This window comes from Pseudomonas sp. FP2338, from assembly GCF_030687515.1.
Classification (GTDB): Bacteria; Pseudomonadota; Gammaproteobacteria; order Pseudomonadales; family Pseudomonadaceae; genus Aquipseudomonas; species Aquipseudomonas salomonii.
Genome location: NZ_CP117436.1, coordinates 4769898 through 4881773, shown reverse-complemented (window position 1 = coordinate 4881773; position 111876 = coordinate 4769898). Strand labels below are relative to the sequence as shown.

Genomic DNA, 111876 nt, shown 5'->3' with positions numbered 1-111876 from the left:
CTGCTGAGCGCCTCGGCTGCCGCCATTGGCTGCGCCAATGACAACCAGTCTTCGCTCAAGGTGGTGTCGGACCACATCCGTTCCTGCGGCTTCCTGATCGCCGACGGTGTGCTGCCGTCCAACGAAGGCCGTGGCTATGTGCTGCGCCGTATTATCCGTCGCGCCTGCCGTCACGGTAACAAGCTGGGCGCCACCGGCAGCTTCTTCTACAAGATCGTGGCCGCGCTGGTCGCCGAGATGGGCGATGCCTTCCCGGAACTCAAGCAGCAGCAAGCCAACATCGAGCGCGTGCTCAAGGCTGAAGAAGAGCAGTTCTCCAAGACCCTGGAGCACGGCCTGAAGATCCTCGAGCAAGACCTGGCTGAGCTTAAAGGCACCGTGGTGCCGGGCGATGTGGTGTTCAAGCTGTATGACACCTACGGTTTCCCGATGGACCTGACCGCCGACATCGCCCGTGAGCGCGAGCTGACCGTCGATGAGGCGGGTTTTGAGCGTGAGATGGAAGCCCAGCGCGTGCGTGCCCGTTCCGCCAGCTCCTTTGGCCTGGACTACAACACCCTGGTCAAGGTTGACGTACCCACCGAGTTCACCGGCTACGCGGCGACCGTGGGCGCGGCCAAGATCGTGGCCATCTACAAAGACGGCAAGTCGGTCGACGTATTGAGCGAAGGCGAAGAAGCGGTAGTGGTACTGGACCAGACGCCGTTCTACGCCGAGTCCGGCGGCCAGGTGGGTGACTGCGGTTTCCTCAGTTCGACCTCCGGGCGTTTTGAAGTGCGTGATACCACCAAGACCGGCGGCGCGTTCCTGCACCACGGTGTGCTGGTGTTGGGCAACCTGACGGTCGGTGCGCCGGTTGACACTCAAGTCGATGCCGACGTGCGGCATGCAACTGCTTTGAACCATTCCGCCACTCACTTGCTGCACGCTGCGTTGCGCCAGGTATTGGGTGAGCATGTGCAGCAGAAGGGTTCGTTGGTGGACAGCCAGCGCCTGCGTTTCGACTTCAGCCACTTTGAAGCGATCAAGCCTGAGCAGATCAAGGCACTGGAAGACATCGTCAACGCCGAGATTCGCAAGAACACCCCGGTTGAAACCGAAGAAACCGATATCGAGACCGCCAGGAAGAAAGGCGCCATGGCGCTGTTTGGCGAGAAGTACGGCGACGAAGTGCGCGTACTGAGCATGGGCGGCAGCTTCTCGGTGGAGCTGTGTGGCGGTATCCACGCCAACCGTACCGGCGATATCGGCCTGCTGAAAATCATCAGCGAAGGCGGTGTGGCCTCCGGTGTGCGTCGTATTGAAGCGGTCACCGGTGCTGCGGCCCTGGCCTACCTCAATGCGGCGGAAGAACAACTCAAGGAAGCGGCCGGCCTGGTCAAGGGCAGCCGTGACAACCTGATCGACAAGCTGTCGGCCGTGCTGGAGCGCAACCGTGCATTGGAAAAACAGCTGGAGCAGTTGCAAGCCAAGGCGGCGAGCGCAGCGGGCGACGATCTGTCGGCCTCCGCGCTGGACGTCAAGGGCGTGAAAGTGCTGGCTGTGCGCCTGGACGGCCAGGACGGCAAGGCGCTGTTGGCCTTGGTCGATCAGTTGAAGAACAAGCTCGGCCGCGCAGTGATCCTGCTCGGCGGTGTCCATGAGGAAAAGGTCGTTCTGGTTGCCGGTGTAACCAAAGACCTGACCGGCCAACTCAAGGCCGGTGATTTAATGAAGCAAGCCGCTGCGGCAGTGGGCGGGAAGGGCGGTGGTCGTCCGGACATGGCGCAAGGCGGTGGTGTAGACGCAGGCTCCCTGGACGCGGCCCTGGCCCTGACCGTGCCGTTTGTCGAGGCCGGCATTTAAGGCACTGTTAGCGGGCCCATGGTCTAGTCATGGGCTCGTTTGGGTGCTGGAAGATTTGTTTATTGGGCGCCCCTTTACGGGCTGAGGCGGCTTAGAAATGGCTTTGATCGTACAGAAATTTGGAGGCACTTCGGTCGGTTCCGTCGAAAGAATCGAGCAGGTCGCCGACAAGGTTAAGAAATTCCGCGACGCCGGCGATGATCTGGTGGTGGTGCTGTCGGCCATGAGCGGCGAGACCAATCGCCTGATCGATCTGGCCAAGGCAATCAGTGGTGATCAACAGCCGCTGCCGCGTGAGCTGGATGTGATCGTGTCCACCGGCGAGCAGGTGACCATCGCCTTGCTGGCCATGGCGCTGAACAAGCGTGGCGTGCCGGCGGTGTCCTACACGGGCAGCCAGGTGCGCATCCTCACCGACAGCGCGCATACCAAGGCTCGCATCCTGCAGATCGATGATCAGAAAATCCGCACAGATCTGAAAGCCGGCCGCGTGGTAGTTGTAGCAGGCTTCCAGGGTGTGGACGAGCAGGGCAACATCACGACCCTCGGGCGTGGCGGTTCGGATACCACCGGTGTGGCACTGGCAGCGGCGCTCAAGGCCGATGAATGCCAGATCTATACTGATGTGGACGGCGTGTACACCACCGACCCGCGTGTGGTGTCCGTGGCCCAGCGCCTGGACAAGATCACCTTTGAAGAGATGCTGGAGATGGCCAGCCTCGGTTCCAAGGTGTTGCAGATCCGTGCGGTGGAGTTCGCCGGCAAGTACAACGTTCCGCTGCGCGTATTGCACAGCTTCAAAGAGGGTCCGGGCACCCTCATTACTATTGATGAAGAGGAATCCATGGAACAGCCGATCATTTCCGGCATCGCTTTCAACCGCGATGAAGCCAAGCTGACGATCCGTGGCGTGCCAGACACCCCGGGCGTGGCCTTCAAGATCCTCGGCCCTATCAGCGGCGCGAACATTGAAGTCGACATGATCGTGCAGAACGTTTCGCACGATAACACCACCGATTTCACCTTCACCGTGCACCGCAACGAGTACGATGCAGCCGAGCGTATCCTGCAGAACACTGCGAGCGAGATTGGCGCCCGTGAAGTGGTCGGCGACACCAAGATTGCCAAGGTGTCGATCGTGGGCGTGGGCATGCGTTCCCATGCCGGCGTTGCCAGCCGCATGTTCGAGGCGCTGGCCAAGGAAAGCATCAACATCCAGATGATCTCCACCTCGGAAATCAAAGTCTCGGTGGTGATTGAGGAGAAGTACCTGGAGCTGGCTGTACGCGCGCTGCACACCGCTTTTGAGCTGGACGCGCCGGCGCGACAAGGCGAGTAAGGCAATGCCAGGAAGGCGCGGTTTACCGCGCCTTTCATTTTTTTGTGGGGCGCATGGTCTTTTGCGTGCGCTCGACAATACTTAGGCCGTTAGGGCTATGGCCGTCAGGTCATGGGTCGAACGCCTTTTTTTTGCAGACTGTTGTTCCTGAACTGAAATGCGTGAGGTGAAAGGTATGCTGATTCTGACTCGTCGTTGCGCAGAAAGCCTGATTATCGGTGATGGCGAAATCACCGTGACTGTGCTCGGCGTCAAAGGCAATCAAGTGCGTATCGGGGTTAACGCTCCGAAAGAGGTAGCGGTCCACCGCGAGGAAATCTACCTGCGGATCAAGAAAGAGAAGGACGAAGAACCAAGCCTTTAATTTTTATCGTTTTTTATGTTTGCAAACGGGGATGAACGTGGTTAATATACGCCCCGTGTTGCGGAGAGCTGGCCGAGTGGCCGAAGGCGCTCCCCTGCTAAGGGAGTACACCTCAAAAGGGTGTCGGGGGTTCGAATCCCCCGTTCTCCGCCATTATTTGCTTAGTACGTTGCAATCTGGTTTTTTCGCTAAGTTGTTGAAATTAAACGAAAAAATAGCTTTACATAGAGATTGAACGGCCTATAATGCGCGGCAACAAATGCACTCGTAGCTCAGCTGGATAGAGTACTCGGCTACGAACCGAGCGGTCACAGGTTCGAATCCTGTCGAGTGCACCATTTAAGAGTCAGTTGCAGCGATGCAGGTGACTTGGCTTCAACCAGTTGTGATCTGGTCTAAAAACACAATCTGCACTCGTAGCTCAGCTGGATAGAGTACTCGGCTACGAACCGAGCGGTCACAGGTTCGAATCCTGTCGAGTGCACCATACAAACAAAAAGCCCGCCTAGTGCGGGCTTTTTGCCGTCTGGGGTTTGTGTAGGATTTCAGCTCTTTCTTCCTTCCTCATGTGTTTTCCTTCCGGGCTGCGTCGTCGCAGTTCATAGATGCAGCCGATGCTCAGCTTTGGCTCGCAAGCGCTTGTTCTTTCCAGTTTTTTAACGTTAAAAGCGTGCGCAGCGTGTATCATTGCGCCCGTCAGCCCCGCCGGGGCTTGTGGAATACCTCCATGGACTTACCCAGTAGTTGCTCAGTACCCCGCTTTACCAATCATGAATTGACTGATTGATCCTTCCGGCGTGCCCCGCTGCTGGGAGTGGAGTTCGCCTATGACCGAAGTAGAAGTAAAGAAAACACAAGACAGCCTGCAGGATCGCCTGGCTCAAGTCATCGAGCTGCTGCAGCGTCAGCGCGTGGTCGAAGACCTCACGCATCGCCAGGAAGGTCCGCACCACGACCGCGTCGAAAACCTGGTTCACCGGCAAAACCTCGTTGAGCTGCAGCGCAAGCTCGATGACCTGCACTCTGCCGACGTCGCTTATATTCTTGAAGCCTTGCCGCTGGATGATCGACTGACCCTGTGGCAGCTGGTCAAGGCTGACCGCGACGGCGACATCCTCCTCGAAGTATCCGACTCGGTCCGTGAAACCCTGATCGCCGACATGGATGATCACGAGCTCCTGGCCGCCGCCAAGGAGATGGACGCCGACGAACTGGCTGACCTGGCGCCTGAGCTGCCGCGTGATGTTGTCCATGAATTGATGGAGGCCCTCGACAGCCAACAGCGCGAGCGTGTGCGCTCCGCGTTGTCTTATGACGAGGATCAGGTTGGCGCACTGATGGACTTCGAGATGGTCACCATCCGCGAAGACGTCAGCCTGGAAGTGGTCTTGCGTTACCTGCGTCGCCTCAAAGAACTGCCGGGCCATACTGACAAATTGTTCGTGGTCGACTACGAAGGCATTCTCAAGGGCGTGTTGCCGATCAAGCGTCTGCTGGTCAATGATCCGGAAAAGAAAGTAGCGGATCTGATGGCCAGCGATACGGTGAGTTTTCACCCGGATGAAGACGCCTACGAGGCCGCCCAGGCATTTGAGCGTTATGACTTGATCTCCGCGCCGGTGGTCGACAAGAACGGCAAGCTGATTGGCCGTTTGACCATCGATGAAATGGTCGACCTGATTCGTGAAGAGAGTGAAACCGAAGTCCTCAACATGGCGGGTCTGCGTGAAGAGGAAGATATTTTTGCGTCAGTCTGGCGCTCCCTGCATAACCGTTGGGCGTGGCTTGCGATCAACCTGATCACGGCGTTCATTGCTTCGCGCGTGATCGGGCTGTTCGAAGGCTCCATCGAGAAGCTTGTCGCCCTCGCGGCGTTGATGCCGATCGTGGCGGGTATTGGGGGCAACTCCGGTAACCAGACCATCACCATGATTGTGCGTGCCATGGCACTGGACCAGGTCAGTACGGCCAATTCCTCGCGCCTGTTGCGCAAAGAGTTGGCCGTGGGCCTGATCAACGGTTTGGTGTGGGGCGGCGTGATCGGTGTGGTGGCTTACTTGCTGTACGGCAGTTGGTCACTGGGCGTGGTGATGACGGCAGCCATGACCCTCAACCTGCTGTTGGCGGCGCTGATGGGCGTGTTGATCCCCATGACGCTGGCGCGTCTGGGGCGTGACCCGGCCATGGGTGCCAGTGTGATGATCACGGCCATGACCGACAGCGGTGGCTTCTTCATCTTCCTGGGCTTGGCGACGATCTTTCTGCTCTGATCCCATGTGGGAGCGGGCGTGCTCGCGAATGCGGTGTAGCAGTCGAAATGTCTGCTAACTGATCCACCGCATTCGCGAGCACGCCCGCTCCCACACTGCCCTCTGCCGTGTCCCTCAAATTTCACGCAAAAAAAAGCCAGCATAGCGCTGGCTTCGGCTTTCAGTTGCAGATCAATTGGCTTCTGCGGCCGCCTCAACGTCGTGCGCGATAAGCGAGACGAGAGCATTTTGCTGGCGATGGGAGAGCTGACGAAAACGCTGCAGCAGTTCGCGTTCGTGCAGTGACAGCTCAGGGCTGTCCAGGCGCATGCTCAACTCTTCGCCCAACGCACCTTCCTGAATAAGGCTTTGCTCCAGGCGCGCGATGATTTCGGAGTTCATGCTGCGGTGATGATTGCGAGCCACCTCGGCAATGCGTTCCCGCATTCCGTCTGGCAGACGTACGACGAACTTGTCAGCCGTACGGCTGGAATAAATTGCCTGTTTCAATGGGCGCATATATTTAACCGGTTAGTTCAGGGGAGCGGTTTTTGGAATTGGCCGCAAGATGAGTGTTAAGACAAGGCTCACGACCAAAGTTCAACCCGAATTGCAAAGAGGCCGCATCATGCCTCAGATTTGACAGTTCCTTGGCGTCAATTCTGTGACAAATATTGAACTGACTAAAGGCTTAATGCCAGCACTCATTTGTATTTTTGCGGACTGGTTGGAAAACTTTCAAACGGGTCATTCCGCAATGGAACTTCCCGTAAGTCCAGGCCAGCACAGGGGATGAGGCCGCACATCCTAAAGCAAAGTGGCCTTTTGCCCTTATCTTTAAGACTAGTGGCAATTTGCCGATTTGCGAGGGCGGGGCGACATAAGGTCGAAGGGGGAAGGTGCGGCGCAGGGTCAGCGCAAAACTGGATCGAACTTGATTTTGCGGCCCATGAAAAGCGTCAACAGGAGCAGGCTTGTGAACACGCCTACAGCAACAGTTGCAGCGGTTTGCCCATCTTCAGAGGTGGCGCCCAGGCCCAGAACGCCAGTGGCGATAGTCAGGCACAAAAACAGCCAGGCGGATTTGCTCATGAATGGCTTCCTTAGAAAACCCAATGTTCGGATGCCGGTGCAGTCTGGGTGCCTTGGGTCAGGCGTACCGGCGATTGCGCGTTGGGCGTCATCACCGCCAATTGCGGGCGTTGTTGCAGGTGGTGCGGCACGGCCTGGCTGATCTGTGCAGGATCATTACTGCCGGTCGATTGAAAATGAAACATCACCAGTGCAGCCAGGGCTATGGTGTTGAGGGCTAACAGAAGGGCACTGTTCATGGTCATGTTCTCCGCTAAACGCCGTGGCTGAATGGGTTTGTAGGAGAAGTATTGCAGGTCCCGTGCCAATCTATTATTTCAATAAAATCAATGCCTTGAGTCTACTCGAAAGCATCGCCAGGATGCAATTTGCAATGATGGCACTTTGGGGTAGTGCATTTTGCACGACAGGGTTCGGGCCCCGTGGCTGCCGGGCAAAGCGCGCATCGGCAGAACAAGGATCGGCCTACACTCAAAAAGCCCACGGACGACATGACAAAACCCACCTCGGCCGTTAACATGCACGCCGTCCGTCGCAGTGCCCCGTGCCCGATGGCTGTCATTTGTCCCAGTAGCTCAATTGGATAGAGCATCCCCCTCCTAAGGGGAAGGTTGGCCGTTCGAACCGGCCCTGGGACACCATCTTCAAAAGCCCTGCACAGGTTGTCCTGGCAGGGCTTTTTTGTGCGCGCCGGCAACACCGGTCGAACCTTGCCGCCTGTCAGGGTTCACAGCAGGGGCGCCGTGTGTTTCGCGTACTTTTGTACGTTGCATATGTACCTTGCATGCAACCAGGCAGCGTCTGAACGATTAAGCAAAAATATTCCCCGGAAAACGGCCCGCTGCTTCTGTCCGCTCCCGGCAACCCCGGACTATCATGCTGATAGCCCTGTCCCTCACTTCAAGGAGCCGCTCGGAACGCCGATGCGCCAGATCTGGAAATCTTTTCGAGCCCTTTATTTCGCCTCCTTGATGATGTTGATCGGGTCCGGCCTGCTCAGCACTTACCTTGCCTTGCGTCTGGCAGCCGACCACGTCGACAGCCTGTGGGTGGGTGCCTTGATGGCGGCCAACTACTTCGGCCTGGTGCTGGGCGGCAAGATCGGCCATCGGCTTATCGCTCGCGTCGGCCATATTCGCGCGTATGCCACCTGTGCCGGGATTGTCGGCGCGGCGGTGTTAGGCCATGGCCTCATCAACTGGCTGCCGGCCTGGATTGTGCTGCGGATGATCGTGGGCCTGGGGATGATGTGCCAGTACATGGTCATCGAAAGCTGGCTCAATGAGCAGGCGGACGCCAAGCAGCGTGGCGTGGTGTTCAGCGGTTACATGATCGCGTCTTATCTCGGGCTGGTGCTGGGTCAGTTGATCCTGGTCATGCACCCTGAGCTTGGCCTTGAGTTGCTCATGCTGGTGGCGTTGTGCTTTGCCTTGTGCCTGGTGCCGGTGGCCATGACCCGACGTATTCACCCGGCGCCGCTGCACCCGGCGCCCATGGAGCCGCGCTTCTTTATCAAGCGTGTGCCGCAGTCGCTGAGCACGGTGCTGGGCGCGGGGCTGATCGTCGGCTCGTTCTACGGCCTGGCGCCGCTGTATGCCTCGCAGCAAGGCTTGAGCACCGAGCAAGTCGGTCTGTTTATGGGTAGCTGCATTTTTGCCGGTCTGTTGGTGCAGTGGCCATTGGGCTGGTTGTCGGACCGCTATGACCGCGCTTTGCTGATTCGCTGCTTTGCCTTGTGCCTGGCGGTGGCGGCGTTGCCGTTGGCCGTAATGACCCAGGTGCCGCTGGAAGTACTGTTCGTGGCCGGCTTCCTGTGTTCCCTGGTGCAGTTCTGCCTGTATCCCTTGGCGGTGGCGTTCTCCAATGACCATGTGGAAGGTGATCGCCGCGTGTCGCTGACGGCCATGTTGCTGGTGACCTACGGCATCGGCGCGAGTGTCGGGCCGCTGTTGGCGGGTGTGGTGATGAAGCTGTTCGGCAGCCACATGCTGTATGCGTTTTTCAGCCTGTGTGCATTGATCCTGGTATGGCGGATCCGGCCGAAGGCGGTGACCAACCTGCATCAGGTGGACGATGCGCCGCTGCATCACGTGGCGATGCCTGACAGTATGTCCAGCTCGCCGCTGGTGGCGTGCCTCGACCCGCGGGTGGATGAGGCGGTGGTGCAGGAGCAAATGCAGAGCATCGTGCCTGAGCCGGAACCTGAAACCGAAACTGACCCGCAACAACCTGCGGATGAACCCGCTTTTGAAGGGCCGCCGGAGCCTCTGGGGCCGGACGAGCATCCTCATGACTTGAGCAGGGCGCGCCCCTGAAAGCAAAAACGGGCAGATCCCATCAGGATCTGCCCGTTTTTATTGACGCGGCCTTTAAGGTTTAAAAGTCGTCGTCCTTGTCAAAGCGCCGCGCTTCGCGCTGCAGCTGGTACACAAAACGTTCAACCTGGCGCTGTACCAAGCCGCTCATATTGTGAAAGCGCACGCCGGCGAAGGTGGTGTTGATCTTGTCTTCGAAGTGCAGGTAACGCAGTTCCACCGAGGTGGTCATGCTGCCGAAGGGCAGGGCGGCGATAAAGCGGTCATAGACCTGGCCCAGTTGCAGGCGATCGGCGATGTCGCCTTCAAAACGCAGCTTGCAGCCGGTGGCGGAGATGTCCAGCAGCTTGCCGCTGATCGGTGCCTTGAGCTTTTCGCCACCCAGCTCGATGCTGACCAGTTGGGCCAGCTTCAATGCGGCGCGAAAGGCATTGCGACGCTGATGGTAGACCACCTCGTCGGGCATGCTGCCGGTGTAGATGCGGTGGCCGCCTTTTTCACTGATGGTCAGCGTGCCGTTGCTTTCCCAGGCGATTCGCACGCCATCATGGAAACCTTCAATGCGGAACGGTTCGCCATTCTCAAGGTAGCGTTCACCGTCGCGGGGGATCATTTCGTCGAGGGCGAGCGTTTTGCTGTCCCGATCAATATCCACCAGATAGCTTTGGAACCGCTGGCTGCGTTCATGAAAAGTGATGATCAGCGGGTCATGGCTTTCTTGCAGCATCCGCAACGTGCTGGCGATTTCCAGAGGCGTGGTGAGCACCTTGGGTGGCTGCGGAGCATCTTCCGCATTAAGGGCGTTGAACACGGTTCTTCCATCTCCAGGCAAAATACGACTACACGCAAGAACCGGCATTTTGCCAGTATGTAACGCGCCTTGGATAGGGCGCGCTGTAAACCGGTGTCAGGCTTGGCTGCGGGTGCTTGGCTTGACCAGGCGCGAGGTGGAACCCTGGGCGTTGTACAGAGCTGGAGGCTCTCCGCCGTGGAGTATGCGCAACTGGTTGGCGGTCGTAGCCTGCTGCAGCTGGATCGACTGGCCGTTGAGCAGGTTGGCTTCCTGGCACTGGGCCAGCAATTGATTGAGTGCGGTGCTCTGCGCCAGCAACTGATCGCCTACCGAGGAGTGGCTGGCCAGTTGTGCCAGGCCGTCATGATCAGCCGGCAGGCCGAGGCTGATGAGAATTTCGCTGCGCTTCTTGCCATGCTGCTCCAGCAGCACGATCAGCGACTGTTTGCGCGCCAGGATTTCTTCCAGCAAGCGCATATCCCGGCCATAGAGGGCCAGGGATTCTTCTTTGAGCAGCTCGAGCAAAAGTTGCGTCGGCGCCAGATCATCAATGATCAGTTCAAGCAAATGTTCGTCGTGGTGCATGGCTGGCCTTGGGTTTTAAGCGTCCACAAGCCCTGCGCAGGCCTTTGCCTAGCGCTCGGCTTCGAAGTTAAGCAGCTTGCTGGCTACACGGTTGCTGTCGACTTTATAGCTGCCATCAGCGATTGCCTGCTTCAATTCGGCCACGCGGGCTTTATTGACAACGGGTTGATCGCGCAACGAGTCAGTGACCTTCTGCAACTGTTGAGCCTCATTGCTCAGGTGTACCGATTCCCCGCTCTGGCTGGCGCTGGCCTGTTCTGCCTTGGCGGCAGGTGCTGGCTGGGACTTGGCTTCTACGCCGTCCTTTGCCCCGCTGGTGCGCGTATTGCCCGGCAAAGCCTGGGTGTTATTTAAACGACTGAAATCAATGACCATGTTAAAAAAACCTCTGGGTATTTGGACGCTTGCCATGTTTTCGGCCATACCCGGACAAACTTTAGGCCCGATTGACAATAAACCTGTACAGGTCGACATCCCACGCACAGTGTAGGAAAACCTGGCGTTTCACACCAGTGATCTATAGTGCCACCTCGACCTGGCCCGGCGCCGTCACCTGCGCCTTGATCACACGGTTGGAATTGAGGTTCTTGACCCGGATCTGCTCGCTCATCCCGCCATTGGACAGCGCCTCGCCCGGCATTTTTACCGTCAGCCCGCCGCTGCTGGCGGAAATCACCACCTGGTCGCCTTTGCGAATCACCTCAGCCTGTTCCAGATGCACCAGCGTAATGACCTGGTCGGTGACCATTGGTCGGGTCAGTTTCTGCCCGATGGCTTGGTCCACAGCGGTGAGGTAGCCCTGGTTGATCAGGCTGATGTCGCGTTCACGCAGGGCCACGTCTTCAAAACCAATGATGCCGGTGCGTTTGAGCGGGCGCGTGACGACCACTACGTCGCGGAACAGTTTGACCTGCGCCGGCACAAATACGGTCCAGGGTGAGGCGCCCTCGCAGCGCACTTTTACCGTCACGCGGCCGATGGGCTGGGCCGGGCTTTCGAGGCTGGCCGTCAATTCCTTGTCGCACATGGGCATGCGCAGGCGCGGGTCCAGTTGGTTGACCTGGATTTCGTAACGCCCCGGTGTTTGGGTGGTCGCCAGATAATCTTCTACAGTGAACTCAAGAAAGCCTTGGGTGACGCCGATAAGGAGATCAGGCAAGGTGACATTATCTGCGCGAGCCGTGGTGCCCGAGCCCAAGGCAAGCAAAGCCATCGTTGCGCAGAGCAATCTGCGATACCGTGGGATGCGTCGGAAAACTGTCGTTTTAAGGTTCATAGACCAATAAATAGCAAAGCCCGTGCCGTTTAGTGTTGGGTGAGCGTCGTTGCCCTTGTAGGTATAGCCAAAGGTTTTAGCGTAGGAGTCAAGGCATGGCAGGAGTAATGGACTCAGTAAACCAGCGCACACAGCTGGTAGGGCAGAATCGCCTGGAACTGTTGCTTTTTCGCCTGGACGGCAAGCAGCTGTACGGCATCAATGTGTTTAAAGTGCGGGAGGTGCTGCAGTGCCCCAAGCTGACCATATTGCCTAAATCCAGCCCGGTGGTCTGCGGCGTAGCGAATATCCGAGGCGCGACCATTCCGATTCTCGACCTGGCCATGGCCACCGGTTCCTCGGGGTTGCAGGACCGCGAAAGCCCCTTTGTGATCATCACCGAATACAACACCAAGACCCAGGGTTTCCTGGTGCGCTCGGTGGAACGCATCGTTAACATGAACTGGGAGGAGATCCATCCGCCGCCCAAGGGCACCGGACGCGATCACTACCTCACGGCGGTGACGCGGGTCGACAACCAATTGGTCGAAATCATCGACGTGGAAAAGATCCTCGCCGAAGTCGCCCCCACCTCGGAAACCATTTCGGTTGGCGTAGTAGACGCCGAAACTGCGCACAAGGCAGTGTCACTGCGTGTGCTGACGGTGGATGACTCCTCGGTGGCGCGCAAGCAGGTCAGCCGTTGCCTGCAAACCGTCGGTGTGGAAGTGGTGGCCTTGAACGATGGTCGCCAGGCCTTGGATTACCTGCGCAAGCTGGTGGACGAAGGCAAGAAGCCGGAAGAAGAGTTCCTGATGATGATCTCCGACATTGAAATGCCGGAAATGGACGGCTACACCCTCACGGCCGAGATACGTAACGACCCACGCATGCAAAAATTGCATATCATCCTGCATACTTCCTTGTCGGGCGTATTCAATCAGGCGATGGTCAAGAAAGTCGGTGCTGATGACTTCCTGGCCAAATTCCGCCCTGATGACCTGGCATCCCGGGTAGTCGACCGGATCAAGGCAGCAGATCACGGCTAGGGGGATTTCCTCCTGGCGGTCACACGATTTAAGAGGCGGTATCAGTGTCTACGGGTAATTTGGATTTCGAACAGTTCCGGGTCTTCCTGGAAAAAGCCTGTGGCATATTGCTCGGTGAAAACAAGCAGTACCTGGTATCCAGCCGTCTCAACAAACTGATGGAGCAGCAGGGCATCAAGTCCCTGGGCGAGTTGGTGCAGCGCATCCAGGGCCAGCCGCGCAGTGGGCTTAAGGAAATGGTGGTAGATGCCATGACCACCAACGAAACCTTGTGGTTTCGGGATACCTACCCCTTTGAAGTGCTCAAGAACAAAGTGCTGCCGGAGGCCATCAAGGCCAGCCCCGGCCAGCGCCTGCGCATCTGGTCGGCCGCCTGTTCTTCGGGGCAGGAACCGTACTCGATCTCGATGTCGATCGATGAGTTCGAGCGCACGAACATGGGCCAATTGAAGGCCGGCGCGCAAATTGTCGCCACCGATTTGTCCGGCACCATGCTCACCAATTGCAAAACCGGCGAGTACGACAGCCTGGCCCTGGGCCGTGGTTTGTCCCAGGAGCGCCTGCAACGCTTCTTCGACCCCAAAGGGGCCGGGCGTTGGGCGGTCAAGGCACCGATCAAGAGCCGCGTGGAGTTTCGCTCGTTCAACCTGCTCGACAGCTATGCCAGCCTCGGCAAGTTCGACATGGTGTTCTGCCGCAATGTGCTGATCTACTTCTCGGCAGAGGTGAAGAAGGACATCCTGCTGCGCATTCACGGTACGCTCAAGCGCGGGGGCTACCTGTTTCTTGGCGCGTCCGAAGCGCTCAACGGGCTACCGGACCATTACCAGATGGTGCAATGCAGCCCTGGCATCATTTATCAGGCCAAGTGAAGGTGACTTGAGCATAAAAAAACGGGAAGCCCCGCGAAGGCTTCCCTTTTTTATGTGCGCCAAGCGCCAGTTTTTTACGGGCGGTGGTTAGGGCCTGGGTGTCATTCGGATATTGCCCAGGAAGAGAAGATTGTCCTTGCCGGGGATGCTCCCGTTGAAAATACCCAAATACACAGTTTCGGTTGCAACTGCGGGAAATGTCCCGGTTCCGGTTTGTGTTAATGCGTTGGTTATGTTTTGTACGTTGGCACCGATTCGCCTGCCGTTAATCGTCAGGTACAGCGTCGAGCCATCTCCAGCGGGTGTGCCACCCAAGACATCAAAGCTGAAATCGTAGGTGCGCCCTGCGATGACCGATATGGGTCGAGTGATGATGTGAGCGGCGGTTACCTGGCTGCTGGGCAGGTCAACGACCACGCTGCTGCTGACGACGTGCAGCGCCCCGCCTGCATAAACTGACTGAGCTAACCAGCGTTGGAACGTGCCATCGGCGAAATCCCACACTGTGCCAGGAAGAGGCACAACAATCACGCCTGCATCGATGGACACGGTTGACGTCGGCGCAAAGTACACGTCGCGGATGCCACGCCGAATGCGTAGCAATAAAAACACATTGGTGCCTGACTTACGGGTAATGATTGATTTGGGTACCGGAAAGGTGAGCTCGGCCTCGTCTTCCTCTGCCTCATAGCTCAGGTTGTACGTTTTGCCGTTATCGCCGATCAGGTTTGCGACGATCAAATCACCCGTCTTGATGGCAGCGGCGCAAGTCATTTCAACTGTTTTACCGATCAGCAATCTGGTCTGCAGGTTTGGAATGGGTAGCGCGTTGTCCTGCAGGACGAATCGGAGGGGAGGAATAGTCAGCATGTTGTGCCTCTGCTTTACGCGTGTAGGGGTTGCCAGATAAGGCGCGTAGAAGGGCAGGCGCGACAACTGTCAGAAATGACAGTGCAGACAAACGGTCAAAGCCTCCGGCGCGCTGGGCCAGCCTGTTTAGCGTTTGCCACCGGCTGTAAAAGCGGCAACCGCCATTGCCGCTTTACTGGCGCCACGCGGAAGCCCATTGCCGCTTTTCTGGCATTGCCGCCGGCAAACCCCGCGCAACCCCTTGATTTACGGGCATTCAGCGAATTGGCATGGGCCTTGCTATAACCCAGATACGAAAAGCAGGTCAGCCTAAAGGTTTCCGCCATGAGCATCAGCTTCGATAAAGCGCTCGGTATCCACGAACAAGCCCTGGGCTTTCGCGCTCAGCGTGCCGAAGTCCTGGCCAACAACATTGCCAACGCCGACACCCCGAACTACAAGGCTCGGGACTTGGACTTTTCCGCCGTGCTCGCCGCGCAGCAGGACAAGACTAAAAACGGCACCTTCGCCTTGAACATGACCAACAGCCGTCATATCGAAGCGCAAGGCCTGGGCAATGGTGATGAGTCGCTGCTGTATCGCACGCCGATGCAGCCATCAATCGACCAGAACACCGTCGACGCCCAGCTGGAGCAATCGGCCTACGCCGAGAACTCGGTGAACTTTCAGGCCAGCTTCACCCTGCTTAACAGCAAATTCAAAGGGCTGATGTCAGCCCTGCGCGGAGAGTAAGCCATGTCCCTCGCCAGTGTTTTCAATATTGCCGGCAGTGGCATGAGCGCGCAGACCACGCGTTTGAACACCGTCGCCAGTAACATCGCCAACGCCGAGACCGTGTCTTCGAGCATTGACCAGACCTACCGCGCCCGCCACCCGGTGTTCGCCACCATGTTTCAGGGTGGCCAGGCCGGCCAGAGCGGCAGCGGTGATTCGCTGTTCCAGAATCAGGATGCGGCCGGCCAAGGCGTGCAGGTACTCGGCGTGGTCGAGGACCAGAGCAACCTGGAAGCCCGCTACGAGCCGAACCATCCCGCCGCGAACGAAAAGGGCTATGTGTACTACCCCAACGTCAACGTGGTCGAGGAAATGGCCGACATGATTTCCGCCAGCCGCTCGTTCCAGACCAACGCGGAAATGATGAACACCGCCAAAACCATGATGCAGAAGGTCCTGACCCTGGGTCAGTGATAAGGGGCGCCAAATAATGGCCATTGTTGATACCACTTCTACACCCAACTCGGCGGTTCAGGACCTGTTCAACTCTAAGGTCAAGACTGCTACAGATAACAGCGGCCTTGATGGTGCCGCCAAGGCGGCTACGGGCAACCAGGCGCTGGGCAAGGACGCGTTCCTGCAATTGCTGGTGACCCAGCTGAAAAACCAGAACCCGCTGTCGCCTCAAGACAACGGCGCCTTCGTGGCGCAGTTGGCGCAATTCAGCAGCCTGGAAGGCATCAACACCCTGAACGACTCGGTGAATGCGATCTCCAGCAACTTCAGCTCTTCCCAAGCGCTGCAGGCGTCGTCGCTGGTCGGGCGTTCGATCATCACCCAGACCGACAAGGCCATGGTGGATACCAGCAAAAGCATGACCGGCTCGGTGGCAGTGACGGCAGCGACGGGCAACGTCTCGGTGAAAATCACCGACAAAGACGGCAACGTGGTGCGCACCATCGACATGGGCGCCCAAAGCGCCGGCGATTCAAGCTTTATCTGGGATGGCAAGAACGACAAGGGCGAAGTCGCCCCCGCCGGCACTTACACCTTCGCGGCCAGCACCAAGAATGACAAAGGCGACTCGGTTGCCCTGTTGACGTCGCTGCCGGCAACGGTCACTAGCGTGACGTTGAGCAAGACCGGCGGCGAAATGCTGCTCAACCTTGCAGGCGGCATGGGCAGCGTCAAGCTGTCGCAAATTCAGACTATCGGTACATAGAGCCGGCTAAATACGGCAGAAGGAGAGAAACATGTCTTTTAACATCGGCCTTAGCGGCCTCTATGCGGCCAACAAACAACTGGACGTGACCGGCAACAACATTGCCAACGTTGCGACCACCGGTTTCAAAGCGTCCCGCGCGGAATTTTCCGACATCTATGCAGCGTCCAAGCTGGGCACCGGCCAGAACAGTGTCGGCAGCGGCGTGAACCTGGCGGCAGTGTCCCAGCAGTTCACCCAGGGTGACGTCAACAACACCGGCGGCTTGTTGGATATGGCGATCCAGGGCGGCGGTTTCTTCGTGCAGAAGGGCAGTGACGGTTCGCTGGAATACACCCGCAGCGGCACCTTCCGTGCGGACAAAGACGGCTATATCACCAACAACACCGGCACCTCGCGCCTGCAAGGCTACGCAGCGGATGCTGATGGCAACATCGTCAAAGGCGCGCTGACCGACCTGCAATTGAACCTGTCGAACCTGCCGCCCAAGGCCTCCACTAAAGTGGATTCCACCAGTAACCTGAACTCTTCCTCGCCGGTGATCGACCAGGCGGCCCACCCGTTCGATCCAACCGAGTCCAGCTCGTTCAGCACCCAGTACAACACTACGCTGTACGACACCCAGGGCAACGCACACCCAATGGTGCAGTACCTGGTCAAAACGGATTCCAACACCTGGAAGTCCTACACCCTCATCGATGGCCGTAACCCTGACGGTTCGGCGCCTACCGGCACGGGCTCCACACCTCCAGTGGCGTCGACATTGAGCTTTGACGGTGCCGGCAAGCTCACCGGGATTGTCACCGGTACCACCTCCAGCACCACCTTGCAGCTGACCGGCTGGGTGCCGGGTACCGTGACCAATGGTGTGTGGACCCAAAACGGCGCGAATGCCAACCCTGGCGGGATTGCCATCAACATGGGCAACATCACCCAGTACAACTCGGCCACCTACCGTAATCCTCCGGTCACCGATGGCTACGCCACCGGCCAGATCACCGGCCTGAACATCGACGGTAACGGCGTGCTGTTCGCCACTTTCAGCAACCAGCAGAGCAAGTCCATTGGCCAGCTCTCCCTGGCCAGCTTCAATAACGAACAGGGCCTGCAGCCGTCGGGTGGCACCACCTGGAAAGAGACCTTCGCCTCGGGCCAGCCGGGTTACGACGCCCCGCAATCCGGCACCTTGGGGTCGATCGTGTCCAAGTCCCTGGAAAACTCCAACGTCAACCTGACCAACGAGCTGGTGGACCTGATCAAGGCCCAGAGCAACTACCAGGCGAACGCCAAGACCATCTCCACCCAAAGCACCATCATGCAGACCATTATTCAGATGACCTGATGCTGCTGCGAACAAAAGCCCCTCCTGCGAGGGGCTTTTTTTTGCGTGTTTTTTGACCGGAAACAATTCCCACTTTGCGCGCGATTGCCAGCCGACAGGCCTTTGTTGGAACCGACCACGCCGTTTTTTCCACTTATCGGGCTTAAAGGTGTGGGTTCTTACGGGGGTTGGGTATGTGGGATCTGTCGGTGTCTGGCCATGGGGCTGGAAGTGTGCGTTATGGCGTGGGCGGTGTGGGGCAAAACCTGGGGGGCGTAAGCCGTACAGAGGAAAAAAAGGATGACGCAGAGGCCGATAAAAAAACCGTCGCCCAGATGCTCAAACAGTTGGAGGAAGCCGAAAAGGGCAATAAAAACCAAACCGCCCGGGACTTGCGGGACAAGCTCAATGAAAAACGCAAGGAGCTGGGGGAGGAGAAGTTCAAGGAGATCCTTGAAGCGTTGAAGAAGGACGCCTCCAGCGATTTGCTCGCGTTGTTGAAGAGGTTGTTTCCGGATTTGTTCCCGGATGAGCCGTCACCGGCGCCTTCTCCTTCTCCTTCTCCATCACCCGGTGGTGGTGGTGGTGGTGGTGGTGGTGGTGGTGGTGGTCCAGTGAGCCCCAAGAATTTTGGCTCCGTAGAGTCCATGAGCAACAAACCGTTTACTCAAGGGGCTCAGTTCACTAACTACACTCCCGACAAAAGTAACCCAGGGAAAAAACCTGGCATGGGCAAAGAACCCGGCAACATCTGGAGTGGTTTCAAGCAAGGGCCGGACGGAAACTGCACCACGGTTGCCGCCATTAAGGGCGCAATGATGAAGTTTGGCCAGAAACCTACTGATATCTTCAAAGACGTGAAAGCCTCTGGCGATGGCTGGGATGTGCAAATGCGGGACGGGTTCCAGCTGCACTTGAGCAAGAGTGAGTTAAAGCAGGCAGCAGAACAGGCTCGGTTCGAGGGCAATGATCCGGCGATGATGACCGATGCCAATTTCTTGTACGCCGCTAGTGCGAAACGGGCTCAGATGGAGGGGCATCGCCAGAGGGAGGCTGGTGATAATGATGGTAATGCCCAAAGAAGCTATTTGGATGCCTTGGTAAGCTTGAATGATGGTGAGCACAACCATGAAGCGCTGGATCGCTTAGGACTCAAAGGCCTGTACAGGCAGTCTTCGAGCAACGAGCTTGCCACTGGTGTGTTGGGTGTTGTGAATTACGATGGCCATGCGATGGCGGTGATGGGAGGGCAGGTAGAGTTGTGGGGAGGACGAGGTGGCCGGCCTCAGAAGGAGGATATAAGAATGGGTGGGGCCTACGCATTTGTATAACGCTGTGGGCATGTTGGAGTACACGCCGCAGTAAAACGAAAAAGCCCGTCAACCTTTCGGTTAACGGGCTTTTCAGTCACCGCTCAGCTTATTGGCAAGCTTCGCAATCCGGCTCATCAATCGCGCAAGCCTTTGGCACTGGCGCCGGGCCGGCTGGAGCAGCCAGCACCGAATCATCACCGTGGTTGCCGCTGGAAACAGCGTTGAGCTTACCGGTGTTGATGGTCGACTTCTCGGTGCTGGTCGCGGCCAGGGCACGGAGGTAGTAAGTGGTTTTCAGGCCACGGTACCAGGCCATGCGGTAGGTCACGTCGAGCTTCTTGCCCGATGCGCCGGCGATGTACAGGTTCAGCGACTGCGCCTGGTCGATCCACTTCTGACGGCGGCTGGCGGCGTCAACGATCCACTTGGTGTCCACTTCGAAGGCCGTCGCGTAGAGCTCTTTGAGTTCTTGCGGGATGCGCTCGATCTGCTGCACCGAACCGTCGTAGTACTTCAGGTCGTTGATCATGACCGAGTCCCACAGGCCGCGAGCCTTGAGGTCGCGAACCAGGTACGGGTTGATCACGGTGAACTCGCCCGACAGGTTCGATTTCACATACAGGTTCTGATAAGTCGGTTCGATCGACTGCGATACGCCAGTGATGTTGGCGATGGTCGCGGTCGGTGCGATGGCCATGATGTTGGAGTTACGAATACCTTTCTGCACACGGGCACGTACCGGCGCCCAGTCCAGGGTTTCGTTCAGGTCAACGTCGATGTACTTCTGGCCACGCTGCTCGATCAGGATCTGTTGCGAGTCCAGCGGCAGAATGCCTTTGGACCACAGCGAACCCTGGAACGTCTCGTAGGCGCCGCGCTCGTCGGCCAGGTCGCAGGAAGCCTGGATCGCGTAGTAGCTGACCGCTTCCATGGACTTGTCGGCGAACTCGACCGCAGCGTCCGAACCGTACGGAATGTGCTGCAGGTACAAGGCGTCCTGGAAGCCCATGATGCCGAGGCCGACCGGGCGGTGCTTGAAGTTGGAGTTCTGCGCCTGTGGCACCGAGTAGTAGTTGATGTCGATCACGTTATCGAGCATGCGAACGGCGGTGTTGACGGTGCGTTCCAACTTGGCGGTGTCCAGCTTGCCGTTGACGATGTGGTTCGGCAGGTTGATCGAACCCAGGTTGCAAACGGCGATCTCGTCCTTGTTGGTGTTCAAGGTGATCTCGGTGCACAGGTTCGAACTGTGGACCACGCCCACGTGCTGCTGCGGGCTGCGCAGGTTGCACGGGTCTTTGAAGGTCAGCCATGGGTGGCCGGTTTCAAACAGCATGGACAGCATTTTGCGCCACAGGTCTTTGGCCTGGATGGTCTTGAACAGCTTGATCTTGCCTGGGTACTGGGACAGGGCTTCGTAGTACTCGTAACGCTCTTCGAAGGCCTTGCCGGTCAGGTCGTGCAGGTCCGGCACTTCGGATGGCGAGAACAGGGTCCACGGGCCGTCATCGAAGACACGCTTCATGAACAGGTCAGGGATCCAGTTGGCGGTGTTCATGTCGTGGGTACGACGACGATCATCACCGGTGTTCTTGCGCAGCTCGATGAACTCTTCAATGTCCATGTGCCAGGTTTCCAGGTACGCACACACAGCGCCTTTGCGCTTGCCGCCCTGGTTGACCGCAACGGCGGTGTCGTTGACCACTTTCAGGAACGGTACAACGCCCTGGGATTTGCCGTTGGTGCCCTTGATGTACGAACCCAAGGCACGCACCGGGGTCCAGTCGTTGCCCAGGCCGCCAGCGAATTTGGACAGCATGGCGTTGTCGTGGATCGCGTGGTAGATGCCCGACAGGTCATCCGGCACGGTGGTCAGGTAGCAGCTCGACAGCTGTGGACGCAGGGTGCCGGCGTTGAACAGGGTCGGGGTCGACGACATGTAGTCGAAGGACGACAACAGGTTGTAGAACTCGATGGCACGGTCTTCTTTGTTCTTCTCTTCAATCGCCAGGCCCATGGCCACGCGCATGAAGAACACTTGCGGCAGTTCGAAGCGCACACCGTCCTTGTGGATGAAGTAACGGTCGTACAGGGTTTGCAGGCCCAGGTAGGTGAACTGCTGGTCGCGCTCGTGGTTGATCGCCTTGCCGAGTTTTTCCAGGTCGAAGGTGGCCAGGATCGGGTTCAGCAATTCGAATTCGATACCCTTGGCGATGTAGGCCGGCAGGGCCTTGGCGTACAGGTCAGCCATCTCGTGGTGGGTGGCGCTGTCGGCCACGCCCAGGAAGCCCAGGCCTTCGGCACGCAGGGTGTCCATCAGCAGGCGCGCGGTCACGAACGAGTAGTTCGGCTCACGTTCAACCAGGGTGCGGGCGGTCATCACCAGGGCGGTGTTGACGTCGGTCAGGGCTACGCCGTCGTACAGGTTCTTCAGGGTTTCGCGCTGGATCAGGTCACCGTCGACTTCTTCCAGGCCTTCGCAGGCCTCGGTGATGATGGTGTTCAGGCGGCCCAGGTCCAGCGGAGCAAAGCTGCCGTCGGCCAGGGTAATGCGGATCGACGGGTGAGCTTGCACGGCCGCCTCTTCAGCCGGGGAGCGCACGGCACGTTCTTTGGAACGGGCGTCACGGTAGATCACGTAGTCGCGCGCCACTTTCTGCTCGCCGGCACGCATCAGGGCCAGTTCAACCTGGTCCTGGATTTCTTCGATGTGGATGGTGCCGCCCGACGGCATGCGACGCTTGAAGGTCGCGGTAACCTGTTCGGTCAGGCGGGCAACGGTGTCGTGGATGCGCGACGAGGCAGCAGCGGTGCCGCCTTCAACTGCAAGAAACGCTTTGGTGATGGCGACGGTGATTTTGTCATCAGTGTAAGGAACGACAGTGCCGTTACGCTTGATCACGCGCAGTTGGCCAGGTGCGGTGGCGGACAGATCCAGGTTCGAATCAGCGGCCTGCGGCACGGAGCCCTGCGGGTTCTCGCGAGTTGTGTCGGTTTGCATGGGGGGTTGTCTCCACATTCTATATTTATTTGGGCACCATCAAGGTGCCCACCGTTCCGTCCTGAAGCACTTACAACAGGCCTGGGCCTGGCATAACAACTTCGGGACAGGAGGAAGGGAGCTCATCGCGCCGCTTCCATGCCGAAGTCTTCGGTTCGGGGCTTGAAAGAGCCCTTGGCCGTATTCCTGCCGGGTGACAGTGGCTCGCTCCAAGCACTGCAACACCCGTACCGTTTTCTGCCAATTGGGCGGGGAAAACGGTTGCCATCCGCGTGCGCGGTTTGGGCTTTTAAAAAATGCTTTGGTTCAACCAAACAGGAGCAAGAAAGCGCTTGAGTTTCTTGTCTGATTTGTGTTTGGTTTTTCGCTTAAAACCCTACATGTAGGGTTTTTTTAGCGCCGAGGTACAAGATAATGCGTTTTGGGGGGCTTAGCAACGCACTACCTGTGGATAACGCTGTGGGTAAAATGTGTATGAAACGTGGAACGCCCGTGTAGGCCGCAGTGTTGCTGGATTACGCCGTTTGTCACCGAATATTCCAAGGCAAAAACCGTCGGTTGGATTTTTGAGGGCGCGAACCCTATCACAAAAAAACGCGATCACCGAATGGATTTCCAGGCGTGTACTGGAGGGCTGGCCCATGGCTACAATCGGCCCATACAGAGAGGCCATATTGTGCTTCCCGCACATGACAATAATGAGAAGCGAGGTAGCGCATGGAGCAAGAAGCCTGGCAGATATTGATCGTCGAAGACGACGAGCGATTGGCCGAGTTGACCCGTGATTACCTGGAGAGCAACGGCTTGCAGGTGTCCGTGGAGAGCGACGGTGCCCAGGCGGCGGCGCGCATCATCGCCGAACAACCGGACCTGGTGATCCTCGACCTGATGCTGCCCGGCGAGGACGGCCTGAGCATCTGCCGCAAAGTCCGCGAGCGCTACGACGGCGTGATCCTGATGCTGACCGCGCGCACCGACGATATGGACCAGGTGCAAGGCCTGGACATGGGCGCCGACGACTACGTGTGCAAACCCGTGCGCCCGCGCTTGTTGCTCGCGCGTATCCAGGCGTTGTTGCGGCGCAGCGAGCCGGCAATACCTGCCGCCGTGGAAAACCAGCGGCGCCTGCAGTTCGGCCCGTTGGTGGTGGACAACGCCCTGCGCGAAGCCTGGCTGCACGAGGGCAGCATCGAGCTGACCAGCGCCGAGTTCGACCTGTTGTGGCTGCTGGTGGCGAATGCCGGGCGCATCCTGTCCCGCGAAGAAATCTTTATTGCCTTGCGCGGGATTGGCTACGACGGCCAGGACCGCTCCATTGATGTGCGCATCTCGCGTATTCGGCCCAAGATCGGCGACGACCCGATTCACCCACGGCTGATCAAGACCATTCGCAGCAAAGGCTACTTGTTCGTCCCCGAAGCTGCCGCCGACCTGCCGCTGTGAACTCGATCTTCCTGCGTATCTACGGCGGCATGTGCGCGGCGCTGGTCCTGGTGGCGTTGCTCGGCGTGCTGGCCCTGCACCTGCTTAATGAGGTGCGCAGTGGCCAGTACCGTGAGCGCCTGGCCCACGGCACCTTCGCGCTGATGGGCGACAACCTGCAACCGATGAGCGCAATCGAGCGCCAGCGCGCCCTGGCGGTGTGGGAGCGCTTGCTCGGCATTCCCCTGGAACTGCGTCCCTTGGCGGCCGCGCAGTTGGACCTGACCCAGCGCAATCGCCTGCAACGTGGCCAGGTGCTGGTGGAGCAGACCGGCCCGCATGCCGCGCGCGTGCTGCGCCTGGTCAGCGAACAGTCGCAGCTTGTGCTCACCGGTGAAGTGCAGCAAATCAGCGAGCAACTGGCGCGTGCGACGATTTACCTGCTGGCTGACGAACTGGTGCGCTTCCCGGTGGCCGAGCAGCCGCAACGCCTGGCGGCTATAAAAGAGGCCAAGGGCTTTGGTTTTGAGATGCACCTGATGACGCTGGATCAGGCGGACATGGATGACGACCAGCGCCGCCGCGTCGCGGAAGGCGATACGGTGATGGCCCTGGGCAAGGGCGGCGACTCCATCCGCGTATTCGCCGGCATGGTCGGCACACCGTGGGTGTTGGAAATCGGCCCGCTGTATCAAATGAACCCGTACCCGCCGCAGTGGCTGATCCTGATCGCGTTGATCAGCCTCACGCTGATCGGGTTGATCGTGTACCTCTTGGTGCGTCAGCTCGAACGGCGCCTCAAAGGCCTGGAAGCAGCGGCCACGCGCATCGCCAAAGGCAACCTGGAAGTGCGTGTACCGGCGCGTGGCGCCGATTCGGTAGGGCGTTTGGCCGCCGCCTTTAATGGCATGGCCGAGCACTTGCAGCAATTGCTGGCGATCCAGCGCGAGCTGGTGCGCGCGGTTTCCCACGAATTGCGCACCCCGGTGGCGCGCCTGCGCTTTGGCCTGGAGATGATCGGCGACGCCGCCACCCCAGAGGCGCGGCGTAAATATATGGAAGGCATGGACAGCGATATCCAGGACCTCGACGGCCTGGTCGACGAGATGCTCACCTACGCCCGTCTGGAGCAAGGCGCGCCGGAGTTGAACTTCCAGCGGGTCGACCTCGATGCGTTGCTCGATAAGGTGATCGGCGAATTATCGCCACTGCGCCCGCAGGTCAGTGTTGCCCGGGGTATCTGCCTGTCCTCGGCACATTGGGATGACGCCTGGGTCGACGCCGAACCGCGCTACCTGCACCGCGCCCTGCAAAATTTGGTGGGCAATGCCATGCGCCATGCCCAAAGCCAGGTGTTGATCAGTTATCAAGTGGGTCAGGTGCGCTGCCGCATTGATGTGGAGGATGACGGGCCGGGTGTGCCGGAAAGCGCCTGGGAGCGGATCTTCACGCCATTTTTGCGTCTGGACGACAGTCGCACGCGAGCTTCAGGCGGGCATGGTCTGGGTTTGTCGATCGTGCGGCGGATTATCTATTGGCACGGCGGGCGGGCGTTGATCAGCAAGAGCAACAACCTGGGTGGGGCATGCTTCAGCTTGAGTTGGCCCAGGGATCAGGACAAGACTTGAGACCGCTATCGCAGGCAAGCCAGCTCCCACATTTTGAATGTATTCGCACATCGAAGGTGGGAGCCGGGCTTGCCCGCGATAGCGGCCTATCAGGCACCGATAGCCACCAGACTCAACAACTGCTCCCCGTCCACCGCAAACTGCCCCTCCAACTCCTTGCCATAACACCACTCAGCAGACAGGTCCGTCAGCAACCGCAACCGCACGCGCCCGGCGTGCGACCACTCAAGCACCTCGGCATGCTCAAAGTAGAAACGCTGTTGCACAATCGGATACAGCGCTTTGAACAGGCTCTCCTTGACCGAAAACGTCAGCGTCACCAGCAAGGCAACCTGCTCGCGTGGCCCCAATGCTATGCGCTGCAGTTCGTCGGGCGTCAGAATCTCCCCAGCCAAACGCTCCGCCCGCTCCGATGACAGCAGGTTCTCCAGGTCCATCCCCAGCCCGCGCCAGTGCGCCTTGTGCCCGACAATGGCGGCTGCATGCCCGGTGCTGTGGGTGATGGAGCCGCTGATATGCCCAGGCCACACCGGCGCACGGTCATCACCGATGGCCGGCACGCAATCCAGTTGGTCAAGCTGTTGCAGCGCTGCACGGGCGCACAGGCGACCGGCGAGGAACTCCGCCTGGCGTTTGGCCACCGAGCGCTGGATGCTGGCCGGCGGCGGCACGGCGCTGCGCTGGAAGTCATCGGCGAGCAACAAGGCCGGGTCGAATCGCGTGCTCAAGAACACCGTGCCCGGCAGCGGGATGGGCAGTGGCCAATGGGCATCGAGTGGGGTGCAGCAAGCGGGTAGAGGTGTCATGCGCGGTATTTTGCGTCAGTTGGCGCGCCAGTGCATAGCCCGCAGCGGTTCAGGCCAGGTTCAGAGCCCGTTCAGGGGGAGTTCAGGGGCGCCTGCGTAGTCTGGCCTTAACAGCCAAAACGTGTAGAGGTAAGCCCCATGACTGCGATCAAAAAGCTGATTCTGGCCTTAAGCATGCTCGGTGCCACTGCTGGGGTTCAGGCTTCGGACGGTGCTTTTGCCGGTTTCGGCAGCGAGAAAACCAGGAAATCCAGCAACCTGATCCAGCGTGTGAGCTTCGAAGAGGTGGGCGACCAGGCCGCGCCGTGGGGCCAGTCTTTGGGCATGACCACGCCGCAACCTGCCTACCGTACCGGCTACGAACACCTGACGGGCCAATACAATGGCATTAAACTGCGCCCGCAAGACTTGCAGGGCCGCTATGATATCCCCCTGTCGGACAGTTGAATTGCCTTGGAGAGCTCTATGAAATTGCTGGTCGTGGAAGATGAGGCGCTGCTGCGCCATCACCTGTTCACCCGCCTGACCGACAGCGGCCATGTGGTCGAAGCTGTGGCCAATGCCGAGGAAGCCCTGTACCAGACCGGCCAATTCAACCATGACCTGGCGATTATCGACCTGGGCCTGCCCGGCATGGGCGGCCTGGACCTGATCCGCCAACTGCGCAGCCAGGCCAAGACCTTTCCGATCCTGATCCTCACCGCGCGCGGCAACTGGCAGGACAAGGTCGAAGGCCTGGCCGCCGGTGCCGACGATTACGTGGTCAAGCCGTTCCAGTTCGAAGAACTGGAGGCGCGGATGAACGCCTTGCTGCGCCGCTCCAGCGGGTTTACCCAGTCGACCATCGTCGCCGGGCCGTTGCTGCTGGACCTCAATCGCAAGCAAGCCTCGCTGGATGAGCAGCCGCTGGCGCTGACGGCCTACGAGTACCGGATTCTCGAATACCTGATGCGTCACCATCAGCAAGTAGTCGCCAAGGACCGCTTGATGGAACAGCTCTACCCCGATGACGACGAGCGTGATCCGAACGTGATCGAAGTGCTGGTGGGTCGCCTGCGCCGCAAGCTGGAAGGCCCGGCCGGGTTCAAGCCGATCGACACCGTGCGTGGCCTGGGCTACCTGTTCAATGAGCGCTGCCGTTGATTCGCTCGCTACGTGTGCGCTTGATGCTCGCGGCCACCACCCTGGCCGTGCTGTTTATGCTGGGCTTGTTGCCCGCCATGCAAGGCGCGTTCAGCCTGGCGCTGCAGGATTCCATCGAGCAGCGCCTGGCCTCGGATGTGACTACGCTGATTTCCGCCGCGCGGGTCGAAAACAACCGTCTGTTGATGCCGGCGCAGTTGCCGGACGAACGCTTCAACCTCACTGACAGCCGCCTGCTCGGTTACATCTACGACCGTGAAGGCCATCTGGTCTGGCGCTCGCGGGCGACCCAGGAAGAAAACATCAACTACAAGCCGCGCTACGACGGGCGCGGTAATGAATTTGCGCGGATTCGCGAAGCCAATGGCCAGGAGTTCTTCGTGTATGACGTCGAGGTCAAGCTGCTGGGCGGCAAGAGCGCGGCGTTCAGTATCGTCGCGCTGCAACCGGTGCGTGAGTACCAACTGACCCTCGAAGGCCTGCAGGAAAACCTCTACCTGGGTTTCGGCGCGGCCTTGCTGGTATTGCTGACACTGTTGTGGCTGGGGCTGACCTGGGGCCTGCAAGCCTTGCGCCGCCTGAGCCAGGAACTTGACCAGATCGAAGGCGGCACCCGCGAAAGCCTCACCGAAGAACACCCGCGCGAACTGCTACGCCTGACCGGCTCGCTCAACCGTTTGCTGCACAGCGAGCGCGAGCAACGGGCGCGTTACCGCGATTCCCTCGACGACCTGGCCCACAGCCTGAAAACCCCGCTGGCAGTGTTGCAGGGCGTGAGCGAAGACATGGCCCAGCGCCCGGAAGAGCGCGGCCAGGCCTGGGTGCTGCAATCGCAGATCGAACGCATGAGCCAGCAGATCGGCTACCAATTGCAGCGCGCCAGCCTGCGTAAAAGTGGCCTGGTGCGTCACCAGGTGCGCCTGGAACCGGTGTTGCAAAGCCTGTGTGACACGCTGGACAAGGTTTACCGCGACAAGCGCGTGACCGTGACCTTTGAGCTGCCGCCCGAGTGTGATGTGCCGATCGAGAAGGGCGCATTGCTTGAAATGCTCGGCAACCTGCTGGAAAACGCTTATCGCCTGTGCCTGAGTGAAGTGCGCATCAGCCTGACGGAGAACTTTGAAGGCACTGAGCTGTGCATCGAAGATGACGGCCCTGGCGTGCCGCCCGATCAGCGTGCGCGGATTCTGCAAAGGGGCGAGCGGCTGGACCGTCAGCATCCGGGGCAGGGTATCGGCTTGGCTGTGGTCAAGGACATCATTGAAAGCTACAGCGCGCGGCTGACCCTTGGAGATTCGCCGTTGGGTGGCGCGGCGTTCAAGATTCACTTTCCGGCGGCTTGATCTTTATAGGCCATGCCGGCCTCTTCGCGAGCAAGCCCGCTCCCACAATTTGAATGTATTCACAAATCAAATGTGGGAGCGGGCTTGCTCGCGAAAGCGCCAGTCCAAACACTACAAATCTAACTTTCTTGCGCGCGGTAAGCCCCCGGCGTCAGCCCCGTCCACTTCTTGAACGCCCGATGAAACGCCGACGGTTCCGAAAACCCCAATTGCTCGGCAATCTCCTGCAACGACAAATCCGCACGCCCCAAGTGATAAATGGCGATGTCCCGCCGCAACTCATCCTTGAGCGCCTGAAAGCTGGTGCCTTCCTCGCGCAAATGCCGGCGCAGGGTTTGCGGGCTGATGTGCAGGTGCTGGGCGACGGCCTCCAGGTCGGGCCAGGGCGTGCGGTCGCGGCTGAGCAGGCGGCGCAGCTGGCTGCTTAAACTGTCGCCTTCATCAGGCCGCGACAACAGGTCAGCGGGCGAGCGCTCGAGAAAGTGCTTGAGGGTGCGCTCGTCCTGTAACAACGGCAGGCTCAGGTATCGGGCGGGAAATACCAGGCTGCTGTTCGGTGCGCCAAATACCTGAGGGCAGGGGAACAGCAGGTCGTATTCGCCCGCATGGGCCGGCATCGGGTAGCTGAACGTGGCCTGCTGCAGCCGGATACGCTGGCCGATCAACCAACTGCCCAGGCGATGCCAGATCACCAGCAGGCACTCGCTGAGAAAGTGGTCCGGGTCCCACAGCTGCGAATCGTCCAGGCTCAAACGGGCCAAGTCGCCTTCTCTGGTCAGCTGCCAGCGCGGACCCTGCGGGAATAGGCTATAAAATAATAAGCCGCGTTCCAGAGCCTTCTCCAGGGTGCGGCAGTGAATCAGCGCGTGGCACATCATGGCGAAGGTGCCGCGCTTGCTCGGGCCTTCGGCAAACCCCAGGTATTCGTCGTCCAGCCCCAGCCACAGCATTTGCAACAACCGGGTAAATTGCTCGGGGGCGATGCGGGCGCGGGGTTCGCTCAGCAGTTGCGGGGTGATGCCCACTTGCAGCAGCAGGCCCGAATAGTCGTAACCCGCGCGGCGCGCACCGCCCAGAGCGGCGCGGGCGTAGTGACTGGCGATGGTACGTTCACGCATGTGAGGGCCTCATCCATGGAGTGGCGGATGTTAGCCATCACCGGGTGGGGCGACAAGGCGGATATCCGCCAAATTGTAGGACGAGATGGGGTGAGTGGGCGGAATTCCGCCACCTCATCCACAGTGGCGAGGGCGTGGTGTTGGTCCTGGGCCCTGATGTCTAAAGGCCTTCAGGCGATTTGAGCAAAGTGGCACGGCGTTTGCGATAGGGATTACAGCGCAGGAATGTTCCTACAGGCCTCGCAAACAACAAATCCCTCCAGTGCAGGAGGGTTCGCAATTCAAGTGTCGTGGGCAATGGCGGATCTTTGCCACACGGTGCGATTGAGGAACTTTGCAATGACGACTCGTCAGCCAATCTACAAATCCCTGTATTTCCAGGTGATCGTCGCAATCGTTATCGGTATTTTGCTCGGTCACTTCTACCCGCAGACCGGCGTGGCCCTCAAGCCACTGGGTGACGGCTTTATCAAGCTGATCAAAATGGTCATTGCCCCGATCATCTTCTGCACCGTTGTCAGCGGCATCGCCGGCATGCAAAGCATGAAATCGGTGGGCAAAACCGGCGGCTACGCGCTGCTGTACTTCGAAGTTGTTTCCACCATCGCCCTGCTGATCGGCCTGATCGTTGTCAACGTTGTGCAACCGGGCGCCGGCATGCACATCGACGTTGCGACCCTGGACGCCTCTAAAGTCGCGGCCTACGTGACCGCCGGTGCAGACCAGAGCGTGGTTGGCTTTATCCTCAATGTGATTCCGAACACCATCGTCGGCGCTTTCGCCAACGGCGACATCCTGCAAGTGCTGATGTTCTCGGTGATCTTCGGTTTTGCCCTGCATCGCCTGGGTGCCTACGGCAAGCCGGTGCTGGACTTCATCGATCGCTTCGCCCACGTGATGTTCAACATCATCAACATGATCATGAAGCTCGCGCCAATCGGTGCCCTGGGCGCCATGGCGTTCACCATCGGCGCCTACGGTGTAGGTTCCCTGGTGCAGCTGGGCCAGCTGATGATCTGCTTCTACATCACTTGCATCCTGTTTGTGGTGGTGGTGCTGGGCGCCATCTGCCGCGCCCACGGTTTCAGCGTGTTGAAGCTGGTTCGCTACATCCGTGAAGAGCTGTTGATCGTATTAGGTACTTCCTCCTCCGAATCCGCACTGCCACGCATGCTGATCAAGATGGAGCGTCTGGGCGCGAAGAAATCCGTAGTAGGCCTGGTGATCCCGACCGGCTACTCCTTCAACCTCGACGGTACTTCGATCTACTTGACCATGGCTGCCGTGTTCATCGCCCAGGCGACTGACACCCACATGGATATCACCCACCAGATCACCCTGCTGCTGGTGCTGCTGCTGTCCTCCAAAGGCGCTGCAGGCGTGACCGGTTCGGGCTTCATCGTGCTGGCTGCCACCCTGTCGGCCGTAGGCCACCTGCCGGTTGCCGGTCTGGCGCTGATCCTGGGTATCGACCGCTTCATGTCCGAAGCCCGCGCACTGACCAACCTGGTGGGTAACGCGGTTGCCACCATCGTTGTGGCCAAGTGGGTTAAAGAGTTGGACACCGACAAGCTGCACAGCGAGTTGGCATCCGGCGGCACCGGTATCTCCGATACCCGTCCGGAAGATGACCTGGGCGTGGCCGAAGGCCCTGCGCCTGCTATCAAGTAAATTGCCCAGGGTGTGAACAACACCCAAAGCCTGCAAACGCCCCGACTGGTTCGGGGCGTTTGCGTTTCTGACGTGGCGCTTGGGGTTTTGCTTGCTTTACAGTAAGTGAATACTTTATCCGCTGTAGGAGACCTGATGGACAGTGTGGATCTGAATGTCCTGCGCAGTGTGCTCGAATGGCGCCGTGCCGGGCACCGAGTGGTGTTGTACAGCGTGGTTCAGACCTGGGGCAGCGCGCCACGCCCGCCGGGGGCAATGCTGGCCTTGCGTGGCGATGGCGTGGTGATCGGCTCGGTGTCGGGCGGTTGCATCGAGGACGACTTGATCGCGCGCTTGCAGGATGGCCGCTTGCCGGAGGACGGCCCGCCGGTGCAGTTGGTGACCTACGGCGTCACCCGCGATGAGGCGGCGCGTTTCGGCTTGCCGTGCGGCGGCACGTTGCGCCTGACTGAGGAACGCGTGGATGAATTCGGCTGGGTCTCGCAATTGCTGGCGCGCTGTGAAGACCATCAGATTGTCGCGCGTGAGCTGGACCTGAGCAGTGGCAAGGTCACCTTGAGTGGCGCGGCCAAGACCGATGTCGTGACCTTTGATGGCGAGCGCCTGCGGGCCATCTACGGCCCGCGTTGGCGTTTGCTGCTGATCGGCGCCGGGCAACTGTCGCGCTACGTGGCTGAAATGGCGCGCCTGCTGGATTTCGAAGTGCTGATCTGCGACCCGCGCGAAGAATTCGTCTACGGCTGGGAAGAGCAGCATGGCCGCTTCGTGCCCGGCATGCCGGATGAGGCGGTGCTGAATATCCAGACGGATGAGCGCACGGCCATCGTCTGCCTGACGCACGACCCTCGATTGGACGATATGGCGCTGCTGACGGCGCTGAACTCATCGGCGTTCTACATTGGCGCCCTCGGTTCGCGGGTCAATACGCAGAAGCGCCGGGAAACCCTGGCGGCGCTGGGGTTGTCGGCGGAGGCGATCGCGCGTCTGCATGGGCCGATCGGTCTGCATATCGGTAGTCATACGCCGGCGGAAATTGCTCTGTCGCTGATGGCGGAAATTGTCGCGATCAAGAACGGTGTGGCACCGATGCAGAAGAAACCGTTACCGGTGGAGGCTGAGTAATGGTGGCGGCGATTGTGCTGGCGGCGGGGCAGGGCAGTCGCTTTCGCGCTGCGGCCGGTGCTGATCAAGACAAGTTGCTGGCTGATTGCATCGGGCTTGACGGCGTAACGCGGCCAGTGATTGAGCAGGTGCTGATGAATTTGCCGGAGCGTGTGGTAAGGCGTCGGCTGGTCACTTCGCCGGACCGACTGGCCGTTATTCGCTTGGCCAAGGCGTATGGCTGTGAAGTCTTGCTGCTCGACTCGGCCGGTATGGGCGACAGCATCGCGGCGGCCGTCGCAGCCAGTGGTTCGGCGGATGGCTGGTTGGTGGTGTTGGGGGATATGCCGTTTATTCAGTCGTCGACCCTTGAGCGGGTGATTGATGCGGTCCAGGACGATGGCATCAGTGTGCCGGTGCAGGCGGGTAAATACGGGCATCCAGTGGCTTTTGGCCGGGCGCTTGGGCCGCGACTGATGGCATTGAGCGGTGATCGTGGCGCAAAGCCGTTATTTTCCCAGGCGGTGGTGCGGGAAGTGCACGTGGAGGATCCCGGTGTGCTGTGGGATGTGGACCTGCCGCAGATGCTAAGTTTCAGCACAGAGTAACTGTGGGAGCCGGGCTTGCCCGCGATGCAGGCACCTCGGTGTATCAGTCACGCTGCGATGATGCTATCGCCGGCAAGCCAGCTCCCACCTTTGATCTCCACAAGGCTTAAGTTGAACGCCCATAAAAAAAGCCCCGCCTGATCACTCAGGCGGGGCTTTTTAGTGGCGTATGGAATCAGACGAGGGGTTTAGGCTCGTGCTCTGCTTCCAGGGCCTTGTGCTCAACCGCGACTTCAGCAACCGGGGCTGGCGCCTCGACCGCTTCGGCAGCCGGTGCAGCAGCGGCTGCAGCAGCGGCGGCTTCAGCTTCCTTGCGACGACGACGCACTTCACGTGGGTCGTTCGGCGCACGGCCGTTTTCGGTCAGGGCACTGGCAGGCGCGGCTTCAACCACGGGCGCTGCGACTTCGGCAACCACTGGTGCTTCAACAACTACGGGCGCTTCAACCACGGGTGCAGGCTCAACCACTGGGGCTGGCTCGGCAACCACTTCGGCAGCCGGTGCAGGCGCTTCTTCTACCACAGGGGCAGGTGCTGGCGCTTCAACCGGTGCAGTTGGTTCGGCAGTCCACTGGAAGGCGGTCTGTTCTTCGCGAACTTCACGCACTGCCGGGGCAGCTTCTTCGACAACCGGCGCTTCAACCACGGCTTCAACCACTGGCTGAGGCTCGGCAACCGGTGCAGGCTCGACAGCAGCCACTTCGACTTCTGGCTGAACGTCGCGCACTTCACGCACTTCGCGTACTGGCGAGGCGACTTCCACTTCCGGAACCACTGGGGCTTCGATCGAGGTAGTGGCTTCAACGACTGGCGCTTCAACAACCGGCGCTTCAACCACTGGGGTCTCGGCAACCGGCGCTTCTACAGTCGCTGTTTCTTCAACAGCAGCAGTAGCGCGTTCAGCTTGCTCATGCGCCTGGGCTTCAGCCGGTGCACTGATCACGCTGCTGGCAACGGCGGCGGTCACCGCCAGGCCGGCAGCCAGTTCGGCGCCCGTTGGTTCTGCGGTGGCCGCTTCGCCGTTCTCGCCGGTCTCTTCCGAGCCTTCGATCACATTGCCGTTGGCATCACGCTGACGCTCACGACGGTTGCTGCGACGACGCTGGCCACGGGAGCGGCGGCGTGGACGATCGCCTTCGGCGTTATCCTGACCGTCTTCCTGCAGTTGCTCTTCACCGGTCAGCACTTCTTCTTCGCTGGCAGCAGCGGTTTGCTCGGCACGTGGTTGACGCTCTTCACGCGGTGGGCGCGGCTGGCGCTCTTCACGTGGGGCGCGTTCTTCACGCGGCTGGCGGGCCGGGCGTTCTTCGCTGGCGGCTTCGGCAGCGACGGCAGCTACTGCCGGTGCGGCGTCCAGCGGTTCGCGCAGTTCACGCACACGTTCTTCACGCTCGCCACGTGGCTTGCGGTCTTCACGCGGGGCACGTGGAGTACGGGGTGCGCGCTCTTCGCGCGGTGCACGTTCTTCACGGGCTACGGTTGGGGTCTCTTCACGGGCTTCGCGAGGTGCACGTTCCTCACGAGGTGCACGCTCTTCACGTGGCGCGCGTTCTTCACGCGGTGCACGTTCTTCGCGCGGCTTGCGCTCCTCGTCACGGCGACCGTTGCGGTTACGGCTCTGTTGACGGCCGTTGCGACGTTCTTCGTTACGGGCCGGGCGTTCGGTAGCAGGCTTTTCAACCACAACCGGCGCAGCAGGCTCTTCTTTGCTGGCGAACAGGCTGACCAGCGACTTCACCAGGCCTTTGAACAGGCTTGGCTCAGGCATGGCGGCCGGTGCGGCAACCGGTGCAGCGACTTCAGCCGGGACCGGTGCGTTGGCACGCGCCGGTGCGGTCTTCACGGCGGCTTCCTGGCGAACCAGAGTACGGGTCGCAGCGGCTGGCTGGACTTCTTCCACTTCGGCAGCGGCAGCGGCGATTTCGTAGCTGGACTGGCCGCTGTGGGCTTCCGGGCTGTCATCGCGCAGGCGTTGCACTTCGAAGTGCGGCGTCTCGAGGTGATCGTTCGGCAGGATGACGATGCGGGCACGGGTGCGCAGTTCGATCTTGGTGATCGAGTTGCGTTTTTCGTTAAGCAGGAACGCGGCTACCGGGATCGGCACTTGCGCGCGGACTTCGGCGGTGCGGTCTTTCAGGGCTTCTTCTTCGATCAGGCGCAGGATCGCCAGGGACAGCGATTCAACGTCACGGATGATACCGGTGCCGTTGCAACGCGGGCAGACGATGCCGCTGCTCTCGCCCAGGGAAGGACGCAGGCGCTGACGGGACATTTCCAGCAGGCCGAAGCGCGAGATACGGCCAACTTGGACGCGGGCACGGTCAGCTTCCAGGCATTCGCGGACTTTTTCTTCCACGGCGCGCTGGTTCTTGGCCGGGGTCATGTCGATGAAGTCGATCACGATCAGGCCGCCGATGTCACGCAGGCGCAACTGGCGGGCGATTTCTTCGGCTGCTTCCAGGTTGGTCTGCAGTGCGGTTTCTTCGATGTCGCTGCCTTTGGTGGCGCGCGCCGAGTTGATGTCGATGGACACCAGGGCTTCGGTCGGGTCGATCACGATGGAGCCGCCGGAAGGCAGTTCGACCACGCGCTGGAAGGCGGTCTCGATCTGGCTTTCGATCTGGAAACGGTTGAACAACGGAACGCTGTCTTCGTACAGCTTGATCTTGCTGGCGTACTGCGGCATCACCTGGCGAATGAAGGTCAGGGCTTCGTCCTGGGCTTCAACGCTGTCGATCAGCACTTCGCCGATGTCCTGGCGCAGGTAATCGCGGATGGCGCGGATGATCACGTTGCTTTCCTGGTAGATCAGGAACGGCGCGGAACGATCCAGGGAGGCTTCTTTGATGGCGGTCCACAGTTGCAGCAGGTAGTCGAGGTCCCACTGCATTTCTTCGCTGCTGCGGCCTAAGCCTGCAGTGCGCACGATCAGGCCCATGTCGGCAGGGGCGATCAGGCCGTTCAGCGCTTCACGCAGTTCGTTGCGTTCTTCGCCTTCGATGCGACGGGAAATGCCGCCGGCACGCGGGTTGTTCGGCATCAGCACCAGGTAACGGCCGGCCAGGGAGATGAAGGTGGTCAGGGCTGCGCCCTTGTTGCCACGTTCTTCTTTTTCGACCTGAACGATGACTTCCTGGCCTTCGCTCAGGACGTCCTTGATGTTCACGCGGCCTTCGGGGGCTTTCTTGAAGTATTCGCGGGAGATTTCTTTGAGGGGCAGGAAGCCGTGGCGCTCGGAGCCGAAATCGACAAAGGCAGCCTCAAGGCTTGGTTCGATGCGAGTAATACGGCCTTTATAGATGTTGGCCTTCTTTTGCTCGCGCGCACCGGATTCGATATCCAGGTCATAGAGGCGTTGGCCATCTACCAGTGCAACACGCAACTCTTCGGGTTGAGTTGCGTTAATCAGCATTCTTTTCATGTTGTACCGTCGGTTTCCGGGCTGCCGGAAACGGCGTTCGGCACACACGACTTCTCACGGTCGGTGTCAGGTGCGTCAAGAGTGGTTGGCCACTCCAGTGTCCAGCAATAACGAGCCAATGGGGCCGGTATCGCGACGGACGCGTCCTGCTTGTTAGCGGTGGTGACAAAGGCACCACTTCAACAAAAGCTAAGGTCAGGAGGAGGAATCAACCGGCGACTGTGGACGAGATGAAGCGTCTTATAAGCCTAATGCTACACGGTCCGACGGTTGTGCATCTCCACCCTACACGTATCCCTGATAATTCGGGTGCTGCCGCGCGCAGAATCCGCAGCGGGTTGGCATTTACCGTGTACTCCAATGGGGAGTCCACGCTCATGGCTAAACAAGACTAGGTGTGGGCGACTGCGCTCTCACTCAGCTCTTAACAGGCGTTGTTTCCGAAGCATTCGCCGTGGTCTGGCTCAAGACTGACTGCACTTTGTGAACTGGCCGTAAATATCGGCGCAGAACGCGAGTATTCACTCTGCTTTCTGCACTCGCTTCAGGCCTCATGTCACCTGCGCTTGTTACAATCCTGAGCCTTCCAAGGTGGCGAAAGCCCCGTAGGACGGCCTCGCGTCCTGATGAATTGCGATGGTCAGGGCCGGCAGTTTGCCGCAAGTCCTCTGTCCAGGCCGCTTTTGGCGGCGTTCGCGACTATAGCAGCAATGATTAAGTGCTTCAATTCCATAAAAAATTGTTATCATCGCCGCCATGACGACTACCGCCCCCCAGACCCCCAGCGTCCAGCTGCTCGAGGTCTCGCCGGAATATGCCGGCCAACGCATCGACAATTTTCTCCTGGCCAGGCTCAAAGGCGTGCCCAAGACCTTGATTTACCGCATCTTGCGTAAAGGTGAAGTGCGCGTGAACAAAGGCCGGATCAAGCCCGAGTACAAGCTGCAGGCGGGCGATATCGTCCGCGTGCCGCCGGTGCGCGTGCCTGAGCGTGACGAGCCGGTGCCATTGGCCCAGGGCCTGTTGCAGCGCCTCGAAGCGTCGATTGTCTTCGAAGACAACAAGCTGATCGTGATCAACAAGCCTTGCGGCATTGCGGTTCACGGCGGCAGTGGCCTGACGTTCGGGGTGATCGAAGCCTTTCGTCAGTTGCGACCCGATGCCAAGGAGCTGGAACTGGTCCACCGCTTGGACCGCGACACCTCCGGCCTGCTGATGATCGCCAAAAAACGCAGCATGTTGCGTCACTTGCACACCGCCTTGCGTGGCGATGGCGTGGACAAGCGCTACATGGCACTGGTGCGTGGCAACTGGGCCAGCTCCATCAAGAGCGTGCGTGCGCCGTTGCAGAAGAGCAACCTGCGCTCCGGTGAGCGCATGGTCGAAGTGGACGAGGAGGGCAAAGAAGCCCTGACCCTGTTCAAGGTGCTGCGCCGCTTCGGTGACTTCGCCACTATGGTCGAGGCCAAGCCGGTGACCGGGCGTACCCACCAGATTCGTGTGCACACCCTGCACGCGGGCCACTGCATCGCCGGCGACACCAAGTACGGCGATGAGGATTTCTCCAGGGAAATTCGCGACCTGGGCGGCAAACGCCTGTTCCTGCACGCCTACATGCTCACCGTGCCGCTGCCCGATGGCGGCGAGCTGAAGTTGCAGGCGCCGGTCGATGAGATGTGGGCCAAGACCGTGGAGCGTTTGAGTGTCGCACCCTGACTACAAGCTGTTGATTTTTGATTGGGACGGCACGCTGTGCAATTCCATTGGGCGCATCGTCGACTCAATGCACGCGGCGTCGACCCGTTCGGGCTTTGAGTTGTGCACGGATCTGGCGGTAAAAGGCATTATCGGCTTGGGCCTGCCCGAGGCGATCCGTACCTTGTACCCCCGGATCAGCGACGCAGAGCTGGTGGCTTTTCGTGACCATTACGCCGATCACTACATAGGGCTGGAGGCCACGCCTTCGCCGCTGTTTGACGGCGTAAGGCAATCTCTGGAAGCCTTTCGCGCCGAGGGTTATCACTTGGCCGTGGCCACCGGCAAGGCCCGTCGCGGGCTGGATCGGGTGCTCAAGGCCCACGGGTTTGAAGATTATTTTGATATCACCCGTGCAGCGGATGAAACCGCCAGCAAACCTCACCCTCTGATGCTGGAGCAGATCCTGGCGCATTGCGGCGTAGCGCCGCGTCAGGCGTTGATGGTGGGTGACGCTTCCTTCGACCTGATGATGGCGCGCAATGCCGGCATGGACAGCGTGGCGGTCAGCTACGGTGCCCAGGCTGCCGAAGCCTTGCAGGCATACGAGCCCAGGCTGACGATTGATCATTTTTCTGAACTGCAAGCCTGGCTCAGCCGGGCCTGATAAGTCTTTGCTGGGGTTAATGGCATGAGTGACGAGTGGAAAGCGCCCGAAAAGGCCGAAAGCGGTGATGATAAAAGCTGGAAGCTGTTGGAGAAGACCCTGCTGGCCAGTGTCCAGGAGCAACGCCGTGCGCGTCGCTGGGGGATTTTCTTCAAGTTGCTGACGTTTATCTGGCTTATCGCCATGCTGGCGTTGTTCAGCCCGCTGATGGACATGGAAAAAAGCGCGACCCGTGGCAACAACTACACCGCCTTGATCGACGTGCGCGGGGTGATTGCCGACAAGGAGTCCGCCAGCGCCGATAATATCGTCGGTGGCCTGCGAGCAGCCTTCGAAGACCCCAAGGTCAAGGGCGTGATCCTGCGCATCAACAGCCCGGGCGGCAGCCCTGTGCAGTCTGGCTATGTGTATGACGAGATTCGCCGCCTGCGCGGGCTTCACCCGGACATCAAGCTGTACGCGGTGATTTCCGACCTGGGCGCCTCGGGTGCCTATTACATCGCCAGCGCCGCTGACCAGATCTATGCCGACAAGGCCAGCCTCGTGGGTTCCATTGGTGTGACAGCGGCCGGTTATGGCTTTGTCGGCACCATGGAGAAGTTGGGGGTGGAGCGTCGCACCTACACCTCGGGTGAGCACAAGTCGTTCCTCGATCCGTTCCAGCCACAAAAGGCCGATGAAACCCAGTTCTGGCAGGGCGTGCTCGACACCACCCATCGTCAGTTCATTGCCAGCGTTAAACAGGGGCGTGGCGATCGCCTGAAGGACAAGGACCATCCTGAGCTGTTCTCCGGCCTGGTGTGGTCCGGTGAGCAGGCACTGCCGTTGGGTTTGATCGATGGCCTGGGCAGTGCCAGTTCAGTGGCGCGCGATGTGATTGGCGAGAAGGAACTGGTGGACTTCACTGTTCAGGAATCGCCGTTTGATCGCTTCTCCAAGAAGCTGGGTGCCAGTGTGGCGGAGAAGCTGGCCTACTACATGGGCTTTCAGGGCCCGACACTGCGCTGATATTTCGGCCCTGATGTAGATCGAAATGTGGGAGCGGGCTTGCTCGCGAATACGGTGGGTCAGTGACAGATATGTTGGCTGACACTCCGCTTTAGCGAGCAAGCCCGCTCCCACAGTGGTTTTAGTGGTGGGTCTAGGGGATTTGCACGCCTTCAGCCAGCAGCATGTCCACCAGTCGAATCAGCGGCAGGCCGACCAGGCTGGTCGCATCCGGCCCTTCGGTGCTCTGAAACAGGCTCACACCCAGCCCTTCGGCCTTGAAGCTGCCTGCGCAGTCATAGGGCTGTTCGATGCGCAGATAACGCTCAATGCGTTCCATGTCCAATGCGCGCATCTGCACGGTAAACGGCACACAATCTACCTGGCAATGCCCCGTCTCACTGTTGAGCAGTGCCAGGCCAGTCAAAAAACTCACCCGTTTGCCGCTGGCGGCCAGTAATTGCTCGCGGGCGTTTTCAAAGGTGTGGGGTTTGCCGATAATGCGGCCATCGAGTGCGGCCACCTGATCGGAGCCGATAATCAAATGCCCTGGATGACTGACGGCGAGGGCGCGGGCTTTCTCTTGCGCCAGGCGCTTGACCAGCTCAATGGCCGATTCATTTGCGCGATGGCTTTCGTCGATATCCGGCGAGCTGCAGATGAACGGTAGGTGCAGGCGGGCCAGCAATTCCCGGCGATAAACCGAGCTGGAAGCGAGTAATAAAGGCAGCATGGGAGTCTCCTCGAGGCAGCCGCCGATTCTAGCGGGGCGACCAGCTGACGCACAGGGCTGAATTTCCTTTGACATGGCTGGGTGCATCCCTATAATGCTGCGCCTATGTTGAATGACCCGATTCCACCTCACGTTGACCCGCGCAAATTGGCTGATCGTGGCACCACCCTCCAAGGTGAAGTGCTGCTGGCCGATTTGGAGAGACTCTGCGACCCGCTTTCCGACAGTGTCGGTACGGTGCAGGCTAAATTCGTTTTTGAACGAGATGAACGTAAGTCTGTGGTAATCCACAGCTTTATCGACACCGAAGTCAAAATGGTTTGCCAGCGTTGTCTTGAGCTGGTCACCCTGCCGATCCACAGCGAATGCAGTTATGCTGTGGTGAAAGAGGGTGCGAATACCCAGTCGTTGCCGAAAGGTTATGACGTGCTGGAACTGGGCGAAGATCCATTGGATCTGCATGCACTGATCGAGGAGGAGCTTTTGCTCGCCTTGCCCATTGTGCCTGCTCATCATCCGGAAGAATGCCAGCAGCCGGAGGGCCTTGATGACGAGGCCGAGCCGAGCGAGGACGAGGTAACGCGGTCCAACCCGTTCAGTGTATTGGCGCAGTTAAAGCGTGACCCAAACGTTTAGGAGTTAATCAATTATGGCTGTTCAGCAGAACAAAAAATCCCGCTCTGCCCGTGACATGCGTCGTTCGCACGATGCCCTGACGGCAAGCACTCTGTCCGTAGAAAAAACCACCGGTGAAATTCACCTGCGTCACCACGTATCGCCAGAAGGCGTATACCGTGGCCGTAAAGTGATCGACAAGGGCGCTGACGAGTAATCACTTGTCTGCTCAAGTCATCGCGATTGACGCAATGGGCGGGGACTTCGGTCCCCGCAGCATTGTTCAGGCTTGCATTGCCAGCCTGTCTGCTACGCCCTCGCTGCACCTGACCCTCGTCGGTCAACATTCCCTACTTGAAGAACTGATTGCCAGCCATCCGGCGGTGGATCGCGCGCGCCTGACCGTTACTGCGGCCAGCGAAACCATCGGCATGGATGAAAAGCCCGCGGCAGCCTTGCGTGGCAAGCCCGACTCTTCAATGCGGGTGGCCCTTGAGTTGTTGCGTGAGGGCAAGGTGCAAGCCTGTGTCAGTGCCGGCAATACCGGGGCGTTGATGGCGTTGTCGCGCCATGTGCTCAAGACGTTGCCGGGTATTGATCGTCCGGCCATGGTTGCGGCGATTCCGACGCAAAAAGGCTATTGCCAACTGCTGGACCTGGGTGCAAACGTCGATTGCAGTGCCGAGCACCTGCTCCAGTTCGCCGTGATGGGCTCGGTGGCCGCTGAGGCGTTGGGTGTGGCCCGGCCACGCGTCGCGTTGCTCAATATCGGCACCGAGGACATCAAGGGCAACCAGCAGGTCAAGCTGGCTGCCACCTTGTTGCAAGGTGCGCGGGGCTTGAACTATATCGGTTTTGTCGAAGGTGACGGCTTGTACCGGGGCGAGGCGGATGTGGTGGTGTGCGACGGGTTTGTCGGCAATATCCTGCTCAAGTCCAGCGAAGGCCTGGCGACCATGATCGCCACGCGTATCGAAGCCTTGTTCAAGCAGAACCTGGCCTCACGCATGGTCGGCGCGCTGGCGTTACCGTTGATGCGCCGCCTGCAGGCTGACCTTGCGCCAGCACGGCATAATGGCGCGAGTTTTCTGGGGCTGCAGGGCATTGTGGTAAAAAGCCACGGCTCGGCTGGTGTGCAGGGCTTTCAAAGTGCGATTGCGCGAGCGTTGATCGAGATCCAGGAAAACCTGCCGCAACGTTTGCACGGGCGTCTTGAGGATCTGTTGCCTTAGGCGAATCGGCCCGGGAGTGCTTAAATGTGACCGGCCAGTTCAATTGACCATCCAATCTGTCAGTTTCGTTCGCGCCCACCGTCGGTGCGAGCATTTTTGACGACCAGATCATTAGGGGCTTGTTACATGTCTACATCCCTCGCATTCGTCTTTCCAGGGCAGGGTTCGCAGTCCCTCGGCATGTTGGCCGAGCTGGGCGCGCAACATCCGCTGATCCTGGAAACCTTCAAGGAAGCTTCCGATGCCCTGGGTTACGACCTGTGGGCACTGACCCAGCAAGGGCCGGAAGCGCAACTCAATCAAACCGATAAAACCCAGCCGGCGATCCTGACCGCCTCGATCGCCCTGTGGCGCTTGTGGCTGGCCGAAGGCGGCGCGCGCCCGGCTTATGTAGCCGGTCACAGCCTGGGCGAGTACAGCGCCTTGGTGGCCGCCGGTAGCCTGACCCTCGCTGAAGCGGTCAAGCTGGTCGAGCGCCGTGGTCAGCTGATGCAAGAAGCTGTTCCAGCCGGGCAGGGCGGCATGGCCGCTATCCTCGGCCTGGACGACGCTGTGGTGATCCAAGCCTGCGCCGAAGCGGCTCAAGGCGAAGTGGTCAGCGCGGTGAACTTCAATTCCCCTGGCCAGGTGGTCATCGCCGGCGCCAAGGCCGCTGTCGAGCGCGCCATTGAGGGCTGCAAGGCCCTTGGTGCCAAGCGCGCCTTGCCGTTGCCGGTGAGCGTGCCGTCGCACTGCGAGCTGATGCGCCCGGCTGCCGAGCGCTTTGCCGAGTCCATCGCCGCCATCAATTGGCAGGCGCCGCAGATCCCGCTGGTGCAGAACGTCAGCGCGGCCGTTGCCGCCGACCTCGACACCCTCAAGCGCGACCTGCTGGAGCAGCTTTACAAGCCGGTACGCTGGGTTGAGTCGGTACAGACCCTGGCTGCCAATGGTGCCACTGAGTTGGTCGAGTGCGGCCCCGGCAAAGTCCTGGCCGGCCTGAACAAGCGCTGCGCCGACGGCGTGTCGACTGCCAACCTCAATACCCCGGATGCCTTCGCTGCCGCGCGCGCGGCACTGGCCTGAAACCCTTTAGGAGAAGCCTGCATGAGTCTGCAAGGTAAAGTTGCACTGGTTACTGGCGCAAGCCGTGGCATTGGCCAGGCGATCGCCCTGGAACTGGGCCGTCAAGGCGCCGTTGTGATCGGCACCGCCACTTCCGCTTCGGGCGCTGAGCGTATTGCTGCGACCTTGAAGGAAAACGGCGTGCAAGGCACCGGTCTTGAGCTGAATGTGACCAGCGACGAGTCTGTTGCTGCTGTGCTGGCTGAGATCACTGCACAGTTCGGTGCACCGGCTATTCTGGTGAACAACGCCGGTATCACCCGTGACAACCTGATGATGCGCATGAAAGACGACGAGTGGTACGACGTGGTCGATACCAACTTGAACAGTCTGTTTCGCCTGTCCAAGGGGGTTTTGCGCGGCATGACCAAGGCGCGTTGGGGCCGAATTATCAATATTGGCTCCGTAGTGGGTGCCATGGGCAACGCAGGCCAAGTAAACTATGCAGCGGCCAAGGCCGGTCTGGAGGGTTTCAGCCGTGCATTGGCCCGTGAAGTCGGTTCGCGTTCGATTACGGTCAACTCGGTGGCCCCAGGGTTCATCGACACCGATATGACCCGCGAACTGCCGGAAGCACAGCGTGAAGCGTTGCTGACCCAGATTCCGCTGGGCCGTTTGGGCCAGGCTCAAGAGATCGCAAATGTGGTCACTTTCCTGGCATCCGACGGTGCGGCATACGTGACTGGGGCTACAATCCCGGTGAACGGCGGGATGTACATGAGTTAAATTGTGACGGATCGCTTCAAAAAAATGTCATACGAGCTGTCTAAAATCCGTTATAAAGCTGCAACTTAATTTATAGGCAGGTGGCCGGTCGGGTACGAGGGTGAAGCTTTCAGTTGAAAAGCTGAAAAGGCTTTCTATACACTTACCCACTGGCCAGCTGCCTGAATTTGTCCATTAGGAGTTAAACAAGGTATGAGCACCATCGAAGAGCGCGTCAAGAAAATCGTTGCCGAGCAACTGGGCGTTAAAGAAGAAGAAGTGACCAACTCCGCTTCCTTCGTTGAAGACCTGGGTGCCGATTCCCTTGACACCGTTGAGCTGGTGATGGCTCTGGAAGAGGAATTCGAGACCGAAATCCCGGACGAAGAAGCTGAAAAAATCACTACTGTTCAAGCTGCTATCGACTACGTTACTACCCACCAGGCGTAATAGTTTGTAGTCGTCGCTTGCTGTCAGGGAAAAACCGCACTGCTGTAACGGCGTGCGGTTTTTTCTTTAAGCGGTGATGAAAAATAAGCTGCGAAGCAAAGTGTCGTCATTAGAAAAAGGAGAGTGCTGTGTCGCGTAGACGCGTCGTAGTCACCGGTATGGGTATGTTGTCGCCACTGGGTACAGATGTGCCGAGCAGTTGGCAGGGCATTCTGGCTGGCCACAGTGGTATTGGTCTGATCGAACACACGGACCTTTCTGCCTATTCCACCCGTTTTGGCGGCTCGGTAAAGGGCTTCAATGTCGAGGAATATCTCTCGGTCAAAGAATCCCGCAAGCTCGACCTGTTCATTCAATACGGCTTGGCAGCCGGTTTTCAGGCGGTGCGTAATGCCGGCCTGGAAGTCACCGACGCCAACCGTGAGCGCATCGGCGTGGCCATGGGTTCGGGTATTGGCGGTTTGACCAATATCGAAGAAACCAGCCGCACGCTGCACGATTCCGGCCCCCGTCGAATTTCGCCGTTCTTCGTGCCGGGCTCGATCATCAATATGATTTCCGGTTTCCTGTCGATCCATCTGGGCGCACAGGGCCCCAACTACGCCATTGCCACGGCGTGCACCACCGGCACGCATTGCATCGGCATGGCGGCGCGTAATATCGCCTACGACGAAGCCGACGTGATGATCGCCGGTGGCGCCGAAATGGCCGCCTGCGGCCTCGGCATGGGCGGCTTCGGCGCGTCCCGTGCGCTGTCGACGCGCAATGACGAGCCGACCCGTGCCAGCCGTCCGTGGGACAAGGGCCGTGACGGCTTTGTACTGGCTGACGGCGCGGGTGCCCTGGTGCTGGAAGAGTTGGAGCACGCCAAGGCGCGCGGTGCCACTATCTACGCCGAGCTGATCGGCTTCGGCATGAGCGGTGACGCGTACCACATGACCTCGCCGCCGTCCGACGGTGCCGGTGCTGCACGTTGCATCACCAACGCGTTGCGCGATGCGAAGGTCAACGCCAACCAGGTGCAGTACATCAATGCCCACGGCACATCGACCCCGACGGGCGACCTGGCGGAAGCCGAAGCCATCAAGTCGGTGTTCGGTGAGCACGCCTACAAGCTGGCGGTCAGTTCCACCAAGTCCATGACCGGCCACCTGTTGGGTGCGGCGGGCGCGGTCGAGGCGATCTTCAGCGTCATGGCCATCAAGGATCAGGTCGCTCCGCCGACCATCAACCTTGATGAGCCGGACGAGGGCTGCGACCTCAACTTCGTGCCTCACCAAGCGCAACCGATGCCGATCGACGTGGTGATCTCCAACTCGTTCGGTTTCGGTGGCACCAACGGTTCCCTGGTGTTCCGCCGGTTCGCCGAGTGATGCACAGCTGGGTCGACGGTCAGCCAGCGGGCAGCGTGCCCCTGAAAGATCGTGGCCTGGCGTACGGCGATGGCCTGTTTGAGACCATCGCCGTCAAGGCCGGGCAGCCGGTGTTGCTCGACCGTCACCTGCAACGCCTTGAAGAGGGGTGCAGGCGCCTCGCCTTGATTGCGGATCAAACCCTGATCCGCAGCGAAGTGCTGGCTTACGCCGCTGCCATGGGCAATGGCGTACTCAAATTGATCCTCACCCGTGGCGACAGCCTGCGCGGCTATGGCATCAACCCTGGCGTCCCCGTGCGCCGTATCTTGCAGGGCAATCCGCCCGCTGCTTATCCTCTGGCCCATGCAACCGATGGCATCCGCCTGTTTGCGTGCGCCACTCGCTTGGCCGAGCAGCCGTTGCTGGCGGGTCTCAAGCACCTGAATCGTCTTGAACAAGTGATCGCTCGCGCCGAATGGCAGGATACCGAACATGCCGAAGGCTTGATGCTGGATAGGTCCGGTCGCGTCATCGAAGGCGTGTTCAGCAACCTGTTCCTGGTGCGCAATGGCTTGTTACTAACCGCTGATCTGAATCGTTGCGGGGTTGCCGGCGTCATGCGTGCCGAGATTCTGGCCCAGGCGCAAACCCTGGGCGTCCCGGTGGCCGTGGCCGACATCAGCATGGACCAGTTGCAACAGGCCGACGAAGTTTTCGTGTGCAACAGCGTTTATGGCATTTGGCCCGTACGTGGTTGCGCTGGGATGAGCTGGTCGGTTGGGCCGCTCACCCGTAAACTGCAGGGCATTGTTCGCGCGCTATTGGAAATTTGAGTTGATACGAAAACTGGTTTTACTGCTGCAGATCGGCCTGGTCTCGGCAGGCTTGCTACTGGGCTTTTCGGCCTGGAAGCTCGACTCTGCGCTGAAGCAGCCCCTGAATCTGACCCAGGAACAATTGCTCGATGTACCCGCCGGGGCGACCCCGACGGGTACCTTCAATCGCCTTGAAACCGAAGGCGTGCTGGATGGCGCCTTCTGGTTGCGCCTCTACTGGCGCTTCAACCTCGACGGCCAGCCGCTGCACAGCGGCGAATACCGCATGACCCCGGGCCTGACGGCCGAAGGCCTGATCGGCCTGTGGCAGCGCGGCGAAGTGGTGCAATACAGCCTGACATTAGTGGAAGGCTGGAACTTCCGCCAGGTGCGTTCAGCGATGGCCAAACACGAAAAAATCGTGCAGACCCTGTCGGGCCTGAGCGACGGCGAAGTGATGGATAAGCTCGGCCACCCTGGCGTATTTCCCGAAGGGCGGTTCTTTCCTGACACCTATCGCTTCGTGCGCGGCATGACCGATGTCGAATTCCTGAAAAAAGCCTACAACCGCCTGGACGAGGTACTGGCCCAGGAATGGAGCCAGCGCGCCGCCGATGCGCCGTACACCGACCCTTACCAGGCGCTGATCATGGCCTCCCTGGTAGAAAAGGAAACCGGTGTGCCGCAAGAGCGCGGGCAGATCGCCGGAGTGTTCGTGCGTCGCTTGAAAATCGGCATGCTGCTGCAGACCGACCCTACGGTGATCTACGGCCTGGGCGAGCGCTACACCGGCAAGCTGACCCGCGCGCACCTCAAGGAAGCCAATCCCTATAACACCTACATGATTGCTGGCCTGCCGCCGACGCCAATCGCCATGGTCGGCCGCGAGGCGATCCATGCGGCGTTGAACCCGGTGGCCGGCAGTAGCCTTTACTTCGTCGCCCGAGGCGATGGCAGCCATATTTTCTCCGATGACCTGGATGCGCATAATGCCGCCGTGCGTGAGTTCCAACTCAAGCGCCGCGCCGATTATCGCTCCAGCCCGGCACCGGCGGTAAAACCGCCGGAAGATGCGACGCCACCGACCGATGCCGCGCCGGTTGAAAAACCCGCCGAGCCTGGGTCGGACACCGCCGCGCCGCAAAGCCCGCAATGACTCTGACTAAGGACCGCCTGTGACTGGCTTGTTTATTACCCTGGAAGGCCCGGAAGGCGCCGGCAAAAGCACCAACCGCGATTACCTGGCCGAGCGTCTGCGCGCTGAAGGCATCGAGGTGGTGCTGACCCGCGAGCCCGGCGGTACGCCGCTGGCCGAGCGCATCCGTGAAGTGTTGCTGGCTCCAGGTGAAGAGCAAATGAATCCGGACACTGAGCTGCTGCTGGTGTTTGCTGCCCGTGCCCAGCATTTGGCCGAAGTGATTCGCCCGGCGCTGGCACGGGGCGCGGTGGTGATTTGCGACCGTTTTACCGATTCCACTTATGCTTACCAAGGAGGCGGGCGCGGCTTGTCCGTTGAGCGCATCGCCAGCCTGGAAGCTTTCGTCCAAGGCGACTTGCGCCCCGACTTGACCCTGCTGTTCGACCTGCCGGTGGAAGTCGGTATGGCCCGCGCCAGTGCCCGTGGCCGATTGGATCGGTTCGAGCTGGAAGGTTCGACATTCTTCAATGCGGTCCGTAGCGCATTCCTGCAGCGTGCCAAGGCTGAACCTGCGCGTTACTCCTTATTGAACGCAGCCCAGCCACTGGTGCAGGTACAGCAGGCCATCGATGCTCTGCTGCCCAAACTCCTGGAGCGCGCCCGTGGCTGAAGCCTACCCGTGGCAGGACAGCCTATGGCAGCAATTGGCCGGGCGCGCCCAGCATGCCCATGCCTATTTGCTGCACGGCCCCATCGGCATCGGCAAGCGCGCCCTGGCCGAGCGCCTGATGGCCAGCCTGCTGTGCAAGCAACCGGTCAACCTGGACGCGTGCGGGGAGTGCAAATCCTGCCTGCTGCTCAAGGCCGGCAGCCACCCCGACAACTACCTGCTCGAACCTGAAGAGGCCGACAAGGCGATCAAGGTCGACCAGGTGCGTGATCTTGTCAGCTTTGTGGTGCAGACCGCGCAGATGGGCGGGCGCAAGGTAGTATTGATCGAGCCGGTGGAGGCGATGAACATCAACGCCGCCAACGCTTTGCTCAAGAGCCTGGAAGAGCCGTCGGGCGACACCGTGCTGTTGCTGGTCAGCCATCAGTCCAGCCGTTTGCTGCCGACTATCCGCAGCCGTTGCGTGCAGCAGGCCTGTCCGCTGCCGAGCGAGGCCATGAGCCTGCAATGGCTGGCGCAGGCGCTGCCGGAATGTTCTGCCGACGAGCGGGTCGAGTTGCTGACCCTGGCTGCCGGTTCACCCTTGGCGGCGGTGAAGCTGCAGGCCCAAGGCGTGCGTGAGCAAAGGGCGCTGGTGGTGGACGGCGTCAAGAAGCTGCTCAAACAGGAACAATCCGCCACGCAACTGGCCGAAGGCGCCTGGAAGGATATTCCGTTGCTGCTGCTGTTCGACTGGTTCTGTGACTGGTCGAGCCTGATCCTGCGCTACCAGTTGACCCAGGACGAAAACGGCCTGGGCCTGCCGGATATGCGCAAAGTGGTGCAGTACCTGGCGCAAAAAAGTGCCCAGGACAAGGTATTGAACATCCAGGACTGGATCCTGGCCCAGCGCCAGAAAGTCCTCGGCAAAGCCAACCTCAACCGCGTGCTGTTGCTCGAAGCACTGCTGGTGCAATGGGTCGGCTTGCTCGGCCGGCGTTAATTTTCGTGGCCGACGGGTGTATCGTCGGTCAGACACTTCCCATGAATTAAGTCGTACTTTCCTATGCTCGTAGATTCCCACTGCCACCTTGATCGCCTCGACCTTGCCCAGCACGGCGGCTCCCTCGATGCTGCCCTGGAAGCGGCACGCCAGCGTGGGGTAGGGCACTTCCTGTGCATCGGCGTGAGCGCCGACAACGCCGCCGACGTCAAAGCCTTGGCTGATCGATATGCCGATGTCGATTGTTCGGTCGGCATCCACCCGCTGGACCTCAAGCCGGGTGAAGCGCCGGCTCTGGGCTGGCTATTGAGCGAGCTTAACCACCCACGCGTGGTGGCGATTGGCGAAACCGGCCTGGATTACCACTACGAGCCTGAAGCCGCCGAGTTGCAGCAAGCCTCCTTCCGCCTGCACCTGCAAGCCGCCCGGCAGACCGGCAAACCCGTGATCGTCCACACCCGAGGCGCCCGCGTCGACACCCTCACACTGTTGCGCGAAGCGGCCTTGCCCCAGGCCGGTGTGCTGCACTGCTTTACCGAAGACTGGGACATGGCCAAGGCCGCGCTGGACCTGGGCTTCTATATCTCCCTGTCGGGTATCGTTACCTTCCGCAACGCCGACGCCTTGCGCGACGTGGCGCGTCAGGTGCCGGCCGACCGGCTGCTGGTGGAAACCGATTCGCCTTACCTGGCGCCGATCCCCCATCGCGGCAAGCCGAACCTGCCGGAATACGTGCGTGATGTGGCCGATTACTTGGCGATGCTGCGCGGTGAATCCTTTGAGCGCTTTGCCGAGCAGACTACCGAGAACTTCAAGCGTCTGTTCCCGCTGGCCCACGTGGCTGGCTGAGGCGGTCAAATCGTAGGCAAAAAAAACCCGGGTTCTGGGGGGTGAATCCGGGCTAAGACCATTAGGAGTAAAACAAGGGCACACAGTCCGTCGGTACCCAGGTCGACGCGTCACTTGGGGGAGATGTCGCGCCGACAATTCAAGTATTGATCAGTATCCGATTCAGTCCAGTCGCGATTGGTCGTTTTTTAAACAGATTTGGAATACGCGCGCTTCGCTTGAGTTCTCATTGAGCGTAAGCACGGCTGCCATTGTGATGTATTGTTTCTGACTGAAATCCATCCATTCGTTGACGCGCTGAAACTAAAGTGCGCCATGGGTTCACATAGGCGTTGCCCAACGACCGTTCAGTCGGGATAATCCCTCGCATCGGGTAAATCGTATCGCCATGAAGTCGTGGCCCTCGTAACCCTCCCTAATTCCGACCTCTGCAGACCTCTTCCTCATGCACAAAGAACCCCGTAAGGTCCGTGAGTTTCGCCGCCGTGAGCAGGAAATTCTCGACACTGCACTCAAGTTATTCCTCGAACAAGGTGAAGACAGCGTCACCGTCGAGATGATTGCGGATGCCGTGGGTATCGGCAAAGGCACGATCTATAAACACTTTAAATCCAAGGCCGAGATCTACCTGCGGCTGATGCTCGACTATGAGCGCGACTTGAACGAGCTGTTGCATTCGGCTGATGTGGACAAGGACAAGGAGGCGCTGTCACGCGCCTATTTCGAGTTCCGCATGCGTGACCCGCAGCGCTACCGCCTGTTCGACCGCCTGGAAGAAAAGGTGGTCAAGGGCCATCAAGTGCCGGAAATGGTCGAGGAGCTGCACAAGATCCGCGCCTCGAACTTCGAGCGCCTCACCCTGCTGATCAAGGGCCGCATCAGCGAAGGCAAGCTCGAAGACGTGCCGCCGTATTTCCACTATTGCGCCGCCTGGGCGTTGGTACATGGCGCCGTTGCGCTGTACCACTCGCCGTTCTGGAGCAATGTGCTGGAAGATCAGGAAGGCTTCTTCCAGTTCCTGATGGACATCGGCGTGCGCATGGGCAACAAGCGCAAGCACAGCACTGAGCTGCCGAATGCTGAGCCCAAGGGCAGCGACGCTCCTGCTGTTTAAGCCATTCCCGACAGTGATGGCGCAATGATTTGCTGCCGCTTGCAGTACCCCAGGAATATACTCAGGCAAGGACGCTTGCTAAAAGCTGATTTTTCAGTCAGCTTTTAGCGCGCCTGAACCATCCTCTGCCGGAGTGTTCCATGATCGTTGATCGTCAAGGCAGGCGATTTCGCAATTTGCGGATCAGCCTGACCTCAGCCTGCAATTACGCGTGTACCTACTGCGTGCCTAACGGCAAGCGGCTGGTGGCTGCCCAGGACGAACTCTCGGCCGAGGCCATGGCGCGCGGCGTTGCCTACCTGATCGAAGCGGCCGGCATCGAGCGCTTGCGCATCACCGGCGGTGAACCGTTGGTCAGCCCCAAGCTGGAAGCCTTCATGGGCGCCGTGGGCGGCATGGGCCTGAGTGATATCAGCCTGACGACAAATGGCCAACTGCTTACGCGCAAGTTGCCACTGCTGGTCGACGCGGGTATTCGGCGCATCAACGTGTCCCTCGATACCCTGGATGCTGACGCCTTCCGCAGCATCGCCCGTGGTGGCGACCTGGCCACCGTGCTCGATGGCATGGACCAGGCCCGCGCTGCTGGCATCAAGATCAAAGTCAATATGGTGCCGTTGCGCGGGCAGAACCTCGACCAGGTGATGCCACTGCTCGACTACTGCCTGGAGCGTGGCTACGAGCTGCGCTTTATCGAACTGATGCGCATGGGCCACCTGGCCAAGGATTCCAATGCGTTCCTGCAGCAGTTCGTCAGCCTGCAACAACTGCTCAGCCTGATCGGCGAGCATCACGAATACCTGCAAGCCAACGCGCCGATTGATGCCACGGCAGTGCGCTACGAAGTGCCGGGCAAAGGCTTTTTTGGCGTGATCGCCAACGAAAGCGTGCCGTTCTGCCGCACCTGCTCGCGCCTGCGCTTGTCGTCGACCGGTTGGTTGCATGGCTGTTTGTCGTCGAGCAACCGCCACTATGTGGGCGACCTGCTGGACCAACCGCGCCATCAGGCACTGCCGGCCTTGCAAGGGCTGTTGATGAAGGCCCTGGGCGACAAGCAGGAAGTGGCCTTCTCCGGCGGCGCCACGGTCATGAAGATCATCGGCGGCTAACACCGCACACAATCGAATGTGGGAGCAGGCTTTTTGTGGGAGCTGGCTTGCCTGCGATAGCATCACCTCAATCTTGCTGAAGGACCGAGGTGTCTGCATCGCAGGCAAGCCAGCTCCCACATTTGGTTGTGCATCCTTCTTGAGTGGCGCGGATTCTGCATTAAGTGCCCATTCGCCGGTTTTCCGTCACCGGCTTCTGGAGGATTAGGATGCGTAGTCTGGTTTTGTTGCTGGCGTCAGTGGCGCTGAGTGGCTGCATGACCGTCAGCGATATGGCCGAAGGCACCCGCTATCAGATGAGCGACGCCGGGCTGCTGGACCACAGTGATACCCGCCGTACCGCCTCGGTGCGCATACAGCCGGACTCCTTTGTATTCATCGCCCAGGGCGCCTTTGTGCCGCCCGGCAGCGCCTATCCACGTCCCAACGTGGTGGCCGAAGAGGCCTTCAACGGCTTTGTCGAATATTTCCCTATGGTACGTCGCGCCCGTAAGCCGGAAGGCCTCGAACAGGCCATGGCCGAAGCCCGTGCCGCGGGCGCTCACTACCTGCTGTATTGCCGCTTTGCGGCAGCCGATGACCGAATCGGCAATGCCGATGAGTGGACCGACCAGCAAGCGTTGGATCGTGTTGGCCTGGACAACGGCGTGATTCAGATCATGTTGATCGAGACCAGCACCCAGTATTTGATTGATACTGCACGCATTCGCAGTCGTGGCGGTTTACTGACGTTCCACGACAACAAGCCAGAAGACTTGATTGCCCGCCCGCTGGCCCAATACGCCCGCGGCCTGTTGGGGATGGGTGATCAGTAAAAATCCAGAGGAGAACCCTATGACCGATTCCGCCAAGGCCAATGATCTATTGGCCCAACTGCCCAAGGGCAAAGGGCCGGCGCCGGTACACCTGTGGAACCCGGATTTTTGCGGCAACATCGACATGCGCATCGCCCGTGACGGCACCTGGTTTTACCAGGGCACGCCGATCGGGCGTAAGCCGATGGTCAAGCTGTTCTCCAACATCATCCGCCGCGATGGCGATGATTATTTTCTGGTGACTCCCGTGGAAAAGGTCGGCATTAGCGTCGATGATGCGCCTTTTGTCGCGGTAACGCTGGAAGTCGAAGGGCAGGGCGAAAGCCAGGTGCTGCGCTTTACCACCAATGTCGACGAGGACATTGAAGCGGGCCTTGAACACCCCTTGCGGGTGGTGATCGAGCCGATCACCCAAGAACCCGCGCCTTACCTGCGAGTGCGCACCAACCTTGAAGCCCTTGTGCATCGCAACGTGTTTTACCAATTGGTCGAGTTGGCGGTCAGCCGTCCGATCAACGGTCAGAACTGGCTTGGTGTATGGAGCGGCGGGGAGTTTTTCCGTATTGGCCTGGAGCCCTGAGGCCGATTTTTTCATCACCCTGAAATAATTTTGCTTGCTGAGATCGGGCGCTTTCGGTTATCAATTTGTACATGATTAGACATGTCCGATTTGATAAGAAAAAACGCGTCGTCGATGAGCTCATCCGCCGTATCGAAGGTGGAGTGATGGCCGACGGTTTCCTGCTGCCGGGCGAGCATCAACTGGCCGAGGAGTTTGCGGTCAGCCGTGGCACCTTGCGCGAAGCCCTGGCTGAGCTCAAACGGCGCAACTACATCGCCACGCAGAGCGGGGTCGGCTCCATCGTCACCTTTGACGGCATGGTGCTCGACCAACGCAGCGGTTGGGCACAGGCGCTGGCCGATACTGGCGCATTGGTCATCACCGACATCCTGCGCCTGGAAGCCGTGACACGACCGGACCTGCTCAGCCGTTTCGGCAGCGACCAATTTATCGCCCTCGACCGACGTCGGCGCACCCCCGATGGCACCGCCGTGTCCCTCGAACGTTCGTTGATGCCCGCCACCGGCGGCCTGGAAAGCTTGCCACGCGTTGGCCTGATCGATAATTCCCTCACCATCACCCTGGCCGCCTACGGTTACGTGGGTGCCGAAGGCGATCAATGGATCGGTGCCGAGCCTCTCAGCGATGAAGACGCCGAGTTGCTCGGCCGCCCAGCCGGTACGGTGTTTCTCAAAGCCACGCGCACTACCTACGACCGCCGCGAGCGTCTCATGGAGCATGTCGAAAGCTTGCTCGACCCTTTGCACTTTCGCCTGCACCTGCAGTTTGGAGCTTCGAAATGACCGCGCAAAATCGCGCCCTCGGTGCCTTCTACGGCCTGGCCCTGGGCGATGCATTGGGCATGCCCACCCAGTCGTTGAGCCGCGAGCAGGTGCAGCAGCGCTTCGGGGCCATCACCGCTCTGGAAGAGGCTGGCGCCGACCAACCCATCGCGCCGAACATGCCGGCAGGCTCCATCACCGATGACACCGAGCAGGCGATCCTGGTGGGTGAGTTGCTGGTGCAAGGGCAGGGCACAATCGAACCCACAGTACTCGCCCAGCGCCTGATCGACTGGGAAGCGGCGATGCGCGCCAAAGGCTCCCAGGACTTGCTGGGGCCATCGACCAAACGTGCGATCGACATGATCCTCGCCGGCCACACCCCGGAAGAATCCGGGCGCTACGGCACCACCAATGGCGCCGCGATGCGCATCACGCCGGTCGGCATTGCCGCCGACGTCAGCGACCCGGCGCGGTTTATCCAGGCGGTGATTCAGGCCTGCCAGGTCACCCATAACACCAACCTGGGCATCTCCAGCGCGGCGGCGGTGGCGGCGGTGGTTTCGGCGGGTATCAACGGTGTGGATTTGGGCGAGGCCCTGAACATCGGCACCCAGCTCGCGCAGATGGCCGAAGGCCATGGCCACTGGATTGCCGGTGGGCGGATTTCCACACGCATCAGTTGGGCGCGCACCTTGAGCGTCGGCAGCGGCGATAAAGCCCTGTTTGCCGACCTGCTTTACGAACTGATCGGCACCTCCGTCGCCTCACAAGAGTCGGTAGTGGTGTCCTTTGCCCTCGCCCAGCAAGTGGCGGTGGGCGACATGAATGCCTTCGAAGCGCTGTGCCTGGCGGCCAGCCTTGGCGGCGACACCGACACCATCGCCGCCATGCTGGGTGCGATGCTGGGCGCGTGCCTGGGCATGCAGTGCTGGCCTGAGGCGATGATTGAGCAGGTCAAGCAGGTCAATGGCCTGGATTTGCAGGCGTTGGTTCAAGGGCTGCTGCAATTGCGCTGAACACCACAAATCAAACATGTGGGAGCTGGCTTGCCTGCGATAACGGTGTGCCAGCCACTGATGCACTCACTGAAAGACCGCTATCGCAGGCAAGCCAGCTCCCGCATTAAATCGTGTTTGAGTCAGGACGACCGGTTAAAGCTTTGACTATCTGCCACAACCACAACAATACAGGCACCAGGAGCCCCCCTCATGAGCAGCACTTCTTCCGGCCAAAGTGCCGGGCAATTGGAAACACGCGGCATCGAGCCGGTCCCCGAAGGCGAGTGCAACGGCCACCCGCTGCAACTGTTCTGGGTGTGGTTCGCGGCTAACATCAGCATCCTTGGCTTGCCGCTCGGCGCGACCCTGGTGGCATTTCGTGGCCTGGCGATCTGGCAGGCGATCATTGTGGCGATCCTCGGCGCCGCCGGCTCCTTTGCCGTGGTCGGCATCATCTCGATTGCCGGCCGTCGCGGCCGGGCGCCAAGCCTGACGCTGTCGCGCGCCATCTTCGGTGTGCGCGGCAATATCGGCCCCACGCTGGTCTCGCTGATGTCGCGGCTGGGCTGGGAAACCGTCAATACCACCACCGCTGCCTTTGTGCTGCTGTCGTTGTGTTCGATCCTGTTCGGCTCGCCGGTCGAAGCCAAAAGCGCACCGGTGCTCACGCTGATCTTTATCGCCATTTTCGTGCTGCTGACCTTGTCCGTATCCGGCCTCGGCCACGCCACCTTGCTGGTGATCCAGAAGTGGGCCACCTACGTGTTCGGCGCGTTGAATATCCTGGTGGGCGGCTTCCTCTGTGCCACCATCGACTGGAGCGCGGTGTTCAACGCCACTCCGGCGCCACTGAGCGCCATGATCATCGGTGTCGGCACCATGGCCGCCGGTACCGGTATTGGCTGGGCCAACGCCGGTGCCGACATGTCGCGCTACCAGCACCGCAGCGTCAAGGCCGTGCGCCTGGTGGCGTCTGCCGCGTTTGGTGCGGGCATTCCGCTGGTGCTGTTGATCACCCTCGGCGGCCTGCTGTCGGTGGGCAACAATGACCTGGCGTCGGCCACCGACCCGATCATCGCGATCCGCGACATGCTGCCGACCTGGATGGCGGTGCCGTACTTGATCACCGCGTTCGGCGGGCTGCTGCTCTCCAACAATCTCTCGGTGTACTCGGCGGGCCTCACTACGCTGACGCTGGGCCTTAAGGTCAAACGCGTGCATGCCGTGATCGTCGACATCGTGGCGATCTTCGCCGGCTCCATCTACTTCATGTTGATTGCGGACAGTTTCTACGGCCCGTTCATCACCTTCATCTCACTGCTGGCCGTGCCCATCACCGCTTGGGTGGGGATCTTTGTGGTCGACCTGATTCATCGTCACTACTACAGCCCCAAAGACCTGCTGGACGTGAGCCCGAGCAGCGCCTACTGGTATCGCGGCGGCGTGGAATGGCGTGCATTCGGCGCCTGGGCTGTGGCGATTGTGCTGGGTTTCAGCTTCACCACCATCGGCACCACCGCCGAAAATATCTGGTTCGCCGGGCCTTTGTCCGACTCCTGGCTGGGCCACAACGGCCTCGGCTGGATCGTCACCTTCCTGGTGGCCGGCGGGATGTATGCGGTACTGGGCGGCGCAGCTGACCGTCGTCCGGCTTTGGTAGAGCGCGCTAATGTCTAGATTGCTGCACACCGGCCAGGTCATCGTCGACCTGGTCATGGCCCTCGATACACTGCCTGCAACCGGCGGCGACGTGCTGGCAAAATCCGCCAGTTTCGAAGCCGGCGGGGGCTTCAACGTGATGGCTGCCGCCCGGCGTAACGGTTTGCCGGTGGTTTACCTTGGCCGCCATGGCAGCGGGCGCTTCGGCGATCTGGCACGCGCGGCCATGCAGGCCGAAGGCGTGGAAATGGCCCAGGCGGCCAGCGAGGGCAAGGACACCGGTTTGTGCGTGTCGCTCACCGAAGTCAGCACCGAGCGCACGTTCATTTCGCATATCGGCGCTGAAGGGGATTTGAGCGCCGAGGACCTGGCAGACGTGGTGCCGCGCGCAGACGATTATGTCTACGTCAGCGGCTACAGCCTGTTACTCGACGGCAAGGCCCAGGCGCTGCTCGAGTGGTTGCTGTCGCTGCCGCGGGAGATCACCGTGGTGTTCGATCCGGGGCCGTTGGTCAAGGCGCCGGATTCGACCTTGATGGTTGCCTTGCTGCCGCGTATCGATATCTGGACCAGCAATGGCCCTGAAGCGCTGGCGTTTACCGGGGCCGGAACGCTGGCCGAAGCGCTGCGCGAACTCAATCGTCACCTGCCGGCCGAGGCGCTGCTGGTAGTGCGCGATGGCCCGAATGGTTGCTGGGTGAGTCGCCACGGCAAGGCCGAGCATGTGCCGGGTTTCAAGGTGCAGGCGGTGGACAGCAACGGCGCGGGCGATGCCCATGCCGGGGTGTTTCTGGCCGGGTTGGCCGAGGGATTAACCCCCGCAGTCGCGGCGCGTCGAGCCAATGCGGCGGCGGCGTTGGCGGTCACGCGCTGGGGGCCGGCGACGTCGCCTGGCAGTGCCGAAGTCGACGCATTGCTGGCTGAATAAACACGAATAAAAATGTGGGAGCTGGCTTGCTCGCGAAAGCGGTGGATCAGTCACCTAATATGTCGACTGACACTGCGCATTCGCGAGCAAGCCCGCTCCCACACAAGCGGGCTCCCACATTTGATCTTCGTCTAGTTCAAGCAGTGCCTTCGCCTTCCAGCTTGCGCGCCTCGTCAACACCCGAGGCGGTCAGCTTGATCGGCAGGTTCAACGAATATTCACCGGCGTCGTCGGTGGTCACATGCCCATCCTTGATAAACCCGCGGTCCTGCAAAAACGCCAGCACACTGGCGACCTCTTTTTCGCCGCGGTAGTTATCCAGCACCTCCTTGCCCAGGCCATTGGGGTGGGCGTGCAGCAGGCGGGTGAGGACTTCTTTTTCAAGGTTTCTATCGACGTTCATGCGTACCTCTTCACTGGGAAATGATCGGGTGTCGGTGCGGTGTCGGTGCGGCTATCGATGCATCAAGGCGCAGGCTGTTTCGGGGCTCCCGGGATGTTGCTGTCATCGCCTTTGTTGATTTTGGGTTCATTGTTAACGCCTGGGCCCATTTTGCCGTTGCCGACGGCGGCTGGTGCCTGGCGCTGGGTATCGGCGCCTTTGGTGCGTGGGTCTGCGCCAGCGCCGTTATCGATAATCGCGCCACCGTTGGTTTCCATCCCTGTGCCCATCGAATCCTGAGACTCCTTGGTAGCAGGGTTGGTGGTGCCGGTAGACGAGGTGGCGGCAACTGCACTCAACGAAGCGGCGGACAGCAGGCCGGTGAGGGCGAGGGCAGCAAACTTGGAATTCTTCATGAGGGGTGTCTCCATATGATTAATGTCCTTACCCCTTATTGGTCCGCCCCGGTTTGCGGTTCGTGCCTTGATGGCGACGAACGGTCTTAACTCACCTGTAAGATTTTGTGTGCCGAGCGCTGGCGCCAGATCAATCGCGCCACCGTGATCAACCAGTTGAACAAGGCCACGCCCAGCACACTTGCCAGCAGCGTCGGCAAGCCGTAATCGACGATGAGCTTGCCCGCCAGCAGTGGAAAGCCGAACACCCCGACAAAGTACGCCAGGCTGAAGAGCAGCAAGGCTTGTGACGTCGTACCGGGCGGCGCCTCATTGGCCACCAGCCCATTGATCACCGAATACGTCAGGCCATAACCCACGCCCAGCGTGGCGGCTGCCAACAGGTAACTGAGGTTGCCACTCACGCCAAACGCAAACAGCGCGATCGAGCCGAGCATGATCCCGGACAGCACGCAGGCGGCCCAGTACGCATCGCGCTTGACTACGTAGCCCGCGATCAATAGCCGGCTGGTAATGGCGGCGCTCAGGAAGCCGCCGAAGAACAGCGAATAGTCCAAGCCATGCGCAGCGGCATAGCTGGTCTGAAACGATGAAAGCCCACCAAACACACAGCCGCCCAAGCCAACCATCAGGATCGCAAACGCGGCTTTGGATGACAGCACGCGGCGGCTCGACGCCCAGGAAATCTTCGAGGCTGGCGCATTCGCGTGGTGTTTGAGGTGGGCGCCCATTCGCCAGAACAGCAGCACGCCGACCAGGCTGGCCACACCGGCAATATAGAAGGCCGCTGTCAGCGGCAGGCCCAGCGCGCCGGCGGCGCGGCCGAGCAAAGGCCCGGCACCGATCCCGCTCAACATACTGCCCGACAGCAGCGCAAAATATTTGGCCCGCTGCGCCGGTTGCACCAGCAGCGTCACGATGATCGGCCCCAAGGTGTAGAACACGCCCCAGCCCAACCCCAGGGACAGACCGAACAGCCTCAACCCCAGGCCAAACCCGGGTGTCAGGGCAAACCCCAGGCACGCCACCACCAGCAATACGCCCATGCCCGCAATGGCGCGCGCCGCACCGACGGCATCGGCCAAGTGCCCACAGAACAGCACCGCCACGAACGTGCTGAGCATCGCCATGGAGATTACGCTGCCGGCGTCGTGTTCATTGCCGCCGCGCGAATGAATCAGCAGCGACAGCAAAAACGTCGAGCCGTAGGACAGTGACAGCAAGAAGCTGGCGAGGCAGAACAGGGCGAACAGTTTGGTATTCACGGCAGCGGTGGAGGGCATAGGGCGACCTTGCAGTTATTGGCATGCAGTTATTGGCATGCAGTTATTAGCATGCAGTTATTAGCGTTATGCCCGACTGTTTACCATGCGCACACGCCGGGTTTGTTCTGTGGTTGGTGGTGCTTGCTTTACGCGTGGCCGGAGTAATCAAATTGCACTGCAATCAGTCATCAAAGCGCCTTAGTATGTGGCCTTTGATATTGCCCAAGGCCCGCCCATGACCATCGAGATTCGCCCTGCCGTGCCCAGCGATGCTGCGCAGATCCTGACCTTCATCACTGAGCTTGCCGAATACGAGAAAGCCCGCCATGAAGTGATCGCCAGCGTGGTGGATATCGAGCGCAGCCTGTTCAGCGAGGGCGCCACCGCCCATGGCCTGATCTGCTCACGGGATGGCCTGCCGATTGGCTTTGCGGTGTTCTTCTTCAGTTACTCCACCTGGCTGGGCAGCAACTGCCTGTACCTCGAAGACCTGTACATCAACCCCGAGCAACGCGGCGGCGGGGCGGGCAAGAAGCTCCTGCGCCACCTGGCCAGGATCGCCTGCGACAACGGTTGCGGGCGTTTCGAGTGGAGCGTGCTGGACTGGAACGAGCCGGCGATTGCCTTCTACAAGTCCATCGGCGCCCAGCCGCAGGAAGAGTGGGTGCGCTATCGCATGGAAGGTCATGCACTGCGCGACTTTGCCCAGGGCTGAAACCCTCTTTCAAAAACACTGAAGGCCCAATGTGGGAGCCAGCTCCCACATAGATCTACTTCCACATTTTTTACGCCTTGTCTCACTATATGGGATGCAAATTTATATATTGAGATATTTCAAAAGATGGGTTTATAGTCGGCGGCATCAGCACTCACTACCAAAAATAAAACAGGTGAAGCGATGCAGCCCCAACCGTTGTCATTACCCGCCGTGCCCGAACCCACCTATGGCGAGCGGCTGAAAAACAAAGTGGTGATCATCACCGGCGCCGCCCAAGGCATAGGCGAGGCGATCGTCGCCTGCTTCCAGGCCCAGCAGGCACGGCTGGTGATTGCGGATATCCAGGCCGAAAAGGTCGAGCACGTCGCCGCCCACTGGCGCGAACGCGGCGCTGAAATCGTTGCGCAGGGCGTCGATATCACCTCCAAAGAGCAATGGCAGGCGCTGGTCAACCTGGCCATCGAGCGCTTTGGGCGCGTAGATGTGTTGATCAACTGCGCGGGCGTCAACGTGTTCCGTGACCCGCTACAGATGACCGACGAAGACTGGCGCCGCTGCTTCGCCATTGACCTCGACGGTGCCTGGTTCGGCTGCCGCACTGTGTTGCCGCACATGATCGAGCAGGGCATCGGCAACATCATCAACATCGCCTCCACCCATTCCAGCCACATTATTCCCGGCTGCTTTCCCTATCCGGTTGCCAAGCATGGCCTGCTCGGCTTGACCCGCGCCCTGGGCATCGAATACGCGCCAAAAGGCATCCGCGTGAATGCCATCGCGCCGGGCTATATCGAAACCCAGCTCAACGTCGATTACTGGAACGGTTTCCCTGACCCGCATGCCGAGCGCCAGCGCGCCTTCGATTTGCACCCGCCCAAGCGCATCGGCCAACCGGTCGAGGTGGCGATGACGGCGCTGTTCCTGGCCACCGACGAGGCGCCCTTTATCAACGCAACCTGCCTGATGATCGATGGCGGGCGTTCCGTGATGTACCACGACTAACAACAATCAAGAGAGGTGGTTCATGTTCAAGAAGACGTTAGGCGCCGTGGCGCTGGCGGTAGCCTTCAGCGGTTTTGCAGCGGCCGAAGAAGTGAAGATCGGCTTCCTCGTCAAGCAGGCCGAAGAGCCCTGGTTCCAGACCGAATGGGCCTTTGCCGAAAAGGCCGGTAAGGACCAGGGCTTCACCGTGATCAAGATCGCCGTGCCCGACGGCGAGAAAACCTTGTCCGCCATCGACACCCTCGCCGCCAACGGCGCCAAGGGGTTTGTGATCTGCCCGCCGGACGTGTCCCTCGGCCCTGCGATCATGGCCAAGGCCAAGCTCAACGGCTTGAAAGTGCTGGCGGTGGATGACCGGTTTGTCGATGCCAAGGGCAAGCCTATGGAAGACGTGCCTTATGTGGGCCTTGATGCCTACAAGATCGGCCAGAAACAAGGCGAGGCCATGGCCGCCGAAGCCAAGCATCGCAACTGGGACTGGAAGGACACCTACGCCGTCATCAACACCTTTGACGAACTGGAGACCGGCAAGAAACGCACCGACGGTTCGGTCGAAGGCCTCAAGGCTGCCGGCTTGCCCGCTGACCACATCCTGTTCAGCGCACAGAAAACCCTCGACGTGCCAGGCAGCATGGACGCCACCAACTCGGCGCTGGTAAAGCTGCCGGGCACCGCGAAAAACCTGATCATTGGCGGCATGAACGACAGCACCGTGCTGGGCGGCGTGCGCGCCACCGAAAGCGCCGGCTTCAAGGCGGCCAATGTGATTGGCGTCGGCATCAACGGCACTGATGCGATTGAAGAGTTGAAGAAAACCGACACCGGCTTCTACGGCTCAATGCTGCTCAGCCCCGATGCATCCGGCTACAAAACCGCCACGGCAATGTTTGAGTGGGTTACCAAAGGCACCGAGCCTGCCAAGTTCACCGCCCTGGATAACGTAACCCTGATCACCCGCGCCAACTTCAAGGAAGAGTTGAGCAAAATCGGACTGTGGAAATGACCGGCGCGGCGTTGCGTTTCAACGGCATCGGCAAGGAGTTTCCCGGGGTCAAGGCGCTGGCGCAGATCAGCTTTGAAGCGCGGCCGCACTCGGTGCACGCGCTGATGGGTGAGAACGGCGCGGGCAAGTCCACGCTGCTCAAGATTCTCGGCGGTGCCTACACGCCCAGCAGCGGCACGGTGCAGATCGGCGAGCAGGTCATGGCATTCAAGAACGCTGCCGACAGCATCGCCAACGGCGTGGCGGTGATTCACCAGGAGCTGCATCTGGTGCCGGAAATGACCGTGGCCGAGAACCTGTTTCTCGGGCATTTGCCGTCACGTTTCGGCGTGGTCAACGGCGGCCAGCTGCGCAAGCAGGCGTTGGCGTGCCTTAAAGGCCTGGCCGATGAAATCGATCCCCAAGAGAAGCTCGGGCGCTTGTCGCTGGGCCAGCGTCAACTGGTGGAAATCGCCAAGGCGTTGTCCCGTGGTGCCCATGTGATTGCTTTTGACGAGCCCACCAGCAGCTTGTCGGCGCGGGAAATCGACCGCTTGATGGCGATCATCACCCGCCTGCGCGATGAGGGCAAAGTGGTGCTGTATGTGTCGCACCGCATGGAAGAAGTGTTCCGTATTTGCGATGCGGTGACGGTGTTCAAGGACGGCCGTTATGTGCGCACTTTTGACGACATGGCCACACTGACTCACGACCAGCTGGTGACCTGCATGGTCGGGCGCGATATTCAGGATATCTATGACTATCGCCCGCGTGAGCGCGGGGAGGTGGCACTCACGGTCAAGGGGTTGCTTGGGCCTGGCTTGCGCGAAGCGGTCAGCCTGCAGGCGCACAAGGGCGAGATTCTCGGCCTTTTCGGGTTGGTGGGCGCCGGGCGTACCGAGCTGTTTCGTTTGCTCAGTGGCCTGGAACGCGCAACGGCCGGGCAGTTGGAATTGTTTGGGCAAGCCCTGCAACTGCATTCACCACGCGATGCCATCGCCGCCGGCGTACTGCTGTGCCCGGAGGACCGCAAAAAGGAAGGCATCATCCCGCTGTCCAGCGTGGCCGAGAACATCAACATCAGTGCGCGTGGCGCGCATTCCACCTTTGGCTGGCTGTTGCGTGAAGGCTGGGAGAAGGGCAATGCCGACAAGCAAATCACGGCCATGAAAGTCAAAACGCCGAACGCCGAGCAGAAAATCATGTACCTGTCCGGCGGCAATCAACAGAAGGCCATTCTTGGCCGCTGGCTGTCGATGCCAATGAAAGTGTTGCTGCTGGATGAGCCCACACGCGGCATCGACATCGGCGCCAAGTCGGAGATCTACCAGATCATCCATAACCTCGCAGCCAGCGGCATTGCGGTGATTGTGGTGTCGAGCGACCTGATGGAAGTGATGGGCATCTCTGATCGCATCCTGGTGATGAGTGAAGGCGCGCTGACTGGCGAGTTGACCCGCGACCAGGCGGATGAAGCGAAGCTGTTGCAACTGGCTCTCCCGCGTTCGCGGGCTTGAAGAATTCGAGGGTATAGGTATGTCACAGGTAAAAACTGCAAAGGGCTTTTGGCCGGGCTTCAACCAACGCAAATTTCTCGATGACTGGGTGATGCTGCTCGCCGCGTTGAGCATCTTTGTGCTCAGCGCGTTGTTTATCGACAACTTCCTCTCGCCGCTGAACATGCGCGGCCTGGGCCTGGCGATTTCGACGGTGGGCATTGCGGCGTGCACCATGCTGTTCTGCCTGGCCTCGGGGCACTTCGACTTGTCGGTGGGTTCGGTGATTGCCTGTGCCGGCGTGGTCGCGGGGATTGTGATCCGCGACACCGACAGCGTGGTGCTCGGCGTGTCGGCGGCCTTGGCCATGGGCCTGGTGGTGGGGCTGATCAACGGCATCGTCATCGCCAAGTTGCGCATCAACGCCTTGATCACCACCTTGGCGACCATGCAGATCGTGCGCGGGCTGGCCTATATCTTCTCCAACGGCAAAGCTGTCGGTGTGATGGACGAACGCTTCTTCGTGTTCGGCAACGGCCAACTGATGGGCGTGCCGGTGCCGATCATCATCACCGTGTTGTGCTTTGTATTCTTCGGCTCGCTGCTCAACTACACCACCTATGGGCGTAACACCATGGCCATCGGCGGCAACCAGGAAGCGGCGTTGCTGGCCGGGGTGAATGTCGACCGCACCAAGATCATCATCTTTGCCGTGCACGGCTTGATCGGCGCACTGGCCGGAGTGATCCTCGCCTCACGCATGACCTCGGGCCAACCGATGATCGGCCAGGGCTTTGAGCTGACGGTGATCTCGGCGTGTGTACTGGGCGGTGTGTCGTTGAGTGGTGGTATCGGCATGATCCGTCATGTGATTGCCGGGGTGTTGATTCTGGCCATCATCGAGAACGCGATGAACCTGAAGAACATCGACACCTTTTACCAGTATGTGATTCGGGGTTCGATCCTGCTCTTGGCGGTCATCATCGACCGCATGAAGCAACGCTGAAACCCAGCCTTATGAGGGGCAAAATGTGGGAGCTGGCTTGCCTGCGATGGCGGTGCATCAGTCTACAAATAATTAGCTGACCCACCGCTATCGCAGGCAAGCCAGCTCCCACAATGGATCTCCTCTGTTCAGCAGGGCTGCATTTGCCATAATGGCGCCGTTTTCGTACTTCCCAATAGGCCCGATATGCAGGAAAACGCCCACAACCCCGTCAAAGACGCCGCCCCCACCGGCACCCAGACCCTGCTGCGTGGCCTGGGCGTGGTGCAAGCGGTGGCGGCGGGTGCGCGCGACTTGAAAGAGATCGCCAAGCGCATCGGCACCACCCGCAGCACCACCCACCGCCTGGCCAGCTGCCTGGTGGAGGAGCGTTACCTGCGTGTGGTGCCGCAAGTGGGTTATCTGCTCGGGCCGAAGCTGATCGAACTGGGTTTTCAGGCCCGCGACGAGTTGCCATTGGTGACCCTGGCGGTGCCGTATTTGGATGAGCTGTCGGCATTGACCGGCGACACCATCCACTTGGCGATTCGTGAATACGACGACGTGCTCTACCTGCACAAGAACCCCGGCCGCTACGGCCCGGAAATGCGCTCGCGAGTCGGCCATCGCATGCCGTTGGCGCGCACGGGTGTGGGCAAGGCAATGTTGCTGGATGACTCTGTGCAGGAGTGGCAGCGCCTGTATGAAGCCAGCCTGCCCGCGGAGGGCAAGAGCCAGCAATGGCCGTCGCACCCGGAGCAATCCTGGGCGCAGTTCGAGCAGCGCATGCGCGAATACGTGGTGGGCGGGTATGCGTTCGACCTGGAAGACAACGAACCGTCGATCCGTTGTGTGGCGGCACCGGTGCGCGATGCCAGCCGGCGAATCGTCGCCGGCATCAGCATCGCCAGTACCGTGCCCTACATGCCGCTGGAAAAGATGGCCGAGCTGATTCCTGTGATCAAACAGGTCGCAGCGCGGCTGTCAGCGGAGTTGGGCGCGAAGGCCTGATCAGGCCTTCAAGGTCGCCATGTCGATGACAAAGCGATACTTCACATCACCGGCGATCATGCGGGTGTAAGCCTCGTTGATCTGGCGGATATCGAGCATCTCGATGTCGCAGGTGATGTTGTGCTCGGCGCAGAAATCCAGCACTTCCTGGGTTTCTGCAATGCCGCCGATCAAGGAGCCGGCCAGCACTTTACGGCCCAGCACCAGCTTGGCGGCATTCACCGGCGGGTCGACCGGCTCGATCAAACCGACCAGGATATGCACGCCGTCAAAGCGCAGCACGTCGAGGTAGGGGTTCAGGTCGTGCTGCACCGGAATGGTGTCCAGCAGGAAATCAAAGCTGCCAGCGGCGGCTTTCATTTGCTCGGCATCGGTGGACACGATCACGTGGTCGGCGCCTTGGCGACGGCCTTCTTCAGCCTTGCTTGCGGAGCGGGTGAACAGCGTAACTTCTGCGCCCATGGCCTTGGCGAACTTGATGCCCATGTGGCCCAGGCCGCCCATGCCCAGCACGCCGACTTTGTCGCCCGCCTTGACGCCGTAGTGCTTGAGCGGCGAGTAGGTGGTGATGCCTGCGCACAGAATCGGCGCGGCGCTGGCCAGGTCGAGCTTGGCCGGGATCTTCACCACAAAGTGCTCGCTGACCACGATGCTGTCGGAGTAGCCGCCCATGGTGTTGCTGCCATCTACCCGGTCCGGGGTGGCGTAGGTCATGGTCGGTCCTTCGAGGCAGTATTGCTCAAGGTCCGCATGGCAGGCGTCGCAGTGGCGGCACGAGTCAACCATGCAGCCCACGCCCACCAGATCGCCGACTTTGTGCGCGGTCACGCTGGCGCCGACGGCAGTGACTTTGCCGACGATCTCGTGGCCCGGCATCAGCGGGTACACGGCAATGCCCCATTCGTTGCGAGCCTGGTGGATGTCGGAGTGGCAGACGCCGCAGTAAAGGATCTCGATGGCCACGTCATCGGCGCGCGGGCTGCGACGTTCGAAGGACATGGGGGCGAGGGGAGTGGTAGCCGACTGGGCGGCATAACCGATGGCGGTATACATGAAGAAACCTCGCAAAAGGAATGACTAGGGAGGCGGCGCATTCTCCGCGCCCGGCCTGGCTGCGGCTATGGCGATTGCTCCGAACCTCATGCCTATTCGTCCGGGAGTGCCCTGAGTTTGGATTTATGTGCCTTCAGACCTGCGATGATGTTCTCATCCCTTTTTCGCGAAGTTTTTTGCCATGTTGTTGACCCGCCATCTCGACGCCAACGCCACGCTGGTGGCCTTGATAAAAGGGCTTACGCCCCGCGACGGTTTTTCCCCGACGAACCTTCCGGGCGTGCAGGTATTGCGCGCCAGTTGCGACGTGGCGCGCGGGCCACAGATTTATGAGCCGAGCCTGATGATCGTCGCCCAGGGCAGCAAAGTCGCCTATCTGGGCCCGCGTACGCTGGAGTATGGCGCGGGGCACTACCTGATCCAGGCGATGCCGGTGCCCTTTGAGTGCGAGACCTTTGCCCTGCCGAATGCGCCGCTGTATGGCGTCACGGTCGGCATTGACCGCGTGGTGCTGGGCGAGTTGGTCATGGCCATGGGCATCCAGGCGGGGCCGCCGCCGACGGCGCAGACCCTGGAGTCGATGAGCTCGGTGGTGCTCGATGATGCGATGCGCGGGTGCGTCGAGCGGCTGTTGAAATGCCTGCACGATCCGCTGGAGAGCCGGATCATGGGCCCGGCACGGGTGCGTGAGTTGTTGTTCACGGCGCTGCGCGGGCCGCAGGCGGATGTGTTGCGCGCCCTGGTGGAGCAGCAGGGGCAGTTTTCGCGAATCGCCACGTCGTTGAATCACCTGCATGCCCATTACGCCGAGCCGTTGAATATCGAGACCCTGGCGGGGTATGCGCACATGAGTGCGTCGACGTTTCATGAGCATTTCAAACGCTGCACGCTGTTGTCGCCGGTGCAGTACCTGAAGCGTTTGCGCTTGCTCAAGGCTCAGCAATTGTTATTGGTAGAAGGCATGGGCGTGGCGCAGGCGGCGCACAGCGTGGGGTATCAGAGTACGTCGCAGTTCAGTCGCGAATATAAGCGCTACTTTGAGCGCAGCCCTGGTGAAGAGCGGGCGGCATAGTTCAGGCAACACACTCTCTAAATGTGGGAGCTGGCTTGCCTGCGATGGCGCAGTATCAGTCAACCAATCTTTAGCTGACCCACCGCAATCGCAGGCAAGCCAGCTCCCACATTGGATCTGTGCCGGCCATAAAAAAGGCTCCCGCTTGGGAGCCTTTTTTGTTCAAGCCAACTGCCTTACATATTCGGGTAAGTCGGCCCACCCGCGCCTTCCGGCGTCACCCACGTGATGTTCTGCGAAGGGTCCTTGATGTCACAGGTCTTGCAGTGCACGCAGTTCTGGGCGTTGATCTGGAAGCGCTTCTCGCCGTCTTCCTTGGTGATCACTTCATACACGCCGGCCGGGCAGTAGCGCTGCGCCGGTTCATCGTAGAGCGGCAGGTTGGTGCCGATCGGGATGCTCGGGTCTTTTAGCTTCAAGTGGCACGGCTGCTCTTCTTCGTGATTGGTACCGGAGATGAACACCGAGCTCAGCTTGTCGAAGCTCAGCTTGCCGTCGGGTTTGGGGTAGTCGATCTTCTTGCTGTCCTTGGCGAGCTTCAGGCAGGCGTAGTCCGGCTTGGTGTCGTGCAAGGTGAACGGCATTTTACCGCCGAGGATGTTCTGGTCGAACCAGTTGAAGCCGGCGCCGATGATCGGGCCGAACTTGTGCATCGCCGGGCCGAAGTTGCGGCTGGCGAACAGCTCTTCATAGAGCCAACTGGACTTGAAGCTGTCGACGTAAGCGGTCAGTTCGTCACCGCCTTCGGATTCGGCGAACAGACGGTCGGCCACGGCGTCGGCGGCGAGCATGCCGGACTTCATCGCGGTGTGGCTGCCTTTGATCTTGGCGAAGTTCAGGGTGCCCAGATCGCAACCGATCAGTGCGCCGCCCTTGAAGACCATCTTCGGCAGCGAGTTCAGGCCGCCTTTGCAGATGGCACGCGCGCCGTAGCTGATGCGCTTGCCGCCTTCCAGGTACTGGGCCAGCACCGGGTGGTGCTTGAGGCGCTGAAACTCATCGAACGGCGACAGGAAAGTGTTGCTGTAGGACAGGTCGACGATCAGGCCGACGACCACCTGGTTGTTTTCCAGGTGATAGAGGAACGAGCCGCCGGTGTTCTCGGCGCTCATGATGTCCAGCGGCCAACCGGCGGTGTGTACCACCAGGCCTGGCTGGTGCTTGGCCGGGTCAATTTCCCAGATTTCCTTGAGGCCGATGCCGTAGTGCTGGGCGTCGGCGTCGCTGTCCAGGTTGAAGCGCTGGATCAGTTGCTTGCCGATGTGGCCACGGCAACCTTCGGCGAACAGCGTGTATTTGCCACGCAGCTCCATGCCTGGGGTGTAGACGCCTTCTTTCGGATGGCCTTCGCGGTCGACGCCGAGGTCACCGGTGATGATCCCGCGCACCACGCCGTTCTCGTCGAACAGCGCTTCCTGGGCGGCGAAGCCTGGGTAGACTTCCACGCCCAGGTTCTCGGCCTGCTGGGCCAGCCAGCGGCACAGGTTGCCCAGGGAGATGATGTAGTTGCCTTCGTTGTGCATGGTCTTGGGCACAAAGAAGTCAGGCACCTTGGTGGAGGCGTCGGGGCTGCGCAGTACATAGATGTCATCGCGCACTACCGGGGTATTGAGCGGGGCGCCGAGTGCTTTCCAGTCCGGGAACAGTTCGTTCAGGGCGCGTGGTTCAAACACGGCACCGGAGAGGATGTGGGCGCCGACTTCGGAGCCTTTCTCGACCACGCAGACGCTGATTTCTTTACCGGCTTCGGCGGCCTTCTGCTTCAGTCGGCAGGCGGCAGACAGGCCTGCCGGGCCAGCGCCGACGATGACCACGTCGAATTCCATGTATTCGCGTTCCACAGGCTATCTCCTACTCAAGGCTCAACAGGCTTTTTTTTCTAATGGGTGGAGGTTCGGTGTCGTCTTGCAACTACGGCAAGACCCACCTTTCTCTCTAGGTGGCGCATTATATCTACACCACTGGCAGCGTCCAATACAAACGTTTGTTTGAATTGCTTGCAGGCTAGGTAAATCAAAGCAACGCGGCTTATGACTGGCTATTTTGGCGTATTGACCAGAATAGGCGTTCCGGTCAATATACGGTCGGTTTTGCGCTTACCGTAGGCAGACAGCAGGTTTCAAGAGCACGTCCAAAAGCACGACAGGTGACGCGCGCCCAAACGATGGCGCGCAGTTTACACGCTGCGATAAAGAATGACCTCTCAGTCACCCCTGACGAACGGTCATCATTTCCCATCGCTGAGTCACTCGCCGAAGTTTTTGGAGGTGCCCTTGTGTGCCGATGAGCATCAACCGCCAGGTTCGCCTAGGCGACTTTCTTTTCACCGGAGAGTAACGAGGAATCCATGAAGGTTCTTGTAGCTGTCAAACGCGTTGTCGATTACAACGTGAAAGTTCGCGTCAAGGCGGACAATTCCGGCGTCGACCTTGCTAACGTCAAAATGTCGATGAACCCTTTCTGCGAAATCGCTGTGGAAGAAGCTGTACGCCTGAAAGAGAAAGGCGTGGCGACTGAAATCGTGGTGGTTTCCATCGGCCCGACCACTGCTCAAGAGCAGCTGCGTACCGCCCTGGCCCTGGGCGCTGACCGCGCCATCCTGGTTGAGTCGGCTGAAGACCTGACCTCCCTGGCCGTGGCCAAGTTGCTCAAGGCCGTTGTCGACAAGGAACAGCCTCAGCTGGTGATCCTCGGCAAACAAGCCATCGACAGCGACAACAACCAGACTGGCCAGATGCTGGCTGCGCTGACCGGTTACGGCCAGGGTACGTTCGCTTCCAAAGTCGAAGTGAGCGGCGACAGCGTCGCTGTGACCCGTGAAATCGACGGCGGCGCACAGACCGTTTCGTTGAAACTGCCGGCTATCGTCACCACCGACCTGCGTTTGAACGAGCCGCGCTACGCGTCTCTGCCAAACATCATGAAAGCCAAGAAGAAGCCGCTTGAGTCGGTGACTCCAGAAGCTTTGGGCGTTTCCACCGCCTCTACCAACAAGACCGTCAAGGTTGAAGCACCGGCTGCACGCAGCGCGGGCATCAAGGTCAAGTCGGTGGCTGAATTGGTCGAGAAACTGAAAAACGAAGCGAAGGTGATCTGATCATGGCTATCCTCGTAATCGCCGAACACGACAACAAGGTGCTGGCTCCGGCTACCCTGAACACTGTTGCTGCCGCTGCCAAAATCGGCGGCGACATCCACGTACTGGTAGCTGGCCAGGGCGCTGGCGCCGTGGCTGAAGCCGCTGCGAAAATCGCGGGCGTGAGCAAAGTCCTGAACGCTGACAATGCTGCTTACGCGCATCAGCTGCCGGAAAACGTTGCTCCGCTGGTAGCTGAGCTGGGCACTGGCTACAGCCACATCCTGGCCGCCGCCACTTCCAACGGCAAAAACATCCTGCCACGCGTTGCCGCGCAGCTGGACGTTGACCAGATCTCCGAGATCATCTCGGTAGAAAGCGCTGACACCTTCAAGCGCCCGATCTACGCCGGTAACGCCATTGCCACCGTACAGTCCAACGCTTCGGTAAAAGTCATCACCGTGCGTGCCACCGGTTTCGACCCGGTTGCCGCTGAAGGTGGTTCGGCTGCCGTTGAAGCCGTCTCCGCTGCCCACGACGCTGGCACTTCCAGCTTTGTTGGCGAAGAGCTGGCCAAGTCGGATCGCCCTGAGTTGACCGCTGCCAAAATCGTCGTTTCCGGCGGTCGTGGCATGCAGAACGGTGACAACTTCAAGCACCTGTACGCCCTGGCCGACAAGCTGGGCGCTGCGGTCGGCGCTTCCCGCGCGGCCGTCGACGCAGGTTTCGTACCCAACGACATGCAGGTCGGCCAGACCGGCAAAATCGTTGCGCCACAGCTGTACATCGCCGTCGGTATCTCCGGTGCGATCCAGCACTTGGCCGGTATGAAAGACTCCAAAGTGATCGTTGCGATCAACAAGGACGAAGAAGCGCCAATCTTCCAGGTGGCTGATTACGGCCTGGTGGCAGACTTGTTCGAAGCCGTACCCGAGTTGGAGAAGCTGGTCTAATCCAGCCGCTTCACTTATAAAGAGCCCGGTCTTGTGACCGGGTTTTTTTTGCCCGGCTTTTTTGAATATCGGAGAAAGCGCCATGGATCTGCGTCCCGTATTGCTGGTTTTGTCGCTATTGCCCGGCCTTGCGTTAGCCGCCGGCAAGTGTGATCGCCTGGTGATCACCGGCAGCCCGGACGCGCCGCCTTTGCTGTGGCGCGACCCTCAAGACCCAACGCACCTGATCGGCGCCACTGCCGATGTACTGCAACAAGTCGGCAAGGACCTGGGCGTTAAAATCGACCTGCTCTACGGCGGCAAACGTTCACTGGCCCTGGATGAAGTGCGCAGTGGGCGCATGGACATTCTCGCCGATGCGCCGCTGAACCTCGGCGAGCTGGAAACCCTCGATTACATCCACCCGGCGTTGGTGCAGATCGACTACCTGGTGTGGACGCGCAAGGATTCGCCGCTGGTCTACACCAGGGCTGAAGACTTGCACGGGCATAAAGGCGCGGTCTCCGAGCGTGCGCGCTTGAGCGCTGGTTTCGACACCTTCGCCGGCCAGCAGCTGAGCCTGCAGCGTCTGCCCAGCTTGACTCCGGCGTTCCAAAAACTGCTGTTGGGTGAAGTCGACTACGTGCTGGCCGGGCGTTACTCGGGCATGGCCATGGCCCAGACGCTGGGCATGAGCAACGACCTGGTCGCCCGCGAAATACCCGTCGACCAGCCCGGCCTGTACCTGGCGATTTCCCACAACTCCGCCTGCAACGATCCGTGGCTGCGCGGACAGCTGGCGAAAAAGATGACAGAATTGCCCGCGTCCGGTGTCGCGCAAGCCGCCTTGCAGCGCAACCTCGAACGCTGGAAAGCGCAATTGCAGCAATCCGTCGGCACCCCAGCAAAGTAAGGATTTTCAGTGACTCTTCGACCTCTTTTCGCGGCCCTCGCCGTTGTCGCTCTGGCGGGATGTGCAGCTGATCCTGCGCCGAATGAACAAATACGCCTCACCCAGCAGGCCTTGGAACAGGCCAATGCCGTGGGTGCCAGCACCGATGAATCGCCTGAACTGAAACTGGCTGAAGACAAGTTCGCCAAAGCGCGGGCCGACATGGCCGACCAATCTTATAAGGATGCGCGCATGCAGGCCGAACAGGCCGAGCTGGACGCGCGCCTGGCTGAAGCGCGGGTATTGACGCGCAAAAGCCAGGAACAGTTGAACGTGCTCAACACCCGCATCGCCCGACTGCGCAAACAATTGCAGCTGGGAGAAGCCCAATGAGCCCGCTGATCCGTGGTTTGAGCTGTGTGTTGCTGCTGGCTAGCGCGGCGTTGGGCGGTTGCGCCAGCCATCCCAACAGCGAGCAAGCGCTGCAACAGGCCGGCAACGACTTCCAGAAGGTCAAGGAAGACGCGAATGTGCTGCGCTTTGCGCCCAAGGACGTGATTCGTGCCGGTGAGTCCCTGGCCCGCGCCGATCGCTTGTCCAGCTACTGGGGCAGCGGCCCCGACGTGGTGCATTACGCCTACCTGAGCCAGCGCTACAGTGAGATCGCCCGCGAACACACCGAGCAGGGGCTCAACGCCGAGCGCGGTACCAAGCTCGAACTGGAACGCCAGCGCCTGCAATTGGCCCTGCGTGAGAGCAAGTTGGCCAGCGTGCAGCAGCAAGGCAAGTGGCTCGAAGAGCAAATCGCCAGCCTCACCACCACCCAGACCAATCGCGGCCTGGTCATGACGTTGGGCGATGTGTTGTTCGACACCGGTGACGCCGAGCTGCAAAACTCCGCCAACCGCACCGTGCTCAAGATCGTGCAGTTCCTGCAGTTGAACCCCAAGCGCGTGGTGCGCATCGAGGGTTATACCGACAACACCGGTGGCGAGCAGGAAAACCTCAAGCTGTCCCGCGACCGTGCGCAATCGGTGGCTGATGTGCTGATGGACCTGGGGATTGATGAAAAACGCATCCAGGTCGAGGGCTACGGTGACCAGTACCCGGTAGAGGCCAACGCCTCAGAGCGCGGCCGCGCGCAGAACCGTCGGGTGGAAATTGTGTTCTCCGACGAAAAAGGCCAACTGGGCGCCGCTCGCTAATAACGCCTGACGCAGATCAGTGTGGGAGCTGGCTTGCCTGCGATGCAGGCGCCTCGGTGTTACAGACAAACCGAGGCGATGCTATCGCAGGCAAGCCAGCTCCCACAGGTTGTCTGTACACCCAGAACCGATCATTGATCGGTTTTTTTATGCACCGTAACCTTACAGTTTTCTCTATCACTGCCGCCCGCGCTCGACTATTGTGGCAACTGTCCCCGTACACTTCTAAACTGTGCCGGTATGTTTCACACAAAAATAAAATACCCGTGAAATCGAGTGCTGCGTCATGACCAATCTGTTGCTTTACCAACGTATCGCCCAGCAACTGGCTGAGGACATCCGGCGCGGTGTCTATCAACCCGGCGAGCGTGTGCCCTCGGTGCGCAAGATGAGTTCACAGCTCAACGTCAGCCACGCCACGGTGTTGCAGGCCTACGCCAACCTGGAAGACCAGGGGCTGATTCGTGCACGGCCGCAGTCGGGTTATTACGTGCACCAGACGCCTGCACTCACGGCGCCGACGCCGGATATCGCCCGGGTTGAGCGCCCAGGTTTGGTCACCCGCAGCAGCATTATCCAGCAGGTATTGGTCGAGTCGCGCCGCGAAGGGGTGTTCCCGCTGGGGGCGGCGGTGCCGAGTGTCGACTACTTGCCGGTGCGCGCGTTGCATCAGCAACTGGCCAAGGTCACGCGTTTCCAGAGCCCGCGGGCCTTCAGCTACATGTTCAGCCCCGGTTTCGAGCCGCTGCGCCGCCAGGTGGCGATTCGCATGCGTGATGCCGGCGTGGTGGTGGACCCGTCCGAAGTGGTGATCACCCACGGGTGTGTTGATGCGTTGCAGATGTCGTTGCGTGTGCTGACGCGCCCAGGCGACTTGATCGCCGCTGAGTCGCCGACCTATTACGGCTTGCTGCAACTGGCCGACCTGCTGGGCCTCAAGGTTATCGAGATCCCCAGCGACCCGGCGACGGGCATGAGCCTTGAGGCGCTGCAACTGGCGGCCAACCAATGGTCGATCAAAGCCCTGGTGCTGACCACGCGCCTGAGCAACCCGCTGGGCGCGACCATGCCCGAGGAGCGGCAGAAACAGTTGCTGCGCCTGGCTTCGGATTTCGATATCCAGATCGTCGAGGACGATATCTACGGCGAGCTGATGTTCGAGCTGGGTCGTACCAAGGCCCTTAAAGCCTATGACCGCCTGGACCGGGTGATCTACTGCTCGAGTTTCTCCAAGACCTTGTCGCCTGGCGTGCGCATCGGCTGGATGATTGCCGGCAAGTACCAGCAGGAAATCCAGCGGCTGCAGATGTTCAGCACCCACTCGGCGTGCAGCGTCACCCAGATGGGTGTGGCGGCGTACCTGGAAAACGGTGGCTACGACCGGCATCTGCGCTACATCCGCCAGGAATACCGCAAGAACCTCAGCGCATTCCAGCTGGCGGTGCAGCAGTATTTCCCCGAAGGCACGCAGATGACCCGACCGACCGGCGGCTTTATCCTGTGGGTCAGTTTGCCGGGAAGGGTCAATACCCAGGAACTGCACGTGCGCGCACTGCAGCAGGGCATCAGCATCGCACCGGGCGTCATCTTCAGTAATACGGAACAGTTCAACCACTGTATTCGGCTTAACTGCGGCACGCCGTGGAACCGCGAGGCAGAGCGAGCGCTGATGACGTTGGGGATGTTGGCCAGCCAGCTGTGCCAGGAAACCGCGGCTGGTTTTTGAACCTGAGCTGAGGCGCGAAAAGGGGACACTTACGTTGACTGGCTGATCACCAGGCTTGTCATGCCGCGCTCAACAAGCGAGCATATGGCCCTCTGCCGTTAATGCTGTAGGCAATATGACCTCTATTTTTCGCGCTGTTGTGGTGATTGGCCTGTTAAGCCTGTGTAACGTCGGCACCGTCCTGGCGGCAGCCCCCGTGACTCAAAGCAAGCCCACCGCCAGCACTGAGCAGAAGGCTCCCGCGAAGAAACCGGCGTCGGCTAAAAAAGCCCCGGCGGCCAAGAAAAAAACCGCCGTCGTGAAAAAACGTGCACCGATGGCGAGCAAATCCAAATCTGCCCACGAAGTGGCCCAGACCAAACTGCCACCGGCACAGTTGGACCTGTCCCTGCCAACCGAAATGGTCAGGCACTTGCAACCCATCGGCACCATGCCTAAACCCAAGAGCGTGCCGCTGTTGCCACCGATGTTTGCGGAAAAACCCACCGACAACAGCGCGTTCCAGATCAATGGCCGCCTGCTCAGCAACCAGATGCAGTTGCAACTGCGTAACGAAGAGCGCCGCGACATCGAAGGCGCGGCGCTGGATTTCGAGTTCAAGCAATAAAATTGCGCGCTTAGGTGACGTACGCCTTCGACCATCTGTCGCAGACTGGTCGGTCACTTTCGTTTTGTGCGAAAAACCCCTGTTAGACCATTTTAAAACGGCTGTTTAAGGGCGTACTCTAGCCCGGCCATCCATATTGAGTCGTCGAGGACCTGCTGGTCATGAAATGCCGTGAAGGCTGTGGCGCATGCTGCATTGCCCCCTCCATCAGTTCGCCATTACCGGGAATGCCCAATGGCAAACCGGCGGGAGAACGTTGCCTGCACCTGTCGGTCGAACAGCTATGCCAGCTGTTCGGGCAACCGGAGCGGCCGGCGGTGTGCAGTGATTTCAAGGCAGACCTTGAGGTGTGCGGCAACGATCAGGCCGATGCGATCCGTTTGATCGGCTGGTGGGAGCAGATGACGGCGGCTTGATGGGCTTTACTATCGGAACTTCAAAAATAAGGAATACAACAATGGGTTCGCTGAAACGATTGGCTGTGGTGTGCGGTTTTACGGTGCTGTTTGCTGCCACTGCCCAGGCTGAAGATTGGCAAGTCGCCAAGGACGAAGACGGTATCAAAGTGTCCTTGAGCGAAGTCGCCGGCTCCAAGTACAAGGCTTATCGCGGTGTCACCGTGATCAAAGCCCCCATCGCCAAGATCCAGGCCCTGCAGGAAGACGTGACCGGCGCCTGCGCCTGGATTCACGAATGCAAATCGCAAAAACTGCTCAAGACCGTAGGTGACAAGAGCTGGACCTACACCCAGTTCAAGGCGCCGTTCCCGGTGACCGACCGCGATTCGATCCTGGAGATCACCACCTCCAAGGCCGCCGACGGCACCGTGACCCGCAAGCTGCTGGAAGTGCCGACCTACCAGCCCGAAGTCAAAGGTTACGTGCGTGTAGCCCAGGTAGACGGTTACTGGAAACTGGTGCCAAAAGGCGATAACCAGACCGAAGTCACCTACCAGGTGCACACCGAGCCAGGCGGCAGCGTGCCCTCGTGGCTGGCCAACAAGTTCGTGGTCGACGCACCGTTTAACACCTTGAAAGCCTTGAAAGAACACGCTGAAAAATAAGCGCAGTTGATCCGGTGCCTCAGGCCTTGAGTGGAACGTTTGCCGACCGCTCAAGGTCCAGATAGATGTGAGCCCACACATGGGCTTTATCGAGGAGGCACCGATGCAAACGTGGCAGATTACCTTCGTAGATGATCACGGTGTAAAGACCGTGGAGCAGTTCGCCTGCGCGCAAAAGCCCAGCCTCGAAGACGCGGCGCACATGATCCGCAACAAGCTGGTACCCGTGGCCGCCGAACTTGACCTCAATGACCTGGAGGGCCGCAAGCCCGAGCCTACGGTCAAGATCCTCAAAGATCAGAACAGCATCCAGATCCTCGACATCTCACCCGCCGCCTGAACATTTCCTGTAGTACCACGAAACCCCTCTGGTGGAGGTGATAGCTTCGCGCTACTCTGCAATTGAGATCAGCGAATGAATCGCTAAGGTCTGGTCTTGTCAGCTACATGCTTGTTTTCCCTCGGTGTTGTTATTGCCGTAGTACCCGCGTCAGTAGGGCGCGGGCTTCGGGAAGCACGGAAAGTCTATCCATCAGTTTGAGGAGGACGTTTCATGAGCACAGCCTATCAAGAAGACATCAGCACCAACGTACTGCGCCGGATGAAAGAAGGCGGGTTCGACTTCTCGCGTTTTCACCCCATCGAGTTCTACGCCATTTTCCCGGATGAGGAACGTGCGCGCAGGGCTGCGGGTCGCTTTCGCGGGGAATCCCTGAATGCCCAGGTCAGCGCGCGCGATGACGGCGCCTGGTACCTGGAACTGAGCAAAATCATGTCCGCAACCTACGACGGCATAGGAGACTTCGAGCAAGACTTTGAAGCGGTGGTGGAACCGCTGGGCGGCATCATCGAAGGATGGGGCGTCAAGCAGGAGGTGCGTGGGTTACCCATGTAGTGCAATTGTCATGAGTAAAGCAGCGTATCGGCTGACCTTTGGGTCGGCCGATTTTGTGTGTGCTGTATGAAATCTCCTAACCCTGTCCCTCACTTTTCTTGCACCAAAAAAAAGCCACCCAAACAGGGTGGCCCAAAGGGAAGAGCGGTTCGCTGAAGCAGCAGGACGCGTCCTGTTCAGCCGATGGAGGTGATTATCCGCAAGGCGGGGCGGGCAGTGAAATCAACTCTGACTATGCTGTTGATAGTCAAAACCCGCATTGTGATGAAGCGCGGGGCGTGACGGCGGGCATTCTGCGCACCAGGAAGGTGCGGGCGGAATCCGTTGTTTATTCAACTCACTGATTTTTAAGTGTTTATGCCGATGGCGCGGGCCTTGCAACACTGCTTGCGTCCGAGTGACAAGGAGTACGGCATGACCCGCACTTATTACGATGAAATGTACGACGGGGCAGGGCAAGTCCGGCCCCATTACCGCGAGTTCGCCCGCTGGCTGGCCGACACCCCGGCCGAATTGCTGGCGCAACGTCGGCGTGAAGCCGATTTGCTGTTCCACCGCGCCGGCATCACCTTCACCCTTTACGGGGACGAGCAGGGCACCGAGCGCCTGATCCCGTTTGACACCATACCGCGCAGCATTCCCGCCAGCGAATGGCGGATGGTCGAGCGTGGCTGCATTCAACGGGTCAAGGCGCTGAACCTGTTCCTGGCCGACCTGTACCACGAGCAGCGCATCATCAAGGCCGGCATCATCCCCGCCGAGCAAGTGCTGGCCAATGACCAATACCAACTGGCCATGCAGGGCCTGAACCTGCACCGCGATCTGTATTCGCACATCTCCGGTGTCGACCTCGTACGTGACGGCGACGGCACGTACTACGTGCTGGAAGATAATTTGCGCACGCCGAGCGGTGTGAGCTACATGCTCGAAGACCGCAAAATGATGATGCGCCTGTTCCCCGAACTGTTTGCGGCCCAGCGCATTGCGCCCATCGACCACTACCCCAACCTGCTGCTCGACACCCTCAAAAGCTCAAGCCCACTGGATAACCCCAGCGTGGTGGTGCTGACGCCGGGGCGTTTTAACAGTGCGTTTTTCGAGCATGCCTTTTTGGCTCGTGAGATGGGCGTGGAACTGGTGGAGGGCGCCGACCTGTTCGTGCGTGATGACCGTGTGTTCATGCGCACCACCGACGGCCCCAAGGCGGTGGACGTGATCTACCGTCGCCTCGACGACGCATTCCTCGACCCGCTGGCCTTCAACCCCGACTCGATGCTCGGCGTGCCCGGCCTGCTGGCCGCGTACCGCTCGGGCAATGTGGTGCTGGCCAATGCGATCGGCACCGGGGTAGCGGATGACAAATCGGTGTACCCGTTTGTCACCGAGATGATCCGTTTTTACCTGGATGAAGAGCCCATTCTGCAGAACGTGCCGACCTTTCAATGCCGCAAGCCCGATGAATTGTCCCACGTGCTGGCCAACCTGCCGGACCTGGTGGTCAAGGAAACCCAAGGCTCCGGCGGTTACGGCATGCTGGTAGGGCCGGCCGCCACGGCGGCGGAAATCGAAGCCTTCCGCGCGCGCATCAAGGCCAAGCCCCACGCCTATATCGCCCAGCCGACCCTGTGTTTATCCACCTGCCCGACCTTTGTTGAAAACGGCATCGCGCCACGGCATATCGACCTGCGCCCATTCGTGTTGTCCGGCAAGGAAACCCGCGTGGTCCCCGGCGGCCTGACCCGTGTGGCGCTGCGCGAAGGCTCGCTGGTGGTTAACTCGTCCCAGGGCGGCGGCACCAAAGACACCTGGGTGGTTGAGGATTGAACCATGTTGAGTAGAACTGCCTCGGATTTGTACTGGATGTCGCGCTATCTGGAGCGCGCGGAAAACCTCGCGCGCATGCTCGATGTCAGCTATTCGCTGTCGCTGATGCCCCAGGACGGTCGCGGTGATGGCCTGCACGAACTGGCCATGCCGCTGCTGATCACCGGCACTCTGGACGATTACCACGCGCGTCACGGCGAGTTGCACGCCGAGCGCCTGCTGCACTTTTTCGCACTGGATGCGGCCAACCCGGCGAGCATCTACAGCTGCCTCGGCGCCGCGCGGGCCAGCGCCCATGCGGTACGTGGGCGAATTACCGCTGACATGTGGGAAAACATCAACGCCACCTGGCTGGATATTCGCGATATTGCCCGGCAAGGGCTGAGCCGTTATGGCATGAGCCGGTTTTGTGAATGGGTCAAGGAGCGCTCGCACCTGTTCCGCGGCGCCACCTACGGCACCATCATGCGTAACGACGCGTTTCGCTTTATTCGCCTGGGCACCTTTATTGAGCGTGCCGACAACACCTTGCGGCTGCTCGATGCGCGCTATGAAATGGCCGGCGACCAAGCCGCCGCCGTCACCGACGGCACGGCCCATGCCTACTACCAGTGGAGCGCCTTGCTGCGCGCCTTGTCGTCGTTCGAGGCCTACACCGAGATCTACCGCGACGCGCCCGGCGCCCGGCAAGTGGCTGAATTACTCTTGCTACGCGCCGACGTCCCGCGCTCGTTAAGGGCGTGCAGCGAAGAGATCGACCAGATCCTCGCCAGCCTGCCGGGCATCAATGGCCGTCCGGCCCAGCGCTTGGCCGCCGAGATGGACGCGCGCCTGCGTTTTACTGCGATTGACGAAATCCTCGAGGAAGGCCTGCACGCCTGGCTGACCGACTTCATCCCCTTGGTGCGCCAGTTGGGCGACGCCATCTACAGTTCCTACCTGGAGGCCGCATGAGACTCTCCATCAGCCACGAAACCACCTACCACTACGAAGACCAGGTGCGCGCCAGCATTCAGTACCTGCGCCTTACGCCCCACGACAGTGAGCGCCAGCATGTGATCAGTTGGCAGCTGGACTTGCCGCGCCCGGTGCGCGCGCAAGTCGACCCGTTCGGCAATATCCTGCACGTGTTGACCCTGGATGAGCCCCACGATGCAATCATCATTGGCGCCCGTGGCCAGGTGGATATCGACGAGTTGCGCGAGGCGGAACACGAAAGCCAGTCAGCGTTTCCGTTCCTGCGCAGCACGCGCCTGACAGAACCCGATGAGGCATTGCTTGGGTTTGCGCAACAGCACTGCCGGCAACGTCGCGACCGCAGCGCGTTGATCGACCTGATGCACGCGCTCAACCAATCCATGGTCTACACGCCGGGCGCCACCGAAGTCGACACCTGCGCCGCCCAAGCCTTTGCCGGTCGGGCGGGCGTGTGCCAGGACCACACCCACGCGTTCCTGGCCTGCGCACGCAGCCTGGGGATTCCTGCGCGATATGTGTCGGGGTATTTGTACACTGAAGACAGCACGCACCTGGCCAGCCACGCCTGGGCCGAAGCCTGGCTGGATGACGCCTGGTACAGCTTTGATGTGACCAACCAACTGGCCCGACCGGAGCGGCATTTGAAACTGGCGGTGGGGTTGGATTACCTCGACGCCTGCCCGGTGCGCGGCATGCGCAGAGGCGGTGGGCATGAGCAGATGCATGCCAAGGTGTTCGTGGCGCCGACGCCGGTGGTTTCGGTGCAGCAGCAATAGGCACAGCACTTTCAGTGTGGGAGCTGGCTTGCCTGCGATAGCGGTGGGTCAGCTACACCTGTGCCGACTGGCAGGCCACTATCGCAGGCAAGTCAGCTCCCACATTGTATTTGTGATGGGCTCAGGGTTGCTGTTTACGCCCCGCCATATGCTTCAAGTACCCCACCAGCAAATCCAACTCGCCGTCCGGCAACACACTGGCGGTAAACGCCGGCATCTTCGCCTGTGGCCAATGCCGCAAGCTCTGCGGGTCGCGAATGTAGCGCTTGAGGAAATCCCCGCTGAAATACTCGGTGGGGTTGTAGGGGATATTCAGGTCCGGCCCCACCTGCGCATCACCGGCGCCATTGAGACGGTGACATGCCAGGCAATTCTTCTGGAACAGCACAAATCCCTGGTTGACCGGGTCATTCGCGGCCAACTTCGGGTCAGGCAACAAGGCCGGAAAACGCTCCGCCACCGTCTTCAATTGCTTGATCGCAGATACCTGGAACGGCCACTGTTCAGGGCTGATATGCCCGGCTTGCGGGTTGGTCCATACCAAGTAGAACGGCCCGGCACTCGGTTTGCCGTCTGCCAACGCAGGCCACGGCCGTGCCGGGTCTTCGACTGCCAGCCAGGCGCGGGCGCCGTGTTTCTCCAGCAACGGCGCAGCGGTGAGTTCGGCGGCAAACCCATCCAGGGCCACGGCTTGCAGATGGTTCGCAGGCTTCAGACCCGGCAGCAGAGAGGCCAGTGGCACGGCGCGATAGGTCATAGTGCGCTTGTAGGAAACGTCATCGACGATCTGCACCGTCTGCGCATCCGGGTGCTTGAGCAGGTCGGCGGTCTGCCAGGTCTTGCGGGTGTGGTCGAGTTCGATGGTCAATTGCGCGGCCGTTGCCGGCAGGGCCAACAGCAAGGCGAGGAAGGCTAGGATCGGTTTCAAGGGAGAGCCCGGTTCGAAGTGGCGGTTGCGCCCACAATACCGGAAATCTGCGCGCAAAAAGACAGCCCCTGCAACAGGACCGCTATGCGCAATGTCCCGGCAGGTGCTGCCAAAAACTGCAGTCCTGATGCTGTGTGTGCACGGAATCCGGAGGCTGAATCGTCACCCGATAACCTTGGTTAAATTGGGCAAGATCAGAATCAGTGTGGTGGCGAACAGAATAAGTCCCGCCTGACGTACTTTCGAATGTTTAAACATGGCTGACTGCCTTTTGTTGTTATTCCTGAGCGTCAAATGCGTGCCGATGTATTTCAGTATCGCGATGTGACGTTGCACTTTTCTTACAACTGCCCCAGCAAAACCCGGCAGCAGCTTCCTACTGATTCAACCTTAGAGCCCTCGTTCTTCGTGGCTTAGATCCATTTCATATCAGCTAATCATTATTTGCGCTAAAAACGGCATGAGGCTTATTGCCATCTTGGCGCCAGCCCTAGGGCTAGACAGCTAAAACGATTAATCAGCGGTTTTCCATAGCTGCCTACCGTTCGTCCGAGCGAGGGGGTCAAAAGCAATGAGCGCATCCGTCATTGAAACCGTGTCAATCGGGCCTGAAGGTAGGCACACACGCACTGGCTGCTCGAGGATGTCATGACCCAAGCTTTGATCTTTGATGCGATACGTACGCCCCGTGGCAAAGGCAAGGCCGACGGTGCCCTGCACAGCGTCAAACCGGTAAACCTGGTCGCGGGCCTGCTGACGGCGCTGGCGCAGCGCAGCGACCTCGACACGCGCCAGGTGGATGACATCGTCCTCGGCTGCGTCACCCCGGTGGGTGACCAGGGCGCCGACATTGCCAAGACCGCCGCGCTGGTGGCCGACTGGGACGTCAGCGTCGCTGGCGTGCAGATCAATCGCTTCTGCGCCTCGGGCCTCGAAGCGGTGAACCTTGGCGCAATGAAAGTGCGCTCGGGCTTCGAAGACCTGGTGGTGGTCGGCGGTGTCGAGTCCATGTCCCGCGTGCCCATGGGCAGCGACGGCGGCGCCTGGGTGCTCGACCCGCAGACCAATCTGCACAGCCACTTCACGCCTCAGGGCATCGGCGCGGACCTGATCGCCACACTGGAAGGCTTCACCCGCCAGGACGTCGACACCTTCGCCCTACAGTCCCAGCAGAAAGCGGCCAGGGCTCGTGCAGACGGTTCCTTCAACAAGTCGCTGATCGCGGTGCAGGACCAGAACGGCATTGTGCTTCTGGACCACGACGAATTTATCCGTAGCGACTCCACCCTCGAAGGCCTCGGCAAGCTCAAGCCAAGCTTCGAAATGATGGGCCAGATGGGCTTCGACGCCACGGCGTTGCGGGTCTACAGCCATGTGGAGCGTATCCACCATGTACACACGCCGGGTAACAGCTCCGGCATCGTCGATGGCGCCGCGTTGATGCTGATCGGCTCCGAGGCCAAGGGCCGCGAGCTGGGGCTGCAACCGCGTGCGCGCATCGTCGCCACGGCAGTCACCAGCACCGACCCGACCATCATGCTCACCGGCCCTGCACCGGCGACGCGCAAGGCGTTGGCCAAAGCCGGTTTGCGCGTTGAAGACATCGACCTGTTCGAGGTCAACGAAGCGTTTGCTTCTGTGGTTCTCAAGTTCATCAAAGACATGGGGGTCGACGCCGCCCGAGTCAACGTCAACGGCGGCTCCATTGCCATGGGCCACCCGTTGGGCGCCACCGGTTGCGCGATCCTCGGCACCCTGCTCGACGAGCTGGAAGCACGCCAGCAGCGCTACGGCCTGGCCACCCTGTGTGTCGGCGGTGGCATGGGCATCGCCACCATCATCGAACGCCTCTGAGCCCAAGGAATTTGTCATGACCGAAGCCATTCGTTACGAAAAAGGCCAGGACCAGATTGTGGTGCTGACCCTCGACATGCCCGGCCAGAGCGCCAACACCATGAACGGCGTGTACCGCGAGGCCATGGCGGCCATCGTCACACGCCTTGAGGCGGAAAAGCCCGACATCGCCGGCGTTGTAATCACCTCAGCAAAGAAGACGTTCTTTGCCGGTGGCGACCTCAATGAACTGATCAAAGTCGACAAAGCCCACGCCAAGGATTTCTACGACAGCGTGCTGGTGTTGAAGGCGCAACTGCGCCGCCTGGAAACTCTTGGCAAACCGGTGGTGGCTGCGATCAATGGCGCCGCGCTGGGCGGCGGCTGGGAGATTTGCCTGGCGTGTCATTACCGCGTGGCGCTGGATGACCAATCCACCCAGCTTGGCCTGCCGGAAGTCACCCTGGGCCTGTTACCGGGCGGCGGCGGGGTAGTGCGCATGGTGCGCATGCTCGGGCTGGAGAAGGCTTTGCCGTATTTGCTGGAAGGTAAAAAAGTGCGGCCGCAGCAGGCGTTGCAGGCGGGTTTGATCAATGAGCTGGCGGCAGATCGCGATGAACTGCTGGGCAAGTCCCGTGCCTGGATTCTTGCCAACCCCGAGGCCAAACAACCGTGGGACAACAAGGGGTACCAGATCCCCGGCGGCACGCCGTCAAACCCGAAAGTTGCGCAAATGCTGGCCATCGCCCCGTCGATTTTGCGCAGTAAAACCAATGGCTGCTTCCCCGCGCCGGAGAAAATTCTGTGTGCGGCTGTGGAAGGTGCCCAAGTGGATTTCGACACCGCGCACCTGATCGAAACCCGCTACTTCACCGAGCTGGTCACCGGGCCAGTGGCGAAAAACATGATCGGCACCTTCTGGTTCCAGCTCAATGAAATCAACGCCGGCAGCTCACGGCCCAAAGGTTTTGCACCTTATGTCACGCGCAAGGTGGGCGTGCTGGGCGCCGGGATGATGGGCGCAGGCATTGCTTATGTGAGTGCCTGTGCGGGCGTCGAGGTGGTGCTTAAGGACATCAACCTGGCGGCGGCCGAGAAGGGCAAGGCGCATTCGGCGGCGCTGCTGGACAAGAAAGTCAGCCGTGGGCAATTGACCGCCGAACAGCGGGAAAGCACCTTGGCGCGGATTCATCCTACGGCCTCAGATACCGACCTGGCCGGTTGCGACCTGATTATCGAAGCCGTATATGAAGACCGGGATCTCAAAGCCAAGGTCACGGCGGCGGCGCAAAGCGTGGTCGGCAGCGAGGCCGTGATCGCCTCCAACACCTCCACTTTGCCCATCACTGGCCTGGCGACAGCGGTGCCTGATCAAGGCCAATTCATTGGCCTGCATTTCTTCAGCCCCGTCGACAAGATGCCGCTGGTGGAAATCATCAAGGGCGCCCACACCCGCGACGAAACCCTGGCCCGAGGTTTTGATTTCGTCCTGCAAATCAAGAAAACTCCAATCGTGGTCAACGACAGCCGCGGCTTCTTTACCTCGCGGGTGTTCGGCACCTTCACCAACGAAGGCATCGCCATGCTCGGCGAAGGCGTGGCCGCGCCGATGATCGAAACCGAGGCGCGCAAGGCCGGTATGCCGGTGGGGCCATTGGCGGTGTCGGATGAGGTGTCCCTCAGCTTGATGAGCCATATCCGACAGCAGACGGCGAAGGATCTGCAAGCCGAAGGCAAAGCGCTGCCGACTCATCCGGCCACGGCCGTGATCGATCTGTTGGTGAATGAATACAAGCGCACGGGCAAGGCGGCAGGCGGCGGTTTTTACGACTACCCCGCGGGCGGGCACAAGCATCTGTGGCCCGAGCTGAAAACCCGCTTTGAACAAGCCGGCAAACAGGTCTCAGCGCAGGATGTGCGCGACCGTTTACTGTTTATCCAGGCGATTGAAACCGTACGGTGCGTGGAGGAGGGCGTGTTGCTGTCCACGGCGGATGCCAACGTCGGGTCGATCTTCGGCATAGGTTTTGCCGCGTGGAGTGGCGGTGCGTTGCAGTTTATCAACCAGTATGGCTTGAACGACTTTATTGCCCGGGCGCGCTACCTGGCCGAGCAATACGGGGAGCGGTTCTCGCCGCCGGCGTTGTTGCTTGAGAAGGCTGCACGGGGTGAACTATTTGCCTGATCAGACCTGTTTTGAATGATGGAGAACCCCTGTGGGAGCGGGCTTGCCCGCGATAGCGTCATATCAGCCGATATTTGAGTTAACTGACACACCGCTATCGCGGGCAAGCCCGCTCCCACAGGTAGTCACTCGGCGGGACTTGCTTTGCTGGGGCGTTTCAAGGCAGGCTCTGGGCTGTGCATTATTCCCATCACCGTGTCAGGTATTTTTTATGTCGCTACGCGTCTGTATCCTGGAAACCGATATCCTGCGTCCGGGCTTGATCGATCAATACCAAGGGTACGGGCAGATGTTCAAGCGCCTGTTCTCCAAGCAACCGATTGCCGCCGAATTTGTCATCTACAACGTGGTGCAGGGCGAATACCCGCCTGCTGACGAGGTGTTTGACGCCTACCTGATCACCGGCAGCAAGGCCGACTCCTTCGGCACCGACCCGTGGATCCAGACCCTCAAAACCTACGTGCTGGAGCGCTATGAGCGTGGCGACAAGCTGCTGGGCGTGTGCTTCGGTCACCAGCTACTCGCGCTGCTGCTGGGCGGCAAGACCGAACGCGCCAGCCAAGGCTGGGGCATGGGCATCCACGACTACAAGCTAAACGCGAAAGCGCCGTGGATGAGCCCGGTGGTGGAAGAACTGACCTTGCTGATCAGCCACCAGGACCAAGTCACCACGCTGCCGGACAACGCCACTGTGATTGCCTCCAGCGATTTCTGCCCGTATGCCGCGTATCACATCGAAGACCAGGTGCTGTGCTTCCAGGGCCATCCGGAATTTATCCACGACTATTCTCGCGAGTTGCTGGAGATTCTTCAGACAACCCTGGGCGAAAAGGTCTACACCCACGGCGTGGCCAGCCTGGCGCGTGACCACCATGGCGCCACCGTGGCGGAATGGATGATGCGCTTTGTTGCCCACAAGCCAGAGGCTGCGGTTTAAAGCCAGCCCGAGCGTTTAAAGCTGGCCCACAAACTGGTGCAGCCCACCGCAATAAACCCGAGCACCGCGAAATAGCCGTAGTGCCATTGCAGCTCGGGCATGTTCTGGAAGTTCATTCCGTAAATCCCCGCCACCGCCGTGGGGAACGCCAGAATCGCCGCCCAGGCGGCGAACTTGCGCTGCACCACGCTTTGCCGTGAAGCCTCCAGCAACACACCGATTTCGATGGTCTGGCTGGCGATGTCGCGCAGGGTGGTGAGGTCTTCCATCTGCCGCGTCACGTGGATCTGCACATCGCGAAAATACGGGCGCATATTCTTGTCGATAAACGGGAAGCTCAGCTTCTGCAGCTCCTGGCTGATCTCCACCATCGGTGCTACATACCGCTTGAGCCGCAGCACATCGCGGCGCAGGCCGTGCAGGTTCTGGATATCGCGCTCACTCAGTGAGCTGCACAGCACGTTGCGCTCCAGCTCATCAATTTCGGCGTGAATCGCTTCGCTCACCGGCTGGTAGTTTTCGGTGACGAAATCCAGCAGCGCATAGAGTACGAAATCTTCCCCGTGTTCCAGCAACAACGGTCGCGCCTCACAGCGCTGGCGCACAAAACCGTAGGACGCCGAGTGGCCGTTGCGGGCGGTGATGATGTAGCCGTTGCCGGCAAAAATATGGGTTTCGATAAACTCCAGCTTGCCGTTCTCGCGCACCGGTGAATAGGTAACGATAAACAGCGCATCGCCGAAGGTTTCAAGCTTGGGGCGGCTGTGTTTTTCCAGGGCGTCTTCGATGGCCAGTTCATGCAGGTTGAACTGGCGTTGCAGGTTGGCCAGCTCCTGGGCGCTGGGTTCTTCCAGGCCGATCCATACAAAATGGTCGGGTTTGGCGGCCCAGGCGGCGCCTTCATCAAGGGTGATATCCGTGACTTTCTTACCGGCGCTGTAAACGGCTGCCGCAACAACTCTACCCATGGTGCTGATCGCTTCTTATTAGGAGGACAGGTGTTGGGCAGCTTAGCCTGAATGGCGTTCCCTTGTTGCGGTGCAGAGGTCGGCTTTTTGTGGCGAGCAAGCTTGCTTGCGCTGGGGGCGAAGCCCCCCATCAATCACAAAGGCGCAGGTGCCCAAGCGGTTTTCAGTTCACGGTCCATCTCGGCAATGCATGCCTCCATCTGCGCCTGACACGTCTGCATCAACGCCGGGATGTCATCCGAAGTCAGCCCACAGGTAGGAATCGGCGGCAACGAGCGTATGAGCACATCACCGCTGTTCCAGCGATTGAGCTGCATATGCTTGACGTAAGTGCTGGCACACACCTGAACGATCGGCACACCGGCCGCAATCGCCATATGGAACGCGCCTTTCTTGAACGGCAGCAAGCCGTTACCCAGGTTGCGCGTGCCTTCGGCGAACACCCAAATCGAGGTGTCCTCATGCTGCAAGGTCTGAGTGGTGGTAAGCATCGCCCGGCGCGCCTTGTGCGCATTGCCGCGGTCAATCAACACATTGCCCGCCAGCCAGAACAATTGGCCGAACAGTGGCACCCACTTCAGACTCTTTTTGGCGATACACACGGTACGATGGGGCACCACATTGCCGAATATAAACAGGTCATAGTTGGACTGATGGTTGGCGATGACCACACAGGTGCCGGGCTTGTTACGCAGCGAGTCGACATCGGCCTTCAAGCGCAAGCCCAGAATACGCATGGCGGGCAACGCATAAAGGCGAGCACACAGGCGGCTGTTGTCCGGGTTGAACGGCCGGCACACACCCAACAGCACGCCCAATAACCCGGCGACCATAAAGTGCAGGCCCATCAACAACATACGTAACAGAAAAAGCATCGACACAGCCCATCGGGACAAAAGGTGGCGCAGTGTACGGATGTGCACTGTATTCGGCAATTGCCCCTACAGACGTAGGAGATAGGCGATGTTTAAGCACATGTTTCAACGTATGCCGACATAGCCCGACTAGAGCGGCTAAAGACGTTTCGGATTTATTTGTAAGAAAAAGCCCGGCTCAAGGTCGGGCTTTAGCTCATCAGCTTTAGGTATCTACACAATTATTTACGGCGGCCACCTATTCTGTGGCGAGCGGGCTTGCCACGCGCTGGGCTGCGAAGCAGCCCCAAAACCAGGCGCCGAGGTCTTTCAGGAGAAACCTCAGCGCCTTTACTGGGGCCGCTACGCAGCCCAACGCGGGGCAAGCCCGCTCGCCACAACAGCCCGCTCAGAATAGGTGTTGCAAATATCTACCCAGCTACAGGGCATCAGCCCAGGTTGTGGCCCTGATCCTGAATAATTGCATCATCCAAGGCTTCCAGCAGTGCCTTACGCACCTTCAACTTGGTGTGCTTGTGGGCATTCATATTGATCTTCTTCAACTGACGCGCCGCTTCCAGGGCCGCTGCGTGCAACTCTTCTGGCGCCACCACCTTATCCAGGAAGCCAGCACCCAACGCGCCCTGCGGATCAAACATCTCGGCATTGATCACCGAACGATGAAACGCGGACTTACGTAGACGATCCCGCGCCAACTCGATACCGGCGTGGTGCATGGTCATGCCGATCGCCACTTCGTTCAGGCCAATGCTGAACGGGCCTTCCACGCCAATCCGGTAGTCCGCCGACAACAGCAGGAATGCACCCTTGGCCACCGCATGCCCAGGGCACGCCACAATCACCGGAAACGGGTGCGACAACAGACGCCGCGCCAACGTCGAGCCCGACGTCACCAGGCCGATGGCTTCTTTAGGCCCGGCCGTCATCACCTTCAAATCATAACCACCCGACAGAATCCCCGGCGTGCCGGTGATGATCACCACCGCCCGATCCTTCTCGGCCTGATCCAGCGCAGTGTTGAACTCAGCAACCACTGCCGGAGAAATGGCGTTTACCTTGCCGTTGCTCAAGGTCAGGGTCGCGATACCGTCTTCGAGGTGGTAGGCAATCAACTCACTCATGACGCGGTTCCTTGTAGGAATTGTTATAGATAGGTTGTTAATAGAAGCGCATGCGCAGACGTTACCCACCACGCCCGCCCCGGTAAAGCGCCGTGACTGACTACACAGTCAGACTTTTCCCGCCTTCCCAAGGGTAGACGGCCCGCAGCAGGGCACAGCCGCCGTGCCAGACGCCCGCAACCGATGCCCAAGAATGGCAGATTCACCGCCCCTCACCGAGCGAGTCACGGCATAACCGTCTAAGCGCATGAAAATTCTGAAAAAAACCTTTGCCATCAGAAAGGCTTTCGACTACATTAGCGCGCCTCGACAGACTGAACTGGTTTGACGAGATACGGTGAAGTGTCCGAGTGGCTTAAGGAGCACGCCTGGAAAGTGTGTATACAAGAAATTGTATCGAGAGTTCGAATCTCTCCTTCACCGCCACATTAAGTAAACACAAACCCCTGGTTTTCCTAGAGAAAACCGGGGGTTTGTGGTTTTTGGCGTTTGAAAAAGAGCCGTTTGGGAACATGCCTGGGAGTACACCTCGCCAGACAGGGCTCCGCTAGAAAGCGCACTGAGGAATCGAAAAAGCGAAACGAGGGACGGTTTTTTATTCTTCAAGCACCCCTGTGACAAACAAAACCCCTGGTTTCGTGAGAAGTCGGGGGTTTTATAGTTTCTGGCGTTTGAAAACGTGTCTTTTTTAAATCATCCGCAAGGCACATCCATGCGCCGGCCTATGACGTCCAGCAAATCGCAGCCGTCGCGCAACGGAATTGAGCACAGCAAGGCAAAATCACTGAGAACGACGGCATCACTACTGATCTCGCTGCGCAGTGCAAGGTTCTCAAGGACCTGGGTGACGGCACGCAGCCGAAAACTCGCGGCGTCGAGGAGGATTTCCAGGGGGACGGTGGTATCGACAAAAAGGGCAGGGGTGGCGCTGTCGTTGCTGGTGAGGGCTATGTATTGGTTCATGCGTTAAATCCATTAAGACAAAGATAATAACGACGGAGCTTTCATGGTCTACAGCCAAAAATGGCAGTCGCCTGAAATAGCGTCGTTTACATTCCGTCTTATCATCGAGTCGCCAAACCCGGCCGCCATATGGGCGACCGAGTGACTATAGGCTCGACGATTTTGAAGTGCGAGACCGACGCTTCTGAACGGTCTGTAGGACGTTGCCTGGATTGCTGGGCATGGGCAGTCCTACCTATGAACCCTGCGACCTCGAGAGGTGCAAATTGAGTAAGCGTTTGAAATTACAATTGTGCTAGGGAAATTTTTTCTCTAGCATCCGTCTCCATGGCTACCCTTCACAGTGAACGAAACTGGAAAATAAAAATCTATCCCGACGACCACGCGCCGCCGCACTTTCACGTGCAGACGCCGGATGGCGAGTCGCTGGTTCAGATAGAAGGGCTTGTTGTGCTCGGTACAGGGGCAGAAACAAAGGCCTTGAAAGCCGCCCTGCTTTGGGCAAAAGCTCATATCGCGGATCTCAAGCGCGTATGGGATGAACAAAACCGGAGGAACTGATTTATGACCAGCAAGCTTCGCATCTCTGCTGTGCAACCAGTTGCCGGCAAGCATGCCTTACAGATCGAATGGAATAACGGTAAGCGGCATACCGTTGATCTTCTCGATCATATAAATGCCTTTGCGGTCCTCAAACCTCTTCTGGATTTGGCTCGATTTAGCCAAGTAGAAGTAGGTGAGTGGGGGTTTGATGCGACGTGGGGTAACGACCTCGAACTGTCAGCTGTCACGCTGCACCGTCTAGCATTGGAGCAATCCGGTGAGGTGATGCTGACACAGGATTTCAGGCAGTGGATGCTCAGTAACAACCTGTCCCTTTCCGCAGCGGCTGTGGAGTTGGGGTTCTCTCGCAGGACCATCACCGCCTATAGCAGCGGCGCTGCTTTGATTCCCAAGCATGTGGGGCTGGCGTGCAAGGGCTGGGAGTACGAGCATAAAGGTTACAAAGGGCACTACGCCTGAACGTAACCGTATTTCGCTAAAAGGGCGGCCAATCGAGCCGCCCTAATACATTTTGTGAACTGCCGGCCCTCAATGCCGATGCCGATGATGCACATCCGGAAAATGCGCATGGCTATGCCGCATCACGCTATGAACATGCACATGACTGTGCGGCTGCGCCGGGTCCCACTCAAACCCGTGCTCATGCTGGTGATGTTCATCGTGCACGTGCCGATGCCCATGTTCCGTCGCCTCATGCAGATGCTCATGGGCATGCCGCTCTGTCAGGTGCAGCCACACGCCCACGGCCATCAACGCTGATGCAATCCAGAACGCCACCGTTACCGATTCCCCAAATGCCAGCAAGGCCAGGGCCGCACCCAGGAATGGCGCCGTCGAGAAGTAAGCGCCCGTGCGTGCACTGCCCAACCCCCGCAACGCCAGCACAAACATGACCAGGCTGATGCCATACCCCAAAAACCCAACCAACAAGATGGGCGCCAGCTCTGCCACACCCGGAATCTGCGCGCCGAGGTAAAGCGCCAGGCTGCAATTCACCAGCCCGGCAATCAACCCCTTGGCGCCGGCGATAAACAGCGCGTCTGAGGCCGAGACTTTGCGCGTCAGGTTGTTATCAATCCCCCAGCATGCACACGCCAGCGCCACGGCAAACGGCCCGGTCCAGTCGTGGCTGGCGCCGCCGCCGTCGGACCATGACAACACCACGCCGCCCAGCACGATCGCGAGCATGCCGAGGACGATGCGGCGGTCGGCGTTTTCTCTGAACACCAGCCAGGCGATCACGGCGGTCAGCACCGATTCAAGGTTGAGCATCAGGGAGGCAGTCGCACCGGCGGTGCGAGTGAGGCCGAACATCAAGGCAACCGGGCCGAAGATGCCGCCGAAGGCGATGGCGCCGAGCAGCCAGGGCCATTCAGGGCGGGTTAGCCCGCTGGGTTTCCAGCCGCGATCACGGATAAGGCGCACGCAGGCCAGGCCGAGGCCGCTGCCGAGGTAGAGCAGGCCGGCGAGCAGTACGGGCGAAAGGTTCAGGCCGAGGTTTTTGGCGAGCGGGGTGCTGGCGCCGAACAGGGCGGCGGCGGCGAGTGCGTAAACGATGCTGAGGTTCATGGGCCATCCTCGAAAGGTTGACCCATGATACGTCGCGTGCCAGGGTCAGCGCCCTGACAACTTGAGACTTACTGCGCGGTTTTCAGCTTGATCACATCACCCGAAATCTTGGTGGTGTAACCGTTCAGTACCCAGGCCCAGAACCATTTTTCCTGCACTTGAGTGTTGATCAGCGCGTCGCCGCCTTTGGCCTTGATGGCGGCATCCTGGGCGCGCACGAAGCGGCTGTTCTGGCCGATCGGGATGACGCCGAGCAACATCACGCCGGTGGCGCTGCCTTCACTGTGGCCCAAAACCGTGTATTGGCTGCTGTCGTACTGCGGGGATTTGATGGCGGTGCCGGTGCAGCCTGCGAGGGTGAAACCGAGAACAGCTGCTGCAACTACTTTACTGACGTACTTCACTGTGAAACTCCATGGACTGACCCTCGGGATTCAATTCTCGAGGGGGCGCTACTTTAAATCCTACATTGGCAGATTGAAATCAATTACCGGGATGTTTCATTTTCAGGCCTGCACGTACACCCACGCTGTAAGACCCGAAGCCAGCGCCACGGACACACGCTTATAGTCCGACACCTCATACGCATCCGCTGCCGCCAGTTCCTGCGCGTTAATCTGAAAGACCATGCCTTCAACGCTGGCAGCCTTTTCCTCGGTGGGCGCGACAATCGGGTGATGGGTCTTGCCGCTGGTGGCGAGCACTTGCGGGTCGGTGATTTCTACCCAGCTTTGCGCATAGCCGAGCATGGCGTCGTGCTGGCCGACCAGTTCCCGGCCGAAGTTGGCGAGTTGCACGGCCTTGTCCTGCAAGGTGCCGTAGGAAAACAGCAGCACGGGAAATTGGGTGGAGTGTTCCATGGATGTTCCTTAAGCGAGTAGGTCTTCGTAAAAAGCCCCGTAGGGCTTGCTCGGGTGGGCGATCTGGATTTCCAGAATCCACAGCCCGGCATTCGGGTAATGCTCGAAATCGCCCAGGTCGCCGCCGCGATGGATGGCATGGGGGAAGTCGCTGACGCGGTGGCCCTTGATGTCGAGGTTCAGTCGCCAGCCCATGGCGTCGATGCTGTAGGCGTCGCCCACGGCTTCTTTGGGGTGTGCAGTCACCGATGTTCCCTCGCGGTCAGGCTGTGCTGGTCGTTATGCGTTTTACTATATAACGATGCAGTGGCACAGCCCAATCTCAAAAACACCACAGATCAAATGTGGGAGCTGGCTTGCCTGCGATGGCGGTGGTTCAGCAAACAGTGATGTTGCCTGACCCACCGCCATCGCAGGCAAGCCAGCTCCCACATGCTGTCAGAGGTGCAGCCACGCTAGGCTACCCAGTACCATCGCCACACCGCCAGCGGTGTATGACATACGTTTGAGCCACTCCTTGCGCGTCAGCAACGTAATCGCCGCCAACGAAATTGCGATCTGAATCGCGGTCATCGCCTGCGCCCAGCGGTGATGCTGGTGCAGCGCCTCTTCGGATTTCTGGTCCCATTCCTTGGATGTCGCCTCAAGCTTCTCGGCCTGTTTGCGCACTTCTTCCTTTTGGCCCTTGTAGCGCTCGATCTCGTCCTTGTAATGCGCCGCATCCACACCCGGAATGTGTGTGGCCAACTCCGCCAGGTTCTGCCGGCTGGATTTGGCCTGGTAGTAGTTCCACTGGTTGGCGGCTTCGGTCTTGATAATGGCGGCGTTGTTTTTATCCATCGCCGCTTCGCTTTCGGTGGAGCCGGCCTGGTAACTGAGCATGGCGCCCAGGGTGGCCATCAACGCGGTCATTACGGCGATGCGGCTGGCGAAATTGTCACCGCGCCCGTGCGCATGTTCGGTGGTGTGTTCGATATGTTTTTCGTGGGGGCTGGGGACTTCGAAGGCTTCGGACATGGGGGCGTCTATGAAGGGACTGAGGGAGTCTGATTCTTTACCAGTGAAGCTGTCTCAAGCCTGTACGTAACGCTGCAAACCCTGCACCAGCGCATCAAATGTCACCCGGCAGCGCGGGCTGTTGCGCAGGTCTTCGTGCATGGTCACCCAGGTGTCCAATTTGAGCGCAAAGCCATCGGGCAGTACCCGGCGCAAACGCGGGTCGCGCTGGGCCAGTTGCACCTGGCAGCCGCCAATACCGGCGCCGGCGCGGATCAGTGCCAATTGCGCCAGGTCGCTGTCGCTGCTGATGGCGAAAGCGCTGCGTTCAAAGCCCTTGATGGCCAGGCTGCGGATAAACGCGTTTTCCTGGTCGAAACCGATGACGCAATGGTTGACCAGATCCTGCATGTGCAGAGGCGTGCCATGCAGTTGCAGGTAATCGTCGCGGGCGTGCAAGCCGACCTCAATCAAACCGACGCGCTGCGCCAGCAGTTGCTCCTGACTGGGGCGGACCATGCGCACGGCGATGTCGGCTTCCAATTGCAGCAGGTCGCTGAGACGGTTGGTCAGCACCAGTTCAACCCGCAAGTGCGGGTGCTCGCGGCGCAATTGGGTGATGATCGGCGGCAGTACTTCCACGCCGACCACCTCGCTGGCCGACACCCGCACCACCCCGCGCACTTCATCGCCGTGGGATGAGGCGGCGCGCTCCAGTGCGGCGGCGGTGCGTTCCATGGTGTCGGCATGGGCGCGCAAGGTGTGGGCCACCGCCGTCGGCAGCAGCCCGGCGGGCGAGCGGGTGAACAGCACCACGCCCAGCTCGGCTTCCAGCGCAGCGATGTGCCGGCCCACCGTAGGCTGTGTGATACCGAGCTGCCGCGCGGCACCCGATAACGATCCCTCCTTGAGTACGCCGAGGAACGACCGGTAAAGCTCCCATCCAATTGTCGATGCCATGCATAAATGTATAGCGGCTGGATGGTCTTCGGCAATTTATCTATAGCAAAGCTGCACACACAATGGCCTCACCAACCCGTGTAGGAGAAGGTGATGAGCAAGGTTCTGGTGCTGGGTGCAACCGGCGGAATCGGCGGTGAAGTGGCGCGGCAGCTGCACGCGTCAGGCTGGGAGGTGTGTGCGCTGACGCGCGATGTGGGCAAGGCCCGCCGGGCGAATGCCGATTTTTCCTGGATCGAGGGCGACGCGCTCAACCGTGATGAGGTACGCGCCGCCGCCCGTGGTTGTGCGGTGATCGTGCATGCCGTCAACCCACCGGGTTATCGCAACTGGGCTGAGCTGGTCATGCCGATGATCGACAACAGCATTGCGGCGGCCATCGCCGAGGGCGCGACGATTGTGTTGCCGGGCACGGTCTACAATTTCGGGCCGGATGTGTTTCCGGTGCTGTATGAGGATTCGCCGCAGCACCCGCGAACGCACAAGGGGGCTATTCGCGTACAACTGGAGCAGCGTCTGGAACAGGCGTCCCGCCGTGGCGCCCGTGTGCTGATTGTGCGCGCCGGGGATTTTTTCGGCGCTCGGCTGGCCAATAACTGGTTTGCCCAAGGCTTGATCAAACCCGGCAAACCGGTACACGCCGTGAGCTATCCGGGCGCACCGGGTGTGGCCCATCAATGGGCTTATTTGCCGGACGTGGCGCGCACCATGGTCGAGTTGCTTGAACGCCGGTCAACCCTGGAGGCTTTTGCGCGCTTTCACATGGCCGGGCATATGGACACAGACGGCACGCAGATGACCCAGGCGATCCAGCAAGTGGTGCTGCGCAGAACGGGCCAGCAACCACGCGTAGGTCGTTTCCCATGGTGGTTGCTGAAAGTGGCCGCGCCCTTTGTCGTCACCCTTCGCGAGATGCAGGAGATGCGTTACCTGTGGCAAACCCCATTGCGTCTGGATAACACGCGTTTGGTCGCGGCTTTGGGGCGCGAGCCGCACACGCCGCTGGAACAGGCGGTGGAAGCTACATTGCTCGGTCTGGGTTGTTTGCCTGACGCTGTCTGATCAAGCGCACATACACCGCGATATTGACCAGCACCACCACGGCACCCAGCCCCAGTTGAATCTCAGGGGTCAGCCCGGCCGGGTAGATCAGCGTAAGCAGGTAATGCTCGATAAAACCGCCGCCATAACCGTCCTGCCCGGCGAGGTGACGCAGCAGGTTCTCCCAGCGGGTCAGCGGGCAGGGCAGGTGCAACACTTCCACCGCCACGCCCCAGGCTGCGGCCGGCAGGTGCAACCACATCACGGGCCGCCACTTGAGCGCCAGCAACCCGCCAAACAGCACGAACAGAATAAAACACAGGTGGAACAGCACCAGGCTGTCGGCGGCAATGCGATAGAGCATGAAGAGGTTCGCTTTTATCAGGGCTGGAGTTGAGCTTGCAGGTAATCAATGAACACGCACAGTTTTTTTGGCGTGTTGCTGCGGTTGAAGTCATACAAGTACAGCGCACTGTGGGCACCCTGAACAGCGCCGCAGGGTGAAGGGCCGCCAAATTTGCGTACCTACGCTCTAGGCCGCTATTGTGCTTAAACCTTTTAGTCCTTCCCCAAGGTTCTGTTGCGATGAATGTACCGCGTACGCCAGTCGGTCCGATCAAGGCCGTAATTTTCGATATGGACGGGTTGTTGCTGGACACTGAGGGCATCTATACCGAAGTTACACAGATCATCGCCGAACGCTACGGCCGCACCTACGATTGGGGCATCAAGCAGCACATCATCGGCCGAGGCGCCCAGGACTTGGCCGATTACGTGGTCAAGGCCCTGGATTTGCCGATTACGCCGGCGGAGTTTCTGCAGATTCGCGAGCCTTTGATGAGCGAGCGTTTCCCCAAAGCCCTGGGCATGCCGGGTGCCGAAGCGCTGGTGCGGCACCTGAAGGCGCACAACATTCCGATTGCCGTGGGCACCAGTTCGTCGCGCAATTCGTTTGGCCACAAGACCACCTTGCACCGTGAGTGGTTTGGCTTGTTCGACACGATCGTCACAGCCGATGACCCTGAAGTGGGGGCCGCCAAGCCCGCGCCGGATATCTTCCTCACTGCCGCCCGCCGCTTGGGTGTCGCGCCCGAGGATTGCCTGGTGTTCGAAGACTCGCCGTTTGGCGTGACCGCCGCCAAGGCTGCCCACATGACCGCCATCGCCGTGCCCGATGAAGCCATGGCCGACAGCAAGTACCAGCATGCCGACCAGATCATCCGCAAGCTGGCGGACTTCGACCTGGCGGCCTACGGCTTGCCGCCAATGGCCTGAGCAAAATACGCTCAAAAAAATGTGGGAGCTGGCTTGTCGGGTCGCCGCATCGCTGCGATGGCGATCTTGAGGACGCCATCGCAGGCAAGCCAGCTCCCACATTTTGTTTTGCGGCGCGGCTGAAGTTTTAAGCGCTGAAACCACCATCGATGGTCAGGCTTGCGCCTGTGATGTACCCGGCTTCCGGCCCTGCCAGATACGCCACGAAGCTGGCAATCTCCTCGACCTGCCCATACCGCCCAACCGCCATCAACCCAATCAAACTCGCCGCAAACTCACTGTCCGCCGGGTTCATATCGGTATCCACCGGCCCAGGCTGCACATTGTTAATGGTGATGCCACGCGGTCCCAGATCCCGTGCCAAGCCCTTGGTCAGCCCCACCAGCGCCGCCTTGCTCATCGCGTACGGCCCGCCACCGCCAAACGGCATGCGCTCGGCATTGGTGCTGCCGATATTGATTACGCGGCCGCCTTCGCCCATGTGCTTGGCCGCCTCCTGAGTGGCGATAAATACGCTGCGCACATTGATCGCCAGGGTCTGGTCGAAGTCTTCCAGCTTGAAGTCTTCCAGTGGCGCGATGGCCAGCACACCGGCGTTGTTCACCAGGATATCCAGGCGCCCAAAGGCTTCGACGGTGGCGTTGACGGCGTTGCGAATCGCCGTGGCATCGGCGCTGTCGGCCTGAATGGCCAAGGCTTTGCCGCCTGCACTGATCACGCTGTTTTGCAGTTCTTCGGCCTTCGCGGCCGAACTGACGTAGGTAAAGGCGACGGCCGCGCCTTGCGCTGCCAGGCGTTTGACGATGGCAGCGCCAATGCCGCGGGAGCCGCCCTGGATCAATGCAACTTTGCCGCTGAGGGTGTGTGTGGTCATGTCGATCTCCAAGTAGTTGATGGACCGAGTATCTGCCTCACCCACCCACGTCGGTAGACCGTGATTGCTATAGTCTGTGTAAACCAAAAGTTTAGAGTGGTCGACATGGAAAGCTTTGGCAGTATCGAATGTTTCGTGCGCAGCGCCGAAGGTGGCAGCTTCGCCGAAGCGGCCCGGCATTTGAGTTTGACCCCGGCGGCAGTTGGTAAAAGCGTCGCCAAGCTGGAAGCGCGCCTGGGGGTTCGGCTGTTTCAGCGCAGTACCCGGCGGCTGACGCTGACCGAAGCCGGCAAGCTGTTCCTCGAAGAAGTCAGCGCCAGCCTCACCACCATCCAGAACGCCGTGGCTAACCTTGCCAGCGCTGAAGGGCGGCCGGTGGGAACCTTGAAAGTCAGCATGGGCACGGTGGTCGGCTGTTTATACATCGTGCCGTTGCTGGGCGAGTTTCTGAAGCGCTTCCCCGATATCAGCCCTGACTGGCATTTTGATAATCGCCAGGTTGATCTGATTGGCCAAGGCTTCGACGCCGCATTGGGCGGTGGGTTTGAACTGCCTCAGGGCGTGGTCGCGCGAAAGCTCGCGCCGGCGCATCGGGTGCTGGTGGCCTCACCTGATTATCTGGCGACACGTGCGAGGGTATTGCAGCCCGAAGACCTTGAGCACTGCGAAGGCATTCTGATTCGTTCGCCACAAACCGGCCGCGTGCGTTCCTGGCAACTGACCGGTCGCCACGGCGGGCACGCCCCGCTGAACCTGAAGGCGCGCATGACCATGAGCGATTCCCAGGCGGCCTGCGTCGCGGCGGACCAAGGGTTGGGCATCGCGCTGGTGAGCATGCCGTTTGCCGTGCCTTGGCTGGCGAGCGGCAAGTTGGTACGCGTACTGCCCGACTGGTACGTCGACGATGGCAACATCTCCCTCTACTACGCCGAACATAAACTGCTGCCCGGCAAAACCCGGGCATTTGTCGACTTCATCATCGAGCAGTTTGCCGAGCAGAAACTGGGGCAAGCATTCAGCGCGATTTGATCTCGGCCATCTACCGAGTCGCGGCCATCGCGGGCAAGCCCGGCTCCCACATTTGGTCGCTTATCCAGGTGGGAGCCGGGCTTGCCCGTGATGCAGGCGCCTCGGTCTACCGACCTGGCCAGCCAATCACTTTCTTCGGCCGTGGCGTTGCATAAGTCCTGATCTTCGACGTCGACAACCCCAGGCGCACCAGCGATTCGGCAATGGTCACCGCCGCCGTGACGCCATCCACCACCGGCACGCCGGTACGTTGGCGAATCTGCTCATCCAGCCCGGCCATGCCGCCGCAGCCCAGGCAGATCACTTCGGCCTTGTCGTCGCGGATAGCCAGCTCCGCCTCGCGCACGATGGCTTCCATGGCGGCCAGCGGATCTTCTTCCAACTCCAGCACCGCCATGCCGCTGGCGCGCACCGAGGCGCAGCGTTGATAGAGACCCGCGAGCTTCAGGCGGTCTTCGATCAACGGCACGGTGCGGTCCAGGGTAGTCACCACCGAATAGGCATGCCCCAGAAACATCGCCGTGCTGGCCGCCGCTTCGGTGATGTCCACCACCGGCACGTTGAGCAATTCCTGCAAACCTTCACGGCCATGTTCGCCGTAGCCGGCCTGGATCACCGCATCGAACGGTTGATCGTAGGCCATCACCCGGTCCATCACGGCGATGGCGGCCAGGTAGCTTTCAAAGTTGCCTTCCACGGATTCGGCGCCAAAGAACGGCGTAAGCCCGACGATTTCGGTGCCCGGTGAAGCCACGGCCCGCGCCTGCTGGGCGATGGTGTCGGTGATGGATGCGGTGGTGTTGACGTTGACCACGAGGATGCGCATGGAATGTCCTTGATTAATGACTGACGTTATCGACTGCAATGCTTTCGCCGCTGACATCGGCGTAGAACCCTTGGCGCTCGGCAATCAGCAAGTACAACAGCCCTGCAATACCGGCGCCAAACAGCCAGGAAAACGGCGCCACACTGGCAAAGCCCGGCAACAGCGCCAGCAGAATCGCGATGACTGCCGCCGGAATAAACGCGGCGACCGCGCGTAAATTGACCCCGCGGCTATAGTAATAAACGCCATTCGGGTCTTCGCTATACAGCTGCAGTACATCCACCTGGCTTTTACGGATCAGCCAATAATCGACCATGATCACCCCATACAACGGCCCCAGCAGCGCACCCAGCCCGGAGAGGAAATACACGATCACCAGCGGGCTGTTGTAGAGGTTCCACGGCAGGATCAGCACCGCCACAGTGGCGCTGATCAGCCCGGCCCGCCGGAAGTTCAGGTACTTGGGCGCCAGGTTGCTGAGCACAAAGGCCGGCGCGACAAAGTTGGCCATGATGTTCACCGCCACGGTAACGATCAGGAACGCCAGGCAGCCGAGCACGAGGAAGAAGGTATTGGGGATGGCCGCGATGATTTCGGTCGGGCTTTCGATCACCCGGCCATTGAGCTGGAACTGCCCGCCGCAGAGCAACACGGTGATCGCGGCAAACACCAGGATATTCACCGGCAAGCCCCAGAAGTTGCCGACCAGGATGGTCTTGCGGCAGGGCGAGGAGCGGGCGAAATCGCAGAAATTGAGGATCAGCGTGCCGTAGATGCTCAGCCACAGCGCGCCACCGGCAAAGATGTTGCGCCACATCTCGCCGCCGCTCAAAGGCTCGCGGATCGACCAGGCGATATTGCCGCCGACCTGGAAGTACATCCAGCCGGCCAGCGACGCCACAGTCACCAGAATCACCGGCCCGGCGAAGGCTTCATAACGGCGCACCATTTCCATGCCGTAGGCCAGGATCGCCAGTTGCACAAACCAGATCGTTATAAAACACGCCCAGCCCAGGGTCGACAGGCCGAGAATGGCGTTGTGGTCATAATCGGCAAATCCTGGATGAATAGCCGACAGCAGCACACGGAAAACCACCGAGGCCAGGTAGGTCTGAATACCAAACCAGGCAATCGCAATCACCGCGCGGATCAACGCCGGGATCTGAGCACCATGGATGCCGAAACTGATACGGCTGATCACCGGAAACGGCACGCCGGTTTTCTGGCCCATAAACCCCGACAAGTTCATGAAGAAGTACACCAGCGCTGCGCCGATCCCCAGGGACAACAGAATCTGCCAGCCGCCGAGGCCCAGCGCATACAAGCCAATGGCAAACGAATAGTTGGCGATGTTGTGCACGTCGTTGGTCCACAACGCGAAGATGCTGTAACGCCCCCAGCGTCGGCCTTCGGCTTTGGTGGGCGCCAGGTCCTTGTTGTGCAGGCGCGGGCTGAGCACCAATGGGCCGGGGCTTGCCGCCTCGGGGTTCAGGGCGGAGGAGGGCAGATCCAGTGCGATGTCATTCGAGAGGCTTGTACGCATTCCGGCAGGCTCCGGCGCATCTGCAGGAACACTGCAGATGGCAAAGTGTATGTATGTTTTGTATTTATTGTATACAAAGCGCCATTCACCTTAAGCCACATGTGTGCCAGTTTTGGATCTATGAAAATCAGGGTTAATTTCGTTTTTATCGGTTTTATAAATAACTAGCTGAATTAACAGCAATATAAATTGACCGATTGAACAGGTATTTATTTTTTGTGGGGAGGCGCTTTATTTAAGAGGGAAGCGGCGTTAGGAAATGAGTGTTACGTTTTGGTGCGGGAGAATACGGATTGCACACATAAATGGCACTTATGGTTACATTGGTGTGTACATTTCTATGGGCTGCCCAAAACAAAATGTGGGAGCGGGCTTGTTGTGGCGAGGGAGCTTGCTCCCGTGCGACAGCGCAGCTGGAGTCGGCTTTTTAGGGCTGCTTCGCACCCCAGCGCAAGCAAGCTTGCTCGCCACAACAAGCCCGCTCCCACATTGACTAATTGCCTATTAGGGAATCAAGCCTTGCTGATGATATTCCCAGCATGCAGCCCGCATTCCTTCTGCGTGGCCTCTTCCCACCACCAACGCCCTTCGCGCTCGTGCTGGTTAGGCAGTACCGGGCGGGTGCAAGGCTCGCAGCCGATGCTGATAAACCCGCGCTCATGCAGGCTGTTGTAGGGCAGCTCCAGCATGCGGATGTAGCCCCAGACTTCCTCGCTGGTCATCTGCGCCAGCGGGTTGAATTTGTACAGCGTACGTTCCGGAGTCGAAAACGCCGTATCAATCTCCAGCGCCGCCACCTGGCTGCGGGTGCCGGGGCTCTGGTCGCGGCGTTGGCCGGTGGCCCAGGCGCTTACGTCGGACAGTTTGCGCCGCAGCGGCTCGATCTTGCGCACGCCGCAGCATTCGCCATGGCCGTCCTTATAGAAACTGAACAGGCCCTTTTCCTTGACGAAGGGTTCCAGCTTGCTCTGGTCCGGCGAAATCAGCTCGATGTCGATCTTGTAGAAGTCGCGCACCTGCTCGATAAACCGGTAGGTCTCCGGGTGCAGGCGGCCGGTGTCGAGGCTGAACACCTTGACGTTCTTGTTCAGCTTCCAAGCCATATCGACCAGCACCACATCCTCGGCACCGCTGAAGGAAATCCACAGGTCATCACCGAACTGGCTGAATGCCAGCTTGAGAATGTCCTGGGCGGATTTTTTGGCATAAGTCGCGGCGAGTTCAGCGACGTCGAAGGCTTGGTTCATCAGGACGGTTCCTACAGGTCAGTGGCGCTGAGCGCTCTATAGGGGAGCGATGGTATCAAAATCCGCTCTGCGTTGCGGCGCCGCGCTTGAATCGCTAGAGTTCGGCAGTCCTTTTGCTCGCTCAACTAATAACATCCAATAGGAGTGTCTTGTGGAAATTGCCTGTCTCGACCTGGAAGGCGTGCTGGTCCCTGAAATCTGGATCGCCTTCGCCGAAAAAACCGGTATTGAATCCCTGCGGGCCACCACCCGTGACATTCCCGACTACGACGTGCTGATGAAGCAGCGTCTGCGCATTCTTGACGAGCATGGGCTCAAACTTGCCGATATCCAGGAAGTGATCGCCACCCTAAAGCCGCTGAACGGTGCCATCGAGTTCGTCAACTGGCTGCGCGAACGCTTCCAGGTGGTGATTCTGTCGGACACCTTCTACGAATTTTCCCAGCCATTGATGCGCCAGCTGGGTTTCCCGACCTTGCTGTGCCACCGCCTGATCACTGATGAGAATGATCGAGTGGTGAGCTATCAACTGCGTCAGAAAGACCCTAAGCGCCAGTCCGTGCTGGCGTTCAAGACCCTTTACTACCGCGTGATCGCCGCTGGCGATTCCTACAATGACACCACGATGTTGGGTGAAGCTGACCGTGGGATTCTGTTTCATGCGCCGGAAAATGTGATTCGCGAGTTCCCGCAGTTCCCGGCGGTGCACACCTTTGAGGACTTGAAGAAAGAGTTTATCAAGGCATCGAATCGGCAGTTGAGCCTGTAATACACCCAGCGTTGTTGATGGCCCCATCGCAGGCAAGCCAGCTCCCACCTGAATGCGGTCAGCCTGTGGGAGCTGGCTTGCCTGCGATGAGGCCCTTGCGGCCACTGACTAACCCCCGGCCAGTAACCGCTCATAGGGAATGCTCAAGCCATCATGCAGCCGCTTGATCATCGACAGGCTCAGCTTGCGCTTGTGGTTCAGCACCTCTGACACCCGCCCACTGGTGCCAATGAAGGGCTCCAGATCACGGGCTGTCATGCCTAATTGCTCCATGCGGAATCTGATCGCCTCCACCGGGTCCGAAGGTGGCATGGGAAAGTGTTCCGCCTCGTACTTCTCGATGAGTACGGCGAGAATTTCCAGTTCGTCACCCTCAGGCGAGCCGATGTCCGCGCCCCAAAGCTGCTCCACACGCGCCAGCGCGGCAGTCAGGTCTTCCTGGGAATGAATAGGTTTGATGTTCATCACACGGTCTCCGCGTTGATCTGGTCGTACTGCATATGGGTTCCCACGAAACGCACGAACCCCAGCTGTCGTTGATAGTCGATCGCCATGATCACTCGATACTTGTTGCCGCCCACGTTGAAAACAACTCTGCCGCTCTTGAGAATGCTCGCCGTTCCAAGCGCTGCCTTGAGTGCCTGTGGCGTTGTGTAAGTGGTCCTCTCCATATGGCGATACAGTTCGACCAGCGGTGTTTTGGCATCGGTATAAGCGCGATGGCTTTCCCAGAATGTCCTTAAGGTAGAGAGGGCGATTATCCGCATCGCTGCTCCCTCCCAATTTGGGAGATGTTAGGTGGGGTTCGTGTGAGATGCAATCCCGGAAATAATTTCTGACGAGTAGGCATTCGCTTCATGTGATCCTTCACAGGTGGCGGGTGGACGGTCTGAGCCGGACGCTATCCGCCCGCTCATACTGCGTCCACAGCCGTTCTGATTCAGGTTTTTTCTGTCGCTGGGCGCCGCGTACGAGCGCCAGGAAAGGCGGGGTGCTACAGGTTTTCCAAAGTGTGTAACAAGACCCGTACTTTGGTCAGCGACTCCTGATACTCCGCCTCCCACTGCGAGTCCGCGACAATTCCGCCGCCGCCCCAGCAGTTCACGTGTCCATCCTTGACCAGCAGACTACGGATGGCGATGGAGCTGTCCATCTCGCCGCGTACATCCAGATACACCAGCGAGCCGCAGTACAAACCGCGTCGGGTCGGCTCCAGCTCATCGATGATCTGCATCGCGCGGATCTTCGGCGCGCCGGTGATGGAGCCGCCAGGGAAGCTGCCGGCGATCAGGTCGAGGGCGTCTTTGTCGTCGGCCAGCACCCCGGTCACGCTGCTCACCAAGTGGTGCACATTGGGGTAGCTTTCCAGGCTGAACAACTCCGGCACCTTCACCGAGCCGGTGCGGCACGTGCGGCCAAGGTCGTTGCGCAGCAGGTCGACAATCATCAGGTTTTCGGCGCGATCCTTGGGGCTGGCCAGGAGTTCGGCGGCGTTGGCAGCATCCTCTTCCGGCGTCAAACCTCGCGGGCGGGTGCCTTTGATCGGGCGGGTCTCCACCTGGCGTTCGCTGATCTGCACGAAGCGTTCCGGCGACAGACTGAGTACCGCGCCGTCATCCGGCAGGCTCTGAAACCCGGAAAACGGCGTAGGGCAGGCCTCTCGCAGCGCGCAATACGCCACCCAGGGATCACCGGCACAGGGCGCGCGAAAACGTTGCGCAAAGTTGACCTGGTAGCAGTCGCCCGCCTGGATGTAGGCCTGGATACGCACGATGGCCTGTCGGTAGGCCTCGGGCGTGAGGTCCGGCGCCATGGGACCGTTCAGCTTGAAGGTGTCAGATGATTCAGCCGTTGGTTGCCCAAACAGGTCGAGCAACCGTAGCCGTTCGCTGTTGGCCAACGCGGGGTGGAATACCAACTGGCTGGTCTGCGCCTGGTGATCGCTGATCAGCGCCCAGGCATACAGCCCGAAGCGCGCATCCGGCAGGTGCAGGTCATCCACGGCCCAATCAGGCAGTTGCTCCAGGTGCCGGCCAAAGTCGTAACTCAAATAGCCAATCAGGCCGCCAGCAAAGGGCAGCGCATAACCTGCCGGCAGCTCCGCTTCGCCTAACTGCGTCAGGTTTGTCCGTAAGCGTTGCAGGAAATCACCGCCACTTTCGTCAGGCGCTACCGTCAAGGTCGCTTGCGGCCAGGCGCTGAGCAGGTCATAACGCCCGCGTTCGGCAGCCGGGCGGCCACTGTCGAGCAGCACGGCGCCAGGGGCATGACGAATCGCCGCAAAGTAGTCGGCGGGGTTGGCCCGGTAGGGCAGCGGGTGTACGGAGCAGGTCGACATTGCAGGGTGGATCAGCTGTTGGCGTGGGGGGGCGATTGTAGTCCCCCCAAAGGGTTTGATCCTAGAGGGGATGTCGGTGATAGCTAGATAGAGGTGTTGCTTGTCAGAAAGCTATCGCGGGCAAGCCAGCTCCCACTGGTTGCTCGTGTTTTCATGTGGGAGCTGGCTTGCCTGCGATGAGGCCATCAGCCTTCTACCGCAGGAATATGCCCAAACATTTCCTGCACAAACTTCACGCGTTCTTCCGCAGTTTCCGTCACGCCAGCCGCTTTGAGTTCGTCCAGTCGCGCTTCCACCGCGTGGGTACGCAAGGTTAAACCGCAGTCATTGGCGATCTGGATATTCAGCCCCGGCCGCGCATTCAGCTCCAGGATCAACGGGCCTTTTTCCTGGTCCAGCACCATGTCCACGCCGATATAGCCCAGCCCGCACAGCTCGTAGCAGCCGGCCGCGAGCTTCATGAACCCGTCCCAGTTGGGCAGCTGCACGCCATCCACCGCGTTGGTGGTGTCGGGGTGTTTGGTAATGATGTTGTTCAGCCAGGTGCCGCGCAGGGTCAGGCCGGTGGCGAGGTCCACGCCCACGCCAATCGCGCCCTGGTGCAGGTTGGCCTTGCCGCCGGACTGGCGGGTCGGCAGGCGCAGCATGGCCATCACCGGGTAGCCCATCAGCACGATAATGCGGATATCCGGCACGCCTTCGTAGCTGATGCTCTTGAAGATCTGGTCGGGCACCACGCGGTATTCGATCAGTGCGCGGTCGCGGTGGCCACCCAGGGAATACAAACCGGTGAGGATGCTGGAGATCTGGTGCTCGATTTCTTCATGGCTGATGATCTTGCCGGACACCGTGCGGTAGCGCCCTTCAAACCGGTCGGCCACCACCAGGATGCCATCACCGCCGGCGCCCTGGGCCGGTTTGATTACGAAGTCGCTGCGCCCGCCGATGATTTCGTCGAGCTTGTCGATTTCCTTCTCGGTGGAAATGACCCCGTACATCTCGGGCACATGGATGCCCGCCGCAATCGCCCGTTCCTTGGTGATGATCTTGTCATCCACGATCGGGTACAGGCTGCGCTTGTTGTACTTGAGCACGTAGTCGGCGTTACGCCGGTTGATGCCCATGATCCCTCGCGCTTCGAGGGCCTTCCAGGTTTTCCAGAAGCCGAACATTACGAATCAGCCTTGAGGAAGGCCTTGAAACGCACCAGCTCGGTGAGGCGATAGCCACGATAGCGACCCATGGCCAGCATGAAACCCACCAGGATCAACAGGATCGCCGGGAAGGTGAACACAAAGTAAACCAGCTCCGGCACGCTCATGATGATGTGCGCCAGGGCAGCGGCGAACAGTGTGCCCACGGCCACTTTCAGCGCATGGTTGGCGCCGCGTTCTTCCCAGGTGATCGACAGACGTTCGATGGTCATGGTCAGAATCACCATCGGGAACAGCGCCACCGACAGCCCGCGTTCCAGGCCCAGCTTGTGGCTGAACAGGCTGATGGCCGCAATCAGCACCACCACAAAGGTCAGCACCACCGAGAGCCTTGGCAGCATCTGCAACTTCAAATGCTCCAGATACGATCTGAGCGACAGGCCCAGCGCGGTGATGATGGTAAACAGCGCAATGCCGAAGCCCAACTGCGTCTCGCGAAACGCCAGGGCGATCAGCACCGGGGTGAAGGTGCCCAGGGTTTGCAGGCCGATCAGGTTGCGCAGGATCAGTATCACCAGCACGCCGATGGGGATCATCACCATGATCATGAAGGTCTGCTGGGTTTGCAGGGGCAAGCCGTACAACGAGTATTCGAGGAAATTGGCGTCGGTGTTTTCGTCGGTCAGCTTGGCCAGGCGAATTGCGTTCATCTCACTGTTGTTCAGGCTGAAGGTCACCATGGCTTTCTTGCCGCCCTCCACCGAAATCAGGTTTTCGTCACCGGTCCACCACAGCAGGCGGTCGGCAGGCAGGCCCTGCTCGCCGGTTTCCGGGTTGAAGTACAGCCAGTCATTGCCGTTGAAGCTGCGCAGCCACAGTTCCGGGGTTTGCGGCTGGTCGGCGACGAGCCGGATAGTGTGGACTTTTTCCACCGGCACATGGGCGATGGACAGCAACAGTTCGACGATCTTGGCTTTGTGCGGCGTGGACGGGTCGCCCGCCAGCAGCAGCTTTACATTGTCGTCGTTGAGGTTGTTGGTGCGCTTGATCGCTTCGGTGATAAAGGTCTCGACGTCGGCCGAATGCTGGCGGATCGGCGCCAGCAGGGCTTCGGCGGCGATTTTTTCCGGGCCTTCGACGGCAATGCTGTCGCGGAAGGTCGGGCCTTTGACCTTGACCTTTTCGCCGCTGTAACGCTTGGTCAACACCAGGCGGTAATACAACGTCTGGTTGCCCTTGGCGCGGCGCGCCGACCAGGTGACCTTGCGGTTGCCATCGGCGCGGTTGACGCTCACGCCGTAGTTATTGGAAATAAAACTCTCGTTAAGGCTGACGAAGTCGCGGCTCAGGGGCGGCACGAACATCGAAATTTTCACCGGGTCCTTGGGGTTGGCGACGAATTCGACCTTGGCGTCGATGTTCCACAAGTCGTCGGTGGCGTCTTCGGTGACGGGGATCCCCAGCACGAAAATCTGGTAAGCGGTGACCGAAATACCCAATACCACCAGGATGGTGATGAGGATTCTCAGGTGCAGGGTCAGAGAGCGCATTCGGTTTACTCGGCGGTATGAGCGTCGGCGGCGCAGGCGGGTTTGCCCGCTGCGTATTTAAGACTGGGGTCGACCAGCGCATCAAAGCGTTTTAACGCTTCGGAGCCGATCAGCAGCGGGTATTGGAAGGCGCTGCGGTCAGTCAAGTTCACTTCGATGCTGCGTAAAGCGGTGCCCATGCAGATATCCAGGGCAATAACTGGGCGGGCGGTGTAGTTCTTGTCCTCATCGGGGTCGTAGTCACCGGCGCGGCGCTTGATCTTGCTGACGCGTGCCAGTGGGCGTTCGATGGGGTGGGAATGGGCGGTGTCGATGGCGAGATAAAAGCGTACCCAGGATTCGCCGTTGCGCTTGAAGCGCTTGATATCGCGGGCGCTCAACGAGGCGGTCTTGGCGCCGGTATCGAGTTTGGCGGCCACTTCCAGGTCGATGCCGGCCAATTTGGCGTATTCATTCAGGCCATACACGGTCTTCTCGGCGGCAACGCCAAGGCCAGGTATGCACAGTAGGCAAACAAGAAGGAAGGGCTTGAGTCTCATAGATCCTGACGCGGTGCAGTGCGATGTTCAATTCAAGGCGACTGGCATTGCTGCGCAAACTCCCTCGTGCGCCGTTTCATCAAGTGATGTCAGGCAAAAGCGGCGGGCATTCTAACATGATGCTTTTCTGGCGCCAGCGCTGGCAGGCG

112 protein-coding genes, 5 tRNA genes and 1 pseudogene (1 of these 118 cut by a window edge) are annotated in these 111876 nt (G+C 59.9%); 78 read left to right on the top strand and 40 right to left on the bottom strand.

Translation table 11 applies throughout. The annotated features are described in order from the left end of the window. The 7 genes from alaS to mgtE all read left to right on the top strand — a co-directional run. Positions 1-1845 carry the 3' portion of an alanine--tRNA ligase gene (alaS, locus tag PSH96_RS22055; RefSeq protein ID WP_069787951.1) on the top strand. Its footprint begins 774 nt before the window's first position, so only the last 1845 of its 2619 coding nucleotides appear in the window; its start codon lies off the left edge, out of view; the stop codon is at positions 1843-1845. 97 nt (positions 1846-1942) lie between these two features. Beyond that, the gene (locus tag PSH96_RS22050) at positions 1943-3184 is read left to right on the top strand and encodes an aspartate kinase (protein WP_056861669.1); all 1242 of its coding nucleotides are present in this window, start codon (positions 1943-1945) and stop codon (positions 3182-3184) included. Between the two features lie 175 nt (positions 3185-3359). Beyond that, entirely contained in the window at positions 3360-3548 is a 189-nt protein-coding gene (gene csrA / locus PSH96_RS22045; protein ID WP_003175645.1) for a carbon storage regulator CsrA, read from the top strand. A gap of 62 nt (positions 3549-3610) precedes the next feature. Continuing rightward, positions 3611-3701: transfer RNA gene (locus PSH96_RS22040), tRNA-Ser, on the top strand. A gap of 108 nt (positions 3702-3809) precedes the next feature. Next, positions 3810-3886 (top strand) — tRNA-Arg (locus PSH96_RS22035). Between the two features lie 72 nt (positions 3887-3958). Beyond that, positions 3959-4035: transfer RNA gene (locus tag PSH96_RS22030), tRNA-Arg, on the top strand. Positions 4036-4375: 340 nt separating this feature from the next. Continuing rightward, on the top strand, positions 4376-5818 hold the full coding sequence (gene mgtE / locus PSH96_RS22025; RefSeq protein ID WP_017138415.1) for a magnesium transporter: 1443 nt from the start codon (positions 4376-4378) through the stop codon (positions 5816-5818). Between the two features lie 171 nt (positions 5819-5989). On the opposite strand, the gene PSH96_RS22020 is transcribed toward mgtE, so the two are convergent. The 3 genes from PSH96_RS22020 to PSH96_RS22010 all read right to left on the bottom strand — a co-directional run bounded on the left by PSH96_RS22020 (position 5990) and on the right by PSH96_RS22010 (position 7128). Then, positions 5990-6316, bottom strand: a complete 327-nt coding sequence (locus PSH96_RS22020; RefSeq protein WP_003193592.1) for an Arc family DNA-binding protein — start codon at positions 6314-6316, stop codon at positions 5990-5992. 393 nt (positions 6317-6709) lie between these two features. Further along, positions 6710-6889 (bottom strand): PA3371 family protein, encoded by a 180-nt coding sequence (locus PSH96_RS22015; RefSeq protein ID WP_305455021.1) that lies wholly within the window; start codon positions 6887-6889, stop codon positions 6710-6712. 11 nt (positions 6890-6900) lie between these two features. Continuing rightward, the gene (locus tag PSH96_RS22010; RefSeq protein WP_058420758.1) at positions 6901-7128 is read right to left on the bottom strand and encodes a hypothetical protein; all 228 of its coding nucleotides are present in this window, start codon (positions 7126-7128) and stop codon (positions 6901-6903) included. A 325-nt stretch (positions 7129-7453) separates the two neighbouring features. Between PSH96_RS22010 and PSH96_RS22005 the strand changes: the two genes are divergently transcribed. Continuing rightward, positions 7454-7530 (top strand) — tRNA-Arg (locus PSH96_RS22005). A gap of 282 nt (positions 7531-7812) precedes the next feature. After that, on the top strand, positions 7813-9204 hold the full coding sequence (locus tag PSH96_RS22000) for an MFS transporter (RefSeq protein ID WP_099486603.1): 1392 nt from the start codon (positions 7813-7815) through the stop codon (positions 9202-9204). 61 nt (positions 9205-9265) lie between these two features. Here PSH96_RS22000 and PSH96_RS21995 read toward each other — a convergent pair whose 3' ends face one another. The 4 genes from PSH96_RS21995 to flgA form a co-directional block, all read right to left on the bottom strand. Next, complete coding sequence (locus PSH96_RS21995; RefSeq protein ID WP_056861665.1) at positions 9266-10015, bottom strand: flagellar brake protein; 750 nt, start codon at positions 10013-10015, stop codon at positions 9266-9268. 96 nt (positions 10016-10111) lie between these two features. Next, a complete protein-coding gene (locus PSH96_RS21990; protein ID WP_017138391.1) occupies positions 10112-10582 on the bottom strand; it encodes a flagella synthesis protein FlgN in 471 nt (156 codons plus the stop codon). Between the two features lie 48 nt (positions 10583-10630). Continuing rightward, positions 10631-10957, bottom strand: a complete 327-nt coding sequence (gene flgM / locus PSH96_RS21985) for a flagellar biosynthesis anti-sigma factor FlgM (RefSeq protein ID WP_017138390.1) — start codon at positions 10955-10957, stop codon at positions 10631-10633. Positions 10958-11099: 142 nt separating this feature from the next. Further along, positions 11100-11858, bottom strand: a complete 759-nt coding sequence (flgA, locus tag PSH96_RS21980) for a flagellar basal body P-ring formation chaperone FlgA (RefSeq protein ID WP_065929336.1) — start codon at positions 11856-11858, stop codon at positions 11100-11102. A 95-nt stretch (positions 11859-11953) separates the two neighbouring features. Between flgA and PSH96_RS21975 the strand changes: the two genes are divergently transcribed. Together PSH96_RS21975 and cheR are read left to right on the top strand one after the other, a co-directional pair. Further along, entirely contained in the window at positions 11954-12886 is a 933-nt protein-coding gene (locus PSH96_RS21975; RefSeq protein WP_017138388.1) for a chemotaxis protein CheV, read from the top strand. A 44-nt stretch (positions 12887-12930) separates the two neighbouring features. Continuing rightward, a complete protein-coding gene (cheR, locus tag PSH96_RS21970) occupies positions 12931-13758 on the top strand; it encodes a protein-glutamate O-methyltransferase CheR (RefSeq protein ID WP_017138387.1) in 828 nt (275 codons plus the stop codon). 87 nt (positions 13759-13845) lie between these two features. On the opposite strand, the gene PSH96_RS21965 is transcribed toward cheR, so the two are convergent. After that, positions 13846-14628: a hypothetical protein gene (locus PSH96_RS21965; protein WP_305455020.1), complete on the bottom strand. Its 783-nt coding sequence runs from the start codon at positions 14626-14628 to the stop codon at positions 13846-13848. 324 nt (positions 14629-14952) lie between these two features. On the opposite strand from PSH96_RS21965, the gene flgB reads away from it, so the two are divergent. The 5 genes from flgB to PSH96_RS21940 all read left to right on the top strand — a co-directional run bounded on the left by flgB (position 14953) and on the right by PSH96_RS21940 (position 19216). Beyond that, a complete protein-coding gene (flgB, locus tag PSH96_RS21960) occupies positions 14953-15360 on the top strand; it encodes a flagellar basal body rod protein FlgB (RefSeq protein ID WP_003214246.1) in 408 nt (135 codons plus the stop codon). Positions 15361-15363: 3 nt separating this feature from the next. Continuing rightward, positions 15364-15816 (top strand): flagellar basal body rod protein FlgC, encoded by a 453-nt coding sequence (gene flgC, locus PSH96_RS21955; RefSeq protein ID WP_017138385.1) that lies wholly within the window; start codon positions 15364-15366, stop codon positions 15814-15816. 16 nt (positions 15817-15832) lie between these two features. Further along, complete coding sequence (gene flgD / locus PSH96_RS21950; RefSeq protein WP_305455019.1) at positions 15833-16564, top strand: flagellar hook assembly protein FlgD; 732 nt, start codon at positions 15833-15835, stop codon at positions 16562-16564. A 31-nt stretch (positions 16565-16595) separates the two neighbouring features. Next, positions 16596-17906, top strand: a complete 1311-nt coding sequence (gene flgE, locus PSH96_RS21945) for a flagellar hook protein FlgE (protein ID WP_305455018.1) — start codon at positions 16596-16598, stop codon at positions 17904-17906. Positions 17907-18079: 173 nt separating this feature from the next. Further along, entirely contained in the window at positions 18080-19216 is a 1137-nt protein-coding gene (locus tag PSH96_RS21940) for a hypothetical protein (protein ID WP_305455017.1), read from the top strand. An 88-nt stretch (positions 19217-19304) separates the two neighbouring features. Here the strand turns inward: PSH96_RS21940 and PSH96_RS21935 are convergent, their stop codons facing one another. Beyond that, on the bottom strand, positions 19305-22199 hold the full coding sequence (locus PSH96_RS21935) for a ribonucleoside-diphosphate reductase subunit alpha (protein ID WP_305455016.1): 2895 nt from the start codon (positions 22197-22199) through the stop codon (positions 19305-19307). A 717-nt stretch (positions 22200-22916) separates the two neighbouring features. Between PSH96_RS21935 and PSH96_RS21930 the strand changes: the two genes are divergently transcribed. After that, on the top strand, positions 22917-23642 hold the full coding sequence (locus PSH96_RS21930) for a response regulator (RefSeq protein WP_305455015.1): 726 nt from the start codon (positions 22917-22919) through the stop codon (positions 23640-23642). Beyond that, on the top strand, positions 23639-25249 hold the full coding sequence (locus PSH96_RS21925; RefSeq protein ID WP_305455014.1) for an ATP-binding protein: 1611 nt from the start codon (positions 23639-23641) through the stop codon (positions 25247-25249). Before PSH96_RS21930 ends, PSH96_RS21925 begins: the two co-directional genes overlap by 4 nt. A gap of 89 nt (positions 25250-25338) precedes the next feature. On the opposite strand, the gene PSH96_RS21920 is transcribed toward PSH96_RS21925, so the two are convergent. Further along, positions 25339-26055 carry a 4'-phosphopantetheinyl transferase gene (locus PSH96_RS21920; RefSeq protein ID WP_305455013.1) on the bottom strand — a complete coding sequence of 239 codons (717 nt, stop codon included), beginning with the start codon at positions 26053-26055 and terminating at the stop codon, positions 25339-25341. A gap of 138 nt (positions 26056-26193) precedes the next feature. Here PSH96_RS21920 and PSH96_RS21915 point away from each other — a divergent pair, with 138 nt between their 5' ends. From PSH96_RS21915 to PSH96_RS21905, 3 genes are read left to right on the top strand one after another with little or no spacing between them, the layout of a single operon-like run. After that, positions 26194-26502, top strand: coding sequence for a hypothetical protein (locus PSH96_RS21915; RefSeq protein ID WP_305455012.1), 309 nt, complete (start codon positions 26194-26196; stop codon positions 26500-26502). 18 nt (positions 26503-26520) lie between these two features. Then, complete coding sequence (locus PSH96_RS21910) at positions 26521-27198, top strand: response regulator (RefSeq protein WP_017138377.1); 678 nt, start codon at positions 26521-26523, stop codon at positions 27196-27198. Further along, positions 27195-28541, top strand: a complete 1347-nt coding sequence (locus PSH96_RS21905; RefSeq protein ID WP_305455011.1) for an ATP-binding protein — start codon at positions 27195-27197, stop codon at positions 28539-28541. Before PSH96_RS21910 ends, PSH96_RS21905 begins: the two co-directional genes overlap by 4 nt. A 119-nt stretch (positions 28542-28660) precedes the next feature. Here the strand turns inward: PSH96_RS21905 and PSH96_RS21900 are convergent, their stop codons facing one another. Then, positions 28661-29659 (bottom strand): AraC family transcriptional regulator, encoded by a 999-nt coding sequence (locus PSH96_RS21900; protein ID WP_305455010.1) that lies wholly within the window; start codon positions 29657-29659, stop codon positions 28661-28663. A gap of 339 nt (positions 29660-29998) precedes the next feature. On the opposite strand from PSH96_RS21900, the gene PSH96_RS21895 reads away from it, so the two are divergent. The 3 genes from PSH96_RS21895 (at position 29999) to PSH96_RS21885 (ending at position 33039) form a co-directional block, all read left to right on the top strand. Beyond that, positions 29999-31330: a dicarboxylate/amino acid:cation symporter gene (locus PSH96_RS21895; protein WP_017138374.1), complete on the top strand. Its 1332-nt coding sequence runs from the start codon at positions 29999-30001 to the stop codon at positions 31328-31330. A gap of 135 nt (positions 31331-31465) precedes the next feature. After that, a complete protein-coding gene (locus PSH96_RS21890; protein WP_305455009.1) occupies positions 31466-32452 on the top strand; it encodes an XdhC family protein in 987 nt (328 codons plus the stop codon). After that, positions 32452-33039: a nucleotidyltransferase family protein gene (locus tag PSH96_RS21885; protein ID WP_305455008.1), complete on the top strand. Its 588-nt coding sequence runs from the start codon at positions 32452-32454 to the stop codon at positions 33037-33039. Before PSH96_RS21890 ends, PSH96_RS21885 begins: the two co-directional genes overlap by 1 nt. Positions 33040-33214: 175 nt before the next feature. On the opposite strand, the gene rne is transcribed toward PSH96_RS21885, so the two are convergent. Further along, positions 33215-36460: a ribonuclease E gene (gene rne / locus PSH96_RS21880; RefSeq protein ID WP_305455007.1), complete on the bottom strand. Its 3246-nt coding sequence runs from the start codon at positions 36458-36460 to the stop codon at positions 33215-33217. A gap of 756 nt (positions 36461-37216) precedes the next feature. On the opposite strand from rne, the gene rluC reads away from it, so the two are divergent. Genes rluC through PSH96_RS21865 form a run of 3 tightly spaced genes read left to right on the top strand, consistent with a single transcriptional unit; the run spans position 37217 to position 39830 of the window. Then, a complete protein-coding gene (gene rluC, locus PSH96_RS21875; RefSeq protein WP_056861649.1) occupies positions 37217-38176 on the top strand; it encodes a 23S rRNA pseudouridine(955/2504/2580) synthase RluC in 960 nt (319 codons plus the stop codon). Beyond that, positions 38163-38822, top strand: a complete 660-nt coding sequence (locus PSH96_RS21870; protein ID WP_305455005.1) for an HAD-IA family hydrolase — start codon at positions 38163-38165, stop codon at positions 38820-38822. Before rluC ends, PSH96_RS21870 begins: the two co-directional genes overlap by 14 nt. Before the next feature lie 24 nt (positions 38823-38846). Further along, positions 38847-39830 (top strand): S49 family peptidase, encoded by a 984-nt coding sequence (locus tag PSH96_RS21865; protein ID WP_056861647.1) that lies wholly within the window; start codon positions 38847-38849, stop codon positions 39828-39830. A 133-nt stretch (positions 39831-39963) separates the two neighbouring features. Here the strand turns inward: PSH96_RS21865 and PSH96_RS21860 are convergent, their stop codons facing one another. Further along, entirely contained in the window at positions 39964-40542 is a 579-nt protein-coding gene (locus PSH96_RS21860) for a nucleoside triphosphate pyrophosphatase (protein WP_305455003.1), read from the bottom strand. A 105-nt stretch (positions 40543-40647) separates the two neighbouring features. Between PSH96_RS21860 and PSH96_RS21855 the strand changes: the two genes are divergently transcribed. From PSH96_RS21855 to PSH96_RS21760, 20 genes are all read left to right on the top strand, one after another. Further along, positions 40648-41178 carry a YceD family protein gene (locus PSH96_RS21855; RefSeq protein ID WP_186617513.1) on the top strand — a complete coding sequence of 177 codons (531 nt, stop codon included), beginning with the start codon at positions 40648-40650 and terminating at the stop codon, positions 41176-41178. A gap of 13 nt (positions 41179-41191) precedes the next feature. Beyond that, positions 41192-41374 (top strand): 50S ribosomal protein L32, encoded by a 183-nt coding sequence (rpmF, locus tag PSH96_RS21850; protein WP_008152339.1) that lies wholly within the window; start codon positions 41192-41194, stop codon positions 41372-41374. Positions 41375-41378: 4 nt separating this feature from the next. After that, entirely contained in the window at positions 41379-42389 is a 1011-nt protein-coding gene (gene plsX / locus PSH96_RS21845) for a phosphate acyltransferase PlsX (protein WP_370694309.1), read from the top strand. Positions 42390-42515: 126 nt separating this feature from the next. Continuing rightward, positions 42516-43454, top strand: coding sequence for an ACP S-malonyltransferase (gene fabD, locus PSH96_RS21840; protein WP_305454998.1), 939 nt, complete (start codon positions 42516-42518; stop codon positions 43452-43454). A 21-nt stretch (positions 43455-43475) separates the two neighbouring features. After that, entirely contained in the window at positions 43476-44219 is a 744-nt protein-coding gene (gene fabG, locus PSH96_RS21835; RefSeq protein ID WP_015885432.1) for a 3-oxoacyl-ACP reductase FabG, read from the top strand. 192 nt (positions 44220-44411) lie between these two features. After that, a complete protein-coding gene (acpP, locus tag PSH96_RS21830) occupies positions 44412-44648 on the top strand; it encodes an acyl carrier protein (protein ID WP_305454997.1) in 237 nt (78 codons plus the stop codon). 128 nt (positions 44649-44776) lie between these two features. Further along, the gene (fabF, locus tag PSH96_RS21825) at positions 44777-46021 is read left to right on the top strand and encodes a beta-ketoacyl-ACP synthase II (protein WP_305454995.1); all 1245 of its coding nucleotides are present in this window, start codon (positions 44777-44779) and stop codon (positions 46019-46021) included. Then, positions 46021-46836 (top strand): aminodeoxychorismate lyase, encoded by an 816-nt coding sequence (pabC, locus tag PSH96_RS21820; RefSeq protein WP_305454993.1) that lies wholly within the window; start codon positions 46021-46023, stop codon positions 46834-46836. The genes fabF and pabC overlap by 1 nt, the downstream gene beginning before the upstream one ends. A 1-nt stretch (position 46837) precedes the next feature. Further along, entirely contained in the window at positions 46838-47974 is a 1137-nt protein-coding gene (gene mltG / locus PSH96_RS21815; protein ID WP_305454991.1) for an endolytic transglycosylase MltG, read from the top strand. Positions 47975-47993: 19 nt separating this feature from the next. Further along, positions 47994-48626, top strand: a complete 633-nt coding sequence (tmk, locus tag PSH96_RS21810; protein WP_305454990.1) for a dTMP kinase — start codon at positions 47994-47996, stop codon at positions 48624-48626. Then, positions 48619-49608 carry a DNA polymerase III subunit delta' gene (locus tag PSH96_RS21805; RefSeq protein ID WP_305454989.1) on the top strand — a complete coding sequence of 330 codons (990 nt, stop codon included), beginning with the start codon at positions 48619-48621 and terminating at the stop codon, positions 49606-49608. The genes tmk and PSH96_RS21805 overlap by 8 nt, the downstream gene beginning before the upstream one ends. A gap of 63 nt (positions 49609-49671) precedes the next feature. Next, positions 49672-50457: a TatD family hydrolase gene (locus tag PSH96_RS21800; protein ID WP_305454987.1), complete on the top strand. Its 786-nt coding sequence runs from the start codon at positions 49672-49674 to the stop codon at positions 50455-50457. A 445-nt stretch (positions 50458-50902) separates the two neighbouring features. Continuing rightward, positions 50903-51571: a TetR/AcrR family transcriptional regulator gene (locus tag PSH96_RS21795; protein WP_069787966.1), complete on the top strand. Its 669-nt coding sequence runs from the start codon at positions 50903-50905 to the stop codon at positions 51569-51571. A 140-nt stretch (positions 51572-51711) separates the two neighbouring features. Continuing rightward, entirely contained in the window at positions 51712-52680 is a 969-nt protein-coding gene (locus PSH96_RS21790; RefSeq protein ID WP_056861634.1) for a GTP 3',8-cyclase MoaA, read from the top strand. Positions 52681-52889: 209 nt separating this feature from the next. Beyond that, positions 52890-53495: a DUF4823 domain-containing protein gene (locus PSH96_RS21785; RefSeq protein WP_056861633.1), complete on the top strand. Its 606-nt coding sequence runs from the start codon at positions 52890-52892 to the stop codon at positions 53493-53495. A 19-nt stretch (positions 53496-53514) separates the two neighbouring features. Then, entirely contained in the window at positions 53515-54075 is a 561-nt protein-coding gene (locus PSH96_RS21780) for a DUF1285 domain-containing protein (protein WP_305454985.1), read from the top strand. Positions 54076-54146: 71 nt separating this feature from the next. Then, complete coding sequence (locus tag PSH96_RS21775) at positions 54147-54860, top strand: GntR family transcriptional regulator (RefSeq protein ID WP_065929311.1); 714 nt, start codon at positions 54147-54149, stop codon at positions 54858-54860. After that, positions 54857-55858 (top strand): ADP-ribosylglycohydrolase family protein, encoded by a 1002-nt coding sequence (locus PSH96_RS21770; RefSeq protein ID WP_305454984.1) that lies wholly within the window; start codon positions 54857-54859, stop codon positions 55856-55858. The genes PSH96_RS21775 and PSH96_RS21770 overlap by 4 nt, the downstream gene beginning before the upstream one ends. Before the next feature lie 192 nt (positions 55859-56050). Then, positions 56051-57517: a cytosine permease gene (locus PSH96_RS21765; protein ID WP_305454983.1), complete on the top strand. Its 1467-nt coding sequence runs from the start codon at positions 56051-56053 to the stop codon at positions 57515-57517. Continuing rightward, a complete protein-coding gene (locus PSH96_RS21760; RefSeq protein ID WP_305454981.1) occupies positions 57510-58427 on the top strand; it encodes a PfkB family carbohydrate kinase in 918 nt (305 codons plus the stop codon). The genes PSH96_RS21765 and PSH96_RS21760 overlap by 8 nt, the downstream gene beginning before the upstream one ends. Positions 58428-58563: 136 nt before the next feature. On the opposite strand, the gene PSH96_RS21755 is transcribed toward PSH96_RS21760, so the two are convergent. From PSH96_RS21755 to PSH96_RS21745, 3 genes are all read right to left on the bottom strand, one after another. Beyond that, positions 58564-58830, bottom strand: a complete 267-nt coding sequence (locus PSH96_RS21755) for a hypothetical protein (protein WP_305454979.1) — start codon at positions 58828-58830, stop codon at positions 58564-58566. Positions 58831-58892: 62 nt separating this feature from the next. Further along, entirely contained in the window at positions 58893-59225 is a 333-nt protein-coding gene (locus PSH96_RS21750) for a hypothetical protein (protein ID WP_305454978.1), read from the bottom strand. A gap of 86 nt (positions 59226-59311) precedes the next feature. Further along, a complete protein-coding gene (locus PSH96_RS21745; protein WP_305454977.1) occupies positions 59312-60508 on the bottom strand; it encodes an MFS transporter in 1197 nt (398 codons plus the stop codon). A gap of 217 nt (positions 60509-60725) precedes the next feature. Between PSH96_RS21745 and PSH96_RS21740 the strand changes: the two genes are divergently transcribed. The 6 genes from PSH96_RS21740 to PSH96_RS21715 all read left to right on the top strand — a co-directional run bounded on the left by PSH96_RS21740 (position 60726) and on the right by PSH96_RS21715 (position 66684). Continuing rightward, positions 60726-61205, top strand: a complete 480-nt coding sequence (locus PSH96_RS21740; protein WP_305460134.1) for a GNAT family N-acetyltransferase — start codon at positions 60726-60728, stop codon at positions 61203-61205. Positions 61206-61388: 183 nt separating this feature from the next. Beyond that, positions 61389-62210 (top strand): SDR family oxidoreductase, encoded by an 822-nt coding sequence (locus tag PSH96_RS21735; RefSeq protein ID WP_058420786.1) that lies wholly within the window; start codon positions 61389-61391, stop codon positions 62208-62210. Between the two features lie 22 nt (positions 62211-62232). Further along, entirely contained in the window at positions 62233-63213 is a 981-nt protein-coding gene (locus PSH96_RS21730) for a substrate-binding domain-containing protein (protein ID WP_305454975.1), read from the top strand. After that, positions 63210-64709, top strand: a complete 1500-nt coding sequence (araG, locus tag PSH96_RS21725) for an L-arabinose ABC transporter ATP-binding protein AraG (protein ID WP_305454974.1) — start codon at positions 63210-63212, stop codon at positions 64707-64709. Before PSH96_RS21730 ends, araG begins: the two co-directional genes overlap by 4 nt. A gap of 19 nt (positions 64710-64728) precedes the next feature. Continuing rightward, the gene (gene araH, locus PSH96_RS21720; RefSeq protein WP_305454972.1) at positions 64729-65694 is read left to right on the top strand and encodes an L-arabinose ABC transporter permease AraH; all 966 of its coding nucleotides are present in this window, start codon (positions 64729-64731) and stop codon (positions 65692-65694) included. A 186-nt stretch (positions 65695-65880) separates the two neighbouring features. After that, complete coding sequence (locus tag PSH96_RS21715; RefSeq protein ID WP_065929302.1) at positions 65881-66684, top strand: IclR family transcriptional regulator; 804 nt, start codon at positions 65881-65883, stop codon at positions 66682-66684. Here PSH96_RS21715 and PSH96_RS21710 read toward each other — a convergent pair whose 3' ends face one another. Beyond that, complete coding sequence (locus PSH96_RS21710; protein WP_017138342.1) at positions 66685-67737, bottom strand: NAD(P)-dependent alcohol dehydrogenase; 1053 nt, start codon at positions 67735-67737, stop codon at positions 66685-66687. A gap of 181 nt (positions 67738-67918) precedes the next feature. Here PSH96_RS21710 and PSH96_RS21705 point away from each other — a divergent pair, with 181 nt between their 5' ends. Continuing rightward, positions 67919-68809: an AraC family transcriptional regulator gene (locus PSH96_RS21705; RefSeq protein ID WP_305454969.1), complete on the top strand. Its 891-nt coding sequence runs from the start codon at positions 67919-67921 to the stop codon at positions 68807-68809. 176 nt (positions 68810-68985) lie between these two features. Here the strand turns inward: PSH96_RS21705 and PSH96_RS21700 are convergent, their stop codons facing one another. Beyond that, positions 68986-70650, bottom strand: a complete 1665-nt coding sequence (locus tag PSH96_RS21700) for an electron transfer flavoprotein-ubiquinone oxidoreductase (protein ID WP_305454968.1) — start codon at positions 70648-70650, stop codon at positions 68986-68988. Between the two features lie 506 nt (positions 70651-71156). On the opposite strand from PSH96_RS21700, the gene PSH96_RS21695 reads away from it, so the two are divergent. From PSH96_RS21695 to PSH96_RS21630, 14 genes are all read left to right on the top strand, one after another. Then, complete coding sequence (locus PSH96_RS21695; RefSeq protein ID WP_017138339.1) at positions 71157-71906, top strand: electron transfer flavoprotein subunit beta/FixA family protein; 750 nt, start codon at positions 71157-71159, stop codon at positions 71904-71906. 2 nt (positions 71907-71908) lie between these two features. Then, positions 71909-72838, top strand: a complete 930-nt coding sequence (locus PSH96_RS21690; protein WP_305454965.1) for an electron transfer flavoprotein subunit alpha/FixB family protein — start codon at positions 71909-71911, stop codon at positions 72836-72838. An 82-nt stretch (positions 72839-72920) separates the two neighbouring features. Beyond that, entirely contained in the window at positions 72921-73730 is an 810-nt protein-coding gene (locus PSH96_RS21685) for an ABC transporter substrate-binding protein (protein ID WP_305454963.1), read from the top strand. A gap of 9 nt (positions 73731-73739) precedes the next feature. Then, positions 73740-74102 carry a DUF4398 domain-containing protein gene (locus tag PSH96_RS21680; RefSeq protein WP_017138337.1) on the top strand — a complete coding sequence of 121 codons (363 nt, stop codon included), beginning with the start codon at positions 73740-73742 and terminating at the stop codon, positions 74100-74102. After that, complete coding sequence (locus PSH96_RS21675) at positions 74099-74914, top strand: OmpA family protein (protein WP_305454961.1); 816 nt, start codon at positions 74099-74101, stop codon at positions 74912-74914. Before PSH96_RS21680 ends, PSH96_RS21675 begins: the two co-directional genes overlap by 4 nt. 286 nt (positions 74915-75200) lie before the next feature. After that, positions 75201-76640 (top strand): PLP-dependent aminotransferase family protein, encoded by a 1440-nt coding sequence (locus PSH96_RS21670; protein WP_017138335.1) that lies wholly within the window; start codon positions 75201-75203, stop codon positions 76638-76640. Positions 76641-76755: 115 nt separating this feature from the next. Then, the gene (locus PSH96_RS21665; protein ID WP_065929925.1) at positions 76756-77247 is read left to right on the top strand and encodes a translation initiation factor 2; all 492 of its coding nucleotides are present in this window, start codon (positions 76756-76758) and stop codon (positions 77245-77247) included. 161 nt (positions 77248-77408) lie between these two features. After that, positions 77409-77663: a YkgJ family cysteine cluster protein gene (locus PSH96_RS21660; protein ID WP_017138333.1), complete on the top strand. Its 255-nt coding sequence runs from the start codon at positions 77409-77411 to the stop codon at positions 77661-77663. Positions 77664-77704: 41 nt separating this feature from the next. After that, positions 77705-78310: an START domain-containing protein gene (locus PSH96_RS21655; protein ID WP_305454958.1), complete on the top strand. Its 606-nt coding sequence runs from the start codon at positions 77705-77707 to the stop codon at positions 78308-78310. Positions 78311-78413: 103 nt separating this feature from the next. Then, a complete protein-coding gene (locus tag PSH96_RS21650) occupies positions 78414-78650 on the top strand; it encodes a hypothetical protein (protein ID WP_026013791.1) in 237 nt (78 codons plus the stop codon). Positions 78651-78863: 213 nt separating this feature from the next. Next, positions 78864-79205, top strand: coding sequence for a ribonuclease E inhibitor RraB (locus PSH96_RS21645; RefSeq protein ID WP_057721151.1), 342 nt, complete (start codon positions 78864-78866; stop codon positions 79203-79205). A 414-nt stretch (positions 79206-79619) separates the two neighbouring features. Continuing rightward, positions 79620-81029, top strand: a complete 1410-nt coding sequence (locus PSH96_RS21640) for a circularly permuted type 2 ATP-grasp protein (protein ID WP_065929923.1) — start codon at positions 79620-79622, stop codon at positions 81027-81029. A 3-nt stretch (positions 81030-81032) separates the two neighbouring features. Next, entirely contained in the window at positions 81033-81983 is a 951-nt protein-coding gene (locus PSH96_RS21635) for an alpha-E domain-containing protein (protein ID WP_056861611.1), read from the top strand. After that, complete coding sequence (locus PSH96_RS21630) at positions 81980-82783, top strand: transglutaminase family protein (RefSeq protein ID WP_305454953.1); 804 nt, start codon at positions 81980-81982, stop codon at positions 82781-82783. The genes PSH96_RS21635 and PSH96_RS21630 overlap by 4 nt, the downstream gene beginning before the upstream one ends. A gap of 121 nt (positions 82784-82904) precedes the next feature. On the opposite strand, the gene PSH96_RS21625 is transcribed toward PSH96_RS21630, so the two are convergent. After that, positions 82905-83711 (bottom strand): cytochrome c, encoded by an 807-nt coding sequence (locus PSH96_RS21625; RefSeq protein WP_305454951.1) that lies wholly within the window; start codon positions 83709-83711, stop codon positions 82905-82907. A gap of 648 nt (positions 83712-84359) precedes the next feature. Between PSH96_RS21625 and PSH96_RS21620 the strand changes: the two genes are divergently transcribed. The 3 genes from PSH96_RS21620 to PSH96_RS21610 all read left to right on the top strand — a co-directional run bounded on the left by PSH96_RS21620 (position 84360) and on the right by PSH96_RS21610 (position 88666). Next, complete coding sequence (locus PSH96_RS21620) at positions 84360-85565, top strand: acetyl-CoA C-acetyltransferase (RefSeq protein ID WP_236369709.1); 1206 nt, start codon at positions 84360-84362, stop codon at positions 85563-85565. A gap of 16 nt (positions 85566-85581) precedes the next feature. After that, positions 85582-87729, top strand: coding sequence for a 3-hydroxyacyl-CoA dehydrogenase NAD-binding domain-containing protein (locus PSH96_RS21615; RefSeq protein ID WP_305454949.1), 2148 nt, complete (start codon positions 85582-85584; stop codon positions 87727-87729). A gap of 211 nt (positions 87730-87940) precedes the next feature. After that, positions 87941-88666 carry an amidotransferase gene (locus tag PSH96_RS21610; RefSeq protein ID WP_200432276.1) on the top strand — a complete coding sequence of 242 codons (726 nt, stop codon included), beginning with the start codon at positions 87941-87943 and terminating at the stop codon, positions 88664-88666. Here PSH96_RS21610 and PSH96_RS21605 read toward each other — a convergent pair. The 3 genes from PSH96_RS21605 to PSH96_RS21595 all read right to left on the bottom strand — a co-directional run bounded on the left by PSH96_RS21605 (position 88663) and on the right by PSH96_RS21595 (position 91630). Further along, a complete protein-coding gene (locus PSH96_RS21605; RefSeq protein WP_058420797.1) occupies positions 88663-89634 on the bottom strand; it encodes a magnesium and cobalt transport protein CorA in 972 nt (323 codons plus the stop codon). The two genes, PSH96_RS21610 and PSH96_RS21605, sit on opposite strands and share 4 nt — an antisense overlap. 134 nt (positions 89635-89768) lie before the next feature. Then, positions 89769-90509, bottom strand: a complete 741-nt coding sequence (locus PSH96_RS21600) for a 1-acyl-sn-glycerol-3-phosphate acyltransferase (protein ID WP_305454943.1) — start codon at positions 90507-90509, stop codon at positions 89769-89771. A 428-nt stretch (positions 90510-90937) separates the two neighbouring features. Then, complete coding sequence (locus PSH96_RS21595) at positions 90938-91630, bottom strand: crotonase/enoyl-CoA hydratase family protein (protein ID WP_219267097.1); 693 nt, start codon at positions 91628-91630, stop codon at positions 90938-90940. 336 nt (positions 91631-91966) lie between these two features. On the opposite strand from PSH96_RS21595, the gene PSH96_RS21590 reads away from it, so the two are divergent. After that, positions 91967-92056, top strand: a tRNA-Ser gene (locus tag PSH96_RS21590). A gap of 267 nt (positions 92057-92323) precedes the next feature. On the opposite strand, the gene PSH96_RS21585 is transcribed toward PSH96_RS21590, so the two are convergent. Then, complete coding sequence (locus PSH96_RS21585) at positions 92324-92593, bottom strand: short-chain dehydrogenase (protein ID WP_305454938.1); 270 nt, start codon at positions 92591-92593, stop codon at positions 92324-92326. A gap of 327 nt (positions 92594-92920) precedes the next feature. On the opposite strand from PSH96_RS21585, the gene PSH96_RS21580 reads away from it, so the two are divergent. Beyond that, positions 92921-93154 carry a DUF4160 domain-containing protein gene (locus tag PSH96_RS21580; RefSeq protein ID WP_138453640.1) on the top strand — a complete coding sequence of 78 codons (234 nt, stop codon included), beginning with the start codon at positions 92921-92923 and terminating at the stop codon, positions 93152-93154. Positions 93155-93157: 3 nt separating this feature from the next. Then, entirely contained in the window at positions 93158-93616 is a 459-nt protein-coding gene (locus tag PSH96_RS21575; protein ID WP_305454936.1) for a DUF2442 domain-containing protein, read from the top strand. 69 nt (positions 93617-93685) lie between these two features. Here PSH96_RS21575 and PSH96_RS21570 read toward each other — a convergent pair whose 3' ends face one another. The 6 genes and pseudogenes from PSH96_RS21570 to PSH96_RS21545 form a co-directional block, all read right to left on the bottom strand. Beyond that, entirely contained in the window at positions 93686-94726 is a 1041-nt protein-coding gene (locus tag PSH96_RS21570) for a DMT family transporter (protein ID WP_305454934.1), read from the bottom strand. Positions 94727-94794: 68 nt separating this feature from the next. Then, the gene (locus PSH96_RS21565) at positions 94795-95130 is read right to left on the bottom strand and encodes a hypothetical protein (RefSeq protein ID WP_305454931.1); all 336 of its coding nucleotides are present in this window, start codon (positions 95128-95130) and stop codon (positions 94795-94797) included. Positions 95131-95232: 102 nt separating this feature from the next. Next, positions 95233-95586: a gamma-glutamylcyclotransferase family protein gene (locus PSH96_RS21560; protein ID WP_305454929.1), complete on the bottom strand. Its 354-nt coding sequence runs from the start codon at positions 95584-95586 to the stop codon at positions 95233-95235. Between the two features lie 9 nt (positions 95587-95595). Continuing rightward, positions 95596-95784, bottom strand: a pseudogene (locus PSH96_RS21555) ((Fe-S)-binding protein); the annotation flags it as partial. Positions 95785-96024: 240 nt separating this feature from the next. Then, on the bottom strand, positions 96025-96603 hold the full coding sequence (locus PSH96_RS21550) for a DUF4337 domain-containing protein (protein ID WP_056861594.1): 579 nt from the start codon (positions 96601-96603) through the stop codon (positions 96025-96027). Between the two features lie 54 nt (positions 96604-96657). Then, a complete protein-coding gene (locus PSH96_RS21545; RefSeq protein WP_305454927.1) occupies positions 96658-97542 on the bottom strand; it encodes a LysR family transcriptional regulator in 885 nt (294 codons plus the stop codon). Between the two features lie 93 nt (positions 97543-97635). Between PSH96_RS21545 and PSH96_RS21540 the strand changes: the two genes are divergently transcribed. Next, positions 97636-98604 (top strand): NAD-dependent epimerase/dehydratase family protein, encoded by a 969-nt coding sequence (locus PSH96_RS21540; RefSeq protein WP_305454926.1) that lies wholly within the window; start codon positions 97636-97638, stop codon positions 98602-98604. Here the strand turns inward: PSH96_RS21540 and PSH96_RS21535 are convergent. Further along, complete coding sequence (locus PSH96_RS21535) at positions 98564-98947, bottom strand: DUF2784 domain-containing protein (RefSeq protein ID WP_305454925.1); 384 nt, start codon at positions 98945-98947, stop codon at positions 98564-98566. The two genes, PSH96_RS21540 and PSH96_RS21535, sit on opposite strands and share 41 nt — an antisense overlap. Before the next feature lie 221 nt (positions 98948-99168). On the opposite strand from PSH96_RS21535, the gene PSH96_RS21530 reads away from it, so the two are divergent. After that, entirely contained in the window at positions 99169-99858 is a 690-nt protein-coding gene (locus PSH96_RS21530) for an HAD-IA family hydrolase (protein WP_305454924.1), read from the top strand. 127 nt (positions 99859-99985) lie between these two features. Here the strand turns inward: PSH96_RS21530 and PSH96_RS21525 are convergent, their stop codons facing one another. Then, on the bottom strand, positions 99986-100732 hold the full coding sequence (locus PSH96_RS21525) for a 3-oxoacyl-ACP reductase family protein (RefSeq protein WP_305454922.1): 747 nt from the start codon (positions 100730-100732) through the stop codon (positions 99986-99988). Between the two features lie 105 nt (positions 100733-100837). On the opposite strand from PSH96_RS21525, the gene PSH96_RS21520 reads away from it, so the two are divergent. Further along, positions 100838-101761 carry a LysR family transcriptional regulator gene (locus PSH96_RS21520; RefSeq protein ID WP_305454921.1) on the top strand — a complete coding sequence of 308 codons (924 nt, stop codon included), beginning with the start codon at positions 100838-100840 and terminating at the stop codon, positions 101759-101761. Positions 101762-101867: 106 nt separating this feature from the next. Here PSH96_RS21520 and PSH96_RS21515 read toward each other — a convergent pair whose 3' ends face one another. The 3 genes from PSH96_RS21515 to PSH96_RS21505 form a co-directional block, all read right to left on the bottom strand. Beyond that, a complete protein-coding gene (locus tag PSH96_RS21515) occupies positions 101868-102587 on the bottom strand; it encodes an aspartate/glutamate racemase family protein (protein WP_305454920.1) in 720 nt (239 codons plus the stop codon). Positions 102588-102600: 13 nt separating this feature from the next. Beyond that, a complete protein-coding gene (locus tag PSH96_RS21510; protein ID WP_305454919.1) occupies positions 102601-104130 on the bottom strand; it encodes an NCS1 family nucleobase:cation symporter-1 in 1530 nt (509 codons plus the stop codon). Between the two features lie 512 nt (positions 104131-104642). After that, complete coding sequence (locus PSH96_RS21505) at positions 104643-105377, bottom strand: phosphoadenylyl-sulfate reductase (protein ID WP_305454918.1); 735 nt, start codon at positions 105375-105377, stop codon at positions 104643-104645. A gap of 151 nt (positions 105378-105528) precedes the next feature. On the opposite strand from PSH96_RS21505, the gene thrH reads away from it, so the two are divergent. Beyond that, complete coding sequence (thrH, locus tag PSH96_RS21500) at positions 105529-106146, top strand: bifunctional phosphoserine phosphatase/homoserine phosphotransferase ThrH (protein WP_305454917.1); 618 nt, start codon at positions 105529-105531, stop codon at positions 106144-106146. A 108-nt stretch (positions 106147-106254) separates the two neighbouring features. Here thrH and PSH96_RS21495 read toward each other — a convergent pair whose 3' ends face one another. From PSH96_RS21495 to PSH96_RS21470, 6 genes are all read right to left on the bottom strand, one after another. Further along, a complete protein-coding gene (locus tag PSH96_RS21495; protein ID WP_305454916.1) occupies positions 106255-106611 on the bottom strand; it encodes a type II toxin-antitoxin system HigA family antitoxin in 357 nt (118 codons plus the stop codon). Beyond that, positions 106611-106913 carry a type II toxin-antitoxin system HigB family toxin gene (locus PSH96_RS21490; RefSeq protein ID WP_305454914.1) on the bottom strand — a complete coding sequence of 101 codons (303 nt, stop codon included), beginning with the start codon at positions 106911-106913 and terminating at the stop codon, positions 106611-106613. Before PSH96_RS21490 ends, PSH96_RS21495 begins: the two co-directional genes overlap by 1 nt. Before the next feature lie 227 nt (positions 106914-107140). After that, positions 107141-108484, bottom strand: a complete 1344-nt coding sequence (gene pabB / locus PSH96_RS21485; RefSeq protein WP_305454913.1) for an aminodeoxychorismate synthase component I — start codon at positions 108482-108484, stop codon at positions 107141-107143. A 185-nt stretch (positions 108485-108669) separates the two neighbouring features. Continuing rightward, complete coding sequence (locus PSH96_RS21480; RefSeq protein WP_065929897.1) at positions 108670-109656, bottom strand: alpha-L-glutamate ligase-like protein; 987 nt, start codon at positions 109654-109656, stop codon at positions 108670-108672. Continuing rightward, entirely contained in the window at positions 109656-111188 is a 1533-nt protein-coding gene (locus PSH96_RS21475; protein ID WP_056861580.1) for an inactive transglutaminase family protein, read from the bottom strand. Before PSH96_RS21475 ends, PSH96_RS21480 begins: the two co-directional genes overlap by 1 nt. 5 nt (positions 111189-111193) lie before the next feature. After that, positions 111194-111727 carry an ATP-dependent zinc protease gene (locus PSH96_RS21470; RefSeq protein ID WP_305454912.1) on the bottom strand — a complete coding sequence of 178 codons (534 nt, stop codon included), beginning with the start codon at positions 111725-111727 and terminating at the stop codon, positions 111194-111196. Between the last annotated feature and the right edge of the window lie 149 nt (positions 111728-111876).

Bases quoted from the DNA above. Each gene is read 5' to 3' on its own strand.
- PSH96_RS22050 (WP_056861669.1), top strand. From the start codon at position 1,943: ATGGCTTTGATCGTACAGAAATTTGGAGGCACTTCGGTCGGTTCCGTC.
- csrA (WP_003175645.1), top strand. From the start codon at position 3,360: ATGCTGATTCTGACTCGTCGTTGCGCAGAAAGCCTGATTATCGGTGAT.
- mgtE (WP_017138415.1), top strand. From the start codon at position 4,376: ATGACCGAAGTAGAAGTAAAGAAAACACAAGACAGCCTGCAGGATCGC.
- PSH96_RS22020 (WP_003193592.1), bottom strand. From the start codon at position 6,316: ATGCGCCCATTGAAACAGGCAATTTATTCCAGCCGTACGGCTGACAAG.
- PSH96_RS22015 (WP_305455021.1), bottom strand. From the start codon at position 6,889: ATGAGCAAATCCGCCTGGCTGTTTTTGTGCCTGACTATCGCCACTGGC.
- PSH96_RS22010 (WP_058420758.1), bottom strand. From the start codon at position 7,128: ATGAACAGTGCCCTTCTGTTAGCCCTCAACACCATAGCCCTGGCTGCA.
- PSH96_RS22000 (WP_099486603.1), top strand. From the start codon at position 7,813: ATGCGCCAGATCTGGAAATCTTTTCGAGCCCTTTATTTCGCCTCCTTG.
- PSH96_RS21990 (WP_017138391.1), bottom strand. From the start codon at position 10,582: ATGCACCACGACGAACATTTGCTTGAACTGATCATTGATGATCTGGCG.
- flgM (WP_017138390.1), bottom strand. From the start codon at position 10,957: ATGGTCATTGATTTCAGTCGTTTAAATAACACCCAGGCTTTGCCGGGC.
- flgA (WP_065929336.1), bottom strand. From the start codon at position 11,858: ATGAACCTTAAAACGACAGTTTTCCGACGCATCCCACGGTATCGCAGA.
- PSH96_RS21975 (WP_017138388.1), top strand. From the start codon at position 11,954: ATGGCAGGAGTAATGGACTCAGTAAACCAGCGCACACAGCTGGTAGGG.
- PSH96_RS21965 (WP_305455020.1), bottom strand. From the start codon at position 14,628: ATGCTGACTATTCCTCCCCTCCGATTCGTCCTGCAGGACAACGCGCTA.
- flgB (WP_003214246.1), top strand. From the start codon at position 14,953: ATGAGCATCAGCTTCGATAAAGCGCTCGGTATCCACGAACAAGCCCTG.
- flgC (WP_017138385.1), top strand. From the start codon at position 15,364: ATGTCCCTCGCCAGTGTTTTCAATATTGCCGGCAGTGGCATGAGCGCG.
- flgD (WP_305455019.1), top strand. From the start codon at position 15,833: ATGGCCATTGTTGATACCACTTCTACACCCAACTCGGCGGTTCAGGAC.
- flgE (WP_305455018.1), top strand. From the start codon at position 16,596: ATGTCTTTTAACATCGGCCTTAGCGGCCTCTATGCGGCCAACAAACAA.
- PSH96_RS21940 (WP_305455017.1), top strand. From the start codon at position 18,080: ATGTGGGATCTGTCGGTGTCTGGCCATGGGGCTGGAAGTGTGCGTTAT.
- PSH96_RS21935 (WP_305455016.1), bottom strand. From the start codon at position 22,199: ATGCAAACCGACACAACTCGCGAGAACCCGCAGGGCTCCGTGCCGCAG.
- PSH96_RS21930 (WP_305455015.1), top strand. From the start codon at position 22,917: ATGGAGCAAGAAGCCTGGCAGATATTGATCGTCGAAGACGACGAGCGA.
- PSH96_RS21920 (WP_305455013.1), bottom strand. From the start codon at position 26,055: ATGACACCTCTACCCGCTTGCTGCACCCCACTCGATGCCCATTGGCCA.
- PSH96_RS21915 (WP_305455012.1), top strand. From the start codon at position 26,194: ATGACTGCGATCAAAAAGCTGATTCTGGCCTTAAGCATGCTCGGTGCC.
- PSH96_RS21910 (WP_017138377.1), top strand. From the start codon at position 26,521: ATGAAATTGCTGGTCGTGGAAGATGAGGCGCTGCTGCGCCATCACCTG.
- PSH96_RS21900 (WP_305455010.1), bottom strand. From the start codon at position 29,659: ATGCGTGAACGTACCATCGCCAGTCACTACGCCCGCGCCGCTCTGGGC.
- PSH96_RS21895 (WP_017138374.1), top strand. From the start codon at position 29,999: ATGACGACTCGTCAGCCAATCTACAAATCCCTGTATTTCCAGGTGATC.
- PSH96_RS21890 (WP_305455009.1), top strand. From the start codon at position 31,466: ATGGACAGTGTGGATCTGAATGTCCTGCGCAGTGTGCTCGAATGGCGC.
- PSH96_RS21885 (WP_305455008.1), top strand. From the start codon at position 32,452: ATGGTGGCGGCGATTGTGCTGGCGGCGGGGCAGGGCAGTCGCTTTCGC.
- rne (WP_305455007.1), bottom strand. From the start codon at position 36,460: ATGAAAAGAATGCTGATTAACGCAACTCAACCCGAAGAGTTGCGTGTT.
- rluC (WP_056861649.1), top strand. From the start codon at position 37,217: ATGACGACTACCGCCCCCCAGACCCCCAGCGTCCAGCTGCTCGAGGTC.
- PSH96_RS21865 (WP_056861647.1), top strand. From the start codon at position 38,847: ATGAGTGACGAGTGGAAAGCGCCCGAAAAGGCCGAAAGCGGTGATGAT.
- PSH96_RS21860 (WP_305455003.1), bottom strand. From the start codon at position 40,542: ATGCTGCCTTTATTACTCGCTTCCAGCTCGGTTTATCGCCGGGAATTG.
- PSH96_RS21855 (WP_186617513.1), top strand. From the start codon at position 40,648: ATGTTGAATGACCCGATTCCACCTCACGTTGACCCGCGCAAATTGGCT.
- rpmF (WP_008152339.1), top strand. From the start codon at position 41,192: ATGGCTGTTCAGCAGAACAAAAAATCCCGCTCTGCCCGTGACATGCGT.
- fabD (WP_305454998.1), top strand. From the start codon at position 42,516: ATGTCTACATCCCTCGCATTCGTCTTTCCAGGGCAGGGTTCGCAGTCC.
- fabG (WP_015885432.1), top strand. From the start codon at position 43,476: ATGAGTCTGCAAGGTAAAGTTGCACTGGTTACTGGCGCAAGCCGTGGC.
- acpP (WP_305454997.1), top strand. From the start codon at position 44,412: ATGAGCACCATCGAAGAGCGCGTCAAGAAAATCGTTGCCGAGCAACTG.
- pabC (WP_305454993.1), top strand. From the start codon at position 46,021: ATGCACAGCTGGGTCGACGGTCAGCCAGCGGGCAGCGTGCCCCTGAAA.
- PSH96_RS21800 (WP_305454987.1), top strand. From the start codon at position 49,672: ATGCTCGTAGATTCCCACTGCCACCTTGATCGCCTCGACCTTGCCCAG.
- PSH96_RS21795 (WP_069787966.1), top strand. From the start codon at position 50,903: ATGCACAAAGAACCCCGTAAGGTCCGTGAGTTTCGCCGCCGTGAGCAG.
- PSH96_RS21790 (WP_056861634.1), top strand. From the start codon at position 51,712: ATGATCGTTGATCGTCAAGGCAGGCGATTTCGCAATTTGCGGATCAGC.
- PSH96_RS21785 (WP_056861633.1), top strand. From the start codon at position 52,890: ATGCGTAGTCTGGTTTTGTTGCTGGCGTCAGTGGCGCTGAGTGGCTGC.
- PSH96_RS21780 (WP_305454985.1), top strand. From the start codon at position 53,515: ATGACCGATTCCGCCAAGGCCAATGATCTATTGGCCCAACTGCCCAAG.
- PSH96_RS21775 (WP_065929311.1), top strand. From the start codon at position 54,147: ATGATTAGACATGTCCGATTTGATAAGAAAAAACGCGTCGTCGATGAG.
- PSH96_RS21770 (WP_305454984.1), top strand. From the start codon at position 54,857: ATGACCGCGCAAAATCGCGCCCTCGGTGCCTTCTACGGCCTGGCCCTG.
- PSH96_RS21765 (WP_305454983.1), top strand. From the start codon at position 56,051: ATGAGCAGCACTTCTTCCGGCCAAAGTGCCGGGCAATTGGAAACACGC.
- PSH96_RS21760 (WP_305454981.1), top strand. From the start codon at position 57,510: ATGTCTAGATTGCTGCACACCGGCCAGGTCATCGTCGACCTGGTCATG.
- PSH96_RS21755 (WP_305454979.1), bottom strand. From the start codon at position 58,830: ATGAACGTCGATAGAAACCTTGAAAAAGAAGTCCTCACCCGCCTGCTG.
- PSH96_RS21750 (WP_305454978.1), bottom strand. From the start codon at position 59,225: ATGAAGAATTCCAAGTTTGCTGCCCTCGCCCTCACCGGCCTGCTGTCC.
- PSH96_RS21745 (WP_305454977.1), bottom strand. From the start codon at position 60,508: ATGCCCTCCACCGCTGCCGTGAATACCAAACTGTTCGCCCTGTTCTGC.
- PSH96_RS21740 (WP_305460134.1), top strand. From the start codon at position 60,726: ATGACCATCGAGATTCGCCCTGCCGTGCCCAGCGATGCTGCGCAGATC.
- PSH96_RS21735 (WP_058420786.1), top strand. From the start codon at position 61,389: ATGCAGCCCCAACCGTTGTCATTACCCGCCGTGCCCGAACCCACCTAT.
- PSH96_RS21730 (WP_305454975.1), top strand. From the start codon at position 62,233: ATGTTCAAGAAGACGTTAGGCGCCGTGGCGCTGGCGGTAGCCTTCAGC.
- araG (WP_305454974.1), top strand. From the start codon at position 63,210: ATGACCGGCGCGGCGTTGCGTTTCAACGGCATCGGCAAGGAGTTTCCC.
- araH (WP_305454972.1), top strand. From the start codon at position 64,729: ATGTCACAGGTAAAAACTGCAAAGGGCTTTTGGCCGGGCTTCAACCAA.
- PSH96_RS21715 (WP_065929302.1), top strand. From the start codon at position 65,881: ATGCAGGAAAACGCCCACAACCCCGTCAAAGACGCCGCCCCCACCGGC.
- PSH96_RS21710 (WP_017138342.1), bottom strand. From the start codon at position 67,737: ATGTATACCGCCATCGGTTATGCCGCCCAGTCGGCTACCACTCCCCTC.
- PSH96_RS21705 (WP_305454969.1), top strand. From the start codon at position 67,919: ATGTTGTTGACCCGCCATCTCGACGCCAACGCCACGCTGGTGGCCTTG.
- PSH96_RS21695 (WP_017138339.1), top strand. From the start codon at position 71,157: ATGAAGGTTCTTGTAGCTGTCAAACGCGTTGTCGATTACAACGTGAAA.
- PSH96_RS21690 (WP_305454965.1), top strand. From the start codon at position 71,909: ATGGCTATCCTCGTAATCGCCGAACACGACAACAAGGTGCTGGCTCCG.
- PSH96_RS21685 (WP_305454963.1), top strand. From the start codon at position 72,921: ATGGATCTGCGTCCCGTATTGCTGGTTTTGTCGCTATTGCCCGGCCTT.
- PSH96_RS21675 (WP_305454961.1), top strand. From the start codon at position 74,099: ATGAGCCCGCTGATCCGTGGTTTGAGCTGTGTGTTGCTGCTGGCTAGC.
- PSH96_RS21670 (WP_017138335.1), top strand. From the start codon at position 75,201: ATGACCAATCTGTTGCTTTACCAACGTATCGCCCAGCAACTGGCTGAG.
- PSH96_RS21665 (WP_065929925.1), top strand. From the start codon at position 76,756: ATGACCTCTATTTTTCGCGCTGTTGTGGTGATTGGCCTGTTAAGCCTG.
- PSH96_RS21660 (WP_017138333.1), top strand. From the start codon at position 77,409: ATGAAATGCCGTGAAGGCTGTGGCGCATGCTGCATTGCCCCCTCCATC.
- PSH96_RS21655 (WP_305454958.1), top strand. From the start codon at position 77,705: ATGGGTTCGCTGAAACGATTGGCTGTGGTGTGCGGTTTTACGGTGCTG.
- PSH96_RS21650 (WP_026013791.1), top strand. From the start codon at position 78,414: ATGCAAACGTGGCAGATTACCTTCGTAGATGATCACGGTGTAAAGACC.
- PSH96_RS21645 (WP_057721151.1), top strand. From the start codon at position 78,864: ATGAGCACAGCCTATCAAGAAGACATCAGCACCAACGTACTGCGCCGG.
- PSH96_RS21640 (WP_065929923.1), top strand. From the start codon at position 79,620: ATGACCCGCACTTATTACGATGAAATGTACGACGGGGCAGGGCAAGTC.
- PSH96_RS21635 (WP_056861611.1), top strand. From the start codon at position 81,033: ATGTTGAGTAGAACTGCCTCGGATTTGTACTGGATGTCGCGCTATCTG.
- PSH96_RS21630 (WP_305454953.1), top strand. From the start codon at position 81,980: ATGAGACTCTCCATCAGCCACGAAACCACCTACCACTACGAAGACCAG.
- PSH96_RS21620 (WP_236369709.1), top strand. From the start codon at position 84,360: ATGACCCAAGCTTTGATCTTTGATGCGATACGTACGCCCCGTGGCAAA.
- PSH96_RS21615 (WP_305454949.1), top strand. From the start codon at position 85,582: ATGACCGAAGCCATTCGTTACGAAAAAGGCCAGGACCAGATTGTGGTG.
- PSH96_RS21610 (WP_200432276.1), top strand. From the start codon at position 87,941: ATGTCGCTACGCGTCTGTATCCTGGAAACCGATATCCTGCGTCCGGGC.
- PSH96_RS21605 (WP_058420797.1), bottom strand. From the start codon at position 89,634: ATGGGTAGAGTTGTTGCGGCAGCCGTTTACAGCGCCGGTAAGAAAGTC.
- PSH96_RS21600 (WP_305454943.1), bottom strand. From the start codon at position 90,509: ATGCTTTTTCTGTTACGTATGTTGTTGATGGGCCTGCACTTTATGGTC.
- PSH96_RS21595 (WP_219267097.1), bottom strand. From the start codon at position 91,630: ATGAGTGAGTTGATTGCCTACCACCTCGAAGACGGTATCGCGACCCTG.
- PSH96_RS21585 (WP_305454938.1), bottom strand. From the start codon at position 92,593: ATGAACCAATACATAGCCCTCACCAGCAACGACAGCGCCACCCCTGCC.
- PSH96_RS21580 (WP_138453640.1), top strand. From the start codon at position 92,921: ATGGCTACCCTTCACAGTGAACGAAACTGGAAAATAAAAATCTATCCC.
- PSH96_RS21575 (WP_305454936.1), top strand. From the start codon at position 93,158: ATGACCAGCAAGCTTCGCATCTCTGCTGTGCAACCAGTTGCCGGCAAG.
- PSH96_RS21570 (WP_305454934.1), bottom strand. From the start codon at position 94,726: ATGAACCTCAGCATCGTTTACGCACTCGCCGCCGCCGCCCTGTTCGGC.
- PSH96_RS21560 (WP_305454929.1), bottom strand. From the start codon at position 95,586: ATGGAACACTCCACCCAATTTCCCGTGCTGCTGTTTTCCTACGGCACC.
- PSH96_RS21550 (WP_056861594.1), bottom strand. From the start codon at position 96,603: ATGTCCGAAGCCTTCGAAGTCCCCAGCCCCCACGAAAAACATATCGAA.
- PSH96_RS21545 (WP_305454927.1), bottom strand. From the start codon at position 97,542: ATGGCATCGACAATTGGATGGGAGCTTTACCGGTCGTTCCTCGGCGTA.
- PSH96_RS21540 (WP_305454926.1), top strand. From the start codon at position 97,636: ATGAGCAAGGTTCTGGTGCTGGGTGCAACCGGCGGAATCGGCGGTGAA.
- PSH96_RS21535 (WP_305454925.1), bottom strand. From the start codon at position 98,947: ATGCTCTATCGCATTGCCGCCGACAGCCTGGTGCTGTTCCACCTGTGT.
- PSH96_RS21530 (WP_305454924.1), top strand. From the start codon at position 99,169: ATGAATGTACCGCGTACGCCAGTCGGTCCGATCAAGGCCGTAATTTTC.
- PSH96_RS21525 (WP_305454922.1), bottom strand. From the start codon at position 100,732: ATGACCACACACACCCTCAGCGGCAAAGTTGCATTGATCCAGGGCGGC.
- PSH96_RS21520 (WP_305454921.1), top strand. From the start codon at position 100,838: ATGGAAAGCTTTGGCAGTATCGAATGTTTCGTGCGCAGCGCCGAAGGT.
- PSH96_RS21515 (WP_305454920.1), bottom strand. From the start codon at position 102,587: ATGCGCATCCTCGTGGTCAACGTCAACACCACCGCATCCATCACCGAC.
- PSH96_RS21510 (WP_305454919.1), bottom strand. From the start codon at position 104,130: ATGCGTACAAGCCTCTCGAATGACATCGCACTGGATCTGCCCTCCTCC.
- PSH96_RS21505 (WP_305454918.1), bottom strand. From the start codon at position 105,377: ATGAACCAAGCCTTCGACGTCGCTGAACTCGCCGCGACTTATGCCAAA.
- PSH96_RS21495 (WP_305454916.1), bottom strand. From the start codon at position 106,611: ATGAACATCAAACCTATTCATTCCCAGGAAGACCTGACTGCCGCGCTG.
- PSH96_RS21490 (WP_305454914.1), bottom strand. From the start codon at position 106,913: ATGCGGATAATCGCCCTCTCTACCTTAAGGACATTCTGGGAAAGCCAT.
- pabB (WP_305454913.1), bottom strand. From the start codon at position 108,484: ATGTCGACCTGCTCCGTACACCCGCTGCCCTACCGGGCCAACCCCGCC.
- PSH96_RS21480 (WP_065929897.1), bottom strand. From the start codon at position 109,656: ATGTTCGGCTTCTGGAAAACCTGGAAGGCCCTCGAAGCGCGAGGGATC.
- PSH96_RS21475 (WP_056861580.1), bottom strand. From the start codon at position 111,188: ATGCGCTCTCTGACCCTGCACCTGAGAATCCTCATCACCATCCTGGTG.
- PSH96_RS21470 (WP_305454912.1), bottom strand. From the start codon at position 111,727: ATGAGACTCAAGCCCTTCCTTCTTGTTTGCCTACTGTGCATACCTGGC.